Below are 99,741 nucleotides of genomic sequence, written 5' to 3' on the forward strand. Positions count from 1 at the left end.
CCCAAGTGCCCTCTCCGCTGGCCCTCCCCCCCGCCAATGGCCTAGACTGCATTATTGCGTCAGTTCGCCAAGGCCCTTGCATGTCCGACCCCCGCTATCAAATCGACGTCAGCGTCGTGACCCGCTACCTCAAAGAACAATCCGACCCCGAAAACAGTCGTTTCGCGTTCGCCTACACCATCACGGTGCAGAACAACGGCTCGCTCAAGGCCAAACTGCTGTCGCGCCACTGGCTGATCACCAACGGTGACGGCGAGGTCGAGGAAGTGCGCGGTGCCGGCGTCGTCGGCCAGCAGCCCAACATCGACCCCGGCCAGAGCCACACCTACAGCAGCGGTGCAGTGATCAGTACGCGCGTGGGCACCATGCAGGGCAGCTACCAGATGTTCGCCGAAGACGGCAAACGCTTCGACGCCCAGATTGCCCCGTTCCGCCTGGCGGTGCCAGGGGCCCTCCACTGATGGCTACCTATGCCGTCGGTGACCTGCAGGGCTGCCTGCAGCCGCTGAAGTGCCTGCTGGAACGCGTCAGCTTCAACCCAGCCGTCGACCGCCTATGGCTGGTCGGCGACCTGGTCAACCGCGGCCCCGAGTCGCTGGAAACCCTGCGCTTCCTGTACTCGATCCGCCAGTCGCTGGTCTGCGTGCTGGGCAACCATGACCTGCACCTGCTGGCCGCCTGGCACAACGTCGAGCGCTTGAAGAAAAGCGACACCCTGCGCGAGATCATCGAAGCGCCAGATGCCGACCAGCTGTTCGACTGGCTACGCCAGCAAAAGCTGCTGCATTACGATGAAGCCAGGGGCATAGCCATGTCGCATGCCGGCATCCCGCCGCAATGGACGCTGGGGCAGGCCCTGAAGCTGGCTGAGGAGGTGGAGCAGGTGCTGCGCGACGATGGTCGCCTGAAGCTCTATCTGGACGGCATGTATGGCAACGAGCCGAACAAGTGGAGCAAGAACCTCACTGGCATCGAGCGCCTGCGAGTGATCACCAACTATTTCACGCGAATGCGCTTCTGTACCGCCGAGGGCAAACTCGACCTCAAGAGTAAAGAGGGCCTTGGCACTGCCCCTAAAGGCTACAAGCCCTGGTTTGCCCACAAGGACCGCCGCTCACGCCACGTGAAGATCATCTTCGGCCACTGGGCAGCCCTGGAAGGGCGTGTCCAGCAGCCTGACGTCATTGCTCTGGACACGGGCTGCGTATGGGGCGGCGCCATGACCCTGTACAACGTCGACAGTGGCGAATACCACCGCTGCGACTGCGCCGACGACGGCACCGTCCGCCCACCGGCACAACCCACTACACTGAACGATCAATCCTGAAGAGAGCCGTACCCATGAGCGAATTCAAGCGCATCCCTCCCGAACAGGCCCTGGCCCTTCGCGCGCAAGGTGCGGTAGTCGTCGACATTCGCGACCCGCAGGCCTTCGCTGCCGGCCACATCACTGGCGCCCGCCACCTGGATAACCATTCGGTGGCCGACTTCATCCGCAACGCCGACCTCGATGCCCCGACCCTGGTGGTGTGCTACCACGGCAACTCCAGCCAGAGCGCCGCTGCCTACCTGGCAGGCCAAGGCTTCTCTGAGGTGTACAGCGTCGACGGCGGGTTTGAACTGTGGCGCGCCACCTACCCGGCCGAGACCGCCCAAGACAGCGCCGAATAATTTTTTCATTTTTACTGCAGCCCGCGCCCCGTGCGGGCTTGCGCCTTATCAGACGAACGGTCGTTCGTAACTTCTATGCTCCTCGCCCCTTGACCTTGCAGATAACCAACTACGCTTAAGCTCAGGCCATCCAAAAAAGGGGAGAGCCGGTACACCGGCGTGCGGGTCATCGGTAGCGTTACAGGGTGTTCTGGGGGGTATACAGCAACCGGCGAACCCGGTTGCATGCCAGCATCAGCTGACTGATCCGGCGTCGTCTCCACGTATCGAGCGAGGTGACGTCATGAGTATTTTTAGCCACTTCCAACAACGTTTCGAGTCTACGCGCCAGGAAGAACTCTCGCTGCAGGAGTACCTCGAGCTGTGCAAAGAGGATCGCAGTGCCTACGCATCGGCGGCCGAACGGCTGTTGCTGGCCATCGGTGAGCCAGAGCTGATCGACACCTCTACCAACTCCAGGCTGTCGCGCATCTTCTCCAACAAGGTGATTCGCCGCTATCCGGCCTTTGCCGACTTCCATGGCATGGAAGAGTGCATCGACCAGATCGTGTCGTACTTCCGCCACGCCGCCCAAGGCCTGGAAGAGAAGAAACAGATCCTCTACCTGCTGGGCCCGGTAGGCGGCGGCAAGTCGTCGCTGGCCGAAAAACTCAAGCAGCTGATGGAAAAGGTGCCGTTTTATGCGATCAAGGGCTCGCCGGTGTTCGAGTCGCCCTTGGGCTTGTTCAATGCCACCGAAGACGGGGCCATTCTCGAGGAAGAGTACGGCATCTCGCGGCGCTACCTGAACACCATCATGTCGCCCTGGGCCACCAAGCGCCTGCAGGAGTTTGGCGGCGATATCAGCAAATTCAGGGTGGTGAAGCTGTACCCTTCCATCCTCAACCAAATCGCCATTGCCAAAACCGAGCCGGGTGACGAAAACAACCAGGACATCTCGGCGCTGGTCGGCAAGGTGGATATCCGCAAACTCGAGGAATTCCCACAGAACGACGCCGATGCCTACAGCTACTCGGGCGCACTGTGCCGGGCCAACCAAGGCCTGATGGAGTTCGTCGAAATGTTCAAGGCGCCGATCAAGGTCCTGCACCCCCTGCTCACCGCTACCCAGGAAGGTAACTACAACAGCACCGAAGGCCTGGGGGCCATTCCCTATACCGGTATCCTGCTGGCGCACTCCAACGAATCGGAGTGGCACACCTTCCGCAACAACAAGAACAACGAGGCGTTCATCGACCGGATCTACATCGTCAAGGTGCCGTACTGCCTGCGCGTCAGCGACGAGATCAAGATCTACGACAAGCTGCTGATCAACAGCTCGCTGGCCAAGGCCCACTGCGCGCCGGACACTCTGAAGATGCTGGCCCAGTTCACCGTGCTCTCACGCCTGAAAGAGCCGGAAAATTCCAACATTTACTCGAAAATGCGCGTGTATGACGGGGAGAACCTCAAGGACACCGATCCGAAGGCCAAATCGATCCAGGAGTACCGCGACTCCGCAGGCGTGGACGAAGGCATGAATGGGCTGTCGACCCGCTTCGCCTTCAAGATCCTGTCAAAAGTCTTCAACTTCGACCCGCATGAAGTGGCGGCCAACCCGGTACACCTGCTGTATGTGCTGGAACAGCAGATCGAACAGGAACAGTTCCCGGCCGAGGTCCGCGAGCGCTACCTGCGCTATCTGAAGGAATACCTGGCTCCGCGCTACATCGAGTTCATCGGCAAGGAAATCCAGACTGCCTACCTGGAGTCCTACAGCGAATACGGCCAGAACATCTTCGACCGCTACGTGCTCTACGCCGATTTCTGGATCCAGGACCAGGAATACCGCGACCCGGAAACCGGCGAAATCCTCAACCGCATCGCTCTCAACGAGGAGCTGGAGAAGATCGAGAAACCGGCCGGCATCAGCAACCCGAAAGACTTCCGCAACGAGATCGTCAACTTCGTACTGCGCGCACGCGCCAACAACAACGGCAAGAACCCAAGCTGGCTGAGCTATGAAAAGCTGCGGGTGGTGATCGAGAAGAAAATGTTCTCCAACACCGAAGACCTGCTGCCGGTCATCAGCTTCAACGCCAAGGCCAGCAAAGAGGACCAGAAGAAACACAACGACTTCGTCACCCGGATGGTGGAGCGTGGTTACACCGACAAACAGGTGCGCCTGCTGTCGGAATGGTACCTGCGGGTCAGGAAATCGCAATAAAGCGACAAGCCATACACCGTGCGCCCAGGGCGGCTAGACCAGCCCTGGGCGGCGGCAGCTGCTTTGCTGGCTTTACATGCAGCAGCTCGTAGCTTGAAGCGTGCAGCTGTTCCCAGCTACCGGAGGGACCATGAGCTACGTTATCGACCGACGCCTGAATGGCAAGAACAAGAGCACGGTCAACCGCCAGCGCTTTCTGCGGCGGTACCGCGAACACATCAAGAAGGCCGTCGAAGAGGCGGTCAGCCGCCGTTCCATCATGGACATGGAACACGGCGAGCAGATCAGCATTCCCGGCCGCGATATCGACGAACCGGTGCTGCACCACGGTCGCGGGGGCAAGCAGACCATCGTGCACCCAGGCAACAAGGAGTTCACCGCCGGTGAGCACATCCCGCGGCCGCAAGGCGGTGCTGGTGGTGGTGGCGGCCGTGGCAAGGCCGGCAATTCCGGCGAGGGCATGGATGAATTCGTCTTCCAGATCACCCAGGAAGAGTTTCTTGAATTCATGTTCGAAGACCTCGAACTGCCCAATCTGGTCAAGCGTCACCTGACCGGTGCCGACACCTTCAAGACCGTACGCGCCGGTATCGCCAACGAAGGCAACCCGTCGCGCATCAACATCGTGCGTACCCTGCGCTCGGCTCACGCGCGGCGCATTGCCCTGACCGGCAGCAGCCGCGCCCTGCTGCGCGAGGCGCAGAAGGAACTCGCCCGGCTGAAAGTTGAAGAACCGGATAATTTCACCGACATCCAGGAAGTCGAACAGGAAATTGAACGCCTGAAGGCGCGCATCAACCGCTTGCCCTTCCTCGACACCTTTGACCTCAAGTACAACCTGCTGGTCAAGCAGCCCAACCCCAGTTCGAAGGCAGTGATGTTCTGCCTGATGGACGTGTCCGGCTCGATGACCCAGGCCACCAAGGACATCGCCAAGCGCTTCTTCATCCTGCTGTACCTGTTCCTCAAGCGAAACTACGATCGCATCGAGGTGGTGTTCATTCGCCACCACACCAGTGCCCGGGAAGTCGACGAGGAGGAGTTCTTCTACTCGCGGGAGACCGGCGGCACCATCGTCTCCAGCGCGCTCAAGCTGATGCAGGAGATCATGGCGGAGCGCTACCCGGCCAGCGACTGGAATATCTACGCCGCACAGGCCTCCGACGGCGATAACTGGAACGACGACTCGCCGATCTGCCGCGAGATCCTGTCCAAGCAGATCATGCCGCATGTGCAGTACTACACTTACGTTGAGATCACCCCCCGTGAGCACCAGGCGCTGTGGTATGAGTACGAGCGCATCGGCGAAGCATTCGCCGATACGTTTGCCCAACAGCAGCTGGTATCGGCCGGCGACATCTACCCGGTCTTCCGTGAACTCTTCCAGCGCAGGTTAGCCACATGACCGCCAGAGCACAGAGACGCCAACCCATTTCCACCGGGTCCGAGTGGACGTTCGAACTGATCCAGACCTACGACCGGGAAATCAGCCGCCTGGCCGAACGTTACGCCCTGGACACCTATCCCAACCAGATCGAGGTGATCACGGCCGAGCAGATGATGGATGCCTACGCCTCGGTCGGCATGCCGCTGGGTTACCACCACTGGTCCTATGGCAAGCAGTTTCTCAGCACGGAAAAGTCTTATAGCCGTGGCCAGATGGGCCTGGCCTACGAGATCGTGATCAACTCCGACCCGTGCATCGCCTACCTGATGGAAGAAAACACCATGTGCATGCAGGCACTGGTGATCGCCCATGCCTGCTACGGGCATAACAGCTTCTTCAAAGGCAACTACCTGTTCCGAACCTGGACCGATGCCAGCTCGATCATCGATTACCTGGTGTTCGCCAAGCAGTACATCGCCCAGTGCGAAGAGCGTCACGGCATCGATGCAGTGGAAGACTTGATCGACTCCTGCCACGCGCTGATGAATTACGGTGTCGACCGCTACAAGCGGCCTTATCCGATTTCCGCCGAAGAGGAGCGGCGCCGGCAACAGGAGCGCGAAGAGCACCTTCAGCGGCAGATCAACGACCTGTGGCGAACCATTCCGAAAAGCGCGGAAAAAGGTAACGATCGCGATGAGGGGCGCTTCCCCGCCGAACCGCAGGAAAACATCCTGTATTTCATCGAAAAGAATGCCCCGCTGCTCGAACCTTGGCAGCGCGAGGTGGTGCGCATCGTGCGCAAGATCGCCCAGTACTTCTACCCGCAACGCCAGACCCAGGTGATGAACGAAGGTTGGGCAACGTTCTGGCACTACACCCTGATGAACGACCTGTACGACGAGGGGCTGATCACTGAAGGCTTCATGATGGAATTCTTGCAGTCGCACACCAGCGTGGTGTTCCAGCCTGGCTTCGACAGCCCCTACTACAGCGGCATCAATCCCTATGCGCTGGGCTTTGCGATGTACACCGACATCCGCCGCATGTGCGAAAACCCCACCGAGGAAGATCGCCACTGGTTCCCCGAGATTGCCGGCAGTGATTGGCTTTCTACCATCAAATTCGCCATGAGCAGCTTCAAGGACGAAAGCTTCATCCTGCAGTACTTGTCGCCCAAGGTGATGCGCGACCTCAAACTGTTCAGCATCCTCGATGATGACCAGCGTGACGATTTGCTGGTGCCCGCCATCCATGACGAGGCCGGCTACCGGGTGATTCGCGAGCAACTGGCAGCGCAGTACAACCTTGGCAACCGTGAACCGAACGTGCAGATCTGGAGCGTCGACCGCCGCGGCGACCGCTCGCTGACCCTGCGCCACCAGCAGCACAATCGCAAACCGCTGGGCGACTCGACCGAGGAGGTGCTCAAGCACCTGCACCGCCTGTGGGGCTTCGATATTCACCTGGAGACCGTGCAAGGCGAGCAGGTAATGAAGACCCACCACATGCCACCACGCGGCGAACACGGCGAAAGTGCCGATTATGGCCGCATGGACCTTGCCGTTATCCACCACCTCTAGCGCAACACCATGACTGCCGACGGGTTATCCTGTCGGCAGTTATGGAGGGTTGCACATGCACATCTACAAAGTTGGCGGCGCCGTGCGCGACCGCCTGCTCGGCCGCCCGGTCAGCGATATCGACTGGCTGGTGGTCGGCGCCAGTGTCGAAGAAATGCTCGCCAAAGGCTATCGCCCGGTCGGTGCCGATTTCCCCGTATTCCTGCACCCGAAAACCGGCGAGGAATACGCCCTTGCCCGTACCGAACGCAAGAGCGGGCGTGGTTATGGCGGGTTCACTTTTCACGCCAGCCCCGACGTGACCCTCGAAGAAGACCTGATCCGCCGCGACCTCACCATCAATGCCATGGCCGAAGATGAAGCCGGCACGGTGTATGACCCGCACAACGGAAAGCAAGATCTGGATCAACGCCTGTTACGCCATGTTTCCCCGGCATTCGCTGAAGACCCGCTACGCGTTCTGCGCGTTGCCCGCTTTGCTGCCCGATACGCCCCGCTGGGTTTCCAGGTTGCCGACCAGACGCTGGCGCTGATGCGCCAGATCAGTGCCTCGGGCGAGTTGCAGGCACTGACCGCCGAGCGCAGCTGGAAGGAAATCGAGCGGGCGCTGATGGAAGCGCAGCCGCAGGTGTTCTTCCAGGTACTGCGCGAATGCGACGCCCTGCCGGCCCTGCTGCCTGAGCTTGCTGAAAATGCCCCGGCCTTGGCGGCCCTGGAGCAGGCAGCGGCGCATGAACAGCCCCTGCACGTGCGCTGGGCCTGCCTGCTACGGGGGCTGGCACCCGCATCGATCAAAGCCGTCAACCAGCGCCTGAAGGCACCACGGGAATGCCAGGAACTGGCCTTGCTGACAGGGGAATGCCTGGCGCAGGCCAATCAGGCGCGGGGACTGCCTGCCACCGCACTGCTGGAGCTTTTGCAGAAATTCGATGTTTACCGCCGACCCCAGCGGTTCGAGGATTTTGTGGTCGTTTGCGAGATGGCAGCGCTGGGCGATGGCGAGCAAGGTTATCCACAGGGCGATTACCTGCGAGGCGCAGCCGTGGCGGCGCGAGCGGTGGATGTGAAGCCGTTGGTGCAGGCCGGGCTGACGGGCCAGGCACTGGGGGAAGCGCTCAAAGCTGAGCGGCTGAAAGCGGTTGAGGCTTATAAATCCAGCTGACCTGCGCGGTACCTGTGGGGGCGGCCTTGTGTCGCGCCCACAGATACCGCGCCAGACCGTCAGGCAGGCGTCAGCTGCAGCCCGCGCCACTCAAAGGCGACCGGGGCCAGGGCCTGGTCAATCTGTGCTTCTTGCCACAACTGGGCCATGGCTTTGCCCGCGCCCGGATGCATCAGCTGAGGGGCCAGCAACGACAGTGGCCACAGCACGAAAGCGTTTTTCAGGATCTCGGCCCGGGGCAATACCAGCCCATCGAACGTGCCATGCAGGTCGTCATACATCAGCACGTCGATATCCAGCGGCAAGCCTTTGCGGTCCGGCGCATAACGGCCATTATCGGCCTCGATGAACTTCAGCCGACGGTCCAGCTCCATCAACGGCAACGCGGTTTTTCCGGTGACCACGAAATTGATGAATGGCCCGCTCTTGATCCCTACCGCCTGGCTTTCGAACGCCGGCGAACAGCGCATGTCGGTAAGGATGCCGGCCAGCGCGTCGAGCCCGGCACATAAATGCGCCTCACGGTCGATATTGCTACCCAGGCCCAGGTAAACCGTGCTCAGAGACATCCGCGCTCGATCTCCACGCCTACACCACCACGGGCTGCCGGCACCGCGCCTGGCTTGGTCAGCTTCAAGCGCACCCAAGGAATGCTGAACTCGTCCATCAAGGTGGCCACCAGGCGTTCGGCAAAGGTTTCTACCAACTCGAAACGGGCCTGCTCGGCAAACGCCTGGATGCGCGCCGAAACGCTGGCGTAGTCCAGGGCCAAGTTCAGGTCATCACCAGCCGCCGCCGGGCGGTTGTCCCAGGCAAAGCTCAGGTCCAGGCGCAAGCACTGGCGAATATCCCGCTCCCAGTCATAGGCACCAATCACGGTATCGACTTCCAGGCCTTCGATGAACACTCTGTCCAAGCACTTCTCTCCACAGCACGACAAGGGCGACTGGCGCCGTTAGAATCAGGGCGTCCTCGCCCGGAATAGTTAGCATGTTTTGGTTACTGGCGTTGCTCGCCTACCTGCTCGGCTCGCTGTCCTTCGCCATTGTCCTCAGCCGCCTTTCGGGCAGCCCGGACCCGCGTTCCAGCGGCTCAGGCAATGCCGGCGCCACCAACATGCTACGCCTGGCAGGCCGTAAAATGGCGATCCTGACCCTGCTTGGCGACCTGTGCAAGGGCCTGGTGCCAGTATTGCTTGCCCGCCTTGCCGGGCTGGACCTGCAGGCACAGGCCTGGGTGGGCGTGTGCGCGGTGCTGGGCCACCTGTTCCCGCTGTACTTCTGCTTCCGCGGCGGCAAGGGCGTGGCAACGGCCGCCGGCATGCTCATGGGCCTGTACTTCCCGGCTGCCCTGCTGGCCATCGGCGCCTGGCTGCTGACCTTCTACCTTACCCGCACCAGCTCGCTGGCGGCGCTTATCGCCACGCCGCTGACCCTGCCATTGCTGGCCTGGCGCGAGCCAGAGGCGCTGCTGCCGATCAGCGTGCTGACGGTGCTGATTGTCTGGCGCCACCGCAACAACCTGCGCGACCTGTTTGCCGGGCGCGAGCGCCACTTCTGATCGTTACAGCGGCGGCAACTGCTCCATCGGCCAACGCGCCTGCACGCTGATCGCCAGGTCCTGCTGCTGCCCGGCCAGCAGTCGCTGGCAACCGGCGTAGGCGATCATCGCGCCATTGTCTGTGCAGAACTGCGGACGCGCGTAATAAACGTTGCCCTTCATGCCGGCAAGCATGTCCTCCAGCGAAGCACGCAGTGCCTTGTTGGCACTTACGCCACCCGCGATGACCAGGCGCTTGAGGCCGGTCTGCTTGAGGGCACGCTTACACTTGATGGTCAAAGTCTCTACCACCGCCTGCTGGAATGCCAGGGACACGTCGCAACGGGTTTGCTCACCGTCGTCGCCAGCATCCTTGCATTGCTGCCAGGTGTTCAGCGCGAACGTCTTGAGGCCGCTGAAGCTGAACTCCAGGCCCGGACGATCGGTCATCGGCCGTGGGAACACGAAGCGGCCAGGCACCCCCTGCTCTGCCAGGCGCGCGATTTCCGGGCCGCCTGGGTAGTTGAGTCCGATCAGCTTCGCAGTCTTGTCGAATGCCTCGCCAGCGGCGTCATCCAGGCTCTCGCCCAGCAACTCGTACTGGCCGATACCATCGACCCGGACCAGCTGGGTGTGACCGCCGGAAACCAACAAAGCGACGAACGGAAACGCCGGCGGGTTTTCTTCGAGCATGGGCGCCAGCAGGTGGCCTTCCATGTGGTGCACGCCAATTGCCGGAATGTCCCAGGCAAAAGCCAGCGCCTGGGCGCAGGAGGCACCGACCAGCAAGGCCCCGACCAGACCGGGGCCCGCGGTGTAGGCGATGGCGTCGATTTCGGTGGCGACACAGCCAGCCTCGTCCAGCACCTGGCGGATGAGTGGCAGCATGCGCTTGACGTGGTCACGCGAGGCAAGCTCGGGCACTACCCCGCCAAACACGCGGTGCAGGTCGATCTGGCTGAACAGTGCGTCGGCCAACAAACCGCGCTCACTGTCGTATAATGCGACGCCAGTTTCGTCGCAGGATGTTTCCAATCCCAGTACTAGCATGGGTTCGTCCCTTGTGGGGGCTGAGTTCGAAGCCGCGCATGATAGTCCCCGTGTCGGATGCCGACCAGCGGTTTTCGATCAGAGGCTTTGCATTCCGGCTTGCTAAGGGTTAACATCCGCAACCCTTGAAAACCGACGTTCTCCAGCACACCTTTGTTTTGCCAGGAGCACGTCTACCCCGGTAATGAATTAAGGTAGCCCTGGATGCCAGCCGTCAAAGTTAAAGAGAACGAACCCTTCGACGTAGCTCTGCGTCGTTTCAAGCGCTCCTGCGAAAAAGCCGGTGTACTGGCTGAAGTTCGTAGCCGCGAGTTTTACGAGAAGCCGACCGCAGAGCGTAAGCGCAAAGCAGCAGCTGCTGTTAAGCGTCACGCCAAGAAAGTTCAGCGCGAACAGCGCCGCGCCGTTCGTCTGTACTAATACAGACGTTCATCGCAAAGCTTCTGCCTGCCCGGCTAACCGCCGGGCGATGGCAGTGGTCGTTTTACACTTGGGCAGCTAGCCCGAGGCCCTGCACAAGCTTCATGCGAACTGCATAAAGGGCAACCTGCCTGAAACGTCAGAGCTGGTCCTCCTTGCTGTATGACCAGACGTGCACGTCCGACTGACGAGCCCCCAGGGCTGGCGACGAGCACACATTCCCTCGCACTTCCCCAAGCGGCACCCGCCCCATTCGGCGCGCGAGCGATTAGACTTGCCAGTTGCCAGATGACGAGACTGCCATGGCCGGGCTGATTCCCCAGAGTTTCATTGACGACCTGATCAACCGCCTCGACATCGTCGACGTGGTAAGTTCGCGCGTCCAACTGAAAAAGACCGGCAAGAACTACTCCGCCTGCTGCCCGTTCCACAAGGAAAAGACCCCTTCCTTCACGGTCAGCCCCGACAAGCAGTTCTACTACTGCTTCGGCTGCGGCGCCGGTGGCAACGCCCTGGGTTTCGTGATGGACCACGACAACCTGGACTTCCCCCAGGCGGTCGAGGAACTGGCCCGCGCAGCAGGCATGGAAGTACCCCGCGAACAAGGCCGCCGCGACAACAAGCCCCGCCAGCCTACCGATTCGCCGCTGTACCCACTGCTGGATGCCGCCTCGGAATTCTACCGCCAGGCCCTGCGCAGCCACCCGACTCGCAAGGCGGCGGTGGATTACCTCAAGGGCCGCGGCCTGTCCGGGGAAATCGCCCGCGACTTCGGCCTGGGCTTTGCTCCTCCCGGCTGGGACAACCTGCTCAAGCACCTGGGTGCCGATACCCTGCAACAAAAGGTGATGATCGACGCCGGCCTGCTGATCGAGAACGCCGAAAGCGGCAAGCGCTACGATCGCTTCCGCGACCGAGTGATGTTCCCGATCCGCGACAGCCGCGGGCGCATCATCGCCTTTGGCGGCCGGGTGCTCGGCGACGACAAGCCCAAGTACCTGAACTCCCCGGAAACCCCGGTGTTCCACAAGGGCCAGGAACTGTACGGGCTTTACGAAGCGCGCAAGCACAACCGCAACCTCGATGAAATCATCGTGGTCGAGGGCTACATGGACGTCATCGCACTTGCCCAGCAAGGCCTGCGCAATGCCGTGGCTACCCTCGGCACCGCCACCAGCGAAGAGCACCTCAAGCGGCTGTTCCGCGTGGTGCCCAGCGTGCTGTTCTGCTTCGACGGTGACCAGGCCGGGCGCAAGGCCGCGTGGCGAGCGCTGGAGTCGACCTTGTCGAACCTGCAGGACGGCCGCCGTGCGCGCTTCCTGTTCCTGCCCGAAGGCGAAGACCCGGACAGCCTGGTGCGCGCCGAAGGTACCGATGCCTTCATGGCCCGCATCAATCAACACGCCCAGCCGCTGGCTGACTACTTCTTCGAGCAACTGGGCGTCGAAGCCGACCCGCGCTCGCTGGAAGGCAAGGCGCACATGGCAACCCTGGCCGCACCGTTGATCGAAAAGATCCCCGGCGCCAACCTGCGCCAGCTGATGCGCAACCGCCTGAAGGAAATTACCGGCCTCGACCCACAGCAGGTCGAGCAATTGGCGCAGCAGGCGCCAGCTGCCAACAGCGTGCCGGACTACGACCCTGGCTATGACTATGACGCCATGGCCAGCTACACCCCCGACTACGGCGACATGCCACAGTACGACCATGCCCCTGTACACCAGGAGCAGGAGTGGAAGCCGAACAAGGGTGGCAGCAAGAAGCCGTGGAGCGACAAACCGTGGGACAAGAATCGCAAGGGCGGCAAGCCCTGGCAGCACCGCGACGAAGCGCCTCCACGGGTGCCCGCGCCGGTTGAGCCACCTACGCTGGCGGCCCTGCGCACCTTGCTGCATCACCCGCTACTGGCTGGCAAGGTGGAAGACGCCAGCCACTTCGCGGACGAAGAACACCTGTACAGCCAGCTGCTGGTAGCACTGATCGAAGCCGCACAGAAAAATCCTGGGCTAAGCTCAATGCAGTTGATCGCACGCTGGCATGGCACCGAACAGGGCCGCCTGCTGCGGGCTCTGGCAGAAAAGGAATGGCTGATCGTGGCCGACAACCTTGAACAACAGTTTTTCGACACTATAACTAGCTTGTCCGCCCGCCAACGCGAGCGCAGCCTGGAACAACTGCTCAGGAAATCACGTCAAAGCGAATTGACCAGCGAGGAAAAAACCCAGCTCCTCGCCCTGCTGAGCCGGAATGTTCCCGCACAAACGCCGACCTCATCTGGCGCGTGAGGCCCATGCTCGGGTATAATCCTCGGCTTGTTTTTTGCCCGCCAAGACCTTCAGTGGATAGGGTGTTATGTCCGGAAAAGCGCAACAGCAGTCTCGTATCAAAGAGTTGATCACCCGCGGTCGTGAGCAGGGCTACCTGACTTACGCGGAGGTCAACGACCACCTGCCTGAGGATATTTCAGATCCGGAACAGGTGGAAGACATCATCCGCATGATCAACGACATGGGGATCAACGTATTCGAGAGTGCTCCGGATGCGGATGCCCTTCTGTTGGCGGAAGCCGACACCGACGAAGCCGCGGCCGAAGAAGCCGCTGCTGCGTTGGCGGCAGTTGAAACCGATATCGGCCGCACGACCGACCCGGTGCGCATGTACATGCGCGAAATGGGTACTGTCGAGCTGCTGACACGCGAAGGCGAGATCGAAATCGCCAAGCGTATCGAGGAAGGCATCCGTGAAGTCATGGGCGCTATCGCCCACTTCCCGGGTACTGTCGACTACATTCTCGGCGAATATGACCGCGTCACCGCCGACGGCGGCCGTCTGTCCGACGTCCTCAGTGGTTACATCGACCCTGATGACAATATCGCCGCCCCGACCGACGAAGTGCCGGTCCCCGGTGCCAAGGCCCCTGCGGCCAAGGAAGAATCGGACGACGAAGACGAAGAGAGCGAAGGCAGTGACGACGAGGAAGAGGCCGAAAGCGGTCCCGACCCAGTTGTCGCAGCCCAGCGCTTCGGCGCGGTCAACGACCAGCTTCAGGTCACCAACAAGGTCCTGAAGAAAAACGGTCGCGGCCACAAGGAAAGCATCGAGGCCCTGCAGGCCCTGGCTGACCTGTTCATGCCGATCAAGCTGGTACCGAAGCAGTTCGAAGTACTGGTCGAACGTGTACGTGACGCCTTGAACCGTCTGCGCCAGCAAGAACGCGCCATCATGCAGCTTTGCGTCCGTGACGCCCGCATGCCACGCGCCGACTTCCTGCGCATGTTCCCGAGCAACGAAACCGACCAGACCTGGAGCGGTGACCTGGCCAAGCGCAACACCAAATGGGCTGCAGCCCTGGGTGAAAAGGACGCTGCCATCGTCGCTTGCCAGCAGAAACTGATCGACCTTGAGACCGAAACCGGCCTGACCGTTGCCGAGATCAAGGAAATCAACCGTCGCATGTCGATCGGCGAAGCCAAGGCCCGCCGCGCCAAGAAAGAAATGGTCGAGGCGAACCTGCGTCTGGTGATCTCCATCGCCAAGAAGTACACCAACCGTGGCCTGCAGTTCCTCGACCTGATCCAGGAAGGCAACATCGGCTTGATGAAAGCGGTGGACAAGTTCGAATACCGTCGCGGCTACAAGTTCTCGACCTATGCCACCTGGTGGATTCGTCAGGCGATCACCCGTTCGATCGCCGACCAGGCACGCACCATCCGTATTCCGGTGCACATGATCGAGACGATCAACAAGCTCAACCGTATTTCCCGGCAGATGCTGCAGGAAATGGGTCGCGAACCGACCCCGGAAGAGCTGGGCGAGCGCATGGAAATGCCTGAGGACAAGATCCGCAAGGTACTGAAGATCGCCAAAGAGCCGATCTCCATGGAAACCCCGATCGGTGACGACGAAGATTCGCACCTGGGCGACTTCATCGAGGACTCGACCATGCAGTCCCCGATTGACGTGGCAACGGTCGAAAGCCTGAAAGAAGCTACTCGTGACGTGCTCTCGGGTCTGACCGCACGCGAAGCCAAAGTGCTGCGCATGCGTTTCGGTATCGACATGAACACCGACCACACCCTTGAAGAGGTGGGCAAGCAGTTTGACGTAACGCGTGAGCGTATCCGTCAGATCGAAGCGAAGGCGTTGCGCAAACTGCGCCACCCGACTCGCAGCGAGCACTTGCGCAGCTTCCTCGACGAGTGATGACAAAACCCCGGCCCAGGCCGGGGTTTTTCTTTTCTGCCTGTCGCGCAGAACCCGGTTTTAATGGTGATCGGTGCAGGAATGGCGCACGCCATGAAGGCAATGTGCCCTACCCAAGTCCGCAAGACCCTGTTGTATCGGACAAAAGACCCCTCTTTCGACCGTACACCTGCCGCAATGCCCGTCTACACTCGACTTCAGACCATCTGAATGCGAGGCCGCCATGCCCTTCAAGCCGGCCATCCTGTTGCTGCTCCTGGTTTTGTGGAACACAACGGCCGGCGCGCTGACCCTGACAGACGAGGAGAAAGCCTGGCTGGCTGCCCACCCGCAGCTCAGCCTGGGCGTGGACGCCTCTTGGCCACCGTTCGAGTTTCGCGACCAGGAGGGCCGTTACCAGGGACTGGCCGCCGATTACATCGCCACGATCCAGCAACGCCTGGGCGTGGCGTTCAAGCCGGTCGAGCCCAGCAGCTGGACCGAGGTATTGGCGCAGGCGCGGGAAAACCGCATCGATTTACTGCCAGGCATCATGTCCACCCCCGAACGCCAGGTTTACCTGGCCTTCACCCGCCCCTATCTCGACTTCCCCATTGTGATCCTCGCGCACAAAGGCGGCGCGCAACCGCGTAACCTGGATGACCTGTACGGCCTGAAAATCGCGGTGGTCGAAAACTACGCGCCGCACGAGCTGCTGCGGACCCACCACCCCGATCTCAACCTGGTCGCCCTGCCCAATGTCAGCTCGACACTGCAGGCCTTGGCCACTGACCAGGTCGACGCTGTCGTCGGTGACCTCGCGTCAAGCATCTGGAGCCTGCGCCAGTTGAAGCTTGATGGTCTCTATGTCAGCGGCGAAACGCCCTACCGCTATCAGCTGGCGATGGCCGTGCCCCGCAACAACCAGGTGCTGGTCGGCATTCTGGATAAAGTGATGGCCGACATGAGCAGCAGCGAAATCAGCCAGATCCAGCAGCGTTGGGTGGGCAATGTGGTCGACCAGCGGATGTTCTGGTCGGATTTGCTGGTGTACGGCTTGCCGACAGTGCTGTTGTTGATGGGCGTACTGGCCGTGGTCATCCGCATCAACCGTCGGCTCAGCTCGGAAATTTCCCGACGCATTGCCTTGGAGCAGGAGCTGCGCAGCAGCGAGTACCACTATCGCGGCCTGGTCGAGAGCCTGTCAGCCATCGCTTGGGAAGCAGATGCCAACGACTTCACCTACAGCTATGTATCGCCGCATGCCGAAGGCCTGCTGGGCTACCCTCTGGCTGACTGGCTGAAACCTGGCTTCTGGCGCAACATCCTGCACCCGGAGGACGCCCTCTGGGCTCAGGCGTACTGCGACAGTGAAACCGCCGCCGGGCGGGACCACAGCCTGGACTACCGGGTAATACGCGCCGATGGCCAGCCACTGTGGGTGCGCAATATTGTCAGCATGATCGAGCACGGCCACCAGCCGGTAATGCGCGGCTTGATGATCGACATCAGCGAAACCAAGCGTACCGAGGACGCCCTGCGCCTGTCCGAACAGAAGTTCGCTTCGGTGTTCCAGCAGTGCCCCGATATCCTGCTGATAGCGCGCCACAGTGATGGCTGTCTACTGGAGGTAAACGAGGCTTTTGAAGAACAGATAGGCCTGACGCCGGGCCAGGTGATTGGCCGCACAGCCACCGACCTCAACCTGTGGGGCGTCGAAGGCAGCGGGCCGCTGGTGCTCGAACGCTTGCACCAGGGCGGTATCCGCAATCTGGAGATGAGCTTCCGCCGTAGCAACGGCCAACTGTTCACCGGCCTGACCTCCGCCGAAACCTTCGAACTCGACGGCACGCCGGCGCTGGTGGTGGCGGTACGCGACATCAGCCAGCTGAAGGAAACTCAGCAGCAACTGCAAACCTCGGAAGAAAAATTCGCCAAGGCGTTCCATGCGTCACCCGACGGCCTGCTGCTGTCACGCCAAAGCGACGGTTTGCTGCTGGAAGTAAACGAAGGCTTCTGCCGCCTCACCGGCTACGACCTCAACCCGACCATCGATCAGACCTCACTGGACCTGGGCATCTGGGTCGACCTCAACGAGCGTAAGCGCCTGGTGGACCAGCTCAACCGCGACGGCTTCGTGCGCGATTTCACCTGTCATATCCGCCGCAGCGACGGGCAGATCCGCCTTTGCGAGCTGTCTGCGCGGCCGCTGCCGATTACCGGCGTGGACTGCATGCTGACCATCGCCCGTGACATCACCGAACGCCACCTGATGCAGGAAAAACTGCAGCTGGCCGCAACCGTGTTCGAGAATACTGCCGAAGGCGTGCTGATTACCGACATCGACCAGCGCATCAGTGCCGTCAACCGCGCCTTCAGCGAAATCACCGGCTACAGCGAGATCGAAGCCCTCGGCCAGACCCCACGCCTGCTCGCCTCCGGCCAGCACGACAGTGCCTTCTACGTAGCCATGTGGCACCAGTTGACCGCTGAAGGCCACTGGCAGGGCGAGATCTACAACAAGCGCAAGAACGGTGAACTGTACCCCAGTTGGCTAACCATCAGCGCCGTGCGCAACAGCGAACGCGAGGTCACCCACTTCGTGGCAGTGTTCGCGGACATCTCCAGCATCAAGCACGCCCAGGCCAAACTCGACTACCAGGCCCACCACGATCCACTGACCGGCTTGCCCAACCGCGCCCTGTTCGAAAATCGCCTGCAGGCTGTGCTCACCTGCGCGCAGGTATCCAACCGCCAGGGCGCGGTGCTGTTCCTCGACCTGGACCGCTTCAAGCACATCAACGACAGCCTCGGCCACCCGGTCGGCGATTTGCTGCTCAAGGGTATCGCCCAGCGCCTGAAGGAGCAGGTACGCGACGTAGACACCGTGGCCCGCCTGGGCGGCGACGAGTTCATTATCCTGCTGCCCGGCCTGCACAAGCCGAGCGACGCCAGCACCATCGCCAACAAACTGCTGGCCTGCTTCAACGCACCGTTCCAGGCTGGCGAGCACGAGTTCTTCACCAGCGCCAGCATCGGCATCAGCCTTTATCCACAGGACGGCACTGACGTCGCCACGCTGATCCGCAATGCCGACGCCGCCATGTACCGCTCAAAAGCCAAGGGCCGCAACCGCGTCGAAGCCTACACCCGCGACCTCACCGCCCAGGCCAGTGAGCGCATTGCTTTGGAACATGAGCTGCGCCGCGCCGTGGAACGCAACGAAATGAGCCTGTGCTTCCAGCCCAAGCTCAGCCTCAAGACCCAGAACCTGGTGGGCGCCGAGGCGCTGATCCGCTGGAGCCACCCGACTTTCGGCGAAGTGCCGCCAGAGCACTTCATCCACCTGGCGGAAGAAAACGGCACCATTCTCCAGCTCGGTGACTGGGTGCTGGAGCAAGCCTGCCGGCAGATGCAGGCCTGGAAGCAGCACTACGAACCATTCGGTCCGCTGTCGATCAACCTCGCCGGCGCCCAGCTACGCCACCCGCACCTGGCCCGGCGCATCGAGCAACTGCTCAAGCACTACCAACTCAAGGCCGGCGACTTGCAGCTGGAGATCACGGAAAACTTCATCATGAGCCAGGCCGAAGAAGCCCTGGCCGTGCTGTACCAGTTGAAGAAACTGGGCGTACAGCTGGCCATCGACGACTTCGGCACCGGCTATTCCTCGCTCAGCTACCTCAAGCGCCTGCCACTGGACATCCTCAAGATCGACAAGTCGTTCATCCGCGGCCTGCCCGACGATCCCCACGATGCCGCCATCGCCCGCGCAATCATCGCACTGGGCCGCAGCATGCAGTTGACGATCATTGCAGAAGGTGTGGAGAACCAGGCCCAGCAGCGTTTTCTGGCGGCCGAAGGGTGCGAACAGATCCAGGGCTACATCGTCAGCCTGCCGCTGCCGCCAGAAGAGTTCGCGGCTACGTTTCTTCGCATAGCACTATCGGATCTTTCAGATGGCACAGCTGCGAAACCCTCGTTATAATCCGGCCACTTACTGAGGGCCTATAGCTCAGTTGGTTAGAGCAGAGGACTCATAATCCTTTGGTCCACGGTTCGAGTCCGTGTGGGCCCACCATACTCAAAGCCGCGCATTGCGCGGCTTTCGTGTTTTTGGCGGAACCACCTCAGATACAGTCCTATGGTCTAAAGGTACAAATTAGGTACAGTGCGGCTTCGCTTGCACGCCTTTGGAGTCCTTCAGATGGCTACAATCGTCAAAACCCCTGCCGGCACCTGGAAGGCCGTTATCCGCAAGACCGGTTGGCCGACCAACGCCAAAACCTTCCGCACCAAACGCGACGCTGAGGATTGGTCACGACGCACCGAAGACGAGATGGTGCGCGGTGTGTACATCCAGCGCAGCGGCTCTGAGCGCATGACGCTGGAAATAGCGCTCAAGCGCTACCTGACCGACATTACACCCACAAAGAAGCCTACGACTCAACGCGGTGAGATCTCCAAGGCTAAAAAGCTAACGGAGCATCTGGGCAAGTATTCTCTCGCAGCCCTTTCCGCTGAAACCATTGCCAACTATCGCGACAAGCGCCTTAACGAGCCAGGCCGCGCGGGCACGACCAGCAACAACACCGTTCGCCTGGAGCTGGCTCTACTGAGCCACGTTTTCACGGTCGCGATCCAGGAATGGGGGCTGGGCCTGACGTTTAACCCCGTGTTGAATATACGCAAGCCAAGCCCCGGGGAGGGTCGCAATCGTAGGCTCTCGCCGGATGAGGAACGGCGGCTATTCGCAGAGGTGAATCGGCATAGCAATCCAATGCTTGGGTGGATCGTTGGCATCGCTCTGGAAACTGGTATGCGCTCAGGTGAAATCGCGTCGCTACGCAGAACTCAGGTGGATACAGAGCGACGCATCGTAAGACTGGTCGACACGAAAAATGATGGTCAACGAACTGTGCCACTGAGCAAGCGAGCCACAGAGCTTTTCAGAGCCGCGATGATGAATCCAGCTCGCCCTAGCGAGTGCAACTTGGTGTTTTTCGGTGAGCCCGGTAGAGATGGAAAGCGCCGCCCCTATGCGTTCACAAAAATCTGGGGGCTGTTGGTTAAGAAGCTTCAGCTATCCGACTTTAGATTTCACGACTTGAGGCATGAGGCTGTCAGCCGCTTGGTGGAAGGTGGTCTTTCCGACCAAGAGGTATCAAGCATCAGCGGCCACAAATCGATGCAAATGTTGAAAAGATACACACATCTACGTTCCGAAGATCTAGTAGCCCGGCTGGACAACATGCCAAATAACAAAAAAGTTTAGCTAAAAAATCAAAACAGCTTAGCTAAACTCAGCACTATAGCCGCACCACACGAGGTGAGGTTCAAATTTAGCGGCTAAAACAGCTACGGCTTTAAACAAGTTGAGCTAAAACAAGAACGGAGAACTATAGCTAAACCATCCCGCTGTCAAGCCAATATTCAAAAAGTTCTTTATAAATTTGCGCTAGGTGTCATAGGATATCCGAAATTAAGCGGAGGACACCTAGCATGACCACTGAAGAATATATACGCGACTTATTCTCTGGGGCTCCACTCTTGTCCCTCGAACAGCTTGCGGAGGTGCTACACAGAAGCAAGGATGGCTTGAGGATCAGTCTGAGTGGCGACAATGAGGTATCGAGAAAATTCCTCCCCTGTAAGGTGAGAATTGGCAGGAGGATTTATTTCAGAACCGCAGATGTAGCCAAGGTGCTTGAGCAGGGCTGACGAAGATGTCTATATCCCTAGTTGTAAAAAGAAAGGTATCCAGCCATTTCACAATCATCCCTAACGATGTAATAAGCGACTCAAACCTGAGTTGGAAATCGTTGGGCCTACTTGTGAAATTACTATCACTACCTCCAGGCTACCCATACCTGACGGTGGAATCGCTATCTAAGAAAAACGGCACTGGTACAGCCGCAACCAGGAGCGGATTACAGGAGTTGGAGGACGCAGGCTACTTGAGTATCAAGCGCACCCATGACTCCCGAGGCCGATTCGCAAAAACGGTATGGCATATATCTGACGAGCCCAATAGCCAAGCCTCCGCTGCACCATATTGCGATAACCCGAACATGGATAAACCGCACACGGAGCAGCCGCACCTGGGGAAACAAGCACATATAAATACTAACAAAGCAATAAAACCAAGAAATAAGAAAACTACTACGTCCCTCGACGATGTACCGGTAGCCGATGGTCCGCCGCTGAGGTTGACGGCATTGGTATCAGCTGAAACGAGAAGCCAAATTTTCAAGGCGCTGGAGCAGGTTGCTCCCGTTGACCACCAACGCATGCTGGACGAACTGTCGGCTGCGATCAAAGCGGGATCTATCAAAACCACAGCAGTTCGGTGGTTTCACGGAATCATCAAGCGATATCGAGATGGCAGCTACAACTTCAAGGACCGAGCACCTGCGGGGAAACCTAGGCGTGACGATAACGCACCTCACTTTACCTCGACAGACAACCCGGAAATAGGCCCGTCAAGTGTCAAGAACGAGAACCGGTCGACCGTAGGAAAGGAGTACTTGAAGAAGTTAAGGACAAATAGGTCTAGCTCTGGCACATCACCAGTCCGAATTTTGACAAATGAGAAACCAAGCGCTAGCTCTGAGATTTAGTCATCCATGAGGTTGAGATGAAATCCCTTACCATACGGATCGCGGAACGAGTAATCGCGACCTACCCTCCTTCAGACCCGAGTACCAATTTGGCCAAGTTCATCTTGCTACGCGAGGAAATTCTGCAAGCGATTGAAGGTGGTTGGTCCTTACTAGGGATCTGGAAGACTTTGCATGATGAAGGATCTATCGACTTTGGCTATCAAGCTTTTCGTCGTTACGCCAGGAAATTACTACCTAAAAACTGCGGTGTTCAATAGCTATTGAACACCGTTGCTTAGCCGAACAATCGTTGCCCTAGAGTTCAAACCCCGATCATTTCCTTTGTTTAAGCGATCAGCTAATAATTAAACGCTGTAGCATACATGTTGCACGCCTGAGTTCACTACTGACGCTCATTTCAGCTACACGAATATTCAGGGCAAGACAGGTGAAGTTAGCTAACCGATAAGTCGGTTAGCTAACTTCACGTTGGCGTATTCGCGCCTACGGCGCTCAATGCTGTTTTGCTCTGTGAAGCGGTAGCTGCAGCAACGCTGACAACGGAAGGTCAGTTGAAGCGCACCAATGAGCGAAAGAAATGCATTCGAAAAATTTGGAGAAACCTCTTCGGTCGCTCACATTTGCCAAGGAAGAGGCATTCTGAAAACCTGATCGCGTCCCTCCACAACGCTAAAACCTGCAAAAATATTGACTGGTCCACGATCAACACTTCACTAGCCATGCCCAGATGTTTAGAAGCATTTTCGGACACATGGCAAGCCGGCTTCACCCATCAGCGGTACGATGGCAGACGGCCGCCCCCATTAGGCTCCAACACATTCGAGAGTCGAGAGAGCACGGCTCATCTAGCGTTCACAGCAGAGGTTAGGTCGTCCATAAGCCATGGACAAAAGCCCTACCCCTCTTGAGTCAGCGCGATCAATTCGCCATCATCAGCGACGGAAAAGTATGGGGATCTCGACACACCAGGTCGGGCATACCCGATAACACCATCCAGACGATCTAGGCAAGGAAGGCAATGAACAACGGCCCCCGGCTGTACCCATTTCGCGACAGCCTAGTTTGGCTGAGTTCGAAGACGCGAGTGATCGACCGACTCAGGTCTCCACGGGTCAAACGCCAGATAAGTCAGCCACAGGTACGCCGGCCCACCTCCTGCTGTGTCGGACAAGCGAGCCTGTCGCCGCCTAGACAGAGTCACGTCCTACCTCAACGGACAGGCCAACAATCTGCTCCACTAACCTTGAGGACCTGGGTGCGCAAAAGGAATATGAGTGATTGGCTCTCAAGCAGCGAGCGCAGGTACAGTGGAGACAGGTACAAGATCCACTATATTACAGAGCGAACAAGCAGGCGAAATATATTCAAATTGAATTGAATATGCCAATCCATCAATTAAAGCTGAGCGCCATTAGAAATGCAAAAAAAGACCACATCGTTCCGGCCTAAAGCAAGAATAATGGAGCTGCTTGGCGAGCAGCTTATTAAGAATCATACCCTAGCACTTTTCGAACTAGTTAAAAACTCATATGACGCAGATGCCTCCGAAGTCAATCTAAACCTTGTGAACATAGATAAAGACAACGGCACAATAATAGTAAAAGATGATGGCTACGGAATGAGTTTTCAGACTGTAACAGAGGTCTGGATGGAGCCGGCGCACGGCCACAAATTAGAAAAAAGAATTAAAGGCATAAGAACTGAAAAAGGACGATTACAAGTAGGAGAAAAAGGAGTTGGACGGTTTGCTGTTCACAGGCTTGGCACGAAGATATTGATGGTAACACGAGCTCAAGGCCAACCTGAAGTAGTTGTCGATATAGACTGGGAGAGTTTCTCCAAATCCGAATATCTAGATCAAGCCAAGATAGATATTTATGAAAGACCACCAGAGGTCTTCATGAAACGCAGCACCGGCACATATATAAAAATCTCCAACCTTAAACAAACCTGGAAGCGCGGCGACATCAGAAGACTTTACAGATCAGTAAAGGCTATGACTCCTGCACCCCTAGAAGTAGAAGGTAACGAGAGAAAAAAAGAAGATGGATTCGAAGTAAACTTCAAGGTCATACCTGAGAAAGATTGGTTAACAGACTTGTTCGACCCTGTACTTGCAGAAAGCCAGAGCCTGTTTAGTTTTGACTTTGAACTATCAAACAGCGGCCTTAGCTATACTTACAAGTACACTCCTTATTCCGCTATAGTTGCCGACTATAAAGACATCGTGACTGGCAGGGAGACTCCAATTGACCTTGCCTCTTTCGAGTTCTTCCGCTTCCGACATCCTGAGGACGGCGAAAACTGGAAGGAACGAAAGAAGAGGCCATACAAACCAGATCTTTATAGAACGTCCCCACCAGATAATCCAGGTTTGGAAATAGGCACCCTCAAAGGCCGAATTATTGGGTTCGACTTCGACAAAGAAATCCTTCGCTACATTAAAGATGAAGCCGGAGGACTAGAAGATTACGTAAAACAACAAGGCGGAATAAAAGTTTATAGAGATGGACTCCGGGTATACAACTACGGCGAGCCGGGTGACGACTGGCTTGGACTCGACCATCGGAGGATTCAAGGTCCCACAAGAAAATTTGGTAGCAAACAGATAATTGGCGAGCTACATCTTGAGCTAGACGGAAGTCCGGGACTACAGGAAAAGACAAATCGTGAAGGCTTCGTTGAGAATAATGCCTACAACGAACTTGTATACGCGATGATCTGTATCGTTTCTCAATTTGAAGCAGAAAGAAATAAAGACAAACGAAAACTGAAGGATGCTCTCAACACATCTCCCGGAACGCCGCACGGGAAGAAAAAAGAGAGCATTGAAGAAATACTGAATGAGCTAGAGCAAACGGTATTAAAGAACAAAGAACTAGACCAACAGATAGGACAGTTGGTAAGGGGTGTTGGCAAAAGCTATAGAGAAACAAGAGACGTAATGCTTTCAGCCGCTGGAGCTGGACTTGGGTTGGTCACTGTATTCCACGAGCTGGAGCGTGGCGTAAAAGGGCTTAACTCGAGTATCGCAGACGGAGCACCATTAGATCAACTGAAGCAAATGTCTAACGAGCTAGTCTCTATTCTGCAGGGGGCCATGTACATGGTCAGCAATAAACGAATGGAGGAAATGAGCGCATCGAGCCTCGTACAATATGCCCTACTGACACAACAGAGAAGATTTAAACGACATAAGATTACTTTCTTAGATGGCTTCAAAAATTCTCCTCAGCTAGACTTCAAAATTAAAGGCATGAGAAGAATGCTCACCTCGGCCCTGGTGAACATAATAGATAATGCCATATATTGGCTCGACGAAGTAGAGACCGAACGCTGCATATGGATTTCTCCATCTGCTGAGCTTGAGGCTCCATCGATAATCATTGCTGATAATGGACCCGGCTTCATTGATGAACCTATAGATTTAGTACAGCCATTTCATACCCGAAAACCGGCAGGAATGGGGATCGGCCTCTATTACGCAGACATGGTGATGAAGTCTCACGCAGGGCGGCTTTCGTTCCCAAACACAGATGCAGTCGACAGGCCAAAAGTAATAACTGGAGCCTGTGTCGGCCTAGTATTCAACAAGGAAGCTTAAAGTGCTCAATACCGGTCACGCGCTAGTCATCGACGACAAATACGATGACGGCATGCTTATATGCACTAGACTAATCGACAGCTTAGTTCCGTGTTATTTTTTTCAATATGATGAAAAGAAGCTGATCGAGCATCAACATCAAGATAAGCCTAAAATCAATGGAGTTAGGATTATTTTTCAAGACTTGGCTCTCACATCTCCAGGCGAGCCAAGCAAGACAGATTATGATGCCGCCGTAGCCACAATCGAAGCAGTAGTATCTGAGCACAACGGCCCATGGCTTCTTGTAACTTGGTCCACCTGGGCCGGAGCGGAAAACAATCTCGGCACAACTAAAGCCGAAGAGATTTTCAACCATCTGCGTGAAGAGCTTCCCGCCGGGCTAAAACCATTTTCATATGTAGTACTAGATACCAAACCACAGTATAGCAAAGCCGGTTTACATGGCGACGTACAGAAGGTTGCCGATATAAAACCTGAGCTCCTCCAGGAGCTTTCCCAGCATATCAGTCAAAAAACAAACATTTATCCAGCGACAACGGCCCTAATAAACTGGGAGTTTGAAGTCTTCCGAGCAGTTTCAGAAACAGTTTCAGAGATCACGAGCTTCATTAAACCCGGCGCCAACTTTGATTCAGACCTGGGAAGTATTTTACGCGAGATGGCCCTCGCTGAAATTGGGAAGAATGTCCACCCTGAAAATTTCTCGAAGGGCTTAAAAGATATTTTATCCTCAGTGCTGAGAGACAAAATAAAGGACACCAACAGCGGAATTGAAAATTTTGAAGAGCTTGATGCAGAAAAAATAGTAAGACTGGAAAACTGGAAAGCAAAAACAAATAGAATCATCCATTTAGAGCTCTCCACACCCTCTCCAGCATTGCCTCCTGGCAGTATCGTAGATATATCACAACACTTTAATCTACTGCCTAGTGACATAGGCACAACCGACGAGCTAAACAGCTTTATTAGAGCAAATTTCTTCATGTTTGGCCGAGAAGAAAAAAAGCCAAAGAAAAATGAAGTTAGCAGCAACTGCACTGTCGTTGCCCTAGATATCACCCCGCCCTGCGATCACGCACAAATCAAGTCAACATGGAACAAGTATTTGGTCGGGGTTTTAGTTCCTGAACAATACATAGATTACTGCAAACTCATAGACAAGGAAACCGGCCAGAGAACCAATAAACTACTCGGCGATTACCTTGTATGCCTACCCGAGATGATGAATTCCGACGGAGGCAAATACTTTTTCACATTCAACGCCCGACTGACATTTTCGATAGATACAAAGAAAGCCAATGAAATATTTGCAGAGTGCTATAAAGGACGGCTTAGAGAACAGATACTGGGTGATATAACAAGCTGGTTAATTCGCCAAACAACGCGACCTGGAATTGTTGAACTCAGATAAAAGAAGCCCCTATCAAAGGGGCTTTTTTCATGCTGCATTTAGACAAATTTTTTGTTTAATCAAAGACTGTACTATCGCCTCCATAACCGGCGAGCAAACAGCATTCCCCATCAGTTTTACTTTCTCGCGTCTTGTTACGTCTGGGAATCTATAGTGCTCAGGAAAACCCATGGCCTTGCGCAGCTCATCCGGCTGCAGCATCCGCATCATATGGCCATTGGACGTTGGGACTACATAAGCGAAACGGTCGATAGTCGTAATTGTGCGCAATGGCTCATCCATACGCTGCCAACCACCACCACCGTCAGAGCCGTAGTAGACAATAAGGAACGCTTTGTTCTCTCCCAGCTCGGCTATAGCCCTATCAGCTCGTGCAAGCGTGTCTTTAGCGCGCCGCGGGGTTCTGAGCGGAGTCATCTTATATGTGCCTTCCGGCGCCAAAATGTCCCAGACGTTACGATAAAACGGATTCAGGGGTTCTATCGCCTCAGGTTGACCTCGCAGTTCAGCAATCATGAACAGCCGCCTTCTGCGTTGGGCAACGCCGTAGTGGGAGGCATCAATGATCTGCTCATGCACGTTGTACTTGAGCTTCTCCAGTGCTTTCTTCAGCTCACCATAGCGCGACCAAGGTTTCATATGCACAACGTTTTCCAGGGTGATCCAGCGAGGCTTCATTACCTTCGCATATCGGATGACCTGGAAAGCAGTATCACGACTCTCATCCGAACGTGGCTTGTTACCACGGGCGCAGGTGTGGTGGGTGCACTCAGGGGAGGAGATCAGCAGATCTATAGGCCCTGTCTTGGCCAGAACCTGCTTTGGAGTGAGCTTGCGAAGATCCTGCTCGAAGACGTGGGCTTCGGGGAAATTGAGACGAAACGATTCGACTGCCGGCCCCCAAAGATCAACCCCCCCGACGATTGTGGCGCCGCCTTCACGGGCACCTAGGCTGGCACCGCCAGCACCGCAGAACATATCAAATGCGCGTATCTGATCCATTGGAAAACGTTCCATTTTATCGTTGTAGCCAGGTTACCAGGTTACCGGCACCATTCAAGTCCTTACGGCTAAGGGGCAGTCTAAAAAATGAGCAGCAACCAGGTTTTTTCTTTGAGCGAGCTGGAGGGTGCCGACCTACTGATTGACGCCTGCTACGCCGGCAGTCGGAAAGGCAACGCAGGCGACGAACCACTGACGCATTTACTGAAGGTCAGCAATGAAGGCGGTTTCCGCATCAGAGGGAAGCGAGACGATCCGTTGCTCATCACATTGGTGTCCAGTCTGCAGGATCCTGACTGGCCTGATGAGTTAGATCTCTCAACGGGTACCTTCACCTATTACGGTGACAACAAAGAGCCTGGCCGCAAACTGGACCAGACCAAGCGCTACGGAAACAACCTACTCGAGCTGATCTTTGAAAGTCTGCATTCCGGCCAGCGAGAGCGTATACCTCCCATTTTGGTGTTCACCAAAGCCGGAAATTATCGAGACAAAATCTTCCGCGGCTTGGTCGTTCCAGGAACCATCGGGAGTACCCATAACGATGACCTGATCAGCGTCTGGCACACCAGTGAGGGGCAGCGCTTTCAGAACTATCGAGCGACCTTCACTATCCTGGACATCTCCAAAATTCCCCGTGCATGGCTCAGCGACATTATCAATCATTCAATCCGTGGGATCGACAGCAAACACGCCCCGAAGGAGTGGATAGACTGGATCAAGAGTGGACGTTTCAAGCCACTGATTAGTAAGCGCACCCAGCCAATACGGTCGAAAGCAGAGCAGTTACCCTCCTCAGCTTCAGAATTTCGGATGCTACAGACTCTGCATAGCTACTTCCAAGCAGACCCATATGCCTTCGAGGTCTGCGCAGCTCACTTGGTCAGGCAATGCCTGCCAGATACGGTCGAGCTCGATCTGACCAGACGCTATCGGGACGGAGGACGCGATGGTATTGGCAAATTACGCATTGGACGGCCAGAGTCATCGGTTCTGGTTGACTATGCGATTGAAGCAAAGTGCTACCAGCCTGAAATTTCGGTAGGTGTCAGCAAGGTTTCACGATTGATATCACGGCTCCGGCATCGGCAGTTCGGGGTTCTGATCACCACTTCGTGGGTGAACTCTCAAGCCTACAAGGAGATCGTAGAAGATGGACATCCCGTAATGATTCTTTCGGGAAGGGATATTGTTGAGTTACTCAAGGAGGCTGGATTGCAGAGTGCAACCGAGCTGACCAAGTGGCTCAAGACTAGCTTCCCCATCGAGCAGGCCTAAAATGTGCGCGGACATCGTCTCACCAGCTCAACGCTCCAGCATCATGAGGCGAATCCGTGGCAAAGATACGAAGCCGGAGATCATCGTGCGTTCGACTTGCCATGCGATGGGTTTACGTTTCAGATTACATCGCAGAGATCTCCCCGGTTCGCCTGACTTGGTATTTCCGAAGTTCCATCTGTGCCTTTTTGTACATGGCTGCTTTTGGCATCGTCACCCCAATTGCAGATATGCCTACACACCAAAATCTAGATCTGAATTTTGGCTGTCAAAGCTCTCCAGAAATGCGGAGCGGGATCTAGAGGTTCAAAAAGCCTTGCGGTCTCTAGGTTGGAGCACAGAGGTGGTCTGGGAATGCGAGACCAAAGACCTGGAGCGGCTACACAGAAGACTCGAATCAATCTTTTCCTGAAAGCATGGCCTTGCTCTTTTGGGGCGTCACAGCCCAGTACACCAGCGGTACAGTGCCCAGTTCGGACTTTCTCTGTTAAATTACGCTAAACACCAGCAACGATGGTGCTTTCAGCTTACGGTACATGCGCTATGCTATGGTCGATTTCACCGGGCTTGCAGTGTTTCTTGGCAACTCATAATCCTTTGGTCCACGGTTCGAGTCCGTGTGGGCCCACCAGATACCAGAAAGCCGCGCGAATGCGCGGCTTTTTATTGTCTGGCAATCAGATGGCTACGCTCGCATCTCCATCGTGCGCAGTAAGGTAGGGACTGTTCCTTGCCCATCGCTGCCAGGCAACGATCCCCTACCCCTCTCGCAACCGCATCTTGACCTGCCGCTGGTTATAGAAAGTCATACCTGCCGGAATATCTCGGGTAACCAACGACATCGCGCCAATCACCACGTCATCGCCAATGTCGATACGGTCGGCAACGATGCAACTGCCGGCACCCATGCTGACGTTGTCACCAATGCGCAGGGTGTACTCATCCAGCCCCAGGGTCTTGATGCCGATCGAACAGTTCTGGCGGATGAAGAAATTGCGCCCGATGCTCACGTGCCGGGTAATCACCACACCCGGCAGGTGCGCGATGCGCAGGCCGGGGGCGATCTGGGCGCAGATGTCGATATCCACGGCGTATTTCAGGTTGAGGCGCTGCTGCATGCGCCTAGCGTGGCGCCGGGCAAGGCCACCGCGAGCGTCCAGATATTGGGCCAGGCGGTAGGCGAAGAGAAAACGTAGTTTGTTGTCCTTGCGTGCGCGGCGCAGCACGTTGAACAGCAGGCTGATGCGGCGTCCGGGCCTTTTCTTGTTGGAGACTTCCAGTCGCCAGCATTCGAGCAGGTGGTCGAGGTTCACGCTCAGGTTCCAGTTGGACTAGCACTTCATCATGCCGAATTACTGCCGAAGACGCAGCCCCCGGAGTGTATGCGCTCCCATTGTGGGACCGCGTTAGCAGGGGGTGGGGAACTAGCCTTGCCCTGACTGGCACTGGCTGGCTAGGCTATCAGGCCAACCGTAGAGACTTGCCATGTCGGACTTCCGCTCCATCACGCTGGATGAAATCGACCGCCAGCTGATTGCCCTATTGCAGATCAACGCCCGCGAAAGCGTTGCCACCCTCGCCCGCCAGCTGGGTATCGCCCGCACTACCGTCAACTCGCGACTGGAGCGGCTGGAGAAGAACAAGGTTATTTCCGGCTATGGGGTACGCCTGGGCCAAAGCGTCACAGGCGGCGGGCTGCAGGCGTATGTCGGGATCAAGGTGCAGCCGCGCTCCGGGAAGGAGGTGGTGCGGCGCCTGAGTGCCATGGGGCAAGTGCAACAGCTGTGTGCGGTAAGCGGCGAGTTCGACTATGTGGCCTGGTTGCGTACAGACTCGCCTGAACAACTGGACCAATTGCTCGACCAGATCGGCAGCGTCGACGGCGTGGAAAAGACCACCACGTCGATCATTCTCAGCAGCAAGGTGGATCGCGGGCAACCGCTCTGATCTATCAGGCCTCCTGCCCGTCGCGCAGTCCCTCCAGAATTGCCGAAGGACTTTGTGTGGCGGGTTGCAGTTTGACAGGTTGGTAAGGGCCAGACATTTGCAGCGCCTGAGAGAGCGAGCGCCGCCCGCGCGGCGCATCGCGAGCTGCGCTCGCTCCTACGTTTTTTTCGGGCCAATTATGCCTGTGGGATTTGCGCGCGAACGCCTTGGCGCATGGCACGGTATCGCGTCGTACAAACAAGGCGGTCGCGCGCGCCTGTCACAGGCGTAACTGGCCCGAAAAAAACGTAGGAGCGAGCGCAGCTCGCGATGCGCCGCGCGGGCGGCGCTCGATTTCACACCCACCCCAAAGCTAAAGACAATCACTTCGTCATAAACAACATCACTATCATCAATTCGACGAAACAAACGACATTAAGACAACACTCTGCACCTTAATAACGAACAGCCCACTCCCTAAAATGACCCCCAGGCATCTCCTATACTCAGGCTCCGCTACCCGCCCAGCCTCTCTGGCAAGGTCACTTAATGAACAAGAAAAACCGCCACCCCGCCGACGGCAAGAAGCCGATCACCATCTTCGGCCCGGACTTCCCCTTCGCCTTCGACGACTGGCTGGAGCATCCGGCAGGCCTGGGCAGCATTCCGGCTGAGCGCCATGGTGAGGAAGTGGCCATCGTGGGTGCCGGTATCGCTGGCCTGGTGGCGGCCTACGAGCTGATGAAAATGGGCTTGAAGCCGGTGGTGTACGAGGCCTCCAAGCTGGGCGGCCGGCTGCGCTCGCAAGCCTTCAACGGCACCGACGGGATCATCGCCGAACTCGGTGGCATGCGTTTCCCGGTGTCGTCCACCGCCTTCTATCACTACGTAGACAAGCTGGGCCTGGAGACCAAGCCTTTCCCCAACCCGCTGACCCCGGCGTCGGGCAGCACCGTGATCGACCTGGAAGGCCAGACCTACTACGCCGAAAAAGCCACAGACCTTCCGCAACTGTTCCACGAAGTCGCTGATGCCTGGGCCGACGCGCTGGAAAGCGGTGCCCAGTTCGCCGATATCCAGCAAGCCATCCGCGACCGTGACGTACCACGCCTGAAAGCGCTGTGGAACAAGCTGGTACCGCTGTGGGACGACCGCACTTTCTATGACTTCGTCGCCACCTCGCGTTCGTTCGCCAAGCTGAGCTTCCAGCACCGCGAAGTGTTCGGACAGGTCGGCTTCGGCACCGGCGGCTGGGACTCGGACTTCCCCAACTCGATGCTGGAAATTTTCCGCGTGGTGATGACCAACTGCGACGATCACCAGCACCTGGTGGTCGGCGGGGTGGAGCAAGTGCCACAAGGTATCTGGCGCCATGTGCCGGAGCGCTGCGTACATTGGCCAGAGGGCACCAGCCTGAGCGCGCTGCATGGTGGCGCGCCACGTACCGGGGTGAAGCGCATCGCACGCGCCGCTGATGGCCGCCTGGCCGTCACCGACAACTGGGGGGATACCCGCCACTACAGCGCCGTGCTCGCCACCTGCCAGACCTGGCTGCTGACCACCCAGATCGACTGCGAGGAATCGCTGTTCTCGCAGAAGATGTGGATGGCCCTGGACCGCACCCGCTACATGCAGTCGTCGAAGACCTTCGTCATGGTCGACCGGCCGTTCTGGAAGGACAAGGACCCGCAAACCGGGCGCGACCTGATGAGCATGACCCTTACCGACCGGCTCACCCGCGGCACCTACCTGTTCGACAATGGGGACGACAAACCGGGGGTGATCTGCCTGTCCTACGCGTGGATGAGCGATGCGTTGAAGATGCTGCCGCACCCGGTGGAAAAGCGCGTGCAACTGGCCCTGGATGCGCTGAAGAAAATCTACCCGAAGACCGACATTGCCGGGCATATCATCGGCGACCCGATTACCATTTCCTGGGAGGCCGACCCACATTTCCTGGGCGCCTTCAAGGGCGCACTGCCGGGCCACTACCGCTATAACCAGCGCATGTACGCGCATTTCATGCAGCAGGACATGCCAGCCGAGCAGCGCGGCATGTTCATCGCCGGTGACGACGTGTCGTGGACCCCGGCCTGGGTGGAAGGCGCAGTGCAGACATCGCTGAATGCGGTGTGGGGTATCATGAACCACTTCGGTGGCAGTACCCCCCCGGACAACCCAGGCCCGGGCGACGTATTCGATGAAATCGGCCCGATCGCCCTGGCAGACTGACACAAGGAGGCGCCATGCTCATTGCTCTGTTCCAGGGTGAACCCAAGCCACTGGACGTGCCCGGCAACCTGCAACGGCTGCGCGACCAGGCGCAGCTGGCAGCCGAGCGCGGCGCGCAGCTGCTGGTGTGCCCGGAAATGTTCCTGACCGGCTACAACATCGGCCTGGCCCAGGTCGAGCGGTTGGCCGAAGCCAGCGATGGCCCAGCGGCGATGGACGTGGTGGAGATTGCCCAGGCGCACCGTATCGCTATCGTCTATGGCTACCCCGAGCGTGGCGATGATGGGGCGATCTACAACAGTGTGCAGTTGATCGATGCACACGGCCGCAGCCTGAGCAACTACCGCAAGACTCACCTGTTCGGGGAGCTGGACCGCTCGATGTTCAGCGCCGGCTCCGATCACTTCCCGGTGGTGGAACTGGAGGGCTGGAAAGTCGGGCTGCTGATCTGTTACGACATCGAGTTCCCGGAGAACGCCCGACGCCTGGCGCTGGACGGTGCCGAACTGATCCTGGTGCCGACGGCGAACATGACCCCATACGACTTCATATGCCAGGTCACCGTGAGGGCACGGGCGCAGGAAAACCAGTGCTACCTGGTGTATGCCAACTATTGCGGCGCGGAAGACTCGATCCATTATTGCGGGCAGAGCAGCATCATCGGCCCGGATGGCAGCCTGCTGGCGATGGCCGGGCGGGATGAGTGTCTGTTGCTGGCGGAACTGGAGCACGAGCGGGTGGTGCAGGGGCGGGAGGCATTTCCTTACCTGACAGACCTGCGCCAGGCGCTGCACCAGCGTAGAGGCTGACGGCCCACCCGCGGGGATGGCCACTCCCACAGGATTGGTGTCGATCTGCACATCACACTGAACGTGTGGGAGCGGGCCCGCCCGCGAAGAGGCCGGGCCTGCTCACACAAATGGGTTAGCATGAACACCTGCACGGAGTTCCCATGCCTGAAACCACCCGCCACCTAACCCTCGCCAACGGCCTGCAACTGACCCTGCGCCACGCCCCGCGCCTGAAGCGTTCGGCCGCCGCACTGCGGGTGCACGCGGGCAGCCACGATGCCCTGAAGAAATGGCCCGGCCTGGCGCACTTCCTTGAACACCTGTTCTTCCTGGGCACCAACCGCTTCCCGCTGGAAGATGGCTTGATGCGCTATGTGCAGGCCCTGGGCGGCCAGGTCAACGCCAGCACCCGCGAACGTGCCACCGACTTTTTCTTCGAAGTGCCACCCAATGCCCTGAATGGAGGCCTTGAGCGCCTGTGCCAGATGTTGGCCGCACCGGACCTGGGCATTGAACGCCAACGCCGCGAGCGGGAAGTGATCCACGCCGAGTTCATCGCCTGGTCGCGCAACCCCCAGGCCCAGCAGCAGTTCGCCTTACTGCAGTCAGTGTCACCGGGGCATCCGCTGGGTGGTTTTCAGGCAGGCAATCGATACACGCTGGCCCTGCAGGATCCGGCCTTCCAGCAAGCGCTTGTGGGCTTTCACCAGCGCTTCTACCAAGGCGGCCAGATCACCTTGAGCCTGTGCGGGCCGCAGTCGCTGGATGACCTTGAGCAACTTGGCCGACAACATGCCGAGCTGTTTGCCGCAGGTGAGCGAGTGCCGCAAATACCGCCGCCGCCACTGCCAGCGACGCCTACCCCGCTGGTCTTCTCGCACGAGCACCTTCCCAGCGGGGCCGAGCGAGCGCTGGAACTGCTGATAGCCTGCCTTGACGACAGCCGCCCCGGCACTTGGCTGGGTGCACTTCGCGAACGTGGCTGGGTGCAGGGCTTCAAGGCCGAAAAACTGTATGCCCATGCCGGGCAACTGTTGTGGCAGCTCGACCTGAAGCTCAGCACCGGCGCCTGCCTGGACGACGCCTACACCCTGCTGCACGGTTGGTTCGGGTTCATCCGCCAGGCTGATCTTGAGCAGTTGAACCAGGAATTCGGCCTGCTGCTGCGCAGCCGCGAGCACGCCGCCAGTGCGCTTGAACTCGCCTGCCGGGACAGCTCCGGCCAGCCGTTCGCCAAACTGGATGCACAGGGCTTGCAGGCGCTGCGTGCCTTGCTTGATGGTTTGCCACGCAGTGATCAAGGCCAGTGGCAATTGCCCCCGGTCGAACCATTGCTGATGGCTGATTTGCCCCACGCCAGCACGCAGCCTGTGCCTGCAGCACTGAAAATCTGTGACCAGCTCCCTGCCGCCCGCCAATACGCGGCACTCTATCTGCGCTGGCACGTACCTTCGCCTCTGCGCCATCACCTGCACGGCGTACTTGAACAGGCTCTGGCCCCTCTGCAAGAACGCTGTGCAAGGGCCTCGGTGCAGCTGCAGTTCACGACTGCCGGGGAATACTGGCAGTTACGCTGCACCGGGCAGCCGGCAGCAGTGTTGCACGCCGTGGAGCAAGCCTTGGCATTGGTGGTCAAGCCGCCAGCTAGCTGCTGGCAGCCCTGCACACCGCAGCCGCCGGCCCTGATCCCGATTCGGGCCTTGCTCAAACAGCTGCCGGATGCAGTACTGGGCACCCTGCCCGCCGCAGCACCTGCCTGCACGCTGCAACAAGATCAACTCGACCACCTGTGGCAGCAGTCGCACTGGCAGGGCTTGGCCGCAGGCTTCGACAATGGCGCATTAAATACCTTGGGGAACGTTTTGCAGCACTGCCCGGGGCAAGGCGGGCAACCTGGATCTGTGCCCAGCTGGGCCAACCATCGCTGGCAGCACGCCGCTGTGTCAGGCAGTGAACACGCCTTGCTGCTGTTCTGCCCCCTGGCGGCGGCCCAAGAAGCGCCGGGCCGCTTGCTCGCCCAGTTGCTACAAGGGCCGATCTACCAACGCCTGCGGGTCGAGCTGCAACTTGGCTATGCGGTTTTCAGCGCCTTTCGTCAGGTCGAAGGCGTCGGCGGCCTGCTGTTCGGGGTGCAATCCCCACACACCAGCCAGGCACAGGTCCTCGACCACCTGCGCACCTTGCTGGGCCAAGGCGTAACCCTTGACCCGGCAGCTCGCCAGGCGTTGGCCGAACAATTCGACGAGGCCGCCATGGCCAACGCAGACGTCGCCGAATGGGCATGGCAGACACACCTGGCTACACAACCCGGCAGGTTGGATACTCTACGCACGGCTATCCTGAACACGCGGCAGTCGGATCTGGACCAATTGCTAGGCAACCTGCTCGATGCGGGTGCCAGCTGGCTGTGCCTGGCCAACGCTGCCGCGCCAGATACTTCCTGGCAGGTCGCAAGGCATTAATTGTTACGCCAACTGCAATGGCACTTTTCGAATAATTAACCTTTCGGTACAAATTTTTCTTGTAAGATAGCGCAATCCCAGCTCCGGGAACCTCCTGCGTCTGGCGGTACCCAAGTAGTAGCTGAGCAACCTCAAACCCATCCGGAAGGAGTAATCCCATGTGGACCAAACCTGCATACACTGATCTGCGTATCGGCTTCGAAGTCACCATGTACTTCGCTAACCGCTAAGCCCGGCTTACGGTTCCACGCCTCGGCCCGCCGGGGCGTTTTCGTTTTTCAGATACGGATTTCGCACAGCAAAGAGAGTGGCCATGTACATTCAGGTTCTCGGCTCCGCCGCCGGTGGCGGGTTCCCGCAGTGGAACTGTAACTGCGCCAACTGCAAGGGCTACCGTGACGGTACCCTGCGTGCGACGGCGCGCACCCAGTCGTCCATCGCCCTGTCTGACGACGGCGTCCACTGGGTGCTCTGCAATGCCTCGCCCGACATCCGCGCCCAGCTGCAGGCCTTTGCGCCCATGCAGCCGGCCCGGGCCCTGCGCGACACCGGTATTAACGCCATCGTCCTGCTGGACAGCCAGATCGACCACACCACCGGCCTGCTGAGCCTGCGTGAAGGCTGCCCGCATCAGGTGTGGTGCACCGACATGGTCCACCAGGACCTCACCACCGGCTTCCCGCTGTTCAACATGCTCAGCCACTGGAACGGCGGCCTGCAGTGGAACCGCATCGAACTGCAAGGCAGCTTCGTGATCGACGCATGCCCTAACCTGCGCTTCACCCCGTTCCCGCTGCGCAGCGCCGCACCACCCTACTCGCCGCATCGCTTCGACCCCCACCCGGGCGACAACCTCGGTTTGCTGGTGGAGGACACCCGCACCGGCGGCAAGCTGTTCTACGCCCCGGGCCTGGGCCAGGTCGACGAAAAGCTGTTGGCGATGATGCACGGCGCCGACTGCCTGCTGGTCGACGGCACCCTGTGGGAGGACGATGAAATGCAACGCCGTGGTGTCGGCACGCGCACTGGCCGCGAGATGGGCCACCTGGCGCAGAACGGTCCCGGCGGCATGCTGGAGGTGCTCGATGCCTTCCCGCGCCAGCGCAAAGTGCTTATCCACATCAACAACACCAACCCGATTCTCGATGAAGACTCGCCCGAACGCGCCGAAGTGTTGCGCCGGGGCGTGGAAGTGGCCTTCGACGGCATGAGCATCGAGTTGTAAAACAGTCCGTGAAGCGACACAGACTCTATGGAAGCGGCCTGCCCGCTTCCACAGGGTGAAAATGTGTCAGGCCTGACAATCGCTTTACAGGAGCCAGCCGAATGAGCGACGCACTGCCAATGTCCCCTGCCGAATTCGAGCAGGCCCTGCGCGCCAAGGGCGCCTACTACCACATTCACCACCCCTACCACGTGGCGATGTACCAAGGTCGCGCCACCCGCGAGCAAATCCAGGGCTGGGTTGCCAACCGCTTCTACTATCAGGTCAACATCCCGATGAAGGACGCCGCGATCCTGGCCAACTGCCCGGACCGTGAAGTGCGCCGTGAGTGGATCCAGCGCCTGCTCGACCACGATGGTGCCCCCGGTGAGGATGGCGGCATCGAAGCCTGGCTGCGCCTGGGCCAGGCGGTCGGGCTGGACCCGGACCAATTGCGCTCGCAAGAACTGGTATTGCCCGGCGTGCGCTTTGCCGTGGACGCCTACGTCAACTTTGCCCGGCGCGCCAGCTGGCAGGAAGCGGCCAGCAGCTCGCTGACCGAATTGTTCGCCCCGCAAATCCACCAGTCACGCCTGGACAGCTGGCCGCAGCACTACCCGTGGATCGACCCCGCCGGCTACGAGTACTTCCGCACCCGCCTGGGCCAGGCCCGGCGTGACGTGGAGCACGGCCTGGCGATTACCTTGCAGCACTACACCACCCGCGCGGGCCAGGAGCGTATGCTGGAGATCTTGCAGTTCAAGCTGGATATCCTCTGGAGCATGCTCGACGCCATGAGCATGGCCTACGAGCTGAACCGCCCGCCTTATCACTCCGTCACCCAGGACCGGGTGTGGCACAAGGGGATTACCCTATGAGTTTTGATCGCAATCAGGTGCCGAGCTGGCGGCCAGGCTACCGCTTCCAGTACGAGCCAGCGCAAAAGGGCCATGTGTTGCTCTACCCCGAAGGCATGATCAAGCTGAACGACAGCGCCAGCCTGATCGGTGGCCTGATCGACGGCCAGCGCGACGTGGCCGCAATCATCAGCCAACTCGAGCAGCAATTCCCCGATGTGCCCGAAGTAGCCGAAGACATCGAGCAGTTCATGGAGGTGGCCCGTGCCGAACACTGGATCGTCCTCGCCTGAAGTGCCGCCTACGCCCGAAGTCGGCTTGCCGCTGTGGCTGCTCGCCGAGCTGACCTACCGCTGCCCGCTGCAGTGCCCTTACTGCTCTAACCCGCTGGACTTCGCCGCCCAGGGCCAGGAGCTGAGCACCGAACAGTGGTTCAAGGTAATGGCCGAGGCTCGGCAAATGGGCGCCGCGCAAATCGGCTTTTCCGGCGGTGAACCACTGGTACGCCAGGACCTCGCCGAGCTGATCGGCGAGGCCCGACGGCTGGGTTACTACACCAACCTGATCACTTCGGGCATCGGCCTGACCGAAGCGCGAATCGCCGACTTCAAGAAGGCCGGCCTGGACCATATCCAGATCAGCTTCCAGGCCAGCGATGAGCAGGTCAACAACCTGCTGGCCGGCTCGAAGAAGGCCTTTGCGCAGAAGCTTGAAATGGCCCGTGCAGTGAAAGCCCACGGCTACCCGATGGTGCTCAACTTCGTCACCCACCGGCACAACATCGACAAGATCGACCGCATCATCGAGCTGTGTATCGCCCTTGAGGCCGACTTCGTCGAGCTGGCTACCTGCCAGTTCTACGGCTGGGCGCACCTCAACCGCCTGGGCCTGCTGCCAACCCGAGCGCAGCTGGAACGGGCCGAGCGCATCACCAACGAATACCGCGACAAGCTGAAGGCCGATGGCAACCCGTGCAAGCTGATATTCGTCACCCCGGACTACTATGAAGAACGCCCCAAGGCCTGCATGAACGGCTGGGGCAATCTGTTCCTCACCATTACCCCGGACGGCACCGCGCTGCCCTGCCACGGCGCCCGCCAGCTGCCAGTGCAGTTCCCCAACGTACGCGACCACGACCTGCACCATATCTGGTATGAGTCGTTCGGCTTCAACCGCTTCCGGGGATACGAGTGGATGCGCGAACCGTGCCGCTCCTGCGACGAGAAGGAAAAGGACTTCGGCGGCTGTCGCTGCCAGGCCTTCATGCTGACCGGTGATGCCAGCAATGCCGACCCGGTGTGCGCCAAGTCGGCCGAGCACGGCATCATCCTCAAGGCTCGCGAGGAGGCGGAAACCGCCGAGCTCGCCATTGAACAGATGACTTTCCGCAATGATCGAAACTCCCGCGTCATCGCCCGTGGCTGAATTCAGCGCGGCACAGGCGGTTGCTGCCGGCACCGACTTCGCCGAGCTCAAAGTCAGCGCCGACGGGCTGTTCTGGAACGAGTTCCGACCCGCCGATGGTGCTTGCCGTGTCTGGCACTGGCTGCACTACCAGGCCCGTTGCCTCACCCCGGACGGTTTCAGCGTACGTAGCCGGGTCTATGAGTATGGCGGCGGCAGCTTCTGCCTGGGTGGCGAAGGGCTGGTGTTCGTCAACGAAAAGGACCAGCAGGTCTACACCCAGCCGCTGGACGATTCGCTACCGCGTGCGCTGACTCAGGATGTCAGCTGCCGCTACGGCGATGTGCAGTGGCACGACGGCCAAGTATTGGCCGTTGAAGAGCGCCATGCCGAGCAGGTAGAGCATCGCCTGGTCGCATTGGCTAACAGCAGCCGCGAGGTGCTTGCAGAGGGCGCCGACTTTTACGCCTCGCCTACTGTCAGTGCCGATGGCCAGCGCCTGGCATGGGTCGAATGGGATCGCCCGGCACAGCCCTGGACCGTCACCCGGCTGATGTATCGCGAGAGGGATACCAGCGGCCACTGGGGGCCGGCGCACTGTGTAGCCGCCGCAGAGGAATCGCTGCAACAGCCACGCTTCGATGGCGAAGGGCGGCTCTACTGCCTGTCCGATCGCAATGGCTTCTGGCAACCTTGGGGTGAGGTCGATGGCCAATGGCAGGCGTTGCCTGCCGCACCGGCAGACCATGCTGCTGCGCCTTGGCAACTGGGCACCTGTACCTGGTTGGCACTAGGCCCGCAACGCTACTTGGCCAGCTGGTTCGAAGAAGGCTTCGGGCAATTGGGTCTGCGCGGTGAAGACGGCCGAATGGAGCGCTTCGCCAGTGCCTATACACGCTTTCGCAGCCTGGCCATGGACGCCGAGAACCTCTATGCCATTGCCGCCTCGCCCATCAGCCCGCCGGCAGTCATTGCCATTGACCGCAGCAACCACGAAGTGCGCGTGCTGGCCGGTGGTGCCGAAATACTGCCGGCAGGGCAAATCAGTCTGCCGCAGTCGATCCACTATGGCGGTGAAGGCGAACTGGCCCATGGTTTCTTCTACCCGCCGGCGCAGTCGAAAGGTGCAGCACCACTGGTCGTGTTCATCCACGGCGGGCCAACCTCGGCGTGCTATCCCGTGCTCGACCCACGCATCCAGTATTGGACTCAGCGCGGCTTTGCGGTGGCCGACCTGAACTACCGGGGCAGCACCGGCTATGGCCGGGAATACCGCCAGGCATTGCACCTGCGCTGGGGCGAGAGCGATGTGGCGGATGCCTGCGCGGTGGTCGAGTACCTGGCAGCTCAAGGCTTGATCGACAAGCACAAGGCGTTCATCCGCGGCGGCAGCGCCGGGGGCTACACCACCCTGTGCGCCTTGGCGTTCCATGACAAGTTTCGCGCGGGCGCCAGCCTGTACGGGGTCAGCGACCCGGTAGCCCTGGGCCGTGCCACCCACAAGTTCGAGGGCGATTACCTGAATTGGCTGATCGGCGACCCGCAGCAGGACGCTGAACGCTATCACCAGCGCACGCCGCTGATGCATGCGGAGCAGATCAAGGTGCCGGTGATTTTCTTCCAGGGTGAGCTGGATGCGGTAGTGGTGCCGGAGCAGACACGTTCGATGTTGGCAGCGTTGCAGGCCAACGGGATCGACGCTGAAGGCCACTTCTATGCGGGGGAGCGGCATGGGTTCCGCAACGCGCAGAACCTGGCGCATGCCTTGGAAGAGGAGTGGAAATTCTACTGTCGCGTGTTGGTGCAGTAGCCCAGGCCCCTGCCGAAGCAACCTTGTGCTGCTCCTGCAGGGGCCAATCTTTGCCGGTATCAGCGCTTGGCGATGATATACACCGCATGCACGATGCCCGGAATGTAACCCAGTAAGGTCAGCAGAATATTCAGCCAGAACGCCCCGCCAAACCCCACCTGCAGAAACACGCCCAGCGGTGGCAGAAGAATGGCGATGATGATGCGAATAAAGTCCATGCGAGTCTCTCCTGAAGGGTTACATCAAAGACTAGCCGCCCGCCACAGAGGTTCCACAGGCAAAAAAAACGCCCCGGGCCGAATGAAACAGGCCAGGGGCGATGCGCAGGAACGCCAGACGGTTCGTTGAATTCTTTGCCAGGCCGCTATGCCGGCACTACGTGGCGGGCCTGCTGCTGGGCATGCAGGCGGGTGAAGGCACGTGCCAGGCGCAGCAGCATTTCATCGATGTTGCCTTTGCTCACGGTCAGGGCCGGTGAAAAGCGCACCACATCCGTTTGTGGAGCATTCAGCAGCAAGCCTTCGTGCAAGGCCGCCGCCACCAGCTCGCGGGCCAGGTTTTCTTTCAGCTGCAGCGCCCACAGCAGCCCTTGCCCGCGCACTTCACCCTGGCCATAGCGCCCGGCCAGGCGGCTCAGCCCTTCGCGCAAATGGCGGCCATGGTCTTGCACCTGGGCGAAGAAACCAGGCTCCAGCACGGTATCCAGCACGGCCAGGCCGGCGGCGCACATCAGCGCGTTGCCGTGGTGGCTGCCTTCCAGCTCGCCCGGCGCAGCGCAGCACGCAGTACCTCGGGCCAGCAACGCCGCCAGCGGTACGCCACCGCCCAGGCCCTTGCCCAAGGTGATGATGTCGGCGCGCACCCCGTAGATTTCTTCGGCCAGCAGCGCGCCACAGCGGCCAATGCCAGTCTGCACCTCATCGAGGATCAGCAGGATACCCAGTTCGCGGCACAGCGTTTCCACACCCTTGAGGTATTCCTGTGTGGCCGGAATTACCCCTGCCTCGCCCTGGACAGGTTCCAGCATGATCGCCACGGTGCGCGAGTCCACCTCGGCGTGCAGGGCCGCCAGGTCATTGAACGGCACTTTGCTGAAACCCGGCAGGCCGGGCTCGCAGCGGTTGCACGGCAGAGGGTCGGATGCCGACAGTGCGCCCAGGCTGCGGCCATGGCAGGCCTGGGTGGCGGTGATGATGTGATAGGCGCCGTTGCGGTGCAGCTGGCCCCACTTGCGCGCCAGCTTGATCGCGCCCTCGCAGGCTTCGGCACCGCTGTTGAGCAAGTAGGCCTGGTCGCTGCCGGTGCTCTGGCACAGGCGGTTGACCAGCCATAGCAGGCCACGGCTGTGAAAGCCAGAACCCGGGTTGATCAATGCCTGGGCCTGATTGCCCAGCGCCTTCACCAACGCGCTGGGGCTGTGGCCCAGGCTATTCACCGCGCCACCTTGGGTGAAATCCAGATAGGCATGGCCGTCGCTGTCCCACAACCATGAGCCTTGGCCACGCACGAAAACCTGCGCTGCGCGTTCCGCGCTGGGCATCAGGCGCTCCCGCGATATCTCGTCGGCTGGCGGCACGATCACCGCCGCGCGCTTGGGCTCGGCGGCCGCAACAGCGGCCGAGCGGCGCAGGTTGAACAGGTTCATCAGGGCTCCAGCCATGCACGGTAAGGGGTGGGCACGGGGCGGTCTTGGTGCCACCACTCGATATTTTGCCTTGCCTATCAAAAGTGTTTTTCATCCGGGGTAACAATCGACCGATTGATCGCTGTAACCCGTTGGAATACGGCGATAGACTAGGCCTCACAAGGGTTTTCGACCATTTCGTTTTTCCAGCATTTTCGATAAGTGTTACTTATGGATTTCCGCCAACTGCGTTATTTCGTCGCGGTGTACGAAGAAGGCCATGTCGGCCGCGCCGCCGAGCGCCTGTCGCTGTCCCAGCCGGCGCTTTCACAGCAGATTCGTCAGCTGGAACATAGCCTTGACCTGAGCCTGTTCGAGCGCAGCAACAAGCGCCTGCTGCCGACCCTGGCGGCCCATACCTTGTACAACCATGCCCTGCCGCTACTCGACGGCCTGCAACGCGCCCATGAGGCCATGCGCAACTTCAAGGGCCAATCGCTGCGCACCTTGGCCATCGGTGTACTGCAGACCGTGCGGCCAAGCCTGGTACCGCAGCTGCTGGAACGGCTGCGCAAGGCACAGCCGCACCTTGTCGTGCAGATCTATGAACTGTCGGGGCTGGAGATCGAGAGGCGCTTGCTCAATGGCAGCCTGGACATCGGCATCAGCTACCTGCCGCCGCGCCAGCCTGGCTTGCATGGCCTGCTGTTGTATGAGGATGAGCTGCAACTGGTGATCCCGGACACTCACCCACTGAAGGACTTCAAGAAGGTGTCCATCCGCCAGGCCGCCGAATTGCCCATGCTGATGCTGGGTGAGGAGTTCCAGATCCGCCAGATCTGGCAGGCGCAGCTGGCCAGCCAAGGGCGACGGCCGCAGGTGCAGGCAGAGATGAACAACATGGCGGGGATTCTCGACAGCCTGGCGCACACGGCGCTGGCAACGATTCTGCCGGGGCGGGCCAAGGACGCTGCCGAGGATGATCAGGGTTTGCTGTGGAAACCGTTGAGCGAGCCGCGGGTGCCGCTGAAGGTCGGCCTGGTGTTCCGTGATGCCCAGCGCCAGCAGGCCTCGGTGGAGCTGCTGCGCACGCTGCTCGAGGAAGAGGCGGATGTCCGGCTGTTGGGAACATCGCCGCTGGATGTGCTGGCCTGAAAAACGCGCACAAAGAAAACCCCGCCGAAGCGGGGTTTCCCAGACTGTTTCCCTGTGACATCCGTATCGCCCCGCCATCCTGGCAGGTGGTCCTTCGTCGTCGTCCTTGATCTGTCCTTTGCGCTTCCTGCGCAACGTCCATGTGTTAAAGATTAACCGTGGATCCAATCTGGGAACAGTGGTGAAAAGTCACCACGTCGTGTAGGAAAAAGCTTACAAAGTGATTTATTCCCAGATATACCGGGAATTGGGGCTGCTGCGCAGCCCCAGAATCTGTCAGAACTGCTCGGCATCCAGCAGGTAAAGCGACTCGCTCCCCGCCTTCACCGATGCCACCAGCGAATCCACCCGTGGCAGCAAACGTGCAAAGTAGAACCGCGCCGTACCCAGCTTGCCCGAATAGAACGCCGCATCCCCCTCACCCGCCTGCGCAGCCCGCGCCATCAGTGCCCACATGTAGCCGTAGGCAACATAGCCGAAGGCATGCAGGTACTCGACCGACGCCGCGCCAATTTCATTCGGGTTCCCTTTGGCTTGCTGCAGCACCCACTCGGTCAGCCCATCGAGCTGGTCGAGCGAAGCCGCCAAGGGCTTGGCAAACTCATGTAGCTCGCTGCCCGCGCTGGCAACGAACTGGCGAATCTCGTCAGAGAACAGCTTGTAGTAGGCTCCGCCGCTGGCCACCACCTTGCGCCCCATCAAGTCGAGGGCCTGAATACCATTGGTGCCTTCGTAGATCTGGGTGATGCGCACATCACGTACCAACTGCTCCTGGCCCCACTCGCGAATATAGCCATGCCCGCCGAATACCTGCTGGCCATGCACGGTGCACTCCAGGCCCAGGTCAGTGAGGAAGGCCTTGGCCACTGGGGTCAGGAGTGCCACCAGCTCTTCGCTGCGTTTGCGCACACTGGCGTCTTCACTGAACTTGGCACTGTCCAGCTGCATGGCCACATAGGTGGAGAAGGCGCGGCCACCCTCGATAAGCGCCTTCATGGTCAGCAGCATGCGCCGCACGTCCGGGTGGACGATGATCGGGTCGGCGGCCTTGTCCTTGGCCTGCGGGCCGGTCGGGGCGCGGCTCTGCAGGCGGTCGCGGGCGTATTCCACGGCGTTCTGGTAGGAACGCTCAGCCGAGGCCAGGCCCTGGATGCCAACGCCCAGGCGCTCGTAGTTCATCATGGTGAACATGGCCGCCAAGCCCTTGTTCGGCTCACCGACGATGTAGCCGACTGCCTCGTCGAAGTTCATCACGCAGGTAGCCGAGGCCTGGATACCCATCTTGTGCTCGATCGAGCCGCAGGTAGCCGGGTTGCGCGCGCCCAGGCTACCGTCTTCGTTCACCAGGAACTTCGGCACCAGGAACAGCGAAATGCCTTTCGGCCCCGCCGGTGCATCCGGCAGCTTGGCCAGCACCAGGTGGATGATGTTTTCGGTCAGGTCGTGCTCGCCACCGGTGATGAAGATCTTGGTGCCGCTGACCTTGTAGCTGCCGTCAGCCTGCGGTTCGGCCTTGGTGCGAATGATGCCCAGGTCGGTGCCGGCATGCGGCTCGGTCAGGCACATGGAGCCAGCCCAAACGCCGGCATACATCTTCGGCAGGTATTTTTCCTTCAACGCTTCACTGGCATGGGCGTTGATCGACAGGCATGCACCGGCGGTCAGCATCGGGTACAACCCGAAGGACAGGCTGGACGCATTGACCATTTCCTCGACCTGGGCCGAGATGGCCTTGGGCATGCCCATGCCGCCGAACACCGGGTCGCCGCCCACACCTACCCAGCCGCCTTCGGCGTAGGTGTTGTAGGCCTCGATGAAGCCGGCCGGGGTGCGTACCGCGCCTTGGTCCCAGTGGCAGCCTTCTTCATCGGCAGCGCGGCTGAGCGGTGCGATGGACCTGGCGGTGACCTTGCCGGCTTCCTCCAGCACGGCCATGGCCGTATCGGCATCGACAACTTCGGCCAGCCCGGGCAACTGCGCCCACTGCTCGGCCACGTTGAACACTTCATTGAGTACGAAGCGCATGTCGCGCAGGGGCGCTTTATAGTCAGCCATGACAACCTCTCGATAGTCGGGTCGGGGCGGTCTCGGGGAACCGCGACACTGGGGTTACTGCCAGTGTAACCGAACAACTTTTACGAGACATAGGGTCATCAGTAGACTGTAAAGTCTATTTTGGTCATGCAGTGCGCACGGCTCCGCGTTGCGATTGCTGCCCGTGCACCATGACGCAATTGCGCCCTGCGCCTTTGGCGCTGTACAGCGCCTGGTCAGCGCACTTCAATACCGCATCGGGGTTGCGATGATCGGCCTGGCGCTCGGCCACGCCAATGCTGATGGTGACCGACACCGTGCCACCGCTGCTGCCCGCGCGGCGTTGGCGCCCGGCGCTATCATCCTGCGGGCGGCTATGCTGGTCGCGCAGGTGCATCACGTAGTTGGCGATCACTTCGCGCACGGCTTCCACGTGCGGCACGCATTCCTCGGCGGTCTTACCGGCAAACACCAAGGCGAATTCCTCGCCACCATAACGGTAGGCGCGGCCACCGCCGGTGACCTTGGACAAGCGGCTGGCGACCAAACGCAGCACCTGGTCGCCGACGTCGTGGCCGTGGGTGTCGTTGAATTTCTTGAAGTGGTCGACGTCGGTCATTGCGATCACATAATTGCGCCCCAGACGTTGCATGCGCTCGTTCAGCGCACGCCGCCCCGGCAGCCCGGTCAGTTCATCGCGGAAGGCCATCTGGTAAGCCTCGTGAGCGACCGCAGCTGCAATCATCAGCATCACCTGGCTGCACATGATGTTCAGGGTGAACGGCAGGATGAAGGTTTGCGGCAGCATCCAGAAGATGCCCAGCAGGCCAATCACCTGCGCCGCGTGCAGCGGCCGTGGGGCGCGCAGGTATTGCACCACCAGCAGGATGAACACACCGAAGAACAGCGGGTAGACCAACTGGATCAGGCTCATCCACTGGCCATGCAACGCCGGCCAGCGGATCTCCGCCAGCCAGCTGAGCAACGCCTCGGGGTAGCTTTGCTCCAGGGCCACTGCCACGCTGCCGACAGCGAACAGCACGGCGCCACGGGCGATCAGATCCTGCAGCAGGTGGGTACGTTCCTGCCAGGCTCCGTACAGCCCGAACAGCGCCGGCAGCAGCAGGCACACCAGGTGGAAGATCACCGCGGCGTCCTCGCGCACGCGGCCATGGTCACGGTAGAAGTCCGTCTGCGTATCGAGCAGAAAGTAGGCAATGTACACCGTGAGCATCAGGAACAGCTCACGCTGACGGCGGTACACCGCGCAATAGGCGCCACCCAGTAGCAGCACCAAGGTGGGCAGGACGTTGAACAGCGATGTGAAGAAAACACTGAGGTCTCTCACATAGGCTGCGGCGAGCCCTGCCACCAACAGGAGCAGTGATGGCAGGAAGTGGCTTGCGCGTACAGCGTTAAGACGAAACAAGGGTAATCTCCAACCCGGCAGATCAATGATGGCATTGTGCCCTTACTTCATCGGCAGTGCACATGAACAGTTGAGTTTGCGAACGAATGAACGAAGCTCCGGCCTCCAGCAAAGGGTCGTGCTGTACCTGAAAAAATAAAAAACCCGCCTGCCGGTGAGGGCAGGCGGGTTCTGGCTACCGCGCCAGGGTCAGTAGGACAGGCCGAAGTTTTCTTCGTCCATTGCCATCAGGTTGTTGGCACCCGACAGCATGGTCGCCACATGGGTACGGGTCCGCGGCAGGATGCGCTGGAAGTAGAAGCGCGCCGTCTGCAGCTTGGCCGTGTAGAACGCCTCTTCGCTGGTACCGGCTGCCAGTTTTTCGGCGGCCAGGCGGGCGATGTCGGCCCAGAAGTAGGCAAGGCAGGCGTAGCCGGAATACATCAGGTAATCAACCGAGGCCGCACCCACCTCTTCACGATCCTTCATGGCGGCCATGCCCACTTTCATGGTCAGCTCACCCCATTCCTTGTTGATCGCGGCCAGTGGCTCGACGAATTCCTTCACCGCCTCAACGCCTTCCTGGGCCTGGCAGAACTTGTGCACGATCTTGGTGAAGCCCTTCAAGGCTTCGCCTTGGGTCATCAGCACCTTGCGGCCGAGCAGGTCGAGGGCCTGGATACCGGTGGTGCCTTCGTACAGCATCGAGATACGGCTGTCGCGTACGTTCTGCTCCATACCCCACTCGGCGATGAAGCCGTGGCCGCCATAGATCTGCACGCCGTGGTTGGCGGCCTCGAAACCGACTTCGGTCATGAACGCCTTGGCAATCGGGGTCAGGAACGCCAGCAGGGCGTCAGCCTTCTTGCGCTCTTCTTCGTCCTGGCTGTACTTGACGATGTCCACCTGCTTGGCGGTGAAGTACACCATCGCGCGGTTGCCCTCGGCGAAGGCTTTCATGGTCAGCAGCATGCGACGCACGTCTGGGTGGACGATGATCGGGTCGGCAGCCTTGTCCGGCGCTTTCGGGCCAGTCAGGGAACGCATCTGCAGGCGCTCACGGGCGTACTTCAGGCCGCCCTGGAACGCCACTTCGGCGTGGGCCAAGCCTTGCAGCGCGGTACCCAGACGTGCGGTGTTCATGAAGGTGAACATGCAGTTCAGGCCTTTGTTGGCTGGGCCAATCAGGTAGCCGGTGGCTGCATCGAAGTTCATGACGCAGGTAGCGTTGCCGTGGATACCCATCTTGTGCTCGATAGAGCCGCAGCTCACGCCGTTGCGCTCGCCCACACCGCCTTCGGCGTTGGGCAGGAACTTCGGCACGATGAACAGCGAGATACCCTTGGTACCGGCCGGTGCGTCCGGCAGGCGGGCCAGGACGATATGGACGATGTTCTCGGCCATGTCATGCTCACCGGCCGAAATGAATATCTTGGTGCCCGACACCTTGTAGCTGCCGTCGGCCTGTGGCTCGGCCTTGGTGCGCAACATGCCCAGGTCAGTACCGCAGTGCGGCTCGGTCAGACACATGGTGCCGGTCCACTCGCCAGACACCAGCTTGGTCAGGTAGGTGTGCTGCTGCTCGGCGGTGCCGTGCGCAGAAATAGTGTTCATCGCGCCATGCGACAGGCCTGGGTACATGCCCCACGACCAGTTCGAACCGCCAACCATTTCGCTCAGGGCCAGGCCCAGCGACTCCGGCAGGCCTTGGCCGCCGTGCTCGACGTCGTGCGCCAGGCTCGGCCAGCCGCCTTCTACGAACTGCTGGTACGCCTCTTTGAAGCCGGTCGGGGTTTTCACACCCGACTCACTCCAGGTGCAGCCTTCCTGGTCACCCACGCGGTTCAGCGGCGACAACACCTGCTCACAGAACTTCGCGCCTTCTTCAAGGATCGCATCGACCATGTCGGGCGTTGCGTCCTGGCAACCCGGCAGGCTCTGATAGTGCGCCTCGTAGCCGAGCAGCTCGTCGCGAACGAAGCGGATATCACGCAAGGGGGCTTTGTAATCAGGCATTGCGATGAACCTCTAGGTGAGTTCTGTGGGGTGACTCGCGCTCGGCGCGACGTCTGTCAAACAGTTGTTTGAAACTTACGTTTAGCTCCCGCTTATGTCAAGGAGGGACTATGGTGCCATTTACGCCGCGGAAAATGGCGTATGCGCCAACCGCAGGCAAAAGCCCCCTTCTTGGGAGCCGACATGCCGCTAAACAGACAGGCCAGGCAAAAGAGTTGCATGCCTGCCGATTCGCGGGCACGCCCTCTCGCACAGGCTCCCACAGGGGCTGAGCGGGTAGGGAACTTGATTGGCGCGCCGTGTCAGGCGTAGGTATCGATAATCCGGCCGAGCATTTCGTCGGATGCCTTGACCACTTTTGCGCCAAGCTCGACTTCGGTCTTGCCCACTGCCTGTTGCACGACACTGGTAGCAAGGTCCATCTGCTGGCTGCGGTCCACCGCGCGCAGGCGTTCGGCCTGAAAATCGCTGGATTGGCTGGTGGCAGTGCGTTCAGCACTGATATTGGCGATCTGGCCGGCGGCCTGATCGAGACGGTTCTGGCCGGACTGGATTGCGCTCAAGCCTGCGTAGTAGGCGGAGCTACCGGTGATTTCCATGTCAGGACTCCATTGACGCTGGATAGGAACACGCCAATTAAAGCAGGCGATCAGCGAAAAGGCCCGTTTAAATCGCTAATGGCCCGGTGCCAGTTGATAGGCCTTGGGTATCCCTGCGATGAAGCCGGGCCTGAAAACAGCTAATCCAGCAGATCCAGGTGCAGATGTTCAGCCACCATGTCGGCACTGGCCTGCTTGAGCTTGGGTACCCGCCCCAGGCAGGGTGCAGGCAACCGTTCGGCCAGGCTGGCCAGGTTCTCTTCCAGCCTTGAAGTACGCGGTTCGATGATGTTGGCCACCCAACCCGCCAACTGCAGCCCATCGCGCTCGATCGCCTCGGCACTGAGCAAGGCATGGCTGATGCAGCCCAGCCGCACCCCCACGACCAGAATTACTGGCAGCTTCAGCGCTACGGCAAGGTCGGACAGGTTCTCCAGACCAGACAATGGCACACGCCAGCCACCCGCCCCTTCAATCAATGTGAAGTCGGCATTTTGTTGCAGCACGTTGCGCATCGCCGCCAGCAGCTCCGGCACTGCCAGCGTCACCCCCGCCTCGCGCGCCGCCACATGCGGAGCGATGGCAGGCTCGAAGGCAAACGGGTTGACCTGCTCATAAGGCAACTTGATCGTGCTTTCATCGATCAGGGCCTGCGCATCGCTGTTGCGTAAGCCTTTGGGCGTCATCGTACAGCCAGAGGCCACCGGCTTGGCGCCCAGGGTGCTCATGCCCTGCGAGCGCGCCGCATGCAGCAGCCCGGCGGCAATGGTGGTCTTGCCGACATCGGTATCGGTACCGGCAATGAAATAGGCCTGGCTCATCTCGCTCCCCTTACGCCTGTGGCTTGCGCAACACACCATAGACCACCTGATAGGTGGCTGGCAGCCCCGCAGGCTGGCGAAATGCTTCATAAGCCTGCAACAGGCCCTGCATGCGTGCCCGCCCGGTAAGGCCGGAAGGCCGCCCAGGGTTCAGATTGTGCGCACCCAGCGCCTTCAGTTCGTGGGTCAGGCTGCGCACATCGGGGTAATGCAGCACGTGTGGGCAGCGCTGCAGCTCAAGGTGTTCGAAGCCACTGCCGGCACACAGGCGCTGGTAGTCCTCGAAACGGCGGAAGCGGTTCACATGCACCAGGCCATCCACGGCCTGCCAACTGGCGCGCAGTTCATCGAGGGTGCCCACGCACAGGCTACTGAAAGCCAACACGCCACCCGGGCGCAGCACGCGCTGGGCTTCTGCCAGCACACTGGCGAACTGGTCGCACCATTGCACAGCCAGGCTGGTGAACACCAGGTCAACGCTGGCATCGCGCAGCGGCAAGCGCTCGGCGTCGCCGGCTACGTGATAGTGCGCCCCACCTTGCTCATTGCGGGCATGGCGCAGCATGCCTTCGGCAATATCGACCGCTACGCCGCTGGCCTGGGTGAAACGTTCGGCCAGGATACGGCTGAAGTGGCCGGTGCCACTGCCCAGGTCCAGCCAGCGCGATGGCTGCAGGCCCGCGGGCAACTGCTGTAACAGCCCCAAACCGACGGCACGCTGCAGCGCAGCCACGCTGTCGTAGCTTCCCGCAGCGCGGGAAAACGAAGCCGCTACCTGGCGTTTGTCGGGCAATGCGCCGGGCAGGGTCGGACGGGATAGGTCAGTCATCGCCACTCTCATGCAGAAAACTCTTGATGCCCGCCGCCAGCTCCTGCGGGTACTCCAGCAGGAACGCGTGGGAACTGTCTTCGACCAGGCCCACTTCCACATCCGGTAGCAGTTCGCTCAATGCCTTTGCCGCCTCTGCCGGCACCAGCGCATCGCTGCCAGCGAACAGGTGCAGCTGCGGGCCGCCATAGGCCTGCAGGGCTTGGCGGGTGTCCAGCTTGGCCAGCACTTCAAGGCCGGTCGCCAGGTACAGCGGGTCGGTATCCGGCACGCCGACACCCAGCTGGCGCAGCAGTGTTCGCGGTTGCTGGGCGCCGTCGCTGCACAGGGTGCGGAAGCGCTTGAGGGTTACTTGGGTATGGCTGCGGCAGCCGTCGAGGAAGGTGCCAAAAGTGTCTTCGGCCATGCCATGCGGCCAATCGGCACGGGCGACGAAACTGGGGTTGCTGGCCAGCGTCAGCAGGCCACAGCAGTGATCGCCCCGCTTGTGCGCCAGCGCGCTGGCAAGCATGCCGCCCAATGACCAGCCGCCTAGCCAGACATCACTGGGCAGCTTGCGGTCGAGGTGCTCGATCCAGCTGTCAACGTCGCTGTGAGGCAACTCCGGCAGGGGCATGAGTTCAACCTGCAAGCGGGCATCCTGGGCACGCAGGCTGGCGGCCAGCGGTTCCAGTGAAGCAGTGCCCAGGCCCCAGCCGGGCAGCAGTACAAGACGATTACGCATCGGCGTTCTCCAACTGTGGATAACACTCGGCCAATGCATTCAACAATAGCTGTACCTGCGCCTCGCTGTGTGCGGCGCTCAGGGTGACCCGCAGGCGGGCACTGCCAGCCGGCACCGTGGGTGGGCGGATGGCAGTGACCAGCAACCCCCGCTCGCGCAGCATGCGCGACAGGCGCAGGGCCTGCGCGCTGTCACCAATGACGATTGGCTGGATCGGCGTCGGGCTGTCCATCAATTGCAAACCGATCTGCTGCGCGCCTTCGCGGAACTGCCGGATCAACGCCGCCAGGTGCTCGCGACGCCAGGTTTCGCGGCGCAGCAGCTCCAGGCTCTTGAGCGTGGCGCAGGCCAATGCAGGTGGCTGGCTGGTGGTGTAGATGTACGGGCGGGCAAACTGCACCAGCGTCTCGATCAGCTCTTCGCTGCCGGCAACAAAGGCCCCGGAAGTACCGCAGGCCTTGCCCAGCGTGCCGATCAGCACCGGCACGTCATCCACGCCCAGGCCGAAGTGCTCGACAATACCGCCGCCCTGGGCGCCCAGCGTGCCCAGACCATGGGCGTCGTCGACCATCAGCCAGGCACCGCGGGCACGGGCGACATCGGCCAGCGCCGGCAGGTCGGCGAGGTCGCCGTCCATGCTGAACACACCGTCGGTCACCACCAGGGTATTGCCGACGGCCTTGTCCAGGCGGCTGGCCAGGCTGGTCGGGTCGTTGTGCAAGTAACGGTTGAAGCGGGCACCACTGAGCAGCCCGCCGTCCAGTAGCGAGGCGTGGTTCAGACGGTCTTGCAGCACGGTGTCGCCCTGCCCCACCAGCGCAGTGATGGCGCCGAGGTTGGCCATGTAACCGGTGGAGAACAGCAGCGCACGCGGGCGGCCGGTGAGTTCGGCCAACGCCTCTTCCACCCGATGGTGTGGAGAGCTGTGGCCGATTACCAGATGCGAAGCGCCGCCACCGACACCCCAGTGCTCGGCACCCGCCTGCCAGGCCGCGATCACATCGGGGTGATTGGCCAGGCCCAGGTAGTCATTGCTGCAGAAAGCCAGCAAACGCTGGCCGTCGACCACCACGTCCGGCCCCTGTGGGCTCTGCAGCAGTGGCCGCTGCCGATACAGGTCTGCGGCGCGCCGTTCGGCCAGGCGCGCCGCCAGGTCAAAGGCCATCTCAGGCTGTCGCGGCGTTGTAGAACATCTCGCTGCTGCGCTGCTCGACCAGCGCCTGCTCGATGGCAGCCTGGTGCACTTCATCGGCGTGCTCTTCACGCGCCTCGGGCTTGATGCCCAGGCGTGCGAACAGCTGCATATCCTTGTCGGCCTGCGGGTTGGCAGTGGTCAACAGTTTTTCGCCGTAGAAGATCGAGTTGGCGCCAGCCATGAAGGCCAGGGCCTGCATCTGCTCGTTCATCTGCTCGCGGCCGGCGGACAGGCGCACGTGCGACTTGGGCATCAACAGCCGGGCCACTGCCAGCATGCGGATGAAGTCGAACGGGTCGACATCTTCTTCCTCGGCCAGCGGCGTACCGGCCACCTTGACCAGCATGTTGATCGGTACCGACTCTGGGTGCTCGGGCAGGTTGGCCAGCTGGATCAGCAGGCCCGCGCGGTCGTCCAGCGACTCGCCCATGCCAAGGATGCCGCCAGAGCAGATCTTCATCCCTGCGTCACGCACATAGGCCAGGGTCTGCAGGCGCTCGCTGTAGGTGCGGGTGGTGATGATGCTGCCGTAGAACTCTGGCGAGGTGTCGAGGTTGTGGTTGTAGTAGTCCAGGCCGGCCTGGGCCAGGGCCTTGGTCTGCTCCTCGTCGAGCTTGCCCAGGGTCATGCAGGTTTCCAGGCCCATGGCCTTCACGCCTTTGACCATCTCCAGCACGTAGGGCATGTCCTTGGCCGACGGGTGCTTCCACGCCGCGCCCATGCAGAAGCGGGTAGAGCCGATGGCTTTGGCGCGGGCGGCTTCTTCCAGCACCTTCTGCACTTCCATCAGCTTTTGCTTTTCCAGCCCGGTGTTGTAGTGGCCGGACTGCGGACAATATTTGCAATCTTCCGGGCAGGCGCCCGTCTTGATCGACAGCAGGGTCGAAACCTGCACGCGGTTCGGGTCGAAATGCGCGCGGTGCACGGTCTGCGCCTGGAACAGCAGGTCGTTGAAGGGTTGCTGGAACAGCGCCTTGACCTCGGCCAGGGACCAGTCGTGACGTATTGTTGCAGTTGTGCTGGCGCTCATCGGCGTTTCCTTGTTTAGGCTGAAGCAGGCGCCGGGACAGGAAAGCCCGCCAGCGCATCACGGATAGCTCGCATAGTCATGGAAGGCTTATGAACTGTCAACCACGCATGAAAAGACTGGTTTACAAGTGGTCACTTATTAATCAAACATGCCTGCTTTGTGATGTACCTGCCGGGCAGCACTATCCACTGTGCATGGCCTGCGAACAAGAACTGCCCTGGCTGGGTGATCATTGCCGCTATTGCGCCCTACCGCTGCCCATGGCTGGCCTGGCCTGCGCCCAGTGCTGCCGCCGCTTGCCGGCATTCGAACAGGTCATTGCGCTGTGGCATTTCGGCTTTCCGGTGGACACATTGATCAGCCGTTTCAAGCACAACCGGCAGTGGCCTGTGGGGCGGTTGCTGGCCGAGTTGCTGGGGCACGGGCTGCTGCACCGCTTTGCTGAGGGCCTGCCACGCCCCGACCTGCTGTTGCCTGTGCCCTTGGCCAGGCGTCGACTACGCGAGCGGGGGTTCAACCAGGCGGGGATGCTTGGGCGCTGGCTGTCATCGCAGCTGGGGCTACCTTGCGACGATCGGTTGTTGCTGCGCACGCGCGAGACGCCAGCGCAGCAACGGCTGGATGCCAAGGCACGACGGCGCAATTTGCGCCAGGCGTTCACGGTCGCCGGTGACGTGACGGGCAAACATGTCGCCATCATCGATGATGTGTTGACCACCGGTGCCACCGCCCAGGCGATTGCCCAGGTGCTGCGCGAGGCCGGGGCGCACAAGGTCGATGTGTATTGCCTGGCACGAACGCCCAAGCCGGGGTATGTATGACTCGACAGCCCCTGTGGTACCGACCTCAGGATTTTGCGAGACAGCTGTGGCTGCGCAATTCACACTTGGCTACCCCTTACATCGACTGACTCCCTATGCCCCTACCCACCCTCCTCACCCAGCACATCGCCCGCCGCCCACAGCGCATCGCGCTGCTGCAGCACGTTGCCGAGCAAGGCTCGATCACCCGCGCCGCCAAGGCTGCTGGCATCAGCTACAAAGCGGCCTGGGATGCCATCGATGAGCTCAACAACCTGGCCAGCCAGCCCTTGGTCGAGCGCAGCACCGGTGGCCGCGGCGGTGGCGGCGCGCGCCTGTCTGCAGAAGGTGAGCGCGTTCTGCGCCTGTATCAGAGGCTGCAGGCCCTGCAGGCGCAAATGCTCGACGCCGCTGAAGAATCCAGCGACCTCGACCTGCTCGGGCGCCTCATGCTGCGCACCAGTGCGCGTAACCAACTGCAGGGACAGGTCAGCGGTTTGCGCCGAGAAGGCCGCTATGACCGCGTGAGCCTGGCCTTGGGTGGCGGGCTGGAGATCGAGGCGCTGATCACCCACGACAGCACGGCGCGGCTTGAGCTGACGCTGGGAACGATGGTGGTGGCCCTGCTCAAGGCGGGGTGGGTGCGGTTGCTGGCGGAGGGGGAAGAGGCAGAAGCGGGGAGCAACTGCCTGCGGGCGACAGTGGAGGAAGTATTGGCTGAGGTCGATGAGCCCAGTGAAGTCAGGTTGGCGCTTGGCAATGGGCAGACGCTGTGTGCCATGGCCGAGGCTGATTGGCTGGCCGAGCAGCAGGTAAGGGTGCAATTCCATCCTTCTTATGTGTTGATAGGGATACCTGCGTAACCGGGGCTCGCCCGCGAGGAGGCCGGCCCAGGGATAACGCGGTACCATGGCCTCCAGCCGCTTACCCCCGGAGTTCCCATGTCCCACCCCTTCGACACCCTCACCCCCGACCTGGTCCTGGACGCCGTGGAAAGCATTGGCTTTCTCAGCGATGCCCGGGTGCTGGCACTGAACAGCTACGAGAACCGCGTCTATCAGGTGGGCATCGAAGACGCCCAGCCGTTGATTGCCAAGTTCTACCGCCCAGGCCGCTGGAGCGATGCGGCGATACTCGAAGAACACAGCTTTACCGCCGAACTGGCCGACTGTGAAGTGCCGGTGGTTGCGCCCCTGCAGCACGATGGCCGCACATTGTTCGAACACCAGGGCTTCCGCTTCACCCTGTTCCCTCGCCGCGGCGGGCATGCCCCAGAGCCGGGCAACCTCGACCAGCTCTACCGCCTGGGCCAGCTGCTTGGCCGCCTGCATGCCGTGGGCGCCAGCAAACCCTTCGAGCACCGCGAAGCGCTGGCTGTGGACAACTTCGGCCATGCCTCGCTGAAAACCCTGCTGGAGGGCGATTTTGTCCCGCGCGAACTGCTACCGGCGTTCCAATCCGTTGCCCGCGACTTGCTCAAACGCGTCGAAGACATCTATAGCCGTACCCCGCACCAGCTCATTCGCCTGCACGGCGACCTGCACCCCGGCAACCTGATGCACCGGGACGAGGTGTATCACGTGGTCGACCTCGACGATTGCCGGATGGGCCCGGCGGTGCAGGATCTGTGGATGATGTTGGCCGGTAACCGCGAAGAGCGGCTGGGGCAACTGGCCGAACTGATCGACGGCTACAACGAGTTTCACGATTTCGACCCGCGCGAGCTGGCCCTGATCGAACCGCTGCGTGCCTTGCGCCAACTGCACTACAGCGCCTGGCTGGCACGCCGCTGGGATGATCCGGCGTTCCCGCGCAGCTTCCCCTGGTTCGGCCAGCCACGTTATTGGGGCGATCAGATTCTGGCCCTGCGCGAACAAATGGCGGCACTGGATGAAGCACCGCTGAAATTGTTCTAGAAGCGTACCCACCTCTGTCTACAATAGGCGTCGCTTTATTTAGCTACCTAAGCAAGGATTCTGCATGCACGCCGCAAACCCGCGTCGCGGGTACATTCTGGGCCTGAGCGCCTACATCATCTGGGGCATGTTCCCCCTCTACTTCAAGGCAATACAGAGCGTTCCGGCGGTAGAGATCATCGTCCACCGGGTGCTCTGGTCGGCGCTGTTCGGCTCGCTACTGCTGCTGATGTGGAAACATCCTGGCTGGTGGCGCGAACTGCGTGAAAACCCGCGCCGGCTGGGCATCCTGGCCCTGAGCGGGGCGCTAATCGCCGGTAACTGGCTGACCTACGTGTGGTCGGTGAACAACGGCCGCATGCTCGAAGCCAGCCTGGGTTACTACATCAACCCGCTGATCAACGTGCTGCTGGGCATGCTGATTCTTGGCGAACGCCTGCGCCGCCTGCAGTGGCTGGCGGTAGGCATGGCTGCCGTGGGTGTGGCGCAGCAGGTGTGGCAAGTGGGCAGCCTGCCGTGGGTATCGCTGGCGCTGGCGCTGAGCTTCGGCTTCTACGGGCTGATCCGCAAGCAGGCGCCGGTGGCTGCGCTGCCCGGCTTGGTGGTGGAAACCTGGATGTTGGTGCCGCTGGCGCTCGGCTGGCTATTGCTGCACCCGGCGGCGATGAGTGCCCAAGGCGCGTTCTACACCAGCAGCGAGGCCTTGTGGCTGATGGCAGCGGGGCCGGTAACTCTGGTGCCGCTGGTGTGCTTCAACGCAGCAGCGCGGCACCTGCCATACACCACGTTGGGCTTCCTGCAGTACCTGGCACCGACCTTGGTGCTGCTGCAAGCAGTGCTACTGTTCGATGAACATCTGTCGTCGAGCACACTGGTGGCGTTCATGTTCATCTGGGCGGGCCTGGCGATTTACAGCGTCGATGCGTGGCTGAACTTGCGCAAACGTAGCTGATCAGAAAACGATCAAAACTCTGCAGGCCATGTAGCGCCTGGCCTGCAGAGACATCTCCATAGGTTATCCACACCCTCGTCCCCGCGCTTTGTGCACAAGCTGCTGATAATTGGGCATTTTTTGAGCAAAACAGTACAAGGCACGTGATACCTGGGCTGGAGAGGTACACCCCCAGGTTATCCACAGGGCCTTCCCCGTGATATCGGGATAACCGCAGATGGCCGCTTCGCAACACAAGGCCGCCCCACATTTGTCCGGTGTACGCAGGACCATGTGGGAGCGGCCTTGCGTCGCGACAGGGCCGCAAAGCGGCCCCGGCAATCGCTGATCAATCCTCTGCCCGCAGCTTCAACTCCACCATCAAGTCATCCGCCAGGCTCTCCAGCCGCTGCTGCAGTTCATCCAGCGGCAAGGTCAACGGCAACGCCAGCAATGCGTCGGCGTGGAACAACGGCTCACTGCTCATCGGCGCCGGCCGCACTTCTGTGGAAAACCGCTCGACGTTTACCTGCAGCTCGGCCAGCAAGCGGGTAATGTCCCGCACGATCCCCGGCCGATCATTACCCACCAGCTCCATGGCAATCGGCTTCCAGGTGCACGATGGCTCGATCCCGCTCTCGGCAATCAGCACGCGTATGTCATACCTGGCCAGCCCCTGCAGCGAGGCCACGAGTTCGGCGTAATTCTCTGCCGGCACCGCCACCCGCAGGATGCCTGCAAACTGGCCGGCCATGCGTGACATGCGGCTTTCCAGCCAGTTGCCACTGTGGTCGGCGATGCACTGGGCAATGCGTTCGACCTGGCCGGCCTTGTCAGGGGCAATCACAGTCAGTACAAGATGATCCACAAGCCCTTCCTCGTGTCGGACCGCGCCGGGCGGCAGATAATCGGGGGATCCGCTCAGTATAGGCAAGGCGCGGCAACCTGCCGCAGGGCAATCCGCACAGCCAATCGTGTACTGTTTCAAGATTTATCTGGAACAATCCACCAGTTTTTTGCGAACATACCCATTCCCAGCGTGACCATACGCGACCAACGGGTCGCATAACGGCGCTTTTAGTCTGATTTTGCCCCGCCTACTGCTTCATGTAGTATCCCGTGGCGCGGACTACAAAACGTCGTTTGGATGTCTGCCAAGGCGCCTGTGAAAATACGCACACTGCCTGCCAGCCCGTCTGGCAGGCTGCACCCAGCCGCGCTCGGGCTCACCCCCGGGAGCAAGCACTGGTACGTGTTTAGAGAAGCGCTACAGGCTTAATACAGAAGAGCGAAATAGCTGAGCAGAGTGAGGCAAGCAATGACTGGATACGTTCAAGTCGGTGGCCTTCAGGTCGCCAAGGTCCTGTACGACTTCGTGAACAACGAAGCCATCCCCGGGACCGGCATCGTCGCCGAGCAGTTCTGGGCGGGTGCAGAGAAGATCATCAATGACCTCGCTCCAAAGAACAAAGCCCTGCTCGCCAAGCGCGACGAGCTGCAAGCCAAGATCGACGCCTACCATCAGGCACGCAAAGGCCAGGCCCACGACGCCGTAGCCTACAAAGCATTCCTCCAGGAAATCGGCTACCTGCTGCCACAAGCCGACGATTTCCAGGCCACCACCCAGAACGTGGACGAAGAAATCGCCCACATGGCCGGCCCACAGCTGGTTGTTCCGGTGATGAACGCCCGTTTCGCCCTGAACGCCGCCAACGCCCGTTGGGGTTCGCTGTACGACGCGTTGTATGGCACCGACGCCATCAGCGATGAAGGTGGCGCCGAGAAAGGCCAGGGTTACAACAAGCTGCGTGGCGACAAAGTCATCGCCTTCGCCCGCGCCTTCCTTGATGAAGCCGCGCCATTGGCTGCCGGCTCGCATGTCGACTCTACCGCCTACCGCATCGAAGGCGGCAAGCTGGTGGTCACCCTGAAGGGCGGCAGCAACAGTGGCCTGCGTGATGACGCACAGCTGATTGGCTTCCACGGCGACGCCGCGGCACCGACTGCCGTGCTGCTCAAGCACAACGGCCTGCATTTCGAAATCCAGGTCGACGCCAGCACCCCGGTCGGCAGCACCGACGCGGCCGGCGTCAAAGACATCCTGATGGAGTCGGCGCTGACCACCATCATGGACTGCGAAGACTCCGTTGCCGCCGTCGACGCCGACGACAAGGTCATCGTCTACCGCAACTGGCTGGGCCTGATGAAAGGCGACCTGGCCGAAAGCGTGAGCAAGGGTGGCAAGACCTTCACCCGTACCATGAACCCGGACCGCGAGTACGCCGCACCCAACGGTGGCAGCGTAACCCTGCACGGCCGTTCGCTGCTGTTCGTGCGTAACGTTGGCCACCTGATGACCAACCCGGCGATTCTGGATGCCCAAGGCAACGAGATCCCAGAAGGCATCCAGGACGGCCTCTTCACCAACCTGATCGCCCTGCACAACCTCAACGGCAACACCAGCCGCAAGAACACCCGCAGCGGCAGCGTATACATCGTCAAGCCGAAGATGCACGGCCCTGAAGAGGTGGCATTCGCCGCCGAGATCTTCAGCCAGGTCGAAGACCTGCTGGGCATGCCGCGCAACACCGTCAAGGTCGGCATCATGGACGAGGAACGCCGTACCACGGTCAACCTCAAGTCCTGCATCAAGGCAGCTGCCGAGCGCGTGGCGTTCATCAACACCGGCTTCCTCGACCGCACCGGCGACGAGATCCACACCTCGATGGAAGCCGGCGCCGTGGTGCGCAAGGGCGCCATGAAGCACGAGAAGTGGATCGGCGCGTACGAGAACAACAACGTCGACGTAGGCCTGGCCACCGGCCTGCAGGGCCGTGCCCAGATCGGCAAAGGCATGTGGGCCATGCCGGACCTGATGGCCGCCATGCTCGAGCAGAAGATCGCCCACCCGCTGGCCGGCGCCAACACCGCCTGGGTACCGTCGCCGACTGCCGCCACGCTGCATGCCCTGCACTACCACAAGGTTGACGTGCAGGCACGCCAGCGTGAACTGGCCTCGCGTACCCCGGCTTCGGTAGACGACATCCTGGCCATCCCGCTGGCTGCCGACACCAACTGGTCGGACGAAGAGATCCGCAATGAGCTGGACAACAACGCCCAGGGCATCCTCGGCTACGTGGTTCGCTGGATCGACCAGGGTGTGGGTTGCTCGAAGGTGCCGGACATCAACAACGTCGGCCTGATGGAAGACCGCGCAACCCTGCGTATTTCGGCCCAGCTGCTGGCCAACTGGCTGCGCCACGGCGTGGTCAGCCAGGAGCAGGTGCTGGAAAGCCTCAAGCGCATGGCCGTGGTGGTTGACCAGCAGAACGCTGGTGACGCCCTGTACCGCCCGATGGCGCCGAACTTCGACGACAACGTCGCGTTCCAGGCGGCTGTGGAGCTGGTGGTGGAAGGTGGCAAGCAGCCGAACGGTTATACCGAGCCGGTGCTGCACCGCCGTCGCCGCGAGTTCAAGGCGCGTAACGGGTTGTAAGTAGCATCTGCGCCAGGGGGCCGTTCTGCGGCCCCCACTGCGCATCAGTCGATTTTGAGTTCTTTCTTCACCAACTCCAGCAGCTTGCCCAGGTCCACCGGCTTGAGCAGGAAATCCACCACCCCCAGATGCATCACATCCACGGCCTCTTTCACATCAGTGTCGCCCGACACCACGATGATCGATAACGCCGCCCTTTCCGATTCGCGAATCCAACGAATCAGGTCAAGACCGTCCACCGGCTGCATGCGCAAGTCCGTGATCATCAACCCGATGCGTTGCTGATAATGCAGGTACAACCTGGCCTCCTCGGCACCGTCCGCACCCACGCAATCGATCCCCCGGCTTTTCAGGTAAAGGATCAACGCCTCACGGTTGACCGCGTTGTCATCCACCACCAGCACCAGTGGCTTGGGTGCCACAGGCGCACTGACCACGGCCAACGCCTCGCGCTCGGCATCGCTCAGTATGTCGGTTTGCTCAGGCATGCTCATCTCGTCAAAAAAATTCCGCTTCAGCCTTAGGACCACATTACTCGCGTAACCCGTTTCGCCTTTCGTCGGGTCTTTGACAGAGGCGCTCATAGACTTACGTCCAATGGGCACCACTTCGCTGCAAGCCGACCATGGAGGCAGAGAACAACATGGCCGGTACCTATATATAGATATATATAGTTCGGCATAGCGATACGGTCAGTTTCATGAGCAAAAATGACGCCTACAGCCAGGCAGGCAGGACGGCAGTGCTGCAGAACATCCAGGGCACGCTGCAGTTTCTGCAGCGCTTTCCGCCGTTCAACCAAATGGAACACAGCCACCTTGCCTACCTGGTCGAGCAGTGCCAGCTGCGCTTCTATGCTTGCGGCGAAAGCATCGTCAAGCCCGCCGACGGCCCGGTCGAGCACTTCTACATCGTCAAGCAAGGGCGGGTGGTTGGCGAGCGCCAGCACCTGGTCAAACCTGGGGTCGAGACCACCTTCGAAATCACCAGCGGTGAATGCTTCCCGCTGGCCGCGCTGTTGGGCGAGCGAGCAACCCGCACTGAGCATCTGGCCGGGGAAGACACCTTTTGCCTGCAACTGAACAAGGCGGCATTCATCCGCGTGTTCTCGATGTCGGAAGTGTTTCGGGATTTTGCCCTGCGTGGGGTCAGCAGCCTCCTTGACCAAGTCAACCAGCAAGTGCGCCAGCGTGCGGTAGAAACCCTTGGCACCCAGTATTCGCTGAACACACCGCTGGGTGAACTGGCCATGCGTCACCCGGTAGTGTGCAGCACCGATACGCCATTGCGCGAAGCCGTGCGGCTGATGCACGAGCAACAGGTCGGCAGCATCGTGGTAGTCGACCCGCAGCGCTACCCCATCGGCATTTTCACCCTGCGTGACCTTCGCCAGGTGGTGGCTGCGGCCGATGCCGACCTCGGCGCGCCGATCGAACGGCACATGACTGCCAAACCGTTCTATCTCAGCCCACAGGCCAGCGCCTTCGATGCCGCCATGGCCATGACCGAGAGGCATATCGCCCACGTGTGCCTGGTGGATAACCACCGCCTGTGCGGGGTGGTTTCCGAGCGCGACCTGTTCTCCCTGCAACGGGTCGACCTGGTGCACCTGGCGCGCACCATCCGCCATGCGCCACGCCTGGACAGCCTGGTTTCGCTACGCGGAGAAATCAGCCAACTGGTAGAGCGCATGCTCGCCCACGGCGCATCGTCGACGCAGATCACCCAGATCATCACCCTGCTCAACGACCACACCGTATGCCGAGTCATCGAGCTGGCCCTTGCGGAGCGTGGCGACCCAGGTGTGCCATTCAGCTGGCTGTGCTTTGGTAGCGAGGGGCGCCGCGAACAGACTCTGCACACCGACCAGGACAACGGCATGCTCTTCGAAGCCGTAGACAAAACCGAGGCTGACGCCATCCGCGCCCGCCTGCTGCCGCTAGCGCAATACATCAACCAGTGCCTGGCTCAGTGCGGCTTCACCCTGTGCATGGGCAATGTCATGGCCGGCAACCCCGAGCTGTGCCTGTCGCGCAAAGAGTGGGCGCGTCGGTTTGCCGGTTTTGTCCGCGAAGCCAGCCCGGAGAACCTGCTGGGCTCGAGCATCTACTTCGACCTGCGCGTGGTGTGGGGCGACGATCAGGGTTGCGAGCAACTGCGCCAGGGCCTGCTGGCACAGGTAGCCGACAACCGCATCTTCCAACGCATGATGGCCGAAAACGCGCTGCGCCAGCGCCCGCCGGTGGGCCGCCTGCGCGAGTTCGTGCTGACCCGCCAAGGCAACGACAAGGCGGCCACGCTCGACCTCAAGGTCCAAGGGCTGACGCCCTTCGTCGACGGCGCCCGCTTGCTGGCCCTGGCCAATGGTATCGGTGCCTGCAATACCCTGGAGCGTTTGCGCCAGCTGGTGGCCAAGGGGGTGATCGAACCACTGGACGGCGCCGCTTATGAAGAGGCCTACCACTTCATCCAGCAGACCCGCATGCAGCAGCACCAACGCCAGACCCGCGACAACCTGCCGTACTCCAACCGGCTCGACCCAGACAGCCTCAATCACCTGGACCGGCGCATCCTGCGCGAGTCGCTGCGCCAGGCCCAGCGCCTGCAAAGCAGCCTGGCCTTGCGGTACCAGCTATGAGTCTGTTCGCCTGGCTGCGCCCCAGCGCACCCGAACTGGACCACGCCACGCGCCAGCGCCTGGCCAAGTTGCCCAAGCCCGTGCCGCTGGGCGTATGTACCCTGCGCGAACAGCGTTGGGTGGTGCTGGACCTGGAAACCAGCGGGCTCAACCCCAACCGGGACCAAGTGTTGTCGATTGGCGCAGTGGCGATCGAGGATGGCGCCATCGATTTTGCCCAGCAGTTCGAACGTACCCTGCACCGGCCTTTACAGAAAACCAACGCCAGCGTGCTGATCCACGGCCTGGGCCCCGGCGCCCTTGCTGCGGGGTGCGACCCGGCCGAGGCCTTGCTAGATTTACTCGATTTCATTGGCAACAGCCCGGTGCTGGCGTTTCACGCGCCATTCGACCAGCGCATGCTCGCCCGCGCGCTAAAAGAGACCCTTGGGCATCGCTTGCAGTCAATGTTCCTCGACGTTGCCGAACTGGCACCGATGCTCAACCCGGACACGGTGCTGCGCGAGGCGGGGCTGGATGACTGGGTGGCTCGCTTTGGTCTGCAGGTAGAAGAGCGTCACCATGCCAGCGCCGATGCCCAGGTGACCGCAGAGCTGGCGCTGATCCTGTTCAGCCAGGCCCGGCGCCAGCAGCTGGACAGCCCGTTGCAGCTGGAGCAGCGGTTGCGCGGGTGGCGGCGGCGCAAGGTGCAGAGCCACGGTTTGTAGGGCGTGGGATTTGCAGCGCCCGCGAGATCGCGCGCCGCCCGCGCGGCTCATCGCGAGCTACGCTCGCTCCTACATTTGTTTCGGGCCAATTTTTCCTGTGGGATTTGCGCGCGTACGCCTTGGCGCATGGCGCAATATCACGTCGTACAAACAAAGCGGTCGCGCGCGCCTGTCACAGGCATAACTGGCCCGAAACAAATGTAGGAGCGAGCGCAGCTCGCGATGCGCCGCGCGGGCGGCGCTCGATCTCACCGACGCCACATAACTCAAACCAAACCCCGAGGCCACATAACTCCAAACCAAACCCCATGATGGCAATCCGATAAGCGTCCATTGCACCCACCCCCTCCCCTCTGCAACAATCGCGAATAATTATCGTTAGTTAATGCATACGTTCCGGGGGGGGACGCTGCTTGTCTTCAGCACAGAGCCCACACGCCGATCTGGTCGGTGCGCTGTACCGCGACCACCGCGGCTGGCTACTCGCCTGGCTGCAACGCAGCATGGCCTGCCGCCAACGTGCCGAAGACCTGAGCCAGGACACCTTCGTGCGCCTGCTTGGCCGCGAGCAACTGGACACGCCGCGCGAACCCCGCGCGTTTCTCGCCGCCGTAGCCAAGGGACTGATGTTCGACCATTTCCGCCGCGCCGCACTGGAGCAGGCCTATTTGGCGGAACTGGCATTGATCCCGGAAGCCGAACACCCTTCGCCAGAAGTGCAGCACCTGATCCTCGAAGACCTCAAGGCCATCGATCGGCTGCTCGGCAAGCTGTCCAGCAAGGCCCGCGCGGCATTCCTGCACAACCGTCTGGACGGCATGGGCCATGCCGAAATCGCCGAGCGCCTGGGCGTTTCGGTATCGCGGGTGCGCCAGTACATCGCCCAAGGCATGCGTCAGTGCTACGTGGCCCTGTATGGGGAGCCGACGTGAGCAACGCACCGGTTTCGTCACGGGTGCTGGAAGCCGCAATCGCCTGGAAACTCAGCCTCGACGAGGCCAGCGGCACCCCTGATGAACGCAACGAATTCATGCGCTGGCATGCGGCCAGCGAGGAACACGCACGCGCTTGGCGCCAGCTCGGCGCCTTGGACCAGCGCGTCGGCGCGGCGGCCGGGCCGGCTCGCCAGGCCCTGCTGCAATCGCGTGTAAGCCTGCGCCGACGTATCGGCAAGTTGGGCGGTGGCTTGGCCAGCATGTTCCTGCTCGGTTCGCTGCTGGCCTGGGTGGGCGCACCGTCGCTGGCACCTGCCTACTGGTTGGCCGACCAGCGGACCGCCACCGGTGAACTGCGCACCCTGCGCCTGGAAGACGGCACCCTGCTGAGCCTGAACACGCACACTGCCGTGGACATCGACTACCAAGGCAAGCAGCGGGTCATCGTGCTGCATCAGGGCGAAATCTCGGTCGAAACCGGCCACCTTGACCCACGCCCGCTGCTGGTGCGCACTGACGATGGCCGTCTGCGCCCACTGGGTACGCGCTTTCTGGTACGGCGGGAAGAGCACGGCACCCGGCTGGAAGTGCTGCAAGCCTCGGTTGCCGCCATGCCGCACAACAGCGGCGACGAACAAGTGCTGAGCGAAGGCCAGCAGGTGCTGATGAACGCCAACGGCCTTGGCCAGATAGGCGCGGTGCCGGCCGGTGCCGATGCCTGGACCCGCGGCATGCTGATGGTGGACAACGTGCGCCTGGGCGACCTGGTGGCAGCGCTGGGCCAGTACCGCAGCGGCTACCTTGGGGTGGACGCCAAGGTAGCCGACCTGCGCGTGACCGGCAGCTTCCCGCTGACCGACACCGACCTGGCGCTGGCCTCGCTGGTACCGGCACTGCCGGTGAAGATCGAGCGGCATACCCAGTGGTGGATCAACGTCGTTCCCAAGTGAACCCGTACCGGCTATAGGGCCGGTACCGACAAAACCCAACTCCAAATAATTCTCACTTTTTTTCAGATTCGCCCTGTCACTTTTCAACTCTCGCTCGGCAAGGATGCAGCAAGTACTTACCCGTCGAGGAACCGCCGCATGTCCCGTGCCGTTGATCGTATCCTGCGCCCTAGCCTGATGGCCCTGGCCATTGGTCTGGCTGCCCCACTGGCCAGCACTGCCCTGTCGGCCGCCGAGCAATCTGCTCCGCGCGCCTACAACCTGCCCAGCGCGCCGCTGGCCAGTACTCTCAACCAGATCGCCAGCCAGGCCGGCATCGCCCTGGCCATCGACCCCGCACTGGTCAACGGCCGCATTTCGGCCCCTGTAAGCGGCCAGTACGACGGCCTCGGCGCCTTGCATGCAGCCTTGCTCGGCACGGGCTTGCAACTGCAGCAGAGCAGCGTCGGCAGCTACAGCCTGGTGGCCGTGCCGGACGGCAGCCTGGCCTTGCCGGAAACCACGGTGAATGCCACCAGCGCGAGCGAAAGCGCCTGGGGGCCGGTCGAAGGCTACCTGGCCAAGCGCACCGCTGCTGGCACCAAGACCGACACCGCGCTGGTCGAAGTCCCCCGGTCAATCTCCGTCGCCACCCGCGAGCAGATGAAAGACCGTGGCGTACATAGCCTCGACGACGCCGTGCGCTACATGCCGGGCATCGTCTCTGCCAGTTTCGGCAGCGACACCCGTTATGACTGGATGCGCGTGCGCGGCTTCGAACCGACCCAGTTCCTCGATGGCCTGCCGCTGCCCCGCGGCGTGTACGCCAACCCGAAGGCCGAAACCTGGAACCTCGACCGCCTTGCATTGCTGCGGGGCCCGGCATCCTCGCTGTATGGCCAGACCCCGCCCGGTGGCCTGCTGGACATGGTCAGCCGCCGCCCACAAGCAGAGAGCGAGCACGAAATCGAGCTGCAGTACGGCAGCGACAACCACCGCCAGATCAATTTCGCCAGCACCGGCAAAATCGACGACGAAGGCCGCTTTCTGTATGGCGTCAGTGGTGTAGTCCGCGATGGCGGCACGCAGATCGACCATATCGACGACAAGCGCTACAACATTGCCCCAAGCCTGACCTGGAAAATGGACGAGGACACCACGCTGACCTTGCTGACCCAGTTCACCCGCGACGATACCGGCGCCACCAGCCAGTTCCGCCCGATCCAGGGCACCAAGATCGACATGCCGTTCGGCAAGATCTCCCACCACAAGAACCTGGGGGACCCGGACTACGAGTTCTACGACCGCACCTACTACGCACTGGGTTATGCCTTCGAACACCGCATCAACGACGTGTGGCAGTTCCGTCAGAACCTGCGCTACACCAAGACCGACCTGTCGTTCCAGACCATCACCCCGGGCAGCTACAACGCCAGCTCGCCGCCAGTACAGGACGATGGCACAGTCAGCCGCATATCGACCAACACGGACGAAGACATCAGCCAGTTCGCCGTGGACAATAACTTCCAGGCCGACTTCGCCACCGGGGACATTACCCACACCCTGCTGCTTGGCCTGGATCACCAGCGCATCAACACCAACTACCTGTCGATCTTCGACTTCAACGTGCCGGCCAGCAACGTGATCAACCCGGTGTACGGGGTGCCGATCACCCGCCCTGACCGCTCCACGGCGTTCTACGACTACAACCAGAAATCCCGCCAGACCGGCCTGTACGTGCAGGACCAGATGGCGCTTGGCAACTGGCGGCTGACCTTGGGCGGCCGTGAGGACTGGGTGCACACCGGTACCAAGTACTTCAACCAGGGCGATGCCACCAATACACAGCGCGACAAGAAATTCAGCGGCAACGCGGCCATCAGCTACGTGTTCGATTCGGGCTTCGTGCCTTATCTTTCGTATGCCGAGTCCTTCCAACCTGCCAGCAATGCCAGCGCTTCCGCGACCGAATCGTTCAAGCCGACCGAAGGCCAGCAGTGGGAGCTGGGCGTCAAGTACCAGCCACCGGGCTCCAACACCCTGCTTTCGGCCGCTGTGTATGACCTGACCCAGAAGAACGTCTCGGTCACCAACAACGTGGGAGGCGTAACCGTCACTAGCCAGACCGGCGAAGTGAAAGTCCACGGCCTTGAGCTTGAAGCGGTTTCCGACGTTACCGAAAACCTGAAAGTGATTGCAGCTTACACCCTGGCCAAATCTGAAGTGCAGGACGGCCTCTACAAAGGTAACCGCCTGCAATTGATGCCTAACCAGCAAGCCTCGGTATGGAGTGACTACACCTGGCACTCCGGCGTGCTCGACGGCTTCGGCATCGGCCTGGGCGCGCGCTATACCGGCAACACCTACGGTGACCAGGGCAACACCTACCTGGGCAAGGCCAAGGCCTACACCGTGTTCGATGCATCGGTGCATTACGACCTGGGTCGCCTGAACAGCAGCCTGAAGGGCGCGTCGGTGGCGGTCAATGCCACCAACCTGCTGAACAAGGATTACCTCTCTACCTGTGACTCGTACTACTGCTACTACGGCGATGAGCGCAGCGTTGTCGCCAGCGCCACTTACAAGTTCTGAGTGAGCGGGGGCCGCTTTGCGGCCCCACGATCCAACAGACAACAGACAACAATCGGTACCGTGATGAAAAGCCTAACCATCCGCCGCTGGTCCGTGATCCATACCTGGAGCAGCCTGGTCTGTACCCTGTTCCTGTTGTTGCTGGCACTCACCGGGCTGCCGCTGATCTTCCACCACGAACTCGAACACCTGCTCGGCGACGCTCCCGAACTGCGTGAAATGCCAGCTGACACCCCGCACCTCGACCTGCAGCAGCTTGTACTGAAAGCCGAACAACACCGTCCCGGCGAGGTGGTGCAGTATTTCGGCTACGAGGAGGCCGAACCCAACGGCGTGGTGGCCATCACCGCCGCTAGCGCTGGCACCGACCCCAACCTGTCGCACACTTTCATGCTCGACGCCCGCACTGGCGAAGCAGTGGCCATGCCGGCTGCCAATGGCGGCTTCATGATGATCATGCTGCGCCTGCACGTGGACATGTTCGCCGGCCTGCCCGGCAAGCTGCTGCTGGCCTTCATGGGCGTGCTGTTCATCGTCGCCATCGTCTCCGGCACCGTGCTCTACGCGCCGTTCATGCGCCGCCTGCAGTTCGCCACGGTACGCCACGACAAATCCCGCCGCCTACGCTGGCTCGACCTGCACAACCTGTTCGGCGTAGTGACCCTGGCATGGGCGCTGACCGTGGGCGTGACGGGCGTGATCAGCGCCCTGTCCGACCTGGTCATCGCGGCCTGGCGCAACGACAGCCTGGCAGCGATGGTTGCACCCTACCGCGACGCCCCGCCGCTCGTCGATCGCGCCCCAGCCACTCGCCTGTGGGAAATTGCCGAACAGGCCGCCCCCGGCATGCGCCCGGACTTCATCGCTTTTCCAGGCACGCGTTTCTCCAGCGAGCACCACTATGCGGTATTCATGAACGGTGCCACACACCTGAGTTCGCACCTGTTCACGCCGGTCTTGATCGATGCTCGCACCCTTGCTGTGACTGCCGTAGGCGACCGTCCCTGGTACATGGATGCCTTGGGCCTGTCGCAGCCTTTGCATTTCGGCGATTACGGCGGGCGACCAATGCAAATCCTCTGGGCTTTGCTGGACGTGCTGACCATCATCGTGCTCGGCAGCGGCCTCTACCTGTGGTGGGGCAAGCAGCGCAAGCCCAGGGAGGCGCGCGCATGAGCCACAGGTCGCAACCCACTGCACGCCTCTTTGCCTGGCCAGCGTTGATTGCCATGCTTGGGTTCCTGGGCCTGTTCGCCGCACTGCTCGGCGACGGTGGCTGGGACGTTCTGGCATGGGCCGGCCTGGGCCTGCCGGCCCTGTTGAGCCTGCGCGGGCTGCTGTGGCGTCGGGGGCGCTAGCCCGCTACCGCCACGCAACCGCAGGTATTGCCAAGCATGGGGTTTTCCTCAACCAAGGACCCGCCCCATGCGCCCCCTCGAACAACTGGAACAGATCGACCGACAGATCAGCGACCTGCTCGGCGGCCTTCCGACTGTTGACCTTCAGCACCCCATCAGTCCCGACACACGCACCTGGCTGCACGGCGAACTGGCCAGCTTCTGGACCACGGCCGATGAGCAGGGCACAACCCCACGACAAAAACTGCTGGCACTGCGCAAGGCGCTGATGCTGGCCGAGGTTGAATTGCGCCTGGGCGACGAGACCTTGGGCTACCGCTCAGCCGATCAACTATGGGCCTGCCTGCAACAGCCACTCCCCTCCCAGCGCAGGCATATGCCCCTGGCCAAAAGGCCACAGGTCTACCGCGTTCTGCTGGAAGGCCTACGGCCCAACTGGCGAAGCTACCTGCCAGGCACACTGATCATCGTTGCCGGCACCGCCGAGGGCCACATGCTCACGCCTCAGGATGCCGCAGGCGCTGCCTTGCTGTGCAGCCTGTCACAAGGCATCGAGGCCTTCGACTCCCTTGACGCACTGCACCAGGAGCTTTGCGAACGTCTGGAAGACCCACTCCAGAGCAAACCGCTGCTTCATCTGTACACTGACCCGCAGGCGGACCGCGCTCGCCGGTCACAGCGCCTGCGCTATGACTGGTACGCCGACAGCCTGCTGGAGGCCCAGATCGACAGTGTGATAGAAGCCCAACGCCAACGCCTGAGTGACACCGGCTTGTGGAGCAACGGCTCACCCGACCAGCACACCCGAATACATAAAGCCCTGGCGCTAGGGCACGAAGTCGGCGCCAAACCCATCCTGCAGACACGTTACTCCCGATTGCTTGAGAAGAACCTGCCGAACTGGCTGCGCAATACCTCTGCGCAAGGCCTGAGCCATATGATGCAGGCGATGCAAGAGCTGGTGGCAATCGCCGAGCAGGCTGCCGCCCCGGGAGTGCTGAGCCTCAACGACTTCAAGCAACGCAATAGCCTGCTGGGCTGGGCCAACGCACGCCTTCGCGAGCGCCTGAGCCATGAGCTGGGGTACGCCGCAGATCCACGCGATATCAAGATCGTGGTCGTGCGTGCCCGCCGCACTGGCGCCATCATGCATCCCTTCGCCATCTCATCCTATGTCACCTACACCGGCATGCGACGCGTGGGCGACGAGATGGTGGAAATGGTCGAGGAAATCAATACCCTCGAAGAGATCGCCCTCAAGAACTTGCCGTGGTTCGATACCGACTACTGGCTTACTGCCCGGGTGATCCATGCCCATGGCACAGCCATGCCCGCGGGGCTTACGCCGCAGTATGTCAAGCACATGGTCCGGGAACTGAACGTGGGTGACACTTACGCAAAGTACCTGCACACCCAACTGATCAGTTCCAGAGCGGGCAAATGGCGCCTCACTGCGCACAGCAAGATCAACCGTGCACGCATGCGCGCTGAAGCCGTCAAGGCGCGCTACGCAGGGCACTTTGGCGAAGACCCTTTCGAACACGGCTACAACTGGGTGCGCGCAGTGTTGGACCAACCACACAATGCCTTGCGTGCGCCGGTAGCAGGCTACCCGGTCACTGTCCGGCAGCTGAACATCATGGGCCATACCCTGCAGGGCGTGCTTCTGCTCAACAGCATCACCTACAAGTCTCCGGCATGTGTGCTGTACACCCCGGATGCCCCGGACCGCAGGGCCTGGCGCCGTTTTCGAACAACCCGCGAACTGCTTCGCACATTGCGCCAACAGCCCGCGTTGCGAGCATACGTTGCACAGCGCCTGCCATTGCTGCCTGCGCCCACGGTGCAGCGGCTGCTGGACAAGGGGCGCATGAGTACGCATTTGACGACCCCCGAGATCAAGGACGACCTTTTCTTCGACTACTACATGGCCGAAGCCCGGGCGCTGATCGCTCAGGCCGATGCCGACAGCATGACGACCAGGGAAGTGAACGTGGAATCGGTCATGGTGCTGAGCTGGCGCTTACTGGACTTCATCAGCCTGCTGCTGCCGAACCGTGCGCTGCTGGTGCTGTCGATCGGCCGCATGGCAATCGATATCTGGGACGGCGCCGAGGCCTTCAAGCAAGAGGATGTCGAAGGGGTGATGCGGCATGCCTATCAGGCGCTTAGCCACCTCAACGATGCCGGTACCAGCTTTCTGGGTTCCAGAGTGCTACGCCGATCCCTGCGCGGGATCCCCAAACAACCGCCACTGCCGCTGCCCGCACGCCTCCAGGTACAACCGGGCAGCAGCAGCCTGCGCTATCGCATAGACGGTATCTACGGTGAAGGTGTATACGAGCAAAGCTCGGCGTTTGGCGGGCAATCGCTGTACTTCGTCAAGGACAACGACAACCGCTATTACCAGGTCAGCTTCGATGGCTACCGCTGGCGGGCCATCGACCCTGGCCAGCCAGACGCCTACCTGCAGCAGCCGCTCAAGCGCAAGGCTGACGGGCAGTGGGTCATCGACTCACCGGTACTCTGGTACGACGGGCTGCCCGACCTGAAGCAGTTACTGGAAGACTGCTACCTGCAAGTGCCTGTGGCCGGCCTGCCACTGAACATCGAACAAGGGCTCTTCGAGGCTGACGATCAGTTGTACCTGGGGCTGGAGAACGGGCAGTTGCCGGTACGCCGCCACCTGCTGCCGGATCACTACCACTTGCAGATGGCTAGCCCCAGCAATGCCGGGGTGGTGCCATGGGCGGTGTTGCGTCACGAAAACGGCCGGTGGCTGATACGCGTTCGCCAGGCAGGGCGCAGCAGTGACTGGCTGACACTGCCAGACCAACCACCGCCAGCGCAATGAAGGCCCGAACCGGCTGCCTTACTCGACCAGTTTTGGCAAAAGCCGGTCCAGTCGCTGATGCAAGGCACTGCCACTCGGCCAGTTGCGCAGCAGCCGTGCCCGGTCACGGGCATAGGCCGGGGCGAAGCTGAGCTGGGTGGCGTGCTGGCACATGGCATCAAGGTCGATCAGCGACCACTGGCCGTTGTGCCAGAACAGATTATGGCCTTTGAAGTCCCCGTGGCTGATACGCTCGCGAATCAGCTGCTGCATCACATGGACCAAGGCATCCACCTGCTCCTCGGGTGCATCGCCACTTTCAACGTAGGGGGCGAAGCATGCCGTCAGGTCCGGGCCATCGACATACTCGGTGACCAGATAGGCACGGCTACGCAGGCCCAGCACCCGCTGTTCCAGCACCGCGAGAGGGCGTGGCGTGGCGATGTCGAGAAACTCCAGGCGGTGGCCTTCGATCCATGAATGCCATGCCCGGCTAGGGCGCCAGAAGCGCTTGAACCAATGCGCGGTGTTCTTGATGTTGTAGCGTTTGATCACCAGCTGGCGACCATTCACCTCGATGCGCGCCACGCTGGCAGCACCACCGGTCTTGTATAAATGGCCCTGGTCGATCAGCGCATCGGCCTGCTCCAGTACTGGCTGCATGGCCTGGACTTCACTGCGGCGGATAGCCTGCAAGCCCGAGAGGGTGCGCTGCACGCTGAACAGGCTGCACTCGCGGCCAGCCTTTTCCAGGTAATCCTTCTGGCGCCAGTTACGGACCTTGTCCACCTGTTTCTGCAGGGCCTCCAAGGGTAACGCATGCTCGGCGTTGGCCAGCAGGTAGTGCACCAGCAGCTCTTCGATGAAGGGCTCCAGCCGTTTGGGCAGTTGGGCGAAGAAGACCCCGAGGTTTTCCAGCACCCGTGGGCGCGACAACTGCTGGCCAGGCGTTTCCGCCTTGATGCCAGCGCCGTCGATCAGGTAAAGCTTGCCGCCGTGGCGCAGCAGGTTATCCAGGTGCAGGTCTTCCTGCCACAAGCCCTGGGCATGCATATGCGCGACGGCGGTCAGCGCTTCGCCCAGCACCAGGTGCTGCTCGTCGGCCAGCACCGGCAGGGCTTCTACCGCCGCCCAGGCGTCAGCCAGGCTTTCGGCGCCATCGAGGAACTCGAACAGCAGCCAGCCACCCTCGCCTTCCTTGAGGCCGTCGGCCAGCAATTTCGGCGTGGTCAGACCCTGTTCGGCGAGCAACTTCACACCCTGCAACTCACGCTGGAAATGCCTGGCGGCATTCCCGCCAACCAGCAGCTTGGCCAGCACCGGGGTACCACGCCATACGCCAGCACCCACATAGCGCTGGCCCGGCAATACGCGTAGCAGGGTCAGCAGTTGCAGGTCGGCACTGCCGGCGGCATCGGCCAGGTTGATACTCAGGGGTAGCGACGGGCTGCGCCCGGCATCCTTCAGTTCAGACAAACGCATCAACGGGCCTCTTTTTCACGACGGCGTTGCGTCAGGCGTTGTAGCCAGGTATCGACCAACGAGCTGTCGGCCGGTTGTACCAGGTAGGTGGCCAGCAAGGTGCGCACATCCTGCTCGCTCCATACCTGGGCGCGGCGCAGCAGCGGTTCCAGGTCCTTGAGGCGGTCACGCATACCGAACAGCAGCGGCCGGGTCTTTTCCAGGTCGATCAATTGCGCGTCCCAGCCTTCGCGGCGTTGGCGCAGGAAAATGTGCTTGGGGTAGAAACAGCCGTGCACCTGCCCGGCGCTGTGCAGGGTGCGCGCCAGCTGGCCGCAGGCCTGCAGGATGCCCGTACGCTCGGCACTGCCCAGTTGCGGCCATTGCGCCAGCAGGCCGTCGAGATCGGTCCATTCGTCCAGGGCACGCGTCATCAGGATCGCCCGGTGCTTGCCAGCCTGTTTGCGCTCACCGTAGAACACCGCTTGCAGGGCCGGAATGTGCAGCTTCTGATAGCGGCTGATGTTGCGGAATTCGCGGGCGAAGGTCGGCTCGCCAAAGGGCCTGTGCAGGGTGCGGGTCAGGTAGTCGCTCTGGCGCTTGAGGTAATAACCTTTGCCTTCGAGTTCCAGGCGGAACACGCTGCTCCAGCCGCCACGGCCGGTGTTGGGTTCATCCACGGCGTCCAGTTGCAGCGCCCACAGCGCCTCGAAATCGTCCAGGCCATGGCGTTTGAGCAGCGCGACGTCCGCGCTGGCCAGGTAATCGGTCATTCCCTTCCCTCGAAAAAGCCCAGCACCTGGCGAATGCGCTTCTTGTCGCGCACATTCAGTCGGTCACGGCCACGGTATTGCAGGTAGAAGCGCAGGCGCTGGGTGGCCGACAGGTGGTATTTGGCCACTTTGTCCAGGCATGCCAGGTCCTTGATCATCCGGTGCCGCCACATGAAGCCGCGCCAGAAGTCGCCGGTGGGGCAGTCGATGAAGAATAGCGTGCCCTGGTCATCGACCAGCAGGTTGCGCCACTTGAGGTCGTTGTGGGCGAAGCGGTGCTCGTGCATCACCCGGGTATGGCGTGCCAGCTGTCGGCTGAGGTGGTCGACCCAGGCGCGGTCGGCCAGGCGCGCATCGTTGCGCTCGGCGAGTGCCGACAGGTCTTCGGTATTCGGCAACTCGCGGGTGATCATCGCCCCACGACCAAAGGCCAGGCCCTTGCGCTCCAGCCCCCAGGCCACCACTTCGGCCGTGGGAATACCCCACTTGGCGAACTGCTTGAGGTTTTGCCATTCAGCCTTGATGCGCGGCCGACCCAGGTAGCGGCGCATGTGCTTGCCGGCGCCGGTATACCGTTTGACGTAGTAGTTGACGCCGTCACGCTCGATGCGCACTACCTCGCTGAGCGGGTCGCGGGTCAGGCGTTCGCCTTTGATGGCAAACACTGCATCGAGGCTGCCGAAGTCCGCCGCCAGGTGTTCGTAGCCCGGCGCCAGTGTCCAACTCGCCATCAGAGTGCGTCCCCATAGCGTTGCTTGCGATCGTAGAGTTTCTGCGCCTTGCGCTCCAGCCAGGCAAGCAGAGCAGCTTCGTCCTTGAGGACCTGCCGCAGCGGGCGCTGGAAGTAACCACGCAGGAAGCGCAGCTTGTCCCGTTGCGTCAGGCCGATGTCCAGTGCGGAGAAATACAGCGCCGCCAGGTCCTTGTCGCGCCAGCGCCGGCTGATTGTCGCCCGGGTTTGCGCGCGGTGCAGGTCGATCACCGACAGCTTGAAGTCATCCGCCGTCACCGGGCGGTCAGTGTGCAGCAGGAAGTGGCAGATGTAGCAGTCACGGTGGTTGACCCCGGCGCGGTGCATGCCACCGGTCATCTTCGCCACCTCGGCAATCAGCGCACGCTTGAGGCGTGGCTGTGGCGGCTGCCTGACCCAGTCGATGCTGAAGTCTTCCAGGCTGATGGTCGGCGCCAGCTCTTCGGTGATGATGAACGAGTGCTGCGCGGCCGGGTTGCTGCCGCGCTCGCCGTAGGCGACCGCGGTCATGGTCGGCACGCCCACTTCATGCAAGCGCTGGATCGCCCGCCATTCCTGGCCGGCGCCCAGCACTGGCAGCTTGGCAGTGAACAGGTTCTTGAAGATCTCGCCCCAACCGATGCCGCGGTGGATCTTGACGAAAAAGCCTTCGCCGGCCACCTCGGTACGCAACGTGCGGCGCCCTTCCAGCTCGCGATAGACCTCGCCTTGCAGTTCCTCCACGGCGTCGAAGGCATCACGCCCGGCCCACAGGCGTTTGAAGGGTTCGGCCAGGATCAGCTTCATGCGGTTTTCTGCCCCAGGATCACATCGGCAGCATGCTGCGGCATGCTGTACAGATCGGCGGTTTCGGCAAATGCCAGGCCGTTGCGCGACCAGCTGGCGCGGGCCTGCGGGTCTTCAAGCATGCGCTGCAGGTAGGCATTGAGCTGATCCTGCTCGAACGGTTCATCCAGCACCAGGCCACTGTCGGCCTCGGCGATGTAATGGGCGTAGCCGCATACCTTGGATACCAGCACCGGCAGGCCGGCCACCAGCGCTTCCAGAAGCACCGTGCCGGTGTTCTCGTTGTACGCCGGGTGAATCAGCAGGTCGGCGCCCAGCAGAAAGCGCGGAATATCACTGCGGCCCTTGAGGAACTGCACCTGGTCGCCCAGGCCCAGGGTGGCGCTTTGCAACTGGAACACCTTGGGGTCGTCCTGGCCGATCACCATCAGCCGGGTGCGCTTGCGCAGGGTCGACGGCAGCGCGGCCAGCGCCTTGAGGCTACGGTCCACACCCTTGGTCTTGAAGCCCGAACCAATCTGCACCAGCAACAGGTCGTCATCGTCCAGCTTGAATTCCTTGCGGAACTCGGCGCGGATTTCGGCAGCATTGGCCGGTGCACGGCGATCCTGGGAAATACCCGGCGGCAGCAAGTGGAAGCGCTCTGCCGGGGTGCCGTAGTGCTTGACGAACAGCGGCTGCTGCACTTCGGAAATCATCAGGACTTCGGTATGCGAGTCCTTGGCGAACACCGCGCGCTCGTATTCGGCAAAATGCCGGTAGCGGCCCCAGCGGCGGTACAGGCCACCACGCAGGGTCTGTGCCTTGTCCTCGAAGCAGCCGTCGGCGGCGTAGTACACGTCCAGCCCCGGCATCTTGTTGAAGCCGATCAGGCGGTCGACCGGGCGCTTGGCCAGGTCGGCGGCCATCCAGGCACTGAGCTTCTCGTTGCGGCGGTGGTTGAAGATCGCCTTCACCGGCGCCACCAGCACTTCGAAGCCCGGCGGAATGTCACCCTCCCAGATCAGCGTATACACACGGATCTGGTGGCCCCGCTTCTGGCATTCCAGGGCAATGCGCATGAAATCACGCTGCAACCCGCCGAAGGGGAAATATTTGTAAAGTACGAAAGCCAGTTGCATCAACGGACATCCTCAGCCAGCAGCAACGCGCTCAAGCGGCTCGCCACATGCTCGGGATTCAGGCGAGTGAAGCACAGCGGCCACTCGCGTTTCAGATCGAACCGGGCCAGGTCATCGGCGCTCGGTTTGTAGGTGCACTTCTTCTGCAGGCAGGGAGCGCAAGGCCAGTCACTGGCCTGGTGAATCTGGGTCCGTCCGTAGGCGCCAGTCAGGCCGGGATTGGTCGGGCCAAACAGCGAAATGGTCGGCACATCGAGTGCCGCGGCCAGGTGGCCAAGGCCGGTATCGACCGCCACGCAGGCCTTTGCCGCCGCCAGTACGCGCGCGACGCCGGCAAGGTTCAATTTGGGGAGTACCTGGCAGTTGTTCAAGCCCTGGGCAATGCGCTCGGCCCGTGCCTTCTCGGCAGGGTTGCCCCATGGCAGGCGCACTTCCAGCTTGCGCCGGCCCATGCGCTCGACCAGTTCGCGCCAGTAGGCTTCCGGCCAGTGCTTGGTCGCCCACGTGGTGCCATGCAGGAACACCACGTAGGGCGCAGCCGGCGGCAGTTGCAGGCGTTCCAGGTCGAGGCCGTAATTGCCGATGCCTTCTGGCAGGTCATAGGCCAGGGCCATGGCGAACAGCTGGCGCACGCGCTCGACCGCATGCTGGCCGGTGGCAACCGACAGGCGCCGGTCGTAGAAGCGGCTGGCCCAGCCTTCACGGGCGGAATAGCGGTCCAGGCCTGCTACCGGAGCTTTGACGTAGCGGGTCAGCCAAGCCGACTTGACCAGGCCCTGGGCGTCGATCACCAGGTCGTACTTGCGCTCGCGCACACGCTGCTTGAACGCCTTCCACTCGCCACTCTTGATGGTTTGCCAAAGGTTCTTGCGCCAGCGGCGAATGGCCACCGGAATAACCTGGTCGACCGCCGGGTGCCAGCTGGGGATTTCGGCAAAGCCTTCTTCCACAACCCAATCGAAGCGAATGCCCGGGATGGCGTGTGCGGCATCGGTCAGTGCCGGCAGGGTGTGGATCACATCCCCCAGCGACGAAGTCTTGATGATCAGAACCCGCACTTAGTCGACCTCGGCCACGGTGTCGATAAGGTCCGGCCCGCTCAGGCTGTGCAGGGCGGCGATGACCTTGCCCGGGTCCAGCAGGCGCAGGCAGTTGTAGTGGCCGAAGCGGCAGGTGCGGTCGAAGCAAGGGCTGCACTCGATACCGGTGCGCACCACCTCCACCTGCTCGGCCAGCGGCGGGGTGAAGCCGGGCGACGTCGAGCCGTACACCGCCACCAACGGGCGGTTCAGCGCGGCCGCCACGTGCATCAGCCCGGAGTCGTTGGACACCACGGCATGCGCGCAGGACATCAGGTCGATGGCCTCGGCCAGCGAGGTTTCACCGGCCAGGTTGGACGATTCTTCACGGAAACCCGGGATCAGCCGGTCGCGGATCTGCTCACCCACCGGGTGGTCGTTCTTCGAGCCGAACAGCCATACCTGCCAGCCTTGGCGGATCATCGCGTCGGCCACAGCGGCATAGTGTTCGGCGGGCCAGCGCTTGGCTTCGCCGAACTCGGCACCGGGGCACAGCGCCAGCACCGGGCGATCCAGCTCCAGGCCGAACTTGGCCAGGGCGGCCTCGCGGCTTTGTGCTTCGATCTGCAAGCTGGGACGCGGATACGGCTGCGGCAGCTCGGCGCCCGGCGCGTAGGCCAAAGCCATGAAACGCTCGATCATCAACGGGTAACGGGCCTTGTCCAGCTTGCGCACGTCATTGAGCAGGCCGAAGCGCATTTCCCCGCGCCAACCGGTGCGCTTGGGGATGCCGGCGAAGAACGGAACCAGTGCCGACTTCAACGAATTGGGCAGCAGGATGGCCTGGTCGTACTGGCCGGCCAGGGACTTGCCGATGCGCCGCCGCGTGGCCAGTTCCAGCGCGCCGTGGCCGAGCGGGAAGCTCAAGGCCTGGCGCACTTCGGGCATGCGTTCGAGGATCGGCCGGCTCCACTCGGGGGCCAGCACGTCGATCACGCAGTCGGGGTGCTGCTGTTTCAGGCACTGGAACAGGGTCTGCGCCATCACCATGTCGCCGACCCAGCTGGGGCCAATGATCAGTATTCTCATGCTTAGTCCAGAAACGCTCGGGGAGGCTACAGACTGCGGTACAGCCTGGCCTCCCCTCTTTATATTCAGGCTATGTGGCCGACAGTGTAACACCGGTGGTGAGGCATGAGCCTTTGGGGCCGCTTTGCAGCCCATCGCGACACAAGGCCGCTCCCCCAAAAGGTACTGCATACGCCGGCCAATGGTGGGAGCGGCCTTGTGTCGCGAAAGGGCCGCACAGCGGCCGCAACGATCTCAAGTCAGCCCCAGTTCACCCCAGATCCGCCGCACTTCACGGCGTTCATCGGCAAACTGTGCCGCATCGATCACCCCGGCCTGCTTCTGCAGGGCCTGGCGGTGGGAGGCCGAGCGGAACGCCTTGTACACTTCACGCAACAGCACCGCGTCACTGGCCGGCATCAAACCTGCCTGCTCCAGCTCTTCCAGAATGCGGATGTTATCGGTCCATCGCAGTATGGCCGGGTGGTCATGGGACCAGGCCAAAGCGGCGTATTGCACCATAAATTCGATATCGACGATACCGCCGGCATCCTGCTTGATATCGAACGGCACACCGGCCTCAAAGGCATTGGCGGCAGTACCGGCCGTAGTGGCCTTGGTGCCGAGGTTATCGCGCATCTTGGCGCGCATTTCGCTCACTTCGCTGCGCAGTTTTTCCAGGTCGCGGGCCTGGCCCAGTACCTTCGCACGCACGCCTTCGAACGCTGCCCCGACCTGCTTGCAACCCACCAGCACCCGTGCCCGTACCAGCGCCTGGTGCTCCCAGGTCCAGGCTTCGTTCTGCTGGTAGCGCTCGAACGCGCCCAGCGAGCTGACCAGCAAGCCCGAAGCGCCGGACGGGCGCAGGCGCATGTCCACGTCATACAGCTGACCCGAGTTGGTCTGAGTGGTCAGCAGGTGGATGATTCGCTGGCCAAGGCGCGTGAAGAATTGCGCGCTGTCGATCGGTTTTGAACCGTCGGTTTCTGCCTGCGGATCGCCGTCGTGGATGAACACCAGGTCCAGGTCCGAGCCGTGGCCCAGCTCCAGGCCACCCACCTTGCCGTAGCCAATGATGATGAAACCCGGGTCGCACAGGCTGCCGTCGCTGCGCTTGGGCTGACCGTGGCGGGCCACGGTCTGGCGCCAGGCCAGCGCCAGCACTTGGTCGAGGATCGCTTCAGCCAACCAGGTCAGATAGTCGCTCACCTTCATCAATGGCAGGTTGCCGCTGATTTCCGAGGCCGCCACGCGCAGGCTGTGAGCCAGCTTGAAGTGGCGCAGCGCCTCCATCTGCTGCTCCAGGTCGTCCTCGGGAATGCGCGTCAGCCGTTCGCGCAGCTCGCTGGCCAGCTCTGGCGCCAGCGGCGGGCTGAACAGGCGGCCTTCATTGAGCAGTTCGTCGAGCAGCAGCGGGTAGCGGGCCATCTGCTCGGCAATCCAGGGGCTGGCGGCGCACAGGGTCAGCAGACGACGCAGTGCTCCCGGGTTTTCGGTCAGCAGTACCAGATAGGCCGAGCGCCGCGCCACTGCCTCGACCAGCGGCAATACTCGCTCAAGCACCAGATCAGGGTTTTCATGCTCCACCGCCTGCGCCAGCAAGCGCGGGATAAAGGCGTCCAGGCGCTCACGCCCGATACGCTGCATCGAGCGCAATTGCGGGCTGGAGCGTAGCGCAGCCAGACGCCGCAGCGCCTCGACAGGCTCCTGGAAACCGGCCTCCTGCAGTTGGCGGCCGGCAGCCTCCTCGTCCTGGGCCTGCTCCCACAGCGGCGACCATTCGCCGCCCACCACCAGTTCGCTGTCGCCGTCTTCATCATCCGGGTCGGCGATTACCTGGCGGAAGTGCCAGTCGATCCGACCACGCCAGTACATCAATTGATCGTGGAAGCTCTGCCAGTCGGCAAAGCCAAGGATGTAGGCCACGCGCGCCTGGTCGGTCTCGCCCTCAGGCAGCATCTGCGTCTGGCGGTCGGCAATGGCCTGGATGGCGTGCTCGGTATACCGCAGGAACTCATAGCCTTCGCGCAACTCGGCCACCACCGCTGGCGGCAGGTAGCCTTGGCCTTCCAGGGTGGCCAGCACCTTGAGCAACGGCCGCTGCTGCAGACTGAGGTCACGCCCGCCGTGGATCAGCTGGAAGGCCTGGGCGATGAACTCGACCTCACGAATACCACCGGCACCCAGCTTGATGTTGTCGGCCATGCCCTTGCGCCGCACTTCCTGCTGGATCAGCTGCTTCATGGTGCGCAGCGCTTCGATCGCGGAAAAGTCCAGGTAACGCCGGTACACGAACGGCCGCAACATCTCCTGCAACTGCGCACCGGCCGCCTGGTCGCCAGCCACCACCCGCGCCTTGATCATGGCGTACCGTTCCCAGTCGCGACCCTGGTCCTGGTAGTACTGCTCCAGGGCATTGAAGCTCAGCACCAGCGCACCGGCCGAGCCATAAGGGCGCAGGCGCATGTCGACACGGAAGACGAAGCCGTCGACAGTCACCGGGTCCAGTGCCTTGATCAGCCGCTGGCCCAGGCGGGTGAAGAACTCCTGGTTTTCCAGCGAGCGCTTCACACCTTCGGTTTCACCGCCTTCGGGGAAGCCGAAGATCAGGTCGATGTCCGAGGACAGGTTGAGCTCAACCGCCCCCAGCTTGCCCATGCCCAGCACCACCATGTGCTGCGGTTTGCCACTGCGGTTGCCGATGGGCGTGCCGAACTGCTGGCAATGGCGCGGGTACAGCCATTGGTAGGCTTCGTCGATGGCAGCATCGGCAAGGTCCGACAGATCGCGGCAGGTTTCGCCCAGCTCGGCCTGGCGGGTGATGTCGCGCCAGATGATGCGCACCTGCTGGCGGTTACGCGCGCGTCGCAGGTTGCGCGCCAGTTCGTCCTCGCTCTGCGCCGCCTGGGCAGCCTCGGCAATTTGCCCGCGCAGCTCACCCGGGGCGTAACGCCGCTCCAGCTCGCCACTGGCCAGCAGGGCAAACAGCATGCCCGGGTCGCGCTGTGCCACACCCAGAACGAAATCGCTGGCGGCGGCGACCTGATCGAACTGTCGCCAATGGGCCGGGCTCCAACCATTCAGGTCGAGATCAGGGTGGGCCGCCACGGCATCGCTGATGAACTGACGGTTGCGACTGACCAGCGGCTGCAAGCTGGCAGGCAGATCTGAGGGCAAAGGTAGGCGCATGGTCTATCCTTGATCGGCGTGAAATAGAGGGGAAAAAGCGGCCAAGGGGAAGCCGGACCACGGTTGGACTGTCGTACAAAAGTTGGAAATAGCTGAAAAAAACGAAAAATTGGCAACAAACATCAAGAAGCACCTGTTCGCGACACAATGCCAACCAACATGAACGTTTTTCCTCACAAGCGAAGGTGCGACCAAACGTCGCACAAATGTAGTTTTACTACTACTCATGTCGTGTAAAAGCATGAAATGCGAAAGCAAATGTAGTAAAACTACAACGCGCCGGAAGACACCCCGGTAATCCAAGAATTCACGACGTCTGCCCATAAGGCCAGTCGCAACTTCAGGCAATCGATTCTGGTTGCCTTTCCGCCCTGGAGCAAGCCATGCAAGACCTCGATCCAATCGAAACCCAGGAATGGCTGGATGCCCTGGAGTCGGTCCTCGACAAAGAAGGCGAAGACCGCGCTCATTACCTGATGACCCGTATGGGCGAGCTGGCCACCCGCAGTGGCTCCCAGCTGCCGTATGCGATCACCACGCCATACCGCAACACCATCCCTGTCACCCACGAAGCACGCATGCCTGGCGACCTGTTCATGGAACGCCGCATTCGCTCGATGGTGCGTTGGAACGCCCTGGCCATGGTCATGCGCACCAACCTGAAAGACTCGGACCTGGGCGGACACATCTCCAGCTTCGCCTCCAGCGCCACCCTGTACGACATCGGCTTCAACTACTTCTTCCAGGCCCCGACCGAAGAACACGGCGGCGACCTGATCTTCTTCCAGGGCCACGCTTCGCCAGGCGTCTACGCCCGTGCCTTCATGGAAGGCCGCATCAACGAAGACCAGATGAACAACTTCCGTCAGGAAGTGGACGGCAACGGCCTGTCTTCGTACCCGCACCCATGGCTGATGCCTGACTTCTGGCAGTTCCCGACCGTTTCGATGGGTCTGGGCCCGATCCAGGCCATCTACCAGGCCCGCTTCATGAAGTACCTGGAAGCGCGCGGCTTCATCCCGGCCGGCAAGCAGAAGGTCTGGTGCTTCATGGGCGACGGCGAGTGCGACGAGCCGGAATCCCTGGGCGCAATCGCCCTGGCCGGCCGCGAGAAGCTGGACAACCTGATCTTCGTCATCAACTGCAACCTGCAGCGCCTCGACGGCCCGGTTCGCGGCAACGGCAAGATCATCCAGGAACTCGAAGGCGTGTTCCGTGGCGGTGGCTGGAACGTCAACAAGGTTGTCTGGGGCCGTTTCTGGGACCCACTGCTGGCCAAGGACACCAACGGTGCCCTGCAGCGCCGCATGGACGAAGTCATCGACGGCGAGTACCAGAACTACAAAGCCAAAGACGGCGCGTACGTTCGTGAGAACTTCTTCAATACTCCAGAGCTCAAGGCCATGGTCGAAGACCTGTCCGACGAAGAGATCTGGAAGCTCAACCGTGGCGGCCACGACCCGTACAAGGTCTACGCGGCCTACCACCAGGCTGTGAACCACAAAGAGCAGCCGACCGTCATCCTGGCCAAGACCATCAAGGGTTACGGTACCGGTGCCGGCGAAGCCAAGAACACCGCGCACAACACCAAGAAGGTCGACGTCGACAGCCTGCGTCACTTCCGTGACCGCTTCGACATCCCGGTCAAGGATGCCGACCTGGAGAACCTGCCGTTCTTCAAGCCGGAAGAAGGTTCTGCCGAAGCCAAGTACCTGGCCGAGCGCCGTGCTGCCCTGGGCGGTTTCGTGCCTCAGCGCCGCGCCAAGAGCTTCAGCGTGCCGACCCCGCCACTGGAAACGCTGAAGGCGATCCTGGACGGCTCGGGCGACCGCGAAATCTCCACCACCATGGCCTTCGTGCGTATCCTGGCGCAGCTGGTCAAGGACAAGGACATCGGCCAGCGCATCGTCCCGATCATCCCGGACGAAGCCCGTACCTTCGGTATGGAAGGCATGTTCCGTCAGTTGGGCATCTACTCGTCGGTCGGCCAGCTCTACGAGCCAGTCGATAAAGACCAGGTGATGTTCTACCGCGAAGACAAGAAGGGCCAGATCCTCGAGGAAGGCATCAACGAAGCCGGCGCCATGTCGTCGTTCATCGCTGCCGGTACCTCGTACAGCTGCCACAACCAGCCGATGCTGCCGTTCTACATCTTCTACTCGATGTTCGGTTTCCAGCGTATTGGCGACCTGGCCTGGGCCGCTGGCGACAGCCGCACCCGTGGCTTCCTGATCGGCGGTACCGCCGGCCGTACCACCCTCAACGGTGAAGGCCTGCAGCACGAAGACGGTCACAGCCACATGATGGCGGGCACCATCCCGAACTGCCGCACCTATGATCCAACCTACGGCTACGAGCTGGCGGTGATCATCCAGGACGGCATGAAGAAGATGACCGAAGAGCAACAGGACATCTTCTACTACATCACCGTGATGAACGAATCCTACCAGCAGCCAGCCATGCCGGCCGGTGTCGAGGAAGGCATCATCAAGGGCATGTACCTGCTGGAAGAAGACACCCGCGAAGCCGCGCACCACGTACAGCTGATGGGCTCCGGCACCATCCTGCGCGAAGTCCGCGAAGCGGCGAAAATCCTGCGTGAAGAGTTCAACGTCGGTGCCGACGTGTGGAGCGTTACCAGCTTCAACGAACTGCGTCGCGACGGCCTGGCCGTGGAACGCGCCAACCGCCTGAAGCCTGGCCAGAAGCCACAGCAGACTTACGTCGAGCAGTGCCTGAACGGTCGCAAAGGTCCGGTCATCGCCTCTACCGACTACATGAAGCTGTTCGCCGAGCAGATTCGCCAGTGGGTACCGAGCAAAGAGTTCAAGGTCCTGGGTACCGACGGTTACGGTCGCAGCGACAGCCGCAAGAAGCTGCGTCACTTCTTTGAAGTCGACCGCCACTTCGTGGTGCTGGCTGCCCTGGAAGCCCTGGCTGACCGTGGCGAGATCGAACCCAAGGTTGTTGCAGACGCTATCGTCAAGTTCGGTATCGACCCGGACAAGCGCAACCCACTGGACTGCTGAGGAGTATTTTTAAGTGAGCGAACTCATTCGCGTACCTGACATCGGCAGCGGTGAAGGTGAAATCATCGAGCTGTTCGTCAAGGTCGGTGATCGTATCGAGGCTGACCAGAGCCTGCTGACCCTGGAGTCCGACAAGGCCTCCATGGAAATTCCGGCACCCAAGGCCGGCGTCATCAAGGAACTGAAGGTCAAGCTGGGCGACCGCCTGAAAGAAGGCGACGAGCTGCTGGTCCTGGAAGCCGAGGGCGCCGCTGCTGCGGCCCCTGAGGCTCCGGCCGCTGCCGCTGCTCCGGCTGCTGCTCCAGCGCCAGCCGCTGAAGCCGCTCCTGCTGCTCCGGCCGCCGCCCCGGCTGCTGCCAGCGTGCAGGACATCCACGTGCCGGACATCGGCTCGTCGGGCAAGGCCAAGATCATCGAAGTGCTGGTCAAGGTCGGCGACACTGTCGAAGCCGACCAGTCGCTGATTACCCTGGAGTCCGACAAGGCCTCCATGGAAATCCCGTCGCCGGCTGCCGGCGTGGTCGAAGAAGTGCTGTGCAAGCTGGAAGATGAAGTCGGCACTGGTGACCTGATCTTCAAGCTCAAGGTTGCTGGCGCTGCGCCTGCTGCTGCAGCGGCTCCGGCTGCTGCTGCCCCGGCCAAGGCTGAGGCTGCTCCGGCTGCCGCACCTGCTACTGCTGCTGCCCCGGCCGCTGCCGCTGCACCGGTTGCTACCGCACCGGCTGCCGGCAGCAATGCCAAGGTTCACGCCGGCCCGGCGGTTCGCCAGCTGGCCCGTGAATTTGGTGTCGACCTGGGCGCGGTTGCCGCCACCGGTCCGCACGGCCGCATCCTGAAAGAAGACGTGCAGGTGTACGTCAAGGCGATGATGCAGAAGGCCAAGGAAGCACCGGCAGCCGCTGGCGCAACCGGCGGCGCCGGCATCCCGCCGATCCCTGCCGTGGACTTCAGCAAGTTCGGTGAAGTGGAAGAAGTAGCCCTGACCCGCCTGATGCAGGTCGGTGCTGCCAACCTGCACCGCAGCTGGCTCAACGTGCCGCACGTGACTCAGTTCGACTCCGCCGACATCACCGAGCTGGAAGCCTTCCGCGTTGCGCAGAAGGCCGTGGCCGAGAAAGCTGGCGTGAAGCTGACCGTGCTGCCTCTGCTGCTCAAGGCCTGCGCCTTCCTGCTCAAGGAACTGCCGGACTTCAACAGCTCACTGGCGCCAAGCGGCAAGGCTGTGATCCGCAAGAAGTACGTGCACATCGGCTTTGCCGTGGACACCCCGGACGGCCTGCTGGTCCCTGTGATCAAGAACGTCGACCAGAAGAGCCTGCTGCAACTGGCTGCCGAAGCCGCTGCACTGGCCGAGAAGGCGCGTACCAAAAAGCTGTCGGCAGACGACATGCAAGGTGCCTGCTTCACCATCTCCAGCCTCGGCCACATTGGCGGCACCGGCTTCACGCCGATCGTCAACGCGCCGGAAGTGGCTATCCTGGGCGTCTCCAAGGCGACCATGCAGCCTGTCTGGGATGGCAAGGCCTTCCAGCCTAAGCTGATGCTGCCGCTGTCGCTGTCCTACGATCACCGTGTGATCAACGGCGCTGCCGCCGCGCGCTTCACCAAGCGCCTGGGCGACGTGCTGGGCGACATCCGCACCATGCTGCTGTAAGCCAGCACACTGCCCCTCCTTGCGAGGGGCAGTACCCTTTTCGAGCTGCCACGCTCGTACCTCAACCCCGTCGATTGGCGGGGCTTTTTTTTGTCCGGCGAAAATATTCGGCGCCTGGGAGATCGAGCGCCGCCCGCGCGGCGCATCGCGAGCTGCGCTCGCTCCTACATTTGTTTCGGGCCAGTATCCCTGTGGCAGACGCGCGCGACCGCCTTGTTTGTACGACGCGATATCGCGCCATGCGCCAAGGCGTTCGCGCGCAAATCCCACAGGCATAATTGGCCCGAAACAAACGAGCGAGCGCAGCTCGCGATGCGCCGCGCGGGCGGCGCTCGGTCTCTCAGACGCCAAAAATCTGATGGCGATCTAAGATTTCAGCCCCACGAGCCGATAACCTGTCCACAGCATCGCACATGGCCGCTTGCCAGCCCTCGGTACATGATGCAACCTTGCCAGACCCGCTGCGGTCCTACTCAGCGTTCCCTCTTCAAGCGAGCCTTCGATGAAAAGCCAACCCGATGCCGCCAGCCGTGTGGCGGCCGAGGTCGTCACGCAGTTACCCGTGCCCTCGCGGCTCGGCATGCTGCGTTTCGAAAGGCTCAACGAAGCCACCTGGGGCATGCTGTACCTGGACCCGGCCTGCGAACGCCAGTTCGGCCTGCACGCTGGTGAGCTGTGCGCCCTGGTCGACGCACCCTACGCCAGCCTGATGGAACCCGAGGCACGCTACCGCCTGCACGACGAGATCCAGCTGCAACTGGCCCAGCGCGGTTACTACCGCATACGCTACACCCTGCACACCCCCAGCACCTCGCTGCGCCTGCTGGAAGCCGGTGAACCTTACAAGCAGCACAACCGCCAGCTGTTGCGCGGCTACTTGAGCGTGCTCGACGACCAGCAGGAAGATGCCGGCGAACCGGGCGCAAGTGACTTGGAATCACGCAACAATCGGCTGCAACTGGCCCTGCAACTGAACCAGCGCGCACAGCAGGAACAGCTGGAACACCTGGAGCGGGTACGCGGCCAGCAGGACCTGATATTGCGCCTGGCCCGCCAGCGCTATAGTGCCGGCAACTCGTTGCTGGAAGCCGCGCAGCTGATCACCCAGAGCGCCTGCGAAATCTACAAGGTCGACAGTGCCAGCATCTGGCACCTGGAAGACCAGCGCCTGGAGCCGATCATCGCCTGGTACCGCGATGCACAGGAGCATCGCCAGCCCGAAGCTATCGATGCAAGCGGCTTCCCCGACTACCTCGACGCACTGCACACCAGCCGCGCCATCGATGCCCACAACGCCGGCCACGACCCGCGCACCCGTGCCCTGGCGCAAAGCCTGCGCCCAGAAAACAAGGCCATGCTCGACGCCAGTATCCGCGTCGATGGCCAGGTGGTCGGGGTGCTGTGCCTGGAGCAGACTGGCCAGCCGCGGGCCTGGCAGTCGGACGAAATCGCCTTTGCCGGCGAACTGGCCGACCAGTTCGCCCAGGTCATTACCAACCATAACCGGCGTGCAGCAGCCAGCGCCCTGCACCTGTTCCAGCGGGCGGTCGAGCAAAGTGCCAGCGCGTTCCTGCTGGTCAACCGCGATGGCCGGGTGGAATACGTCAACCCTAGCTTCACCGCTATCACTCAGTACAGCGCAGAGGAAGTACATGGCCGTCTCCTGGCCGAGCTCCCGGCGCTGGAAAACCTCAGCGAGCTGCTGTTCGACTCGCCGTCGAGCCTGGCCATGGGCAATAGCTGGCAGGGCGAATTCAAGAGCCGGCGCAAAAACCTCGAGCCGTACTGGGGTCAGTTGTCGATTTCCAAGGTCTACGGTGACAACCGTGAGCTGACCCACTACATCGGCATCTACGAAGATGTCACCCAGACCAAGTTGGCGCAGCAGCGCATCGAGCGGCTGGCCTACACCGACAACCTGACCAACCTGGGTAACCGCCCGGCGTTCATCCGCAGCCTCGACGAACGTTTCGCCCGCGACGGTGAGAGCTCGATGTGCCTGCTGCTGGTGGACATCGACAACTTCAAGCGAATCAACGACAGCCTTGGCCACCAGACTGGCGACAAGCTGCTGGTCAGCCTGGCCCGGCGCCTGCGCAACAGCCTGCATGCCGGCGGCATCCTGGCCCGGTTTGCCAGTAACGAGTTCGCCGTACTGCTCGACGACACCAGCCTGGAAGATGGCCATGGCGTTGCCATGCAATTGCTGAGCACCCTCGACAAACCGATGTTCGTCGACAACCAGCTGATCAACGTCACCGCGTCGGTAGGCCTGGCCTGTGCGCCGCTGCACGGCACCGACCCGGCCAGCCTGATGAAAAACGCCGGCCTGGCGTTGCACAAGGCCAAGGCCAACGGTAAGCATCAGGTGCAAGTATTCACCGAAGTACTCAATGCCGAAGCCAGCTATAAACTGTTCGTCGAGAACAATCTGCGCCGCGCGTTGACGCAGAACGAGCTGGAGGTGTTCTACCAGCCCAAGTTGTGCCTGCGTAGCGGCCGCCTGCTGGGCCTGGAGGCGCTACTGCGCTGGAACCACCCCGAGCGGGGCATGATCCGCCCGGACCAGTTCATCAGCGTGGCCGAGGAAACAGGCCTGATCATCCCCATCGGCAAATGGGTGGTGCGCCAGTCGTGCCGCATGAGCCAGCAACTGCGCGAGGCTGGCATGGGCAACCTGCACGTAGCCATCAACCTGTCGCCAAAACAGTTTTCCGACCCCGACCTGGTGGCGTCGATCAGCAGCATCCTCAAGGAAGAAGCCCTGCCCCCGCACCTGCTGGAGCTTGAGCTGACCGAAGGCCTGCTGCTGGAAGCCAGCGAAGATACCCACCGCCAGCTGGACGAGCTCAAGGCCCTGGGGCTGACCCTGGCCATGGACGACTTCGGCACCGGTTATTCGTCGCTGAGCTACCTGAAGAAGTTTCCGATCGACATCCTCAAGATCGACCGTAGCTTCATCAACGAGATCCCCGATAACCAGGACGACATGGAAATCACCTCGGCGGTGGTGGCCATGGCGCACAACCTGAAGCTGAAGGTGGTCGCCGAGGGTATCGAGACGCCGGCGCAGCTGGCGTTCCTGCGTCGGCATCGCTGTGATGTGGGCCAAGGGTACCTGTTCGACCGGCCGATCCCTGGCCGCGAGCTGGCCGAGCGGCTGAAGCGCTACCCGCGTGGACCAGTGGCCTGACAGCGGCGTAATCCTCGGGCACTATAGAAACCATTCGGGCCCCTTCGCGGGGCAAGCCCGCTCCCACAAGTTCGCGTCTGAACACCAATCCTGTGGGAGCGGGCTTGCCCCGCGAAGGGCTCAACACCTATCCAACTGAAAAACAGAGGAACGGCTATGGTCCTGCGTTCGGAAATCCTGGTGAACAAAAACGTCATGCCAACTGCGGAACAGGCCCTGCCTGGCCGCGAAACGCCAATGAACCTGCCCGAGTTCCACTACGTCTTCAAAGACACCCCACTGCTCGGTCCGTTCTTCGAAGGCGCCATCGATTTCGCCATCTTCGGCCTGGGTTGCTTCTGGGGCGCAGAGCGCCGCTTCTGGCAGCGTGAAGGGGTGGTCAGCACCGTGGTCGGCTATGCCGGCGGCTTCACCCCCAACCCCACCTACGAAGAAGTTTGCTCGGGCCTGACCGGCCACACCGAAGTGGTGCTGGTGGTGTTCGACAAGGACAAAGTCAGCTACCGCGAACTGCTGGCAATGTTCTGGGAGCTGCACAACCCCACCCAAGGCATGCGCCAAGGCAACGACATTGGTACTCAATATCGCTCGGCCATCTACTGCACCAGCCCAGAACAACTGGAGCAGGCCAAGGCTAGCCGCGACGCCTTCCAGGCCGAGCTGAGCAAGGCCGGCTTCGGTGAAATCACCACCGAGATCGACCAAGCGCCGACCGTTTACTTCGCCGAGGCCTACCACCAACAGTACCTGGCCAAGAACCCTGACGGCTACTGCGGCATCGGCGGCACCGGCGTGTGCCTGCCACCAAGCCTGCAAGGTAACTGAAGCATGAGCACGATGACCCTGTTCCACTCGCCGTTGTCGCCTTTCGTGCGCAAGGTCATGGTGGTGTTGCACGAAACCGGCCAGCTTGATCGAGTGCAACTGCAGCCGGTTAACATCAGCCCGGTGAGCGGCGACCCGCAGCTCAACCAGGACAACCCCATCGGCAAAATCCCAGCCCTGCGCCTGGAAGACGGCACCGTGCTGCACGACAGCCGGGTCATCTGCGAGTACCTCGACCTGCAGCACGTCGGCCTGCCGCTGCTACCGCGTGAAGGCTCGGCGCGCTGGCGGCGCATGACCTTGGTATCACAGGCCGATGCGATCATGGACGCGGCGGTGTCGAGCCGGTATGAGAGCTTCCTGCGGCCAGAAGACAAACGCTGGGATGGCTGGCTGCAGGCGCAGAGCGACAAGATCCGCCGGAGCCTGGCCAACCTGGAGCACGAGCACCTGCCTGAGCTGATGTCCGGCTTCGACCTGGCGGCGATTGGCGTGGCCTGTGCGCTGGGTTACCTGGATTTGCGTCAGCCGGAGTTCGGCTGGCGTGAACGCCAGCCTGGGCTGGCGGCGTGGTATGCCGAGGTGGCCAAGCGGCCGTCGATGGTCGCCACATCTCCAGTGGCCTGACAGGGCCTCTTCGCGGGCACGCCCGCTCCCACACCTGGGGGAGCGAGCGTGCCCGCGAAAGCTTCACCTGGGTATCACAGGAAACAGCTGCCCAATCCTGAAGGCCAGCCACCGCCCGATCTCTCTGTCCTCCCTCATGCCGCCCTCCCCACCCGCGCCCAATCCAGCCGCCGGGTCAGCACCATGAACACACCCAGCAAGCCAAAGCACAGCAGCGATCCCATCAGCAGTGCATAGTCTTCGGCACTCAGCAGCCCATAGAGCAGCGCATACAGCGCCGCCAGCCCCGCCGCAAAACCCACCCCTCGCCCCCGGCTGTGCAAAACATGGCTCAGGTAGAAGCCGATCAGCAGCACACAGCCCGAAGCTGACAACCCATACGCCAAACCGAAGCCAATGTGCTCGGACAACGACAACAGCAGCAGATAGAAGAACGCCAGGGCCACGCCCACCAGGATGTACTGCACCGGGTGCACACTAAGGTTTTTCATGACCTCGAACAGGAAAAAGCCGGCAAACGTCAGGGCAATGAACAACAACGCGTATTTGATCGCCCGCTCGCTTTTCAGGTACTGGTCCACCGGGTCGACAAAACTCACGCCAAAGCTGCGCTCACTCAAGTCCCCACACTGCCCGGCGCTAGCGCACTGGCGGATGGCGTCCTCAAGGTTGGTAGCAAAGAACGAGGTTTGCCAGTGGGCACTGAAGCCTTGGGCATCGATCTCGCGTCGGTTGGGCAAGTAGTTGCCGACGAAGCTGGGGTGCGGCCAGTTGGCGCGCATGTCCACACTGCTGGTACGGCCCACAGGTACCACGTGCAACTGGCCGGTACCTTGCAACGCCAGGTCAAAGCCGTAACTGAACGCTCGTGCCTGTAGCCCGTCCAGCCCCGGCAGGCTGGCGTGCACGCCGCCGCGCATCCAGTCGAGCTGGGTGCCGGCCTCGAACGGTACTTTTTGCTCGTCCATATTCAGTTCAAGGCCATTCTCGATGCCGCGGATATCGCTGATGCCCACGACCAGAAACGGCTTGTCGAAGCGGTAGTCGTCGAAATCCTTGTCGATGCCCCAGCGTTCCGGGAGCTTGAAGCGGCCGCTGATACGTCCCTTGGCGTGGAACAGCCGCGCCTGGTAAATGCCCCGGGCGCGTAGTTCAGTGTCTACGCCCAGGTCGGCATCGAAGGTTTCCGGCAGAAAGTACAAGTGGCCGGCGATGGTGCTGGTCTCCTGGGTGCGTTGGCCGTCCTTTTCGATCCAGCGGCGCTGGTACTTGCGGTATGGCACCACCAGCAGCGGGCCGCTGAGCTGCTGGTCGAAGCTGGCGCTCTGGGCAATATCGCGCAGCACGTTGTCGCGCAGGGCCTGGCGCTCGTCGATCAGGCCGTTGATCAGCAATAACGGGATGAGCAGCAGCAACATCAGCAGGGCGATCATGCCGAGCTTGAAACCAATGGTCTTGTTCATGGGGCCTCCTGTGGCAGTGGGCGCAGTGTCTGCGCCTTGCGTGGAGGCTTTGTGGAGAGCGTGTGTGATTTAAGTGTATTTGGGGCTGCTGTGCAGCCCCGGCTGTCTCAGCTGATGCGCCGTACCGGCAGCCACAACCGCACACGCACCCCGCCATCGACGTTGTCCACTGCCAATGCCCCACCATGCAGTTGCATCACCTCGGCCACGAAGTTCAAACCCAGCCCGGTGCTCTTGCGCCCGCTCCCAGGCCGCGGCAGCGAGTAGAACCGCTCGCTGACCCGGCCGATGGCGTAGGCCGGTATCGCTTGCCCCTGGTTGAACAAACTCAACGCCACGCGTTCGCCATCGCGCTCCAGGTCGAACAGCAGCGTGCCCCCTTCCGGGGTGAAGTCCAAGGCGTTATCGAGCAGGTTGGCCAACGCTTGGCGCATCAGAAACGGATCGCAAAGCAAACGCAAAGTGGCAGGCACCCGCTGTCGGACCTGCAATCTGGCACCTTCGATACGCGCCGCATGGGCCAGCAGCAACTCATCGACCAACGCCGCCAGCGCCACCTGCTGCTCGTCCTCCAGGGCCTGCATCTGCTCGACCCTGGCCAGGTTGAGCAACCGCTCGATCATCTGCTGCAAACGCTCGCTCTCGCGTTCGATATTGCCGGCAAAGCGCGCCCGCTGAGCAACGGGCATATCCTCGCCTTGCAACAGCTCGGAGGCACCACGGATGGCCGCAAGCGGGCTTTTCAGCTCGTGAGTCAGGGTGTGTACATAGCGCTCGACATAGGCCTTGCCTTCCAGCTGGGTGCGCATGCGCTCCACTGCCTGTGCCAGGTTCGCCAGCTCGCCGCCCTTGTAATGCGGAAGCTCCGCACGCTCACCTTCGCTGACCGCCTGCGCATAACCCGCCAACTTACGCAGCGAGCGCGAAAGCCACCACGACAGCGCCGCGCCGATCAGCAAGCCCAAGCCGATCAGCCCAAGCCCCAGAGTGAGCAAGCGCCGCTCGGAGCGGTCGATGTAGGGTTGCAATGAGCTATTGGGCTTGGCGACAGTGACGACGCCGATAATCTTGCCGTCGTCGATGATCGGCGCGCCAACGTGCATCACCGAGGTGCTTTCATCGTTGGGGTCGCTGCGGGTGGAGCGAGCGCCATACTGCCCTCGCAGGGTCAGCAGCACGTCATTCCACTGCGAGTAATCCTTGCCCAGGGCCTCGCCACTGGAGTCCAGCAACACGATGCCCTTGGCGTCAGTGACATAGATGCGGTGGCTGACCTGGTTCTTGGCCAGCCCCCAGATCTGTGCGCCCGGGCTGCGCGAGCCGTAGGCCTCGAGCACCTCGGGCAGGCGGCCCTGGTTCAGGGTGCCGGCCTTGACGTCATCCCGCAGGATTTCTGCCAGCAGGTTGGCAGTGTCTACCAAGGTTTCTTCGGAAGATTGGCGCACTACCGGGCGAATCTGTTCGCGTACGGTATTGAGCAAGAAGTAACCGGCCAAACCGACGAACAGGAAGTACACCAGGAAGATACGAATACCCAAGCGCATCAGGCGTGCTCCGGGCTATAGCTGTAACCGAGGCCGCGATGGGTCTGGATCGGCTCGGCATCACCCGCTACCTGGCGCAGTTTGGCGCGCAGGCTCTTGATATGGCTGTCGATGGTGCGCTCATAGCCCACGTCGGAGGCCACGCCTAAAGCGTCGAGCAGCTGTTCGCGGCTGAACACCCGCTGCGGTTGTTCGAGCAGGCATTGCAGCAAGCGGAACTCATGCCGGGTCAGCGTGAGCGGCTGGCTGCGGTAGGTAATCTGCATGCGCAGGGTGTCAAGCTGGAACAAGGTGGTTTCGCCGGCCACCTCGGCACGTGGGGCCATGCGTTTGAGGATCGCCCGAACGCGCGCTGCCACTTCACGAGGGCTGAAAGGTTTAACTACGTAGTCGTCGGCACCGATTTCCAGGCCTACTACGCGGTCGATTTCACCGTCCCGCGCGCTGAGAAACATCACCGGCACGTCGGTGAACCGGCGCAGTTGGCGACAGGTTTCGAAGCCACTGATGTCGGGCAGGCCAATGTCGAGGATGATCAGGTCGGCCGGGCACTGGCGCTGCTGCTCGAGGGCGGCGCTGCCCAGGGTTACCCATTCGGTACTGTGGCCGTCCGCCTGCAGGGCGTAGACCAGGGTGTCGGCGATGGCGGCTTCGTCTTCGACGATAAGGATATGAGGCATGGCGTCCGGCCTTGCGGTTTTGAAGGTTGGCACAGCTCAGTGTAGGAGCGGGCTTGCCCGGGAACACCGGCAAAGCCGGTGCCTGACACTTCATTATGTGCGTTCGCGGGCAAGCCCGCTCCTACATTGTATGGCGGACGCTTCAGGTCAACAGTCTGGTTTGCCAGCGGTGAACTTCTTAGCCGGGTTGACCGCCGCCTTGAACTCACGCAGCGCCTTGGAGCCCACCAGCAATGGGTAGTTGAAGCTGCTGCGGTCCACCAGGTTCACCTCCACGGTACGCTTCACGTCACCCAGGCACAGCTCCAGGTCAACCACTGGCCGCTTGGAAATTTCCGGGGCATCGCCCTCTTCCTCTTCATCGGCCCGGCCCTTGATCTTGCTGATGCGCGAGACCTTGTGCTCGTAAACCTTGCCGTCCGAGTCCTTGGTCGCCAGGCGGAAGCGCACCCACTCGTCGCCATCGCGGGTGAACAACTCGATGTCCTTGGCCGACAACGACGCGGTAAAGGCACCGGTGTCCATCTTGGCTTTCAGGGTTTCGCCCAGTTCAGGCAGGGCAATATTCTCGTAACGGCCGTAGATAGTGGGTTCGGCGGCCATCACCGGCAGCGCCAACAGCGACAACATGGCTAAAAGAGATTTCACAAGCAGGCTTCCTTGAGAGGGTCAGTGCTTAGACTGCACTGGGCAGATAGGTTCGCTGTCACAAGCCTAACCAACATAATGTGAAACATTTGTCCCCGCCGCCGGGCATTGGACATTTGGCGTAGACCTGAGCGCTGCTTATCATTGCGCCCTGCCAACTTCCCACAACAAGAGTTTCCTTATGCGTCGCCTGTTTACCGGCATTCTTACGACCACCCTGCTGCTGCTCAACACCGTGGTGTTGATCTGCCCGCTGCTGGTCTTCGCCCTGCTCAAGCTGGTGCTGCCAGGCCGTGGCCGCGACTACGCGTCGTGGGCGGTGATGTGGGTGGCCGAAACCTGGTCGGAAATCGACAAAGCCATCTTCGCCCTGTGCATCCCTACTCAGTGGGACATCCGCGGTGTGGAAAACCTGCGCACGGACACCTCGTACCTGGCCGTGAGCAACCACCAGACCTGGGTCGACATCCCGGCGCTGATCGAAAGCCTCAACCGCCGTACACCGTTCTTCAAGTTCTTCCTGAAAAAGGAACTGATCTGGGTACCGTTGCTGGGCCTGGCCTGGTGGGGCCTGGATTACCCGTTCATGAAGCGCTACAGCAAGGCGTTTCTGGAAAAGCACCCGGAGCTCAAGGGCAAGGACCTGGAAATCACCAAGGCGGCCTGCGAGCTGTTCAAGCGCCAGCCGGTGACCGTGGTCAACTACCTGGAAGGCACCCGGTTTACTGAAGCCAAGCGCCAGGAGCAGCAGTCGCCTTATCGCTACCTGCTCAAGCCCAAGGCGGGTGGTGTGGCGTTTGTGCTCGCGGCATTGGGCGAGCAGCTGGATGCCCTGCTGGACGTGACCATCGTGTACCCTGGCAATAAGGCGCCGGGGTTCTGGGACTTGCTCAATGGCAGCATTAGCCGGGTGATTATCGACATTCAGGTGCGGGAGCTGGACCCGGCGTTGTGGGCGGGGGATTACGAGAATGATCCCGAGTTTCGGCAGATGGTGCAGGCCTGGGTCAACCAGTTGTGGGTAGAGAAAGACCAGCGGATCGAGCAGCTGCGGGCGGATATGGGCTGAGACCTCTGCCGCCTGAGCTGGCCTCTTCGCGGGTGAACCCGCTCCTACAGTTACAGCGCAAGTTTTCAGAGACTGGGATGCCAGCGCTGCCCTACAGACCCTCAGACTGAAGGTTGGGCCAACGGCGCCGGCGTCGTCCACAAACTCCCCAGATTCTGCAACAACGACCCGGCAATCCCCTGCTGCCCCAGGAACTGCGGAATCAACGGCGCGAACTGCCCGATCATGCGCCTTGAAGGCAATGTCCTTCTCGCTGCGGTTTTGCACGTTGTTGCCCAGCGCATTGCTCAAGGCCGACTGATTTCCGCCCAACCCACTTAACCCGCCCAACGCATTCGCACCGGCCAGCAGGTCCAGCCCCGGCACTGCCTTGGTCAGTTGGCCGTAGTCATCACTGCTCAACACCTTGGGCAGTGAATTGACGATCACCCCCGAGCAGGCCGTGGGCGGGGCTGGGGCGATGT

The 99,741-nt window shown here is 61.2% G+C and carries 79 protein-coding genes, 1 tRNA gene and 1 pseudogene; 50 read left to right on the forward strand and 31 right to left on the reverse strand.

The window, feature by feature from the left end:
• Nucleotides 1-80 precede the first annotated feature (80 nt).
• The 7 genes from apaG to DMX11_RS18665 all read left to right on the forward strand — a co-directional run bounded on the left by apaG (nt 81) and on the right by DMX11_RS18665 (nt 8,009).
• Nucleotides 81-461 (forward strand): Co2+/Mg2+ efflux protein ApaG, encoded by a 381-nt coding sequence (gene apaG / locus DMX11_RS18635; protein WP_110745848.1) that lies wholly within the window; start codon nt 81-83, stop codon nt 459-461.
• Nucleotides 461-1,327: a symmetrical bis(5'-nucleosyl)-tetraphosphatase gene (locus DMX11_RS18640; RefSeq protein ID WP_110745849.1), complete on the forward strand. Its 867-nt coding sequence runs from the start codon at nt 461-463 to the stop codon at nt 1,325-1,327. The genes apaG and DMX11_RS18640 overlap by 1 nt, the downstream gene beginning before the upstream one ends.
• A gap of 14 nt (nt 1,328-1,341) precedes the next feature.
• Complete coding sequence (gene glpE, locus DMX11_RS18645; RefSeq protein ID WP_110745850.1) at nt 1,342-1,671, forward strand: thiosulfate sulfurtransferase GlpE; 330 nt, start codon at nt 1,342-1,344, stop codon at nt 1,669-1,671.
• Nucleotides 1,672-1,954: 283 nt separating this feature from the next.
• Nucleotides 1,955-3,877 carry a PrkA family serine protein kinase gene (locus DMX11_RS18650; protein ID WP_110745851.1) on the forward strand — a complete coding sequence of 641 codons (1,923 nt, stop codon included), beginning with the start codon at nt 1,955-1,957 and terminating at the stop codon, nt 3,875-3,877.
• 130 nt (nt 3,878-4,007) lie between these two features.
• Nucleotides 4,008-5,282, forward strand: a complete 1,275-nt coding sequence (locus DMX11_RS18655; RefSeq protein ID WP_110745852.1) for a YeaH/YhbH family protein — start codon at nt 4,008-4,010, stop codon at nt 5,280-5,282.
• A complete protein-coding gene (locus DMX11_RS18660; RefSeq protein ID WP_110745853.1) occupies nt 5,279-6,847 on the forward strand; it encodes a SpoVR family protein in 1,569 nt (522 codons plus the stop codon). The genes DMX11_RS18655 and DMX11_RS18660 overlap by 4 nt, the downstream gene beginning before the upstream one ends.
• A gap of 55 nt (nt 6,848-6,902) precedes the next feature.
• Nucleotides 6,903-8,009: a multifunctional CCA addition/repair protein gene (locus tag DMX11_RS18665; protein ID WP_110745854.1), complete on the forward strand. Its 1,107-nt coding sequence runs from the start codon at nt 6,903-6,905 to the stop codon at nt 8,007-8,009.
• A 59-nt stretch (nt 8,010-8,068) separates the two neighbouring features.
• Here the strand turns inward: DMX11_RS18665 and folK are convergent, their stop codons facing one another.
• Nucleotides 8,069-8,578 (reverse strand): 2-amino-4-hydroxy-6-hydroxymethyldihydropteridine diphosphokinase, encoded by a 510-nt coding sequence (gene folK / locus DMX11_RS18670; protein WP_110745855.1) that lies wholly within the window; start codon nt 8,576-8,578, stop codon nt 8,069-8,071.
• Nucleotides 8,569-8,925 carry a dihydroneopterin aldolase gene (gene folB / locus DMX11_RS18675; protein WP_110745856.1) on the reverse strand — a complete coding sequence of 119 codons (357 nt, stop codon included), beginning with the start codon at nt 8,923-8,925 and terminating at the stop codon, nt 8,569-8,571. Before folB ends, folK begins: the two co-directional genes overlap by 10 nt.
• A 74-nt stretch (nt 8,926-8,999) precedes the next feature.
• On the opposite strand from folB, the gene plsY reads away from it, so the two are divergent.
• Nucleotides 9,000-9,569, forward strand: a complete 570-nt coding sequence (plsY, locus tag DMX11_RS18680) for a glycerol-3-phosphate 1-O-acyltransferase PlsY (protein WP_110745857.1) — start codon at nt 9,000-9,002, stop codon at nt 9,567-9,569.
• A gap of 3 nt (nt 9,570-9,572) precedes the next feature.
• Here the strand turns inward: plsY and tsaD are convergent, their stop codons facing one another.
• Nucleotides 9,573-10,598: a tRNA (adenosine(37)-N6)-threonylcarbamoyltransferase complex transferase subunit TsaD gene (tsaD, locus tag DMX11_RS18685; protein ID WP_110745858.1), complete on the reverse strand. Its 1,026-nt coding sequence runs from the start codon at nt 10,596-10,598 to the stop codon at nt 9,573-9,575.
• Between the two features lie 204 nt (nt 10,599-10,802).
• Between tsaD and rpsU the strand changes: the two genes are divergently transcribed.
• From rpsU to DMX11_RS18730, 10 genes are all read left to right on the forward strand, one after another.
• Nucleotides 10,803-11,018, forward strand: a complete 216-nt coding sequence (gene rpsU, locus DMX11_RS18690; protein WP_003255575.1) for a 30S ribosomal protein S21 — start codon at nt 10,803-10,805, stop codon at nt 11,016-11,018.
• Between the two features lie 302 nt (nt 11,019-11,320).
• On the forward strand, nt 11,321-13,303 hold the full coding sequence (gene dnaG / locus DMX11_RS18695) for a DNA primase (RefSeq protein ID WP_110745859.1): 1,983 nt from the start codon (nt 11,321-11,323) through the stop codon (nt 13,301-13,303).
• Nucleotides 13,304-13,370: 67 nt separating this feature from the next.
• Nucleotides 13,371-15,221: an RNA polymerase sigma factor RpoD gene (gene rpoD / locus DMX11_RS18700; protein ID WP_110745860.1), complete on the forward strand. Its 1,851-nt coding sequence runs from the start codon at nt 13,371-13,373 to the stop codon at nt 15,219-15,221.
• A gap of 223 nt (nt 15,222-15,444) precedes the next feature.
• Nucleotides 15,445-19,188: a bifunctional diguanylate cyclase/phosphodiesterase gene (locus DMX11_RS18705; RefSeq protein WP_110745861.1), complete on the forward strand. Its 3,744-nt coding sequence runs from the start codon at nt 15,445-15,447 to the stop codon at nt 19,186-19,188.
• 16 nt (nt 19,189-19,204) lie between these two features.
• Nucleotides 19,205-19,281, forward strand: a tRNA-Ile gene (locus DMX11_RS18710).
• 126 nt (nt 19,282-19,407) lie between these two features.
• Entirely contained in the window at nt 19,408-20,475 is a 1,068-nt protein-coding gene (locus tag DMX11_RS18715; RefSeq protein WP_110745862.1) for a site-specific integrase, read from the forward strand.
• A gap of 227 nt (nt 20,476-20,702) precedes the next feature.
• On the forward strand, nt 20,703-20,921 hold the full coding sequence (locus tag DMX11_RS18720; RefSeq protein ID WP_028633554.1) for a hypothetical protein: 219 nt from the start codon (nt 20,703-20,705) through the stop codon (nt 20,919-20,921).
• A 916-nt stretch (nt 20,922-21,837) separates the two neighbouring features.
• Nucleotides 21,838-22,080, forward strand: coding sequence for a TraK family protein (locus DMX11_RS26510; protein WP_158286180.1), 243 nt, complete (start codon nt 21,838-21,840; stop codon nt 22,078-22,080).
• Between the two features lie 1,160 nt (nt 22,081-23,240).
• A complete protein-coding gene (locus DMX11_RS18725) occupies nt 23,241-25,427 on the forward strand; it encodes a sensor histidine kinase (protein WP_110745863.1) in 2,187 nt (728 codons plus the stop codon).
• Between the two features lies 1 nt (nt 25,428).
• Nucleotides 25,429-26,841 carry a hypothetical protein gene (locus tag DMX11_RS18730; protein WP_110745864.1) on the forward strand — a complete coding sequence of 471 codons (1,413 nt, stop codon included), beginning with the start codon at nt 25,429-25,431 and terminating at the stop codon, nt 26,839-26,841.
• A 27-nt stretch (nt 26,842-26,868) separates the two neighbouring features.
• Here the strand turns inward: DMX11_RS18730 and DMX11_RS18735 are convergent, their stop codons facing one another.
• Nucleotides 26,869-27,843 carry a DNA cytosine methyltransferase gene (locus tag DMX11_RS18735; RefSeq protein WP_110745865.1) on the reverse strand — a complete coding sequence of 325 codons (975 nt, stop codon included), beginning with the start codon at nt 27,841-27,843 and terminating at the stop codon, nt 26,869-26,871.
• Between the two features lie 87 nt (nt 27,844-27,930).
• Between DMX11_RS18735 and DMX11_RS18740 the strand changes: the two genes are divergently transcribed.
• Nucleotides 27,931-29,121, forward strand: a complete 1,191-nt coding sequence (locus DMX11_RS18740; RefSeq protein ID WP_019471269.1) for a restriction endonuclease — start codon at nt 27,931-27,933, stop codon at nt 29,119-29,121.
• Nucleotide 29,122: 1 nt separating this feature from the next.
• The gene (locus tag DMX11_RS18745; RefSeq protein WP_019471268.1) at nt 29,123-29,533 is read left to right on the forward strand and encodes a very short patch repair endonuclease; all 411 of its coding nucleotides are present in this window, start codon (nt 29,123-29,125) and stop codon (nt 29,531-29,533) included.
• A 346-nt stretch (nt 29,534-29,879) separates the two neighbouring features.
• Here the strand turns inward: DMX11_RS18745 and DMX11_RS18750 are convergent, their stop codons facing one another.
• Nucleotides 29,880-30,434, reverse strand: a complete 555-nt coding sequence (locus tag DMX11_RS18750; RefSeq protein WP_110745866.1) for a serine acetyltransferase — start codon at nt 30,432-30,434, stop codon at nt 29,880-29,882.
• Between the two features lie 172 nt (nt 30,435-30,606).
• Here DMX11_RS18750 and DMX11_RS18755 point away from each other — a divergent pair, with 172 nt between their 5' ends.
• The 10 genes from DMX11_RS18755 to DMX11_RS18800 all read left to right on the forward strand — a co-directional run bounded on the left by DMX11_RS18755 (nt 30,607) and on the right by DMX11_RS18800 (nt 41,807).
• Nucleotides 30,607-31,068: an Lrp/AsnC family transcriptional regulator gene (locus DMX11_RS18755; RefSeq protein ID WP_110745867.1), complete on the forward strand. Its 462-nt coding sequence runs from the start codon at nt 30,607-30,609 to the stop codon at nt 31,066-31,068.
• Between the two features lie 528 nt (nt 31,069-31,596).
• Nucleotides 31,597-33,279, forward strand: coding sequence for an NAD(P)/FAD-dependent oxidoreductase (locus tag DMX11_RS18760; protein WP_110745868.1), 1,683 nt, complete (start codon nt 31,597-31,599; stop codon nt 33,277-33,279).
• 14 nt (nt 33,280-33,293) lie between these two features.
• Nucleotides 33,294-34,088, forward strand: coding sequence for a carbon-nitrogen hydrolase family protein (locus DMX11_RS18765; protein ID WP_110745869.1), 795 nt, complete (start codon nt 33,294-33,296; stop codon nt 34,086-34,088).
• Between the two features lie 143 nt (nt 34,089-34,231).
• A complete protein-coding gene (gene pqqF / locus DMX11_RS18770; RefSeq protein WP_110745870.1) occupies nt 34,232-36,532 on the forward strand; it encodes a pyrroloquinoline quinone biosynthesis protein PqqF in 2,301 nt (766 codons plus the stop codon).
• 158 nt (nt 36,533-36,690) lie between these two features.
• Nucleotides 36,691-36,762, forward strand: coding sequence for a pyrroloquinoline quinone precursor peptide PqqA (pqqA, locus tag DMX11_RS18775; protein ID WP_003243383.1), 72 nt, complete (start codon nt 36,691-36,693; stop codon nt 36,760-36,762).
• An 83-nt stretch (nt 36,763-36,845) separates the two neighbouring features.
• Nucleotides 36,846-37,757, forward strand: a complete 912-nt coding sequence (gene pqqB / locus DMX11_RS18780; RefSeq protein ID WP_110745871.1) for a pyrroloquinoline quinone biosynthesis protein PqqB — start codon at nt 36,846-36,848, stop codon at nt 37,755-37,757.
• A 101-nt stretch (nt 37,758-37,858) separates the two neighbouring features.
• The gene (pqqC, locus tag DMX11_RS18785) at nt 37,859-38,614 is read left to right on the forward strand and encodes a pyrroloquinoline-quinone synthase PqqC (protein ID WP_012270176.1); all 756 of its coding nucleotides are present in this window, start codon (nt 37,859-37,861) and stop codon (nt 38,612-38,614) included.
• The gene (gene pqqD, locus DMX11_RS18790) at nt 38,611-38,886 is read left to right on the forward strand and encodes a pyrroloquinoline quinone biosynthesis peptide chaperone PqqD (RefSeq protein WP_110745872.1); all 276 of its coding nucleotides are present in this window, start codon (nt 38,611-38,613) and stop codon (nt 38,884-38,886) included. The genes pqqC and pqqD overlap by 4 nt, the downstream gene beginning before the upstream one ends.
• Nucleotides 38,858-40,018 (forward strand): pyrroloquinoline quinone biosynthesis protein PqqE, encoded by a 1,161-nt coding sequence (gene pqqE / locus DMX11_RS18795; RefSeq protein WP_110745873.1) that lies wholly within the window; start codon nt 38,858-38,860, stop codon nt 40,016-40,018. The genes pqqD and pqqE overlap by 29 nt, the downstream gene beginning before the upstream one ends.
• Complete coding sequence (locus tag DMX11_RS18800) at nt 39,984-41,807, forward strand: S9 family peptidase (protein WP_110745874.1); 1,824 nt, start codon at nt 39,984-39,986, stop codon at nt 41,805-41,807. Before pqqE ends, DMX11_RS18800 begins: the two co-directional genes overlap by 35 nt.
• A 59-nt stretch (nt 41,808-41,866) precedes the next feature.
• Here the strand turns inward: DMX11_RS18800 and DMX11_RS18805 are convergent, their stop codons facing one another.
• The gene (locus tag DMX11_RS18805; protein WP_003177654.1) at nt 41,867-42,025 is read right to left on the reverse strand and encodes a YqaE/Pmp3 family membrane protein; all 159 of its coding nucleotides are present in this window, start codon (nt 42,023-42,025) and stop codon (nt 41,867-41,869) included.
• Between the two features lie 146 nt (nt 42,026-42,171).
• Nucleotides 42,172-43,452: an aspartate aminotransferase family protein gene (locus tag DMX11_RS18810; protein ID WP_110745875.1), complete on the reverse strand. Its 1,281-nt coding sequence runs from the start codon at nt 43,450-43,452 to the stop codon at nt 42,172-42,174.
• A gap of 210 nt (nt 43,453-43,662) precedes the next feature.
• Here DMX11_RS18810 and DMX11_RS18815 point away from each other — a divergent pair, with 210 nt between their 5' ends.
• The gene (locus DMX11_RS18815; RefSeq protein ID WP_110745876.1) at nt 43,663-44,586 is read left to right on the forward strand and encodes a LysR family transcriptional regulator; all 924 of its coding nucleotides are present in this window, start codon (nt 43,663-43,665) and stop codon (nt 44,584-44,586) included.
• A 276-nt stretch (nt 44,587-44,862) separates the two neighbouring features.
• Here DMX11_RS18815 and DMX11_RS18820 read toward each other — a convergent pair whose 3' ends face one another.
• The 9 genes from DMX11_RS18820 to bioB form a co-directional block, all read right to left on the reverse strand.
• Entirely contained in the window at nt 44,863-46,641 is a 1,779-nt protein-coding gene (locus DMX11_RS18820; protein WP_110745877.1) for an acyl-CoA dehydrogenase C-terminal domain-containing protein, read from the reverse strand.
• 124 nt (nt 46,642-46,765) lie between these two features.
• Nucleotides 46,766-48,049 (reverse strand): diguanylate cyclase, encoded by a 1,284-nt coding sequence (locus tag DMX11_RS18825; protein ID WP_110745878.1) that lies wholly within the window; start codon nt 48,047-48,049, stop codon nt 46,766-46,768.
• Between the two features lie 189 nt (nt 48,050-48,238).
• Nucleotides 48,239-50,044 carry a phenylacyl-CoA dehydrogenase gene (locus tag DMX11_RS18830; protein WP_110745879.1) on the reverse strand — a complete coding sequence of 602 codons (1,806 nt, stop codon included), beginning with the start codon at nt 50,042-50,044 and terminating at the stop codon, nt 48,239-48,241.
• A gap of 302 nt (nt 50,045-50,346) precedes the next feature.
• On the reverse strand, nt 50,347-50,643 hold the full coding sequence (locus DMX11_RS18835; RefSeq protein WP_110745880.1) for a pyrroloquinoline quinone biosynthesis protein PqqE: 297 nt from the start codon (nt 50,641-50,643) through the stop codon (nt 50,347-50,349).
• A gap of 140 nt (nt 50,644-50,783) precedes the next feature.
• Entirely contained in the window at nt 50,784-51,464 is a 681-nt protein-coding gene (gene bioD / locus DMX11_RS18840; protein ID WP_110745881.1) for a dethiobiotin synthase, read from the reverse strand.
• A gap of 10 nt (nt 51,465-51,474) precedes the next feature.
• Complete coding sequence (bioC, locus tag DMX11_RS18845) at nt 51,475-52,293, reverse strand: malonyl-ACP O-methyltransferase BioC (protein ID WP_110745882.1); 819 nt, start codon at nt 52,291-52,293, stop codon at nt 51,475-51,477.
• Nucleotides 52,286-53,017, reverse strand: coding sequence for an alpha/beta fold hydrolase (locus tag DMX11_RS18850; protein WP_110745883.1), 732 nt, complete (start codon nt 53,015-53,017; stop codon nt 52,286-52,288). Before DMX11_RS18850 ends, bioC begins: the two co-directional genes overlap by 8 nt.
• Complete coding sequence (gene bioF, locus DMX11_RS18855) at nt 53,010-54,182, reverse strand: 8-amino-7-oxononanoate synthase (RefSeq protein ID WP_110745884.1); 1,173 nt, start codon at nt 54,180-54,182, stop codon at nt 53,010-53,012. Before bioF ends, DMX11_RS18850 begins: the two co-directional genes overlap by 8 nt.
• Nucleotide 54,183: 1 nt before the next feature.
• Nucleotides 54,184-55,242 (reverse strand): biotin synthase BioB, encoded by a 1,059-nt coding sequence (bioB, locus tag DMX11_RS18860; RefSeq protein ID WP_110745885.1) that lies wholly within the window; start codon nt 55,240-55,242, stop codon nt 54,184-54,186.
• Between the two features lie 89 nt (nt 55,243-55,331).
• Between bioB and DMX11_RS18865 the strand changes: the two genes are divergently transcribed.
• The 4 genes from DMX11_RS18865 to rarD all read left to right on the forward strand — a co-directional run bounded on the left by DMX11_RS18865 (nt 55,332) and on the right by rarD (nt 58,910).
• Nucleotides 55,332-56,063 (forward strand): ComF family protein, encoded by a 732-nt coding sequence (locus DMX11_RS18865; RefSeq protein ID WP_110745886.1) that lies wholly within the window; start codon nt 55,332-55,334, stop codon nt 56,061-56,063.
• A gap of 95 nt (nt 56,064-56,158) precedes the next feature.
• On the forward strand, nt 56,159-56,905 hold the full coding sequence (locus tag DMX11_RS18870) for a TOBE domain-containing protein (RefSeq protein ID WP_110745887.1): 747 nt from the start codon (nt 56,159-56,161) through the stop codon (nt 56,903-56,905).
• A gap of 78 nt (nt 56,906-56,983) precedes the next feature.
• On the forward strand, nt 56,984-57,958 hold the full coding sequence (locus tag DMX11_RS18875; protein ID WP_110745888.1) for a serine/threonine protein kinase: 975 nt from the start codon (nt 56,984-56,986) through the stop codon (nt 57,956-57,958).
• A 64-nt stretch (nt 57,959-58,022) separates the two neighbouring features.
• Nucleotides 58,023-58,910, forward strand: coding sequence for an EamA family transporter RarD (gene rarD / locus DMX11_RS18880; RefSeq protein WP_110745889.1), 888 nt, complete (start codon nt 58,023-58,025; stop codon nt 58,908-58,910).
• 328 nt (nt 58,911-59,238) lie between these two features.
• Here rarD and DMX11_RS18885 read toward each other — a convergent pair whose 3' ends face one another.
• Nucleotides 59,239-59,757, reverse strand: a complete 519-nt coding sequence (locus tag DMX11_RS18885; protein ID WP_110745890.1) for a glycine cleavage system protein R — start codon at nt 59,755-59,757, stop codon at nt 59,239-59,241.
• Between the two features lie 450 nt (nt 59,758-60,207).
• Here DMX11_RS18885 and DMX11_RS18890 point away from each other — a divergent pair, with 450 nt between their 5' ends.
• Complete coding sequence (locus tag DMX11_RS18890; protein WP_110745891.1) at nt 60,208-62,385, forward strand: malate synthase G; 2,178 nt, start codon at nt 60,208-60,210, stop codon at nt 62,383-62,385.
• Between the two features lie 44 nt (nt 62,386-62,429).
• Here DMX11_RS18890 and DMX11_RS18895 read toward each other — a convergent pair whose 3' ends face one another.
• Complete coding sequence (locus DMX11_RS18895; RefSeq protein WP_110745892.1) at nt 62,430-62,969, reverse strand: response regulator; 540 nt, start codon at nt 62,967-62,969, stop codon at nt 62,430-62,432.
• A gap of 116 nt (nt 62,970-63,085) precedes the next feature.
• Between DMX11_RS18895 and DMX11_RS18900 the strand changes: the two genes are divergently transcribed.
• The 8 genes from DMX11_RS18900 (at nt 63,086) to DMX11_RS18935 (ending at nt 74,398) form a co-directional block, all read left to right on the forward strand.
• A complete protein-coding gene (locus tag DMX11_RS18900; protein WP_110745893.1) occupies nt 63,086-65,023 on the forward strand; it encodes a putative nucleotidyltransferase substrate binding domain-containing protein in 1,938 nt (645 codons plus the stop codon).
• Complete coding sequence (locus tag DMX11_RS18905) at nt 65,020-65,730, forward strand: PolC-type DNA polymerase III (RefSeq protein WP_110745894.1); 711 nt, start codon at nt 65,020-65,022, stop codon at nt 65,728-65,730. The genes DMX11_RS18900 and DMX11_RS18905 overlap by 4 nt, the downstream gene beginning before the upstream one ends.
• 413 nt (nt 65,731-66,143) lie before the next feature.
• Nucleotides 66,144-66,662, forward strand: a complete 519-nt coding sequence (locus tag DMX11_RS18910; RefSeq protein WP_110745895.1) for an RNA polymerase sigma factor — start codon at nt 66,144-66,146, stop codon at nt 66,660-66,662.
• Nucleotides 66,659-67,615, forward strand: coding sequence for a FecR domain-containing protein (locus tag DMX11_RS18915; protein WP_110745896.1), 957 nt, complete (start codon nt 66,659-66,661; stop codon nt 67,613-67,615). Before DMX11_RS18910 ends, DMX11_RS18915 begins: the two co-directional genes overlap by 4 nt.
• A gap of 138 nt (nt 67,616-67,753) precedes the next feature.
• On the forward strand, nt 67,754-70,186 hold the full coding sequence (locus DMX11_RS18920; RefSeq protein ID WP_110745897.1) for a TonB-dependent siderophore receptor: 2,433 nt from the start codon (nt 67,754-67,756) through the stop codon (nt 70,184-70,186).
• A 63-nt stretch (nt 70,187-70,249) separates the two neighbouring features.
• Nucleotides 70,250-71,362: a PepSY domain-containing protein gene (locus tag DMX11_RS18925; protein WP_110745898.1), complete on the forward strand. Its 1,113-nt coding sequence runs from the start codon at nt 70,250-70,252 to the stop codon at nt 71,360-71,362.
• On the forward strand, nt 71,359-71,544 hold the full coding sequence (locus DMX11_RS18930) for a hypothetical protein (RefSeq protein ID WP_110745899.1): 186 nt from the start codon (nt 71,359-71,361) through the stop codon (nt 71,542-71,544). Before DMX11_RS18925 ends, DMX11_RS18930 begins: the two co-directional genes overlap by 4 nt.
• A gap of 67 nt (nt 71,545-71,611) precedes the next feature.
• Complete coding sequence (locus DMX11_RS18935; protein WP_110745900.1) at nt 71,612-74,398, forward strand: dermonecrotic toxin domain-containing protein; 2,787 nt, start codon at nt 71,612-71,614, stop codon at nt 74,396-74,398.
• 18 nt (nt 74,399-74,416) lie between these two features.
• Here DMX11_RS18935 and DMX11_RS18940 read toward each other — a convergent pair whose 3' ends face one another.
• The 8 genes from DMX11_RS18940 to glnE all read right to left on the reverse strand — a co-directional run bounded on the left by DMX11_RS18940 (nt 74,417) and on the right by glnE (nt 84,545).
• On the reverse strand, nt 74,417-75,859 hold the full coding sequence (locus DMX11_RS18940; protein WP_110745901.1) for a lipopolysaccharide kinase InaA family protein: 1,443 nt from the start codon (nt 75,857-75,859) through the stop codon (nt 74,417-74,419).
• Nucleotides 75,859-76,611: a lipopolysaccharide kinase InaA family protein gene (locus DMX11_RS18945; RefSeq protein WP_110745902.1), complete on the reverse strand. Its 753-nt coding sequence runs from the start codon at nt 76,609-76,611 to the stop codon at nt 75,859-75,861. The genes DMX11_RS18940 and DMX11_RS18945 overlap by 1 nt, the downstream gene beginning before the upstream one ends.
• On the reverse strand, nt 76,608-77,342 hold the full coding sequence (locus tag DMX11_RS18950; RefSeq protein ID WP_110745903.1) for a lipopolysaccharide kinase InaA family protein: 735 nt from the start codon (nt 77,340-77,342) through the stop codon (nt 76,608-76,610). Before DMX11_RS18950 ends, DMX11_RS18945 begins: the two co-directional genes overlap by 4 nt.
• The gene (gene rfaP, locus DMX11_RS18955) at nt 77,342-78,148 is read right to left on the reverse strand and encodes a lipopolysaccharide core heptose(I) kinase RfaP (protein WP_110745904.1); all 807 of its coding nucleotides are present in this window, start codon (nt 78,146-78,148) and stop codon (nt 77,342-77,344) included. Before rfaP ends, DMX11_RS18950 begins: the two co-directional genes overlap by 1 nt.
• Nucleotides 78,145-79,269: a glycosyltransferase family 4 protein gene (locus DMX11_RS18960; RefSeq protein WP_110745905.1), complete on the reverse strand. Its 1,125-nt coding sequence runs from the start codon at nt 79,267-79,269 to the stop codon at nt 78,145-78,147. The genes rfaP and DMX11_RS18960 overlap by 4 nt, the downstream gene beginning before the upstream one ends.
• Nucleotides 79,269-80,327 carry a lipopolysaccharide heptosyltransferase I gene (waaC, locus tag DMX11_RS18965; protein ID WP_110745906.1) on the reverse strand — a complete coding sequence of 353 codons (1,059 nt, stop codon included), beginning with the start codon at nt 80,325-80,327 and terminating at the stop codon, nt 79,269-79,271. The genes DMX11_RS18960 and waaC overlap by 1 nt, the downstream gene beginning before the upstream one ends.
• Nucleotides 80,328-81,377, reverse strand: coding sequence for a lipopolysaccharide heptosyltransferase II (waaF, locus tag DMX11_RS18970; RefSeq protein WP_110745907.1), 1,050 nt, complete (start codon nt 81,375-81,377; stop codon nt 80,328-80,330).
• A 234-nt stretch (nt 81,378-81,611) separates the two neighbouring features.
• Nucleotides 81,612-84,545 (reverse strand): bifunctional [glutamate--ammonia ligase]-adenylyl-L-tyrosine phosphorylase/[glutamate--ammonia-ligase] adenylyltransferase, encoded by a 2,934-nt coding sequence (gene glnE / locus DMX11_RS18975; protein WP_110745908.1) that lies wholly within the window; start codon nt 84,543-84,545, stop codon nt 81,612-81,614.
• 383 nt (nt 84,546-84,928) lie between these two features.
• Between glnE and aceE the strand changes: the two genes are divergently transcribed.
• From aceE to DMX11_RS19005, 5 genes are all read left to right on the forward strand, one after another.
• Nucleotides 84,929-87,574 carry a pyruvate dehydrogenase (acetyl-transferring), homodimeric type gene (gene aceE, locus DMX11_RS18980; protein ID WP_110745909.1) on the forward strand — a complete coding sequence of 882 codons (2,646 nt, stop codon included), beginning with the start codon at nt 84,929-84,931 and terminating at the stop codon, nt 87,572-87,574.
• A gap of 13 nt (nt 87,575-87,587) precedes the next feature.
• Nucleotides 87,588-89,228, forward strand: coding sequence for a dihydrolipoyllysine-residue acetyltransferase (gene aceF / locus DMX11_RS18985; protein WP_110745910.1), 1,641 nt, complete (start codon nt 87,588-87,590; stop codon nt 89,226-89,228).
• A 502-nt stretch (nt 89,229-89,730) separates the two neighbouring features.
• On the forward strand, nt 89,731-92,421 hold the full coding sequence (locus DMX11_RS18995) for a bifunctional diguanylate cyclase/phosphodiesterase (RefSeq protein ID WP_110745911.1): 2,691 nt from the start codon (nt 89,731-89,733) through the stop codon (nt 92,419-92,421).
• 156 nt (nt 92,422-92,577) lie between these two features.
• Entirely contained in the window at nt 92,578-93,246 is a 669-nt protein-coding gene (msrA, locus tag DMX11_RS19000; protein ID WP_110745912.1) for a peptide-methionine (S)-S-oxide reductase MsrA, read from the forward strand.
• Nucleotides 93,247-93,249: 3 nt separating this feature from the next.
• The gene (locus tag DMX11_RS19005; protein WP_110745913.1) at nt 93,250-93,873 is read left to right on the forward strand and encodes a glutathione S-transferase; all 624 of its coding nucleotides are present in this window, start codon (nt 93,250-93,252) and stop codon (nt 93,871-93,873) included.
• A 134-nt stretch (nt 93,874-94,007) separates the two neighbouring features.
• Here DMX11_RS19005 and creD read toward each other — a convergent pair whose 3' ends face one another.
• The 4 genes from creD to DMX11_RS19025 form a co-directional block, all read right to left on the reverse strand.
• A complete protein-coding gene (gene creD, locus DMX11_RS19010; protein ID WP_110745914.1) occupies nt 94,008-95,336 on the reverse strand; it encodes a cell envelope integrity protein CreD in 1,329 nt (442 codons plus the stop codon).
• Nucleotides 95,337-95,443: 107 nt separating this feature from the next.
• On the reverse strand, nt 95,444-96,880 hold the full coding sequence (gene creC / locus DMX11_RS19015; protein WP_110745915.1) for a two-component system sensor histidine kinase CreC: 1,437 nt from the start codon (nt 96,878-96,880) through the stop codon (nt 95,444-95,446).
• Complete coding sequence (gene creB, locus DMX11_RS19020; RefSeq protein WP_110745916.1) at nt 96,880-97,560, reverse strand: two-component system response regulator CreB; 681 nt, start codon at nt 97,558-97,560, stop codon at nt 96,880-96,882. Before creB ends, creC begins: the two co-directional genes overlap by 1 nt.
• 147 nt (nt 97,561-97,707) lie before the next feature.
• The gene (locus DMX11_RS19025; RefSeq protein WP_110745917.1) at nt 97,708-98,208 is read right to left on the reverse strand and encodes an ATP-dependent zinc protease; all 501 of its coding nucleotides are present in this window, start codon (nt 98,206-98,208) and stop codon (nt 97,708-97,710) included.
• A 181-nt stretch (nt 98,209-98,389) separates the two neighbouring features.
• Between DMX11_RS19025 and DMX11_RS19030 the strand changes: the two genes are divergently transcribed.
• Nucleotides 98,390-99,277 carry an acyltransferase gene (locus DMX11_RS19030; protein WP_110745918.1) on the forward strand — a complete coding sequence of 296 codons (888 nt, stop codon included), beginning with the start codon at nt 98,390-98,392 and terminating at the stop codon, nt 99,275-99,277.
• 101 nt (nt 99,278-99,378) lie between these two features.
• Here DMX11_RS19030 and DMX11_RS19035 read toward each other — a convergent pair.
• A pseudogene (locus DMX11_RS19035) lies at nt 99,379-99,741 on the reverse strand (DUF2780 domain-containing protein); the annotation flags it as partial.

It is taken from the genome of Pseudomonas sp. LB-090624 (assembly GCF_003205205.1).
GTDB lineage: Bacteria > Pseudomonadota > Gammaproteobacteria > Pseudomonadales > Pseudomonadaceae > Aquipseudomonas.

Excerpts from the sequence above, each read along its gene's own strand:
- DMX11_RS18945 (WP_110745902.1), bottom strand. The coding sequence starts at position 76,611 with ATGACCGATTACCTGGCCAGCGCGGACGTCGCGCTGCTCAAACGCCAT.
- DMX11_RS19030 (WP_110745918.1), top strand. The coding sequence starts at position 98,390 with ATGCGTCGCCTGTTTACCGGCATTCTTACGACCACCCTGCTGCTGCTC.
- DMX11_RS18735 (WP_110745865.1), bottom strand. The coding sequence starts at position 27,843 with ATGGATCAGATACGCGCATTTGATATGTTCTGCGGTGCTGGCGGTGCC.
- bioC (WP_110745882.1), bottom strand. The coding sequence starts at position 52,293 with ATGACTGACCTATCCCGTCCGACCCTGCCCGGCGCATTGCCCGACAAA.
- DMX11_RS18650 (WP_110745851.1), top strand. The coding sequence starts at position 1,955 with ATGAGTATTTTTAGCCACTTCCAACAACGTTTCGAGTCTACGCGCCAG.
- msrA (WP_110745912.1), top strand. The coding sequence starts at position 92,578 with ATGGTCCTGCGTTCGGAAATCCTGGTGAACAAAAACGTCATGCCAACT.
- DMX11_RS18715 (WP_110745862.1), top strand. The coding sequence starts at position 19,408 with ATGGCTACAATCGTCAAAACCCCTGCCGGCACCTGGAAGGCCGTTATC.
- glnE (WP_110745908.1), bottom strand. The coding sequence starts at position 84,545 with ATGCGCCTACCTTTGCCCTCAGATCTGCCTGCCAGCTTGCAGCCGCTG.
- DMX11_RS18800 (WP_110745874.1), top strand. The coding sequence starts at position 39,984 with ATGATCGAAACTCCCGCGTCATCGCCCGTGGCTGAATTCAGCGCGGCA.
- pqqD (WP_110745872.1), top strand. The coding sequence starts at position 38,611 with ATGAGTTTTGATCGCAATCAGGTGCCGAGCTGGCGGCCAGGCTACCGC.
- DMX11_RS18875 (WP_110745888.1), top strand. The coding sequence starts at position 56,984 with ATGTCCCACCCCTTCGACACCCTCACCCCCGACCTGGTCCTGGACGCC.
- DMX11_RS19005 (WP_110745913.1), top strand. The coding sequence starts at position 93,250 with ATGAGCACGATGACCCTGTTCCACTCGCCGTTGTCGCCTTTCGTGCGC.
- DMX11_RS18950 (WP_110745903.1), bottom strand. The coding sequence starts at position 77,342 with ATGGCGAGTTGGACACTGGCGCCGGGCTACGAACACCTGGCGGCGGAC.
- DMX11_RS18960 (WP_110745905.1), bottom strand. The coding sequence starts at position 79,269 with ATGCAACTGGCTTTCGTACTTTACAAATATTTCCCCTTCGGCGGGTTG.
- DMX11_RS18660 (WP_110745853.1), top strand. The coding sequence starts at position 5,279 with ATGACCGCCAGAGCACAGAGACGCCAACCCATTTCCACCGGGTCCGAG.
- DMX11_RS18815 (WP_110745876.1), top strand. The coding sequence starts at position 43,663 with ATGGATTTCCGCCAACTGCGTTATTTCGTCGCGGTGTACGAAGAAGGC.
- DMX11_RS18810 (WP_110745875.1), bottom strand. The coding sequence starts at position 43,452 with ATGAACCTGTTCAACCTGCGCCGCTCGGCCGCTGTTGCGGCCGCCGAG.
- DMX11_RS18900 (WP_110745893.1), top strand. The coding sequence starts at position 63,086 with ATGAGCAAAAATGACGCCTACAGCCAGGCAGGCAGGACGGCAGTGCTG.
- DMX11_RS18725 (WP_110745863.1), top strand. The coding sequence starts at position 23,241 with ATGCAAAAAAAGACCACATCGTTCCGGCCTAAAGCAAGAATAATGGAG.
- bioB (WP_110745885.1), bottom strand. The coding sequence starts at position 55,242 with ATGAGCGCCAGCACAACTGCAACAATACGTCACGACTGGTCCCTGGCC.
- rpoD (WP_110745860.1), top strand. The coding sequence starts at position 13,371 with ATGTCCGGAAAAGCGCAACAGCAGTCTCGTATCAAAGAGTTGATCACC.
- DMX11_RS18745 (WP_019471268.1), top strand. The coding sequence starts at position 29,123 with ATGTGCGCGGACATCGTCTCACCAGCTCAACGCTCCAGCATCATGAGG.
- DMX11_RS18655 (WP_110745852.1), top strand. The coding sequence starts at position 4,008 with ATGAGCTACGTTATCGACCGACGCCTGAATGGCAAGAACAAGAGCACG.
- DMX11_RS18765 (WP_110745869.1), top strand. The coding sequence starts at position 33,294 with ATGCTCATTGCTCTGTTCCAGGGTGAACCCAAGCCACTGGACGTGCCC.
- DMX11_RS18895 (WP_110745892.1), bottom strand. The coding sequence starts at position 62,969 with ATGAGCGCCTCTGTCAAAGACCCGACGAAAGGCGAAACGGGTTACGCG.
- DMX11_RS18925 (WP_110745898.1), top strand. The coding sequence starts at position 70,250 with ATGAAAAGCCTAACCATCCGCCGCTGGTCCGTGATCCATACCTGGAGC.
- dnaG (WP_110745859.1), top strand. The coding sequence starts at position 11,321 with ATGGCCGGGCTGATTCCCCAGAGTTTCATTGACGACCTGATCAACCGC.
- DMX11_RS18705 (WP_110745861.1), top strand. The coding sequence starts at position 15,445 with ATGCCCTTCAAGCCGGCCATCCTGTTGCTGCTCCTGGTTTTGTGGAAC.
- creB (WP_110745916.1), bottom strand. The coding sequence starts at position 97,560 with ATGCCTCATATCCTTATCGTCGAAGACGAAGCCGCCATCGCCGACACC.
- DMX11_RS18820 (WP_110745877.1), bottom strand. The coding sequence starts at position 46,641 with ATGGCTGACTATAAAGCGCCCCTGCGCGACATGCGCTTCGTACTCAAT.
- apaG (WP_110745848.1), top strand. The coding sequence starts at position 81 with ATGTCCGACCCCCGCTATCAAATCGACGTCAGCGTCGTGACCCGCTAC.
- creD (WP_110745914.1), bottom strand. The coding sequence starts at position 95,336 with ATGAACAAGACCATTGGTTTCAAGCTCGGCATGATCGCCCTGCTGATG.
- DMX11_RS18760 (WP_110745868.1), top strand. The coding sequence starts at position 31,597 with ATGAACAAGAAAAACCGCCACCCCGCCGACGGCAAGAAGCCGATCACC.
- bioD (WP_110745881.1), bottom strand. The coding sequence starts at position 51,464 with ATGAGCCAGGCCTATTTCATTGCCGGTACCGATACCGATGTCGGCAAG.
- DMX11_RS18940 (WP_110745901.1), bottom strand. The coding sequence starts at position 75,859 with ATGCGTTTGTCTGAACTGAAGGATGCCGGGCGCAGCCCGTCGCTACCC.
- DMX11_RS18865 (WP_110745886.1), top strand. The coding sequence starts at position 55,332 with ATGAACTGTCAACCACGCATGAAAAGACTGGTTTACAAGTGGTCACTT.
- DMX11_RS18995 (WP_110745911.1), top strand. The coding sequence starts at position 89,731 with ATGAAAAGCCAACCCGATGCCGCCAGCCGTGTGGCGGCCGAGGTCGTC.
- DMX11_RS18890 (WP_110745891.1), top strand. The coding sequence starts at position 60,208 with ATGACTGGATACGTTCAAGTCGGTGGCCTTCAGGTCGCCAAGGTCCTG.
- DMX11_RS18905 (WP_110745894.1), top strand. The coding sequence starts at position 65,020 with ATGAGTCTGTTCGCCTGGCTGCGCCCCAGCGCACCCGAACTGGACCAC.
- DMX11_RS18835 (WP_110745880.1), bottom strand. The coding sequence starts at position 50,643 with ATGGAAATCACCGGTAGCTCCGCCTACTACGCAGGCTTGAGCGCAATC.
- DMX11_RS18935 (WP_110745900.1), top strand. The coding sequence starts at position 71,612 with ATGCGCCCCCTCGAACAACTGGAACAGATCGACCGACAGATCAGCGAC.
- DMX11_RS18665 (WP_110745854.1), top strand. The coding sequence starts at position 6,903 with ATGCACATCTACAAAGTTGGCGGCGCCGTGCGCGACCGCCTGCTCGGC.
- DMX11_RS18640 (WP_110745849.1), top strand. The coding sequence starts at position 461 with ATGGCTACCTATGCCGTCGGTGACCTGCAGGGCTGCCTGCAGCCGCTG.
- waaF (WP_110745907.1), bottom strand. The coding sequence starts at position 81,377 with ATGAGAATACTGATCATTGGCCCCAGCTGGGTCGGCGACATGGTGATG.
- tsaD (WP_110745858.1), bottom strand. The coding sequence starts at position 10,598 with ATGCTAGTACTGGGATTGGAAACATCCTGCGACGAAACTGGCGTCGCA.
- rpsU (WP_003255575.1), top strand. The coding sequence starts at position 10,803 with ATGCCAGCCGTCAAAGTTAAAGAGAACGAACCCTTCGACGTAGCTCTG.
- DMX11_RS26510 (WP_158286180.1), top strand. The coding sequence starts at position 21,838 with ATGAAATCCCTTACCATACGGATCGCGGAACGAGTAATCGCGACCTAC.
- pqqF (WP_110745870.1), top strand. The coding sequence starts at position 34,232 with ATGCCTGAAACCACCCGCCACCTAACCCTCGCCAACGGCCTGCAACTG.
- DMX11_RS18870 (WP_110745887.1), top strand. The coding sequence starts at position 56,159 with ATGCCCCTACCCACCCTCCTCACCCAGCACATCGCCCGCCGCCCACAG.
- DMX11_RS18805 (WP_003177654.1), bottom strand. The coding sequence starts at position 42,025 with ATGGACTTTATTCGCATCATCATCGCCATTCTTCTGCCACCGCTGGGC.
- DMX11_RS18930 (WP_110745899.1), top strand. The coding sequence starts at position 71,359 with ATGAGCCACAGGTCGCAACCCACTGCACGCCTCTTTGCCTGGCCAGCG.
- DMX11_RS18830 (WP_110745879.1), bottom strand. The coding sequence starts at position 50,044 with ATGCCTGATTACAAAGCCCCCTTGCGTGATATCCGCTTCGTTCGCGAC.
- folK (WP_110745855.1), bottom strand. The coding sequence starts at position 8,578 with ATGTCTCTGAGCACGGTTTACCTGGGCCTGGGTAGCAATATCGACCGT.
- DMX11_RS18720 (WP_028633554.1), top strand. The coding sequence starts at position 20,703 with ATGACCACTGAAGAATATATACGCGACTTATTCTCTGGGGCTCCACTC.
- plsY (WP_110745857.1), top strand. The coding sequence starts at position 9,000 with ATGTTTTGGTTACTGGCGTTGCTCGCCTACCTGCTCGGCTCGCTGTCC.
- DMX11_RS18740 (WP_019471269.1), top strand. The coding sequence starts at position 27,931 with ATGAGCAGCAACCAGGTTTTTTCTTTGAGCGAGCTGGAGGGTGCCGAC.
- aceE (WP_110745909.1), top strand. The coding sequence starts at position 84,929 with ATGCAAGACCTCGATCCAATCGAAACCCAGGAATGGCTGGATGCCCTG.
- DMX11_RS18755 (WP_110745867.1), top strand. The coding sequence starts at position 30,607 with ATGTCGGACTTCCGCTCCATCACGCTGGATGAAATCGACCGCCAGCTG.
- DMX11_RS18850 (WP_110745883.1), bottom strand. The coding sequence starts at position 53,017 with ATGCGTAATCGTCTTGTACTGCTGCCCGGCTGGGGCCTGGGCACTGCT.
- rarD (WP_110745889.1), top strand. The coding sequence starts at position 58,023 with ATGCACGCCGCAAACCCGCGTCGCGGGTACATTCTGGGCCTGAGCGCC.
- bioF (WP_110745884.1), bottom strand. The coding sequence starts at position 54,182 with ATGGCCTTTGACCTGGCGGCGCGCCTGGCCGAACGGCGCGCCGCAGAC.
- rfaP (WP_110745904.1), bottom strand. The coding sequence starts at position 78,148 with ATGAAGCTGATCCTGGCCGAACCCTTCAAACGCCTGTGGGCCGGGCGT.
- creC (WP_110745915.1), bottom strand. The coding sequence starts at position 96,880 with ATGCGCTTGGGTATTCGTATCTTCCTGGTGTACTTCCTGTTCGTCGGT.
- DMX11_RS18920 (WP_110745897.1), top strand. The coding sequence starts at position 67,754 with ATGTCCCGTGCCGTTGATCGTATCCTGCGCCCTAGCCTGATGGCCCTG.
- glpE (WP_110745850.1), top strand. The coding sequence starts at position 1,342 with ATGAGCGAATTCAAGCGCATCCCTCCCGAACAGGCCCTGGCCCTTCGC.
- pqqC (WP_012270176.1), top strand. The coding sequence starts at position 37,859 with ATGAGCGACGCACTGCCAATGTCCCCTGCCGAATTCGAGCAGGCCCTG.
- pqqB (WP_110745871.1), top strand. The coding sequence starts at position 36,846 with ATGTACATTCAGGTTCTCGGCTCCGCCGCCGGTGGCGGGTTCCCGCAG.